Annotated in this window: 99 protein-coding genes, 1 tRNA gene and 7 pseudogenes (2 of these 107 cut by a window edge); 64 read left to right on the top strand and 43 right to left on the bottom strand. The window is 72.3% G+C overall.

Features of this window, described 5'->3' with window-relative positions; translation table 11 throughout:
- From argH to ACFQRF_RS15165, 3 genes are all read left to right on the top strand, one after another.
- Window positions 1-1234 carry the 3' portion of an argininosuccinate lyase gene (gene argH, locus ACFQRF_RS15175; RefSeq protein ID WP_379871724.1) on the top strand. The gene continues 284 nt to the left of window position 1, outside the view, so only the last 1234 of its 1518 coding nucleotides appear in the window; its start codon lies off the left edge, out of view; it ends in the stop codon at window positions 1232-1234.
- Between the two features lie 364 nt (window positions 1235-1598).
- Window positions 1599-3026 (top strand): sodium:solute symporter family protein, encoded by a 1428-nt coding sequence (locus ACFQRF_RS15170; RefSeq protein WP_379871723.1) that lies wholly within the window; start codon window positions 1599-1601, stop codon window positions 3024-3026.
- Window positions 3027-3255: 229 nt separating this feature from the next.
- Window positions 3256-4305: an LLM class flavin-dependent oxidoreductase gene (locus tag ACFQRF_RS15165; RefSeq protein WP_379871722.1), complete on the top strand. Its 1050-nt coding sequence runs from the start codon at window positions 3256-3258 to the stop codon at window positions 4303-4305.
- 193 nt (window positions 4306-4498) lie between these two features.
- Here ACFQRF_RS15165 and ACFQRF_RS15160 read toward each other — a convergent pair whose 3' ends face one another.
- Genes ACFQRF_RS15160 through ACFQRF_RS15150 form a run of 3 tightly spaced genes read right to left on the bottom strand, consistent with a single transcriptional unit; the run spans window position 4499 to window position 7182 of the window.
- Complete coding sequence (locus ACFQRF_RS15160; RefSeq protein ID WP_379871721.1) at window positions 4499-5338, bottom strand: ABC transporter permease; 840 nt, start codon at window positions 5336-5338, stop codon at window positions 4499-4501.
- Window positions 5335-6306 carry an ATP-binding cassette domain-containing protein gene (locus ACFQRF_RS15155; RefSeq protein ID WP_379871720.1) on the bottom strand — a complete coding sequence of 324 codons (972 nt, stop codon included), beginning with the start codon at window positions 6304-6306 and terminating at the stop codon, window positions 5335-5337. The genes ACFQRF_RS15160 and ACFQRF_RS15155 overlap by 4 nt, the downstream gene beginning before the upstream one ends.
- A 30-nt stretch (window positions 6307-6336) precedes the next feature.
- Window positions 6337-7182, bottom strand: coding sequence for a DUF4097 family beta strand repeat-containing protein (locus ACFQRF_RS15150; RefSeq protein WP_379871719.1), 846 nt, complete (start codon window positions 7180-7182; stop codon window positions 6337-6339).
- A 359-nt stretch (window positions 7183-7541) separates the two neighbouring features.
- Between ACFQRF_RS15150 and ACFQRF_RS15145 the strand changes: the two genes are divergently transcribed.
- From ACFQRF_RS15145 to ACFQRF_RS15135, 3 genes are all read left to right on the top strand, one after another.
- Complete coding sequence (locus tag ACFQRF_RS15145) at window positions 7542-9215, top strand: ABC-F family ATP-binding cassette domain-containing protein (RefSeq protein ID WP_379871718.1); 1674 nt, start codon at window positions 7542-7544, stop codon at window positions 9213-9215.
- A 2-nt stretch (window positions 9216-9217) separates the two neighbouring features.
- Entirely contained in the window at window positions 9218-9823 is a 606-nt protein-coding gene (locus ACFQRF_RS15140; RefSeq protein ID WP_379871717.1) for a TetR/AcrR family transcriptional regulator, read from the top strand.
- A 250-nt stretch (window positions 9824-10073) separates the two neighbouring features.
- The gene (locus tag ACFQRF_RS15135) at window positions 10074-10457 is read left to right on the top strand and encodes a VOC family protein (RefSeq protein ID WP_379871716.1); all 384 of its coding nucleotides are present in this window, start codon (window positions 10074-10076) and stop codon (window positions 10455-10457) included.
- A gap of 193 nt (window positions 10458-10650) precedes the next feature.
- Here ACFQRF_RS15135 and ACFQRF_RS15130 read toward each other — a convergent pair whose 3' ends face one another.
- Complete coding sequence (locus tag ACFQRF_RS15130) at window positions 10651-11277, bottom strand: TetR/AcrR family transcriptional regulator (RefSeq protein ID WP_379871715.1); 627 nt, start codon at window positions 11275-11277, stop codon at window positions 10651-10653.
- Window positions 11278-11441: 164 nt separating this feature from the next.
- On the opposite strand from ACFQRF_RS15130, the gene ACFQRF_RS15125 reads away from it, so the two are divergent.
- From ACFQRF_RS15125 to ACFQRF_RS15095, 7 genes are all read left to right on the top strand, one after another.
- On the top strand, window positions 11442-12626 hold the full coding sequence (locus tag ACFQRF_RS15125) for an FAD-dependent oxidoreductase (protein ID WP_379871714.1): 1185 nt from the start codon (window positions 11442-11444) through the stop codon (window positions 12624-12626).
- A 266-nt stretch (window positions 12627-12892) separates the two neighbouring features.
- Complete coding sequence (locus ACFQRF_RS15120) at window positions 12893-13975, top strand: LacI family DNA-binding transcriptional regulator (RefSeq protein ID WP_379871713.1); 1083 nt, start codon at window positions 12893-12895, stop codon at window positions 13973-13975.
- Between the two features lie 313 nt (window positions 13976-14288).
- Window positions 14289-15536 carry a sugar ABC transporter substrate-binding protein gene (locus ACFQRF_RS15115; protein ID WP_379871712.1) on the top strand — a complete coding sequence of 416 codons (1248 nt, stop codon included), beginning with the start codon at window positions 14289-14291 and terminating at the stop codon, window positions 15534-15536.
- On the top strand, window positions 15533-16507 hold the full coding sequence (locus tag ACFQRF_RS15110; RefSeq protein ID WP_379871711.1) for a carbohydrate ABC transporter permease: 975 nt from the start codon (window positions 15533-15535) through the stop codon (window positions 16505-16507). Before ACFQRF_RS15115 ends, ACFQRF_RS15110 begins: the two co-directional genes overlap by 4 nt.
- Window positions 16504-17343, top strand: a complete 840-nt coding sequence (locus ACFQRF_RS15105; protein WP_379871710.1) for a carbohydrate ABC transporter permease — start codon at window positions 16504-16506, stop codon at window positions 17341-17343. The genes ACFQRF_RS15110 and ACFQRF_RS15105 overlap by 4 nt, the downstream gene beginning before the upstream one ends.
- 80 nt (window positions 17344-17423) lie before the next feature.
- Complete coding sequence (locus ACFQRF_RS15100) at window positions 17424-18623, top strand: glycoside hydrolase family 1 protein (RefSeq protein WP_379871709.1); 1200 nt, start codon at window positions 17424-17426, stop codon at window positions 18621-18623.
- 122 nt (window positions 18624-18745) lie between these two features.
- Window positions 18746-20149 (top strand): glucoamylase family protein, encoded by a 1404-nt coding sequence (locus tag ACFQRF_RS15095; RefSeq protein ID WP_379871708.1) that lies wholly within the window; start codon window positions 18746-18748, stop codon window positions 20147-20149.
- A gap of 127 nt (window positions 20150-20276) precedes the next feature.
- On the opposite strand, the gene ACFQRF_RS15090 is transcribed toward ACFQRF_RS15095, so the two are convergent.
- Entirely contained in the window at window positions 20277-20957 is a 681-nt protein-coding gene (locus tag ACFQRF_RS15090; RefSeq protein ID WP_379871707.1) for a hypothetical protein, read from the bottom strand.
- Window positions 20958-21186: 229 nt separating this feature from the next.
- Between ACFQRF_RS15090 and ACFQRF_RS15085 the strand changes: the two genes are divergently transcribed.
- The 8 genes from ACFQRF_RS15085 (at window position 21187) to ACFQRF_RS15050 (ending at window position 27085) form a co-directional block, all read left to right on the top strand.
- The gene (locus ACFQRF_RS15085) at window positions 21187-21606 is read left to right on the top strand and encodes a hypothetical protein (RefSeq protein ID WP_379871706.1); all 420 of its coding nucleotides are present in this window, start codon (window positions 21187-21189) and stop codon (window positions 21604-21606) included.
- A 144-nt stretch (window positions 21607-21750) separates the two neighbouring features.
- Window positions 21751-22656: a F510_1955 family glycosylhydrolase gene (locus ACFQRF_RS15080; RefSeq protein ID WP_379871705.1), complete on the top strand. Its 906-nt coding sequence runs from the start codon at window positions 21751-21753 to the stop codon at window positions 22654-22656.
- Between the two features lie 104 nt (window positions 22657-22760).
- Window positions 22761-23183: a hypothetical protein gene (locus ACFQRF_RS15075; protein ID WP_379871704.1), complete on the top strand. Its 423-nt coding sequence runs from the start codon at window positions 22761-22763 to the stop codon at window positions 23181-23183.
- A gap of 280 nt (window positions 23184-23463) precedes the next feature.
- Window positions 23464-24462, top strand: a complete 999-nt coding sequence (locus ACFQRF_RS15070) for a C40 family peptidase (RefSeq protein ID WP_379871703.1) — start codon at window positions 23464-23466, stop codon at window positions 24460-24462.
- Window positions 24463-24657: 195 nt separating this feature from the next.
- On the top strand, window positions 24658-25761 hold the full coding sequence (locus ACFQRF_RS15065; protein WP_379871702.1) for a serine hydrolase domain-containing protein: 1104 nt from the start codon (window positions 24658-24660) through the stop codon (window positions 25759-25761).
- 101 nt (window positions 25762-25862) lie between these two features.
- Window positions 25863-26048, top strand: a complete 186-nt coding sequence (locus tag ACFQRF_RS15060; RefSeq protein ID WP_379871701.1) for a hypothetical protein — start codon at window positions 25863-25865, stop codon at window positions 26046-26048.
- Window positions 26049-26097: 49 nt separating this feature from the next.
- A complete protein-coding gene (locus ACFQRF_RS15055; protein WP_379871700.1) occupies window positions 26098-26538 on the top strand; it encodes a hypothetical protein in 441 nt (146 codons plus the stop codon).
- A 79-nt stretch (window positions 26539-26617) separates the two neighbouring features.
- Window positions 26618-27085, top strand: coding sequence for a hypothetical protein (locus ACFQRF_RS15050; RefSeq protein ID WP_379871699.1), 468 nt, complete (start codon window positions 26618-26620; stop codon window positions 27083-27085).
- Between the two features lie 55 nt (window positions 27086-27140).
- On the opposite strand, the gene ACFQRF_RS15045 is transcribed toward ACFQRF_RS15050, so the two are convergent.
- Genes ACFQRF_RS15045 through ACFQRF_RS15030 form a run of 4 tightly spaced genes read right to left on the bottom strand, consistent with a single transcriptional unit; the run spans window position 27141 to window position 30760 of the window.
- Window positions 27141-28340, bottom strand: coding sequence for a macrolide family glycosyltransferase (locus ACFQRF_RS15045; protein ID WP_379871698.1), 1200 nt, complete (start codon window positions 28338-28340; stop codon window positions 27141-27143).
- Between the two features lie 31 nt (window positions 28341-28371).
- Complete coding sequence (locus ACFQRF_RS15040; RefSeq protein ID WP_379871697.1) at window positions 28372-29211, bottom strand: ABC transporter permease; 840 nt, start codon at window positions 29209-29211, stop codon at window positions 28372-28374.
- Window positions 29212-29228: 17 nt separating this feature from the next.
- A complete protein-coding gene (locus tag ACFQRF_RS15035; protein ID WP_379871696.1) occupies window positions 29229-30176 on the bottom strand; it encodes an ATP-binding cassette domain-containing protein in 948 nt (315 codons plus the stop codon).
- Window positions 30173-30760: a TetR/AcrR family transcriptional regulator gene (locus tag ACFQRF_RS15030; protein WP_379871695.1), complete on the bottom strand. Its 588-nt coding sequence runs from the start codon at window positions 30758-30760 to the stop codon at window positions 30173-30175. The genes ACFQRF_RS15035 and ACFQRF_RS15030 overlap by 4 nt, the downstream gene beginning before the upstream one ends.
- Before the next feature lie 371 nt (window positions 30761-31131).
- Between ACFQRF_RS15030 and ACFQRF_RS15025 the strand changes: the two genes are divergently transcribed.
- Window positions 31132-32244 carry an endonuclease/exonuclease/phosphatase family protein gene (locus ACFQRF_RS15025; RefSeq protein WP_379871694.1) on the top strand — a complete coding sequence of 371 codons (1113 nt, stop codon included), beginning with the start codon at window positions 31132-31134 and terminating at the stop codon, window positions 32242-32244.
- A 395-nt stretch (window positions 32245-32639) separates the two neighbouring features.
- Here ACFQRF_RS15025 and ACFQRF_RS15020 read toward each other — a convergent pair whose 3' ends face one another.
- Window positions 32640-33668 (bottom strand): helix-turn-helix domain-containing protein, encoded by a 1029-nt coding sequence (locus ACFQRF_RS15020; protein ID WP_379871693.1) that lies wholly within the window; start codon window positions 33666-33668, stop codon window positions 32640-32642.
- A gap of 140 nt (window positions 33669-33808) precedes the next feature.
- Between ACFQRF_RS15020 and ACFQRF_RS15015 the strand changes: the two genes are divergently transcribed.
- The 5 genes and pseudogenes from ACFQRF_RS15015 (at window position 33809) to ACFQRF_RS14995 (ending at window position 36962) form a co-directional block, all read left to right on the top strand.
- Window positions 33809-34858 (top strand): methyltransferase, encoded by a 1050-nt coding sequence (locus ACFQRF_RS15015; protein ID WP_379871692.1) that lies wholly within the window; start codon window positions 33809-33811, stop codon window positions 34856-34858.
- 116 nt (window positions 34859-34974) lie between these two features.
- Window positions 34975-35304, top strand: coding sequence for a GNAT family N-acetyltransferase (locus ACFQRF_RS15010; protein ID WP_379871691.1), 330 nt, complete (start codon window positions 34975-34977; stop codon window positions 35302-35304).
- Between the two features lie 308 nt (window positions 35305-35612).
- Window positions 35613-36134: pseudogene (locus ACFQRF_RS15005) on the top strand (Scr1 family TA system antitoxin-like transcriptional regulator); the annotation flags it as partial.
- 80 nt (window positions 36135-36214) lie between these two features.
- A pseudogene (locus tag ACFQRF_RS15000) lies at window positions 36215-36298 on the top strand (DUF397 domain-containing protein); the annotation flags it as partial.
- Between the two features lie 96 nt (window positions 36299-36394).
- Window positions 36395-36962 (top strand): annotated as a pseudogene (locus ACFQRF_RS14995) (transposase).
- Here the strand turns inward: ACFQRF_RS14995 and ACFQRF_RS14990 are convergent.
- Window positions 36959-37726, bottom strand: a complete 768-nt coding sequence (locus ACFQRF_RS14990; protein ID WP_379871690.1) for an SDR family NAD(P)-dependent oxidoreductase — start codon at window positions 37724-37726, stop codon at window positions 36959-36961. The pseudogene ACFQRF_RS14995 and the gene ACFQRF_RS14990 overlap by 4 nt on opposite strands.
- A gap of 139 nt (window positions 37727-37865) precedes the next feature.
- Between ACFQRF_RS14990 and ACFQRF_RS14985 the strand changes: the two genes are divergently transcribed.
- From ACFQRF_RS14985 to ACFQRF_RS14975, 3 genes and pseudogenes are all read left to right on the top strand, one after another.
- On the top strand, window positions 37866-38462 hold the full coding sequence (locus ACFQRF_RS14985) for a TetR/AcrR family transcriptional regulator (protein WP_379871689.1): 597 nt from the start codon (window positions 37866-37868) through the stop codon (window positions 38460-38462).
- Window positions 38381-39233, top strand: a pseudogene (locus ACFQRF_RS14980) (Mur ligase family protein); the annotation flags it as partial. The gene ACFQRF_RS14985 and the pseudogene ACFQRF_RS14980, both read left to right, overlap by 82 nt.
- A 132-nt stretch (window positions 39234-39365) precedes the next feature.
- Complete coding sequence (locus ACFQRF_RS14975) at window positions 39366-39575, top strand: glutamate ligase domain-containing protein (RefSeq protein WP_379871764.1); 210 nt, start codon at window positions 39366-39368, stop codon at window positions 39573-39575.
- Window positions 39576-39868: 293 nt separating this feature from the next.
- On the opposite strand, the gene ACFQRF_RS14970 is transcribed toward ACFQRF_RS14975, so the two are convergent.
- The 6 genes from ACFQRF_RS14970 to ACFQRF_RS14945 all read right to left on the bottom strand — a co-directional run bounded on the left by ACFQRF_RS14970 (window position 39869) and on the right by ACFQRF_RS14945 (window position 46269).
- On the bottom strand, window positions 39869-40594 hold the full coding sequence (locus ACFQRF_RS14970) for a hypothetical protein (RefSeq protein ID WP_379871688.1): 726 nt from the start codon (window positions 40592-40594) through the stop codon (window positions 39869-39871).
- Between the two features lie 397 nt (window positions 40595-40991).
- Window positions 40992-41064, bottom strand: a tRNA-His gene (locus tag ACFQRF_RS14965).
- Between the two features lie 72 nt (window positions 41065-41136).
- Entirely contained in the window at window positions 41137-41778 is a 642-nt protein-coding gene (orn, locus tag ACFQRF_RS14960; RefSeq protein WP_379871687.1) for an oligoribonuclease, read from the bottom strand.
- Window positions 41779-41890: 112 nt separating this feature from the next.
- Window positions 41891-43549, bottom strand: a complete 1659-nt coding sequence (locus ACFQRF_RS14955; protein ID WP_379871686.1) for a DUF2510 domain-containing protein — start codon at window positions 43547-43549, stop codon at window positions 41891-41893.
- 96 nt (window positions 43550-43645) lie between these two features.
- Window positions 43646-44233 carry a hypothetical protein gene (locus ACFQRF_RS14950; RefSeq protein ID WP_379871685.1) on the bottom strand — a complete coding sequence of 196 codons (588 nt, stop codon included), beginning with the start codon at window positions 44231-44233 and terminating at the stop codon, window positions 43646-43648.
- A 281-nt stretch (window positions 44234-44514) separates the two neighbouring features.
- Entirely contained in the window at window positions 44515-46269 is a 1755-nt protein-coding gene (locus ACFQRF_RS14945) for a substrate-binding and VWA domain-containing protein (RefSeq protein ID WP_379871684.1), read from the bottom strand.
- Window positions 46270-46692: 423 nt separating this feature from the next.
- On the opposite strand from ACFQRF_RS14945, the gene ACFQRF_RS14940 reads away from it, so the two are divergent.
- Both ACFQRF_RS14940 and ACFQRF_RS14935 read left to right on the top strand, forming a co-directional pair.
- Window positions 46693-47199 (top strand): hypothetical protein, encoded by a 507-nt coding sequence (locus tag ACFQRF_RS14940; RefSeq protein WP_379871683.1) that lies wholly within the window; start codon window positions 46693-46695, stop codon window positions 47197-47199.
- A 33-nt stretch (window positions 47200-47232) separates the two neighbouring features.
- Window positions 47233-48075, top strand: a complete 843-nt coding sequence (locus tag ACFQRF_RS14935) for a TrmH family RNA methyltransferase (RefSeq protein ID WP_379871682.1) — start codon at window positions 47233-47235, stop codon at window positions 48073-48075.
- On the opposite strand, the gene ACFQRF_RS14930 is transcribed toward ACFQRF_RS14935, so the two are convergent.
- Window positions 48051-48932, bottom strand: coding sequence for a diacylglycerol/lipid kinase family protein (locus tag ACFQRF_RS14930; RefSeq protein WP_379871763.1), 882 nt, complete (start codon window positions 48930-48932; stop codon window positions 48051-48053). The genes ACFQRF_RS14935 and ACFQRF_RS14930 overlap by 25 nt on opposite strands.
- A 168-nt stretch (window positions 48933-49100) precedes the next feature.
- Here ACFQRF_RS14930 and ACFQRF_RS14925 point away from each other — a divergent pair, with 168 nt between their 5' ends.
- The 3 genes from ACFQRF_RS14925 (at window position 49101) to ACFQRF_RS14915 (ending at window position 53116) form a co-directional block, all read left to right on the top strand.
- On the top strand, window positions 49101-50015 hold the full coding sequence (locus tag ACFQRF_RS14925) for a 2-hydroxyacid dehydrogenase (protein WP_379871681.1): 915 nt from the start codon (window positions 49101-49103) through the stop codon (window positions 50013-50015).
- A gap of 77 nt (window positions 50016-50092) precedes the next feature.
- Complete coding sequence (locus ACFQRF_RS14920) at window positions 50093-51799, top strand: bifunctional 3'-5' exonuclease/DNA polymerase (protein WP_379871680.1); 1707 nt, start codon at window positions 50093-50095, stop codon at window positions 51797-51799.
- 141 nt (window positions 51800-51940) lie between these two features.
- Window positions 51941-53116 (top strand): C40 family peptidase, encoded by a 1176-nt coding sequence (locus tag ACFQRF_RS14915; RefSeq protein ID WP_379871679.1) that lies wholly within the window; start codon window positions 51941-51943, stop codon window positions 53114-53116.
- A gap of 447 nt (window positions 53117-53563) precedes the next feature.
- Here the strand turns inward: ACFQRF_RS14915 and ACFQRF_RS14910 are convergent, their stop codons facing one another.
- On the bottom strand, window positions 53564-55342 hold the full coding sequence (locus ACFQRF_RS14910; protein WP_379871678.1) for a gamma-glutamyltransferase family protein: 1779 nt from the start codon (window positions 55340-55342) through the stop codon (window positions 53564-53566).
- 195 nt (window positions 55343-55537) lie between these two features.
- Between ACFQRF_RS14910 and ACFQRF_RS14905 the strand changes: the two genes are divergently transcribed.
- The 5 genes from ACFQRF_RS14905 to ACFQRF_RS14885 all read left to right on the top strand — a co-directional run bounded on the left by ACFQRF_RS14905 (window position 55538) and on the right by ACFQRF_RS14885 (window position 61560).
- A complete protein-coding gene (locus tag ACFQRF_RS14905) occupies window positions 55538-57220 on the top strand; it encodes an ABC transporter substrate-binding protein (protein WP_379871677.1) in 1683 nt (560 codons plus the stop codon).
- Between the two features lie 4 nt (window positions 57221-57224).
- Window positions 57225-58208: an ABC transporter permease gene (locus tag ACFQRF_RS14900; RefSeq protein ID WP_379871676.1), complete on the top strand. Its 984-nt coding sequence runs from the start codon at window positions 57225-57227 to the stop codon at window positions 58206-58208.
- Complete coding sequence (locus tag ACFQRF_RS14895) at window positions 58205-59092, top strand: ABC transporter permease (protein WP_379871675.1); 888 nt, start codon at window positions 58205-58207, stop codon at window positions 59090-59092. The genes ACFQRF_RS14900 and ACFQRF_RS14895 overlap by 4 nt, the downstream gene beginning before the upstream one ends.
- A complete protein-coding gene (locus ACFQRF_RS14890; RefSeq protein WP_379871674.1) occupies window positions 59089-60795 on the top strand; it encodes an ABC transporter ATP-binding protein in 1707 nt (568 codons plus the stop codon). Before ACFQRF_RS14895 ends, ACFQRF_RS14890 begins: the two co-directional genes overlap by 4 nt.
- Window positions 60796-60867: 72 nt before the next feature.
- The gene (locus tag ACFQRF_RS14885) at window positions 60868-61560 is read left to right on the top strand and encodes a TrmO family methyltransferase domain-containing protein (RefSeq protein WP_379871673.1); all 693 of its coding nucleotides are present in this window, start codon (window positions 60868-60870) and stop codon (window positions 61558-61560) included.
- A 71-nt stretch (window positions 61561-61631) separates the two neighbouring features.
- Here the strand turns inward: ACFQRF_RS14885 and ACFQRF_RS14880 are convergent, their stop codons facing one another.
- Window positions 61632-62993, bottom strand: coding sequence for a hypothetical protein (locus ACFQRF_RS14880; protein ID WP_379871672.1), 1362 nt, complete (start codon window positions 62991-62993; stop codon window positions 61632-61634).
- 267 nt (window positions 62994-63260) lie between these two features.
- On the opposite strand from ACFQRF_RS14880, the gene ACFQRF_RS14875 reads away from it, so the two are divergent.
- Entirely contained in the window at window positions 63261-64175 is a 915-nt protein-coding gene (locus tag ACFQRF_RS14875) for a glycerophosphodiester phosphodiesterase (protein ID WP_379871671.1), read from the top strand.
- Window positions 64176-64261: 86 nt separating this feature from the next.
- Here the strand turns inward: ACFQRF_RS14875 and ACFQRF_RS14870 are convergent, their stop codons facing one another.
- Together ACFQRF_RS14870 and ACFQRF_RS14865 are read right to left on the bottom strand one after the other, a co-directional pair.
- Window positions 64262-65872, bottom strand: a complete 1611-nt coding sequence (locus ACFQRF_RS14870) for a beta-N-acetylhexosaminidase (protein WP_379871670.1) — start codon at window positions 65870-65872, stop codon at window positions 64262-64264.
- A complete protein-coding gene (locus ACFQRF_RS14865; protein ID WP_379871669.1) occupies window positions 65869-66777 on the bottom strand; it encodes an Lrp/AsnC family transcriptional regulator in 909 nt (302 codons plus the stop codon). The genes ACFQRF_RS14870 and ACFQRF_RS14865 overlap by 4 nt, the downstream gene beginning before the upstream one ends.
- A 271-nt stretch (window positions 66778-67048) precedes the next feature.
- Here ACFQRF_RS14865 and ACFQRF_RS14860 point away from each other — a divergent pair, with 271 nt between their 5' ends.
- The 5 genes from ACFQRF_RS14860 to ACFQRF_RS14840 all read left to right on the top strand — a co-directional run bounded on the left by ACFQRF_RS14860 (window position 67049) and on the right by ACFQRF_RS14840 (window position 72883).
- On the top strand, window positions 67049-68017 hold the full coding sequence (locus tag ACFQRF_RS14860; protein WP_379871668.1) for an NAD(P)-dependent oxidoreductase: 969 nt from the start codon (window positions 67049-67051) through the stop codon (window positions 68015-68017).
- A gap of 46 nt (window positions 68018-68063) precedes the next feature.
- Entirely contained in the window at window positions 68064-69545 is a 1482-nt protein-coding gene (locus ACFQRF_RS14855) for a fused MFS/spermidine synthase (RefSeq protein WP_379871667.1), read from the top strand.
- Window positions 69546-70108: 563 nt separating this feature from the next.
- Window positions 70109-71032, top strand: coding sequence for a DMT family transporter (locus ACFQRF_RS14850; protein ID WP_379871666.1), 924 nt, complete (start codon window positions 70109-70111; stop codon window positions 71030-71032).
- Window positions 71029-72336 (top strand): glycosyltransferase, encoded by a 1308-nt coding sequence (locus ACFQRF_RS14845; protein WP_379871665.1) that lies wholly within the window; start codon window positions 71029-71031, stop codon window positions 72334-72336. Before ACFQRF_RS14850 ends, ACFQRF_RS14845 begins: the two co-directional genes overlap by 4 nt.
- A gap of 208 nt (window positions 72337-72544) precedes the next feature.
- Window positions 72545-72883, top strand: a complete 339-nt coding sequence (locus tag ACFQRF_RS14840; protein WP_379871664.1) for a hypothetical protein — start codon at window positions 72545-72547, stop codon at window positions 72881-72883.
- A 125-nt stretch (window positions 72884-73008) separates the two neighbouring features.
- Here the strand turns inward: ACFQRF_RS14840 and ACFQRF_RS14835 are convergent, their stop codons facing one another.
- A complete protein-coding gene (locus tag ACFQRF_RS14835) occupies window positions 73009-73977 on the bottom strand; it encodes a LysR family transcriptional regulator (RefSeq protein ID WP_379871663.1) in 969 nt (322 codons plus the stop codon).
- Between the two features lie 138 nt (window positions 73978-74115).
- On the opposite strand from ACFQRF_RS14835, the gene ACFQRF_RS14830 reads away from it, so the two are divergent.
- Window positions 74116-75402, top strand: a complete 1287-nt coding sequence (locus ACFQRF_RS14830; protein WP_379871662.1) for a pyridoxal phosphate-dependent aminotransferase — start codon at window positions 74116-74118, stop codon at window positions 75400-75402.
- Here ACFQRF_RS14830 and ACFQRF_RS14825 read toward each other — a convergent pair.
- Window positions 75362-76567: a glycosyltransferase family 4 protein gene (locus ACFQRF_RS14825; protein WP_379871661.1), complete on the bottom strand. Its 1206-nt coding sequence runs from the start codon at window positions 76565-76567 to the stop codon at window positions 75362-75364. The genes ACFQRF_RS14830 and ACFQRF_RS14825 overlap by 41 nt on opposite strands.
- 234 nt (window positions 76568-76801) lie before the next feature.
- Window positions 76802-76914: pseudogene (locus tag ACFQRF_RS14820) on the bottom strand (IS481 family transposase); the annotation flags it as partial.
- Between the two features lie 1028 nt (window positions 76915-77942).
- Here ACFQRF_RS14820 and ACFQRF_RS14815 point away from each other — a divergent pair.
- The 3 genes from ACFQRF_RS14815 (at window position 77943) to ACFQRF_RS14805 (ending at window position 81431) form a co-directional block, all read left to right on the top strand.
- Window positions 77943-79502 (top strand): OFA family MFS transporter, encoded by a 1560-nt coding sequence (locus tag ACFQRF_RS14815; RefSeq protein WP_379871660.1) that lies wholly within the window; start codon window positions 77943-77945, stop codon window positions 79500-79502.
- Window positions 79503-79541: 39 nt separating this feature from the next.
- On the top strand, window positions 79542-79793 hold the full coding sequence (locus ACFQRF_RS14810; RefSeq protein WP_379871659.1) for a DUF6457 domain-containing protein: 252 nt from the start codon (window positions 79542-79544) through the stop codon (window positions 79791-79793).
- A 207-nt stretch (window positions 79794-80000) separates the two neighbouring features.
- A complete protein-coding gene (locus ACFQRF_RS14805) occupies window positions 80001-81431 on the top strand; it encodes an alanine/glycine:cation symporter family protein (RefSeq protein ID WP_379871658.1) in 1431 nt (476 codons plus the stop codon).
- Between the two features lie 136 nt (window positions 81432-81567).
- Here ACFQRF_RS14805 and ACFQRF_RS14800 read toward each other — a convergent pair whose 3' ends face one another.
- From ACFQRF_RS14800 to ACFQRF_RS14780, 5 genes are all read right to left on the bottom strand, one after another.
- Window positions 81568-82002 carry a hypothetical protein gene (locus ACFQRF_RS14800; RefSeq protein ID WP_379871657.1) on the bottom strand — a complete coding sequence of 145 codons (435 nt, stop codon included), beginning with the start codon at window positions 82000-82002 and terminating at the stop codon, window positions 81568-81570.
- 122 nt (window positions 82003-82124) lie between these two features.
- Window positions 82125-82925 carry a bifunctional hydroxymethylpyrimidine kinase/phosphomethylpyrimidine kinase gene (gene thiD / locus ACFQRF_RS14795; protein WP_379871656.1) on the bottom strand — a complete coding sequence of 267 codons (801 nt, stop codon included), beginning with the start codon at window positions 82923-82925 and terminating at the stop codon, window positions 82125-82127.
- A 289-nt stretch (window positions 82926-83214) separates the two neighbouring features.
- The gene (locus tag ACFQRF_RS14790; RefSeq protein ID WP_379871655.1) at window positions 83215-83589 is read right to left on the bottom strand and encodes a hypothetical protein; all 375 of its coding nucleotides are present in this window, start codon (window positions 83587-83589) and stop codon (window positions 83215-83217) included.
- A 259-nt stretch (window positions 83590-83848) separates the two neighbouring features.
- The gene (locus ACFQRF_RS14785) at window positions 83849-85339 is read right to left on the bottom strand and encodes a serine/threonine-protein kinase (protein ID WP_379871654.1); all 1491 of its coding nucleotides are present in this window, start codon (window positions 85337-85339) and stop codon (window positions 83849-83851) included.
- A 77-nt stretch (window positions 85340-85416) separates the two neighbouring features.
- Entirely contained in the window at window positions 85417-87132 is a 1716-nt protein-coding gene (locus tag ACFQRF_RS14780; RefSeq protein WP_379871653.1) for an acyl-CoA synthetase, read from the bottom strand.
- A gap of 420 nt (window positions 87133-87552) precedes the next feature.
- Between ACFQRF_RS14780 and rocD the strand changes: the two genes are divergently transcribed.
- Window positions 87553-88830: an ornithine--oxo-acid transaminase gene (rocD, locus tag ACFQRF_RS14775; protein ID WP_379871652.1), complete on the top strand. Its 1278-nt coding sequence runs from the start codon at window positions 87553-87555 to the stop codon at window positions 88828-88830.
- A gap of 42 nt (window positions 88831-88872) precedes the next feature.
- On the opposite strand, the gene ACFQRF_RS14770 is transcribed toward rocD, so the two are convergent.
- Window positions 88873-89691 carry an IclR family transcriptional regulator gene (locus tag ACFQRF_RS14770; protein WP_379871651.1) on the bottom strand — a complete coding sequence of 273 codons (819 nt, stop codon included), beginning with the start codon at window positions 89689-89691 and terminating at the stop codon, window positions 88873-88875.
- A gap of 490 nt (window positions 89692-90181) precedes the next feature.
- Here ACFQRF_RS14770 and ACFQRF_RS14765 point away from each other — a divergent pair, with 490 nt between their 5' ends.
- A complete protein-coding gene (locus tag ACFQRF_RS14765) occupies window positions 90182-91429 on the top strand; it encodes a DUF6986 family protein (RefSeq protein ID WP_379871762.1) in 1248 nt (415 codons plus the stop codon).
- Window positions 91430-91486: 57 nt separating this feature from the next.
- Here the strand turns inward: ACFQRF_RS14765 and ACFQRF_RS14760 are convergent, their stop codons facing one another.
- The 4 genes and pseudogenes from ACFQRF_RS14760 to ACFQRF_RS14745 all read right to left on the bottom strand — a co-directional run bounded on the left by ACFQRF_RS14760 (window position 91487) and on the right by ACFQRF_RS14745 (window position 92565).
- Window positions 91487-92104 carry a DUF5919 domain-containing protein gene (locus ACFQRF_RS14760; protein ID WP_379871650.1) on the bottom strand — a complete coding sequence of 206 codons (618 nt, stop codon included), beginning with the start codon at window positions 92102-92104 and terminating at the stop codon, window positions 91487-91489.
- 87 nt (window positions 92105-92191) lie between these two features.
- Window positions 92192-92257: pseudogene (locus ACFQRF_RS14755) on the bottom strand (DUF397 domain-containing protein); the annotation flags it as partial.
- A 41-nt stretch (window positions 92258-92298) separates the two neighbouring features.
- Window positions 92299-92373 (bottom strand): DUF397 domain-containing protein, encoded by a 75-nt coding sequence (locus ACFQRF_RS14750; RefSeq protein WP_379871761.1) that lies wholly within the window; start codon window positions 92371-92373, stop codon window positions 92299-92301.
- Window positions 92374-92388: 15 nt separating this feature from the next.
- Window positions 92389-92565: a DUF397 domain-containing protein gene (locus ACFQRF_RS14745; RefSeq protein ID WP_379871649.1), complete on the bottom strand. Its 177-nt coding sequence runs from the start codon at window positions 92563-92565 to the stop codon at window positions 92389-92391.
- 243 nt (window positions 92566-92808) lie between these two features.
- Between ACFQRF_RS14745 and allB the strand changes: the two genes are divergently transcribed.
- Both allB and ACFQRF_RS14735 read left to right on the top strand, forming a co-directional pair.
- The gene (gene allB / locus ACFQRF_RS14740; RefSeq protein WP_379871648.1) at window positions 92809-94170 is read left to right on the top strand and encodes an allantoinase AllB; all 1362 of its coding nucleotides are present in this window, start codon (window positions 92809-92811) and stop codon (window positions 94168-94170) included.
- A gap of 692 nt (window positions 94171-94862) precedes the next feature.
- The gene (locus ACFQRF_RS14735; RefSeq protein WP_379871647.1) at window positions 94863-95432 is read left to right on the top strand and encodes a hypothetical protein; all 570 of its coding nucleotides are present in this window, start codon (window positions 94863-94865) and stop codon (window positions 95430-95432) included.
- Window positions 95433-95587: 155 nt separating this feature from the next.
- On the opposite strand, the gene pucL is transcribed toward ACFQRF_RS14735, so the two are convergent.
- The 3 genes and pseudogenes from pucL to uraD all read right to left on the bottom strand — a co-directional run.
- Window positions 95588-96481: a factor-independent urate hydroxylase gene (gene pucL / locus ACFQRF_RS14730; RefSeq protein WP_379871646.1), complete on the bottom strand. Its 894-nt coding sequence runs from the start codon at window positions 96479-96481 to the stop codon at window positions 95588-95590.
- Window positions 96482-96517: 36 nt separating this feature from the next.
- Window positions 96518-96868 (bottom strand): hydroxyisourate hydrolase, encoded by a 351-nt coding sequence (uraH, locus tag ACFQRF_RS14725; protein ID WP_379871760.1) that lies wholly within the window; start codon window positions 96866-96868, stop codon window positions 96518-96520.
- Between the two features lie 42 nt (window positions 96869-96910).
- A pseudogene (gene uraD / locus ACFQRF_RS14720) lies at window positions 96911-97426 on the bottom strand (2-oxo-4-hydroxy-4-carboxy-5-ureidoimidazoline decarboxylase); the annotation flags it as partial.
- A gap of 725 nt (window positions 97427-98151) precedes the next feature.
- Between uraD and ACFQRF_RS14715 the strand changes: the two are divergent.
- The 5 genes from ACFQRF_RS14715 to leuA all read left to right on the top strand — a co-directional run bounded on the left by ACFQRF_RS14715 (window position 98152) and on the right by leuA (window position 104952).
- Window positions 98152-98952 (top strand): hydroxypyruvate isomerase family protein, encoded by an 801-nt coding sequence (locus ACFQRF_RS14715; protein WP_379871645.1) that lies wholly within the window; start codon window positions 98152-98154, stop codon window positions 98950-98952.
- A gap of 42 nt (window positions 98953-98994) precedes the next feature.
- A complete protein-coding gene (locus ACFQRF_RS14710; protein WP_379871644.1) occupies window positions 98995-99921 on the top strand; it encodes a 2-hydroxy-3-oxopropionate reductase in 927 nt (308 codons plus the stop codon).
- Between the two features lie 127 nt (window positions 99922-100048).
- The gene (gene gcl / locus ACFQRF_RS14705) at window positions 100049-101779 is read left to right on the top strand and encodes a glyoxylate carboligase (RefSeq protein WP_379871643.1); all 1731 of its coding nucleotides are present in this window, start codon (window positions 100049-100051) and stop codon (window positions 101777-101779) included.
- A 6-nt stretch (window positions 101780-101785) separates the two neighbouring features.
- A complete protein-coding gene (gene alc / locus ACFQRF_RS14700) occupies window positions 101786-102985 on the top strand; it encodes an allantoicase (RefSeq protein ID WP_379871642.1) in 1200 nt (399 codons plus the stop codon).
- A 257-nt stretch (window positions 102986-103242) separates the two neighbouring features.
- Window positions 103243-104952 carry a 2-isopropylmalate synthase gene (gene leuA, locus ACFQRF_RS14695; RefSeq protein WP_379871641.1) on the top strand — a complete coding sequence of 570 codons (1710 nt, stop codon included), beginning with the start codon at window positions 103243-103245 and terminating at the stop codon, window positions 104950-104952.
- An 88-nt stretch (window positions 104953-105040) separates the two neighbouring features.
- On the opposite strand, the gene ACFQRF_RS14690 is transcribed toward leuA, so the two are convergent.
- Window positions 105041-105889: a CAP domain-containing protein gene (locus tag ACFQRF_RS14690; protein WP_379871640.1), complete on the bottom strand. Its 849-nt coding sequence runs from the start codon at window positions 105887-105889 to the stop codon at window positions 105041-105043.
- A gap of 228 nt (window positions 105890-106117) precedes the next feature.
- Between ACFQRF_RS14690 and recO the strand changes: the two genes are divergently transcribed.
- The 4 genes from recO to ACFQRF_RS14670 all read left to right on the top strand — a co-directional run bounded on the left by recO (window position 106118) and on the right by ACFQRF_RS14670 (window position 109407).
- On the top strand, window positions 106118-106849 hold the full coding sequence (recO, locus tag ACFQRF_RS14685; protein WP_379871639.1) for a DNA repair protein RecO: 732 nt from the start codon (window positions 106118-106120) through the stop codon (window positions 106847-106849).
- Window positions 106846-107670, top strand: coding sequence for an isoprenyl transferase (locus ACFQRF_RS14680; RefSeq protein ID WP_379871638.1), 825 nt, complete (start codon window positions 106846-106848; stop codon window positions 107668-107670). The genes recO and ACFQRF_RS14680 overlap by 4 nt, the downstream gene beginning before the upstream one ends.
- Window positions 107667-108479: an SGNH/GDSL hydrolase family protein gene (locus ACFQRF_RS14675; RefSeq protein WP_379871637.1), complete on the top strand. Its 813-nt coding sequence runs from the start codon at window positions 107667-107669 to the stop codon at window positions 108477-108479. Before ACFQRF_RS14680 ends, ACFQRF_RS14675 begins: the two co-directional genes overlap by 4 nt.
- A gap of 118 nt (window positions 108480-108597) precedes the next feature.
- The gene (locus ACFQRF_RS14670; protein WP_379871636.1) at window positions 108598-109407 is read left to right on the top strand and encodes an SGNH/GDSL hydrolase family protein; all 810 of its coding nucleotides are present in this window, start codon (window positions 108598-108600) and stop codon (window positions 109405-109407) included.
- A gap of 22 nt (window positions 109408-109429) precedes the next feature.
- On the opposite strand, the gene ACFQRF_RS14665 is transcribed toward ACFQRF_RS14670, so the two are convergent.
- The 4 genes from ACFQRF_RS14665 to ACFQRF_RS14650 are packed head-to-tail and all read right to left on the bottom strand — an operon-like array spanning window position 109430 to window position 111961.
- The gene (locus ACFQRF_RS14665) at window positions 109430-109822 is read right to left on the bottom strand and encodes a Fur family transcriptional regulator (RefSeq protein WP_379871635.1); all 393 of its coding nucleotides are present in this window, start codon (window positions 109820-109822) and stop codon (window positions 109430-109432) included.
- On the bottom strand, window positions 109819-110718 hold the full coding sequence (locus tag ACFQRF_RS14660) for a metal ABC transporter permease (protein WP_379871634.1): 900 nt from the start codon (window positions 110716-110718) through the stop codon (window positions 109819-109821). Before ACFQRF_RS14660 ends, ACFQRF_RS14665 begins: the two co-directional genes overlap by 4 nt.
- On the bottom strand, window positions 110711-111541 hold the full coding sequence (locus ACFQRF_RS14655) for a metal ABC transporter ATP-binding protein (RefSeq protein ID WP_379871633.1): 831 nt from the start codon (window positions 111539-111541) through the stop codon (window positions 110711-110713). The genes ACFQRF_RS14660 and ACFQRF_RS14655 overlap by 8 nt, the downstream gene beginning before the upstream one ends.
- Window positions 111542-111586: 45 nt before the next feature.
- On the bottom strand, window positions 111587-111961 hold the full coding sequence (locus ACFQRF_RS14650; protein ID WP_379871632.1) for a DUF6703 family protein: 375 nt from the start codon (window positions 111959-111961) through the stop codon (window positions 111587-111589).
- Between the two features lie 476 nt (window positions 111962-112437).
- Between ACFQRF_RS14650 and ACFQRF_RS14645 the strand changes: the two genes are divergently transcribed.
- Window positions 112438-112811, top strand: partial view of a bifunctional glycosyltransferase/CDP-glycerol:glycerophosphate glycerophosphotransferase gene (locus ACFQRF_RS14645; RefSeq protein WP_379871631.1) — the 5' end (the start) only. The gene runs 3313 nt beyond the window's last position; 374 of the gene's 3687 nt are visible here — the first part of the coding sequence; it begins with the start codon at window positions 112438-112440; the stop codon falls past the right edge of the window.

Genomic DNA, 112811 nt, shown 5'->3' with positions numbered 1-112811 from the left:
CGCCGACGCCGGCGGGAAACTGCACACGGCCCGGAGCCGCAACGACATGCTGGCCACCGTCGCCCGGCTCCGCCTGCGGAGCGAACTCACCGACGTCTGCTCCCGGCTGCTGTCCCTGCGCCGGCGGCTGCTGGAACTCGCGGCGGAGCACACCGAGTCGGTCATCACCGGCTACACCCACCTGCAGGCCGCCGAGCCGATCACCGTCGGCCACTACCTGTCGGCGGTGGCGCACACCCTGCAGCGCGACCACGCCCGGCTCAGGGCGTGCCTGGCCGACGTCAACTCCAGTCCACTCGGCTCCGGTGCGCTGGCCTCGACCACGTTCGGCATCGACCGTTCGGTCACCGCCGAACTGCTCGGCTTCGAGACGGTCATGGGCAACTCACTGGACGGCGTCGCCGCCCGCGACTACCTGGCCGACGTGCTCGGCGCGCTGGCGATCCTCACCAACAACCTCGGCCGGTTCGCCCAGGACCTCTACGTGTGGGCCAGCGGCGAGTTCCGCCTCGTGGAGGTCGACTCCGCCATCGCGGTCACCAGCAGCATCATGCCGCAGAAGAAGAACCCGGTGACCCTCGAACACATCAAGGCGAAGGCGGCCCACCTGCAGGCGTGCTGGATCTCCTGCCTCGGCGCCCTCAAGAGCTCCGGGTACTCCCACTCCCGCGAGTCCAGCGTCGAATCGCTCCGGTTCGTCTGGGACGGGGTGGCCGAGGCCAGGATCGCCGTGGAACTGTTCGAGCACACCATCACGAGCCTGACCTTCGACACCCGGCTCGCGGGCGAGCGCGCGTCCGCCGACTTCAGCTGCGTCACCGAACTCGCCAACGAACTCGTCCGCCACCATGGGCTGCCCTTCCGGACCGCGCACCACATCGTCGGCGCCGTGGTCGCCGACCGCCTGGCCGCTGGGGGAACGGCACGCGACATCGACCCGGACGCCCTCGCCGCCGCCTCCCTGCGGGTGCTCGGGCGCCGCCTCGACGTCTCACCCGAGCTGATCGCCCGCAGCCTCGCCCCGCACGCCAACGTCGCGGCCCGGACCACCGAGGGCGGCCCCGCCCCGCGTGAGGTGCGCCGTCAGCTCAGCAGGCTCGGCCACGTGCTCGACGAGGACGAGGCGCACCTGAACGGCGTCGTCGCGGCGCAGCGGCGGGCCGCCGAATCGCTGCGCGCCCGGGCGAGGGAGCTGGCGGCGGGGCGGGCCCGCGACGACCGGACCAGGGCGTGACCGGCCCGCCGTAGCGCCGCACCTCAGGCTTCAGCACCGCTTCGTCCACAAGATGAAGAGCGGACGGCGACCTCCCGGGTGACAACGGGCGGGGACACGTCCGGCAACGGGCGCGCGGCCCGGCGATCCGCGCTCCGGCGAGCGATCCTCGCCGGAACAGCGGTTCCCGCGGCGCGACGGCAGGCCGGTGACGGACCTGCCGAGCGGGAACCCGATTCTCCGGCAGGCGGCGACCGGTCGCCCCGCAGCAGCGCGTTGCGCGGTCGCCGCGCAGTCGCCGGCCTCCAACGGCCCGCGCGATCCCTACCACTCACCCCACCGGCCTGCTCGTCGGCCGGCAGCTCGCCGTACCCGGGAGACCGTCATGAACGAGCCCGTCCTCATCATCCTCGTCAACTCGCTGGCCCTCGTGCTGACCGTGTGCTTCTCGCTGTGGATCAGCCGGCGAACGCGCACCGCGGAAGGCTGGTCGGTCGGCGGCCGTTCCCTTCCGCTGGCCGTCGTCGTCCTCACCCAGTTCGCCACCGCATCCGGCGGCGGCATGCTGGTGGCCCAGGTCGGTCTCGGGTACCAGTTCGGCTGGGGGGCCGTCACTTACGGCGTCTTCACCGCCGGAGGCGTCCTCGCCCTGCTGTTCCTGGCGAGATGGCTCCGCCGGCACGACTTCGTGAGCCTGCCCGACATCATCAAGAAGATCTACGGCGGCCACCGTGTCCTCATGACGGTGGTCACCCTCATGACCATGGTCGTCCCGTTCGGCTGGCTGTGCACGCAGCTCGTCGCGTTCGCCAACCTGTTCCACCAGCTGACCGGCGTCAACTCCACCGCGCTCACGGTCGCGTTCGCCATCGTCGGCCTGCTCTTCGTCCTGCCCGGCGGCATGACCTCGGTCGCCTGGAGCGACGCCGTCTTCGGCGCGTTCATGCTGATCATGGCCTTCGTGGTCGGTTTCTACGCGCTGCACGCGGCGGGCGGCTGGCCGGAGGTCGCCGCCGCGGCCACCCCCGCCCGCGCCGGATGGGAAGGGTTCGTCGCTCCGGGCCTGCTGACCATCGGCCTCTGGGCCATGTCGCTGACGCCCGGGACCATGACCAACCAGATGTACTTCCAGCGGATCTACGCCGCCAACACCCTGCGCACGGTGGTGGTGTCGCTGATCGGCACCGCGGCCCTGCTGCTGGGGACCAAGGTCTACGCGTCCGTCCTGGGCATGTCGGCGTTCGCGCTGAACCCGCGGCTCGGCAACCCCGAAGACGCCGCGGGGACCATCATCGCCGGGATGCCGCTGATCCTCAGCGTCGCCTACTCGGCCTTCATCTGCCAGACCCTGCTGTCCACGGTCACCAGCGCCGTGCAGTCCGTGGTCGTCAACATCACGCAGGACATCTACAAGAACTACACCGCCCGCGACGTCACCTCGCGGGAGATCCTCCGGCTGTCCCGGATCCTCTCCGCCGTCGTCTTGGCGGCCGCACTCGTCCTGTCGCTCGCGTTCCCCTCCGCCCTGGACTGGATCGTGTCCTCCTACGCCTACTCCGCCGTCGGGCTGTTCTTCCCTGTGTTCCTCGGCTTCGCTCTCCGCCGGACCGACCTCGTCGGGCCCTACACCGGGATCGCCGGAGTCGTGGCGGGCGTCCTCGCCGCTGGGATCGCGCACGCCCTCGACACCGGCGTCCCCTACGTCGCCTACGGACTCGCCGCGTCCGCGGCGGCCATGCTCATCACCGGCCGGCTGACACGCTCCCGGCCGCGCCCCGGCGAGCACGCTCCGCAGGCCGAGACGGCCGGGTGAACCGACCGCGGCATCGCCCCGCGGACGCGCCCACCCGCGCGTCCGCGGGGTGCGGCCCGCGCCCTGGCCGCCGGCCACGTCACCCGGCCCGGCGGCCGCCGCCCGCCGTCGCGGCGCGACGCCGACGGACCCGCGGCACTGGACAGCCGGGGGCGCCGTCCCCATCATCGGGGAAGGCGCGAGCACGACACATCCAGTACCGCTGTTCCAGCCCCGGAAGGTGGCACCTGTGAAGTTCAGCTATGCCATGCTCCCCGACCACCCCCTGGCCGAGTCACTGGACTCGATCCGGCTCGCCGACGAACTGGGCTTCCACGCCTGTTACGCCGCCGACGAAACCTGGCACAAGGACCTGTGGCTCCTCTTCGCCGTGGCCGCCGGGCGGACCCACCGGATCCGCTTGGGCCCGAGCGTCTCCCCGGTGACGCTGCGCGAACCGACCCTGATCGCCCAGGCGCTCGCCACGCTGGACGAACTGTCCGGCGGGCGCGCCGAAGGGGTGCTGTCCAGCGGCAACTTCGGGCTGCTGGCCCAGTACGGCATCGACTGGGCCCGTACCCGGCCGCTCTCCCGGGTCAAGGAGGCCCTGCACGTCGTCCGCACCCTCCTGGACGAGGGAAGCATCTCCCACGACGGCGAGTTCTTCTCCTACAACGGGCTGTTCACCTTCGCCCGCCCCGTCCAGAGCCGGGTACCGCTCAAGCTGGGGGCCATGCGCGGGCCGAAGTCCTTCGAGGCGGCGGGCGAGCTGTCCGACGGATGCCACCACGCGCTGAGCTACACCCGCGAGGCCTACGACTACGCGGTCCGGCACATCCGCGCCGGGGCGGAGCGTGCCGGCAGGGACTGGCGGACGCTCGACATCGGGGCGTGGGTGGTCGTCGCGACCGGACCCGACTCCGCGACCGCCAAGGAAGCCGCGCGCAGCATGGTCGGCATCTACGCTTCCTCGATGCCCGCGGAGCAGCTGCGCCGCAACGGGGTCGACCCGGGCGAGCTCGCTCCGATCATCGAGGCCATCGCCGCCGGTGACCTCGCCCGCGGCGTCGAGCTGACCACACCGGAGCTCGCCGACCGCCTCTCCATCGCCGGCACACCCGACGAGTGCCGGGAGAAGATCCAGCGGGAGATCGCACCCAGCGGGGTGAACCACGTGATCTGCGCCATCACCGACCGCACGCTCGTTCGCGCGTTCACCGGCCGCGATCTGCCCGAGGTGGCCGGCGTGAACACCCAGCTCCGTCTCATCCACGACCGGATCATGCCCGCGTTCACCTGAGGGCCGGCACAGCGCACGGCGCCGCCCCGCGGCGTTCTCTCCGGGCACGTCCGAGCCCTCCGAAACCGGTCCCGGACCGGCGCCCGCACGCGCGGACAGACCCTGACCCGCGGAACGTCGCCGCGGGTCAGGGTCTGTCCTTGGACCGGAGAAGTGGCAGAGGCGGCGAATCGTGCGACGTCGCCGGCGTCTTTCAGCGGGACGCCTCCCGGTTGAACAGCCATTTCGACCAGAGGTAGCCGCCCAGTCCGATGACGGCGCACCACACAAGCGCGATCCACCCGTTGTTCCCGACCGGCTGGTCCATCAGCAGGCCGCGCAGGGTCTCGATGATCGGGGTGAACGGCTGGTGCTCGGCGAACCAGCGCAGCCCGGCCGGCATGGAATCGGTGGGCACGAACCCGCTGCCGAGGAAGGGCAGCAGCATCAGTGGCATGGGGAGGTTGCTGGCGGTCTCGACGCTCGTGCTCACCTGGCCGAGCGCGACCGACAGCCAGACGAGCGCGAAGGTCACCGCCACCAGGAAACCGGCCGTGGCCAGCCACCCCGCCGGCCCGGCGGCGGGCCGGAAGCCGACCAGTAACGCCACGCCGATCACGATCACCAGGCTGATGGCCGCCTGGATCACACTGCCCAGGACGTGTCCGGTCAGCACCGAGACGCGGGCGATGTGCATGGTGCGGAACCGGGCGATGACGCCTTCGGTCATGTCCATGGCGATCGAGATCGCGGTCCCCTGGACCGTGGCCGTCACCGTCATCAGGATGATCGCGGGCGCCACGTAGTCGACGTATCCGGCACGGGCGTCCGCCGCGCCGTCGTGCACCGGCCCGCCGAGCCCCGCGCCCAACGCGCCGCCGAACACGTACACGAACAGCAACAGGAAGACGACCGGCATCCCGACGAGCAGCACGGTCATCGACGGATACCGCACCATGCGCCTGAGGTTGCGCCGCAGCATCGTCACCGAATCGCGCAGCGGATGGAAACGGAGGGCCGCCGGAGCCGGGCCGGCGAGGGGACGGGTGCTCATCGGGTGGTCGCCTTCTCGTTGGTGGAGTCGTCGGTGGGGCCGCCGGTGAGGGCGAGGAAGACGTCGTCGAGATCGGGGGTGTGCACGGACAGTTCGGCCACCTCGATGGAGTGGTCGTCCAGCCGCCCGATCAGGGTCTTCAGCGAACGCAGGCCGCCGTCGCCGGGCACCCGCAGGGCGAGCGCGTCGCTGTCGCGCGAGGTCCGGCCGAGGACGCTCATGGCCGCGTCGAGGCTCTGCGGGTCGGTGAACCGCAGGCGGACGTGTCCGCCGGGGATGCGGCGCTTCAGTTCCGCCGGGGTTCCCTCGGCGACCACCCGGCCGTGGTGGAGGACCGCGATCCGGTCGGCCAGCTGGTCGGCTTCCTCCAGGTACTGCGTGGTCAGGAAGATGGTGACGCCACCGGCCACCAGCTCCCGGATGATCTGCCACATGTTCCGGCGGCTGCGCGGGTCGAGGCCGGTGGTCGGCTCGTCGAGGAAGATCACGCGCGGGTCGCCGACCAGGGTCATCGCCAGGTCGAGCCGCCGCCGCATGCCCCCGGAATAGACCGAGGCCGGTTTCCGGCCCGCCTCGGTCAGGCCGAACCGTTCGAGCAGCCGGGCGGCGCGCCGCCGGCCCTCGGCCCGGGCGAGGTGGTGCAGATCCGCCATCAGCAGCAGGTTCTCCTCGCCGGTGAGCAGGTTGTCCACCGCGGAGAACTGGCCGGTGACTCCGATCGCGGCGCGCACCGCGTCCGGTTCGCGGGCGAGGTCGTGCCCGGCGATCTGGACGTCACCGGAGTCGGCGCGGATCAGGGTGGACAGGATCCTTACCGTGGTGGTCTTCCCGGCGCCGTTCGCGCCGAGGAGGGAGAACACCGTTCCGGGTCGCACGTTCAGGTCGAGGCCGTCGAGCACGATCTGGTCGCCGAACGATTTCCGTAGCCCGGTCGCGGCGATCGCCGGCCGGGACAGCTCGGTGGTCATGGTTTCCCTTTCTCCAGGGCCGGACGCGGGTCAGGAACGGTGGATCGTGATGTCGCCGTAGGAGGTGCGTCCGCGCACCTCGACGGTCTCGTCGGACGCCCCGGGCGCGGCCGCGTTCTCCAGCCGGTTGCGCACCTTCCCGAATCCGGTGTGCACCGCCAGCCAGGCGGCGGTGCCTTCGGCGACGCCGATCTCCAGGTCGCCCATCGCGGATTCGAGCACGACCGAGCCGCGGGCCACCTCGCCGAGGCGGATGCCGCCTCCGGACGTCTTGGCATCGACACCTGCTTGGGCCCGCCCGACGTGGATGTCGCCGTTGGCCGCGCGCACCCGCAGGTCGCCGGTGACCGTGTCGATCGTGGTGGCGCCGTTGGAGTTCTTGACCACCGCGGAGCCCTCGATCTCGCCGATCTGGACCTTGCCGGAGCCGGTGGAGATGTCGGCGTCGCCCGCGACGCCGCCGACGGTGACGTGGCCGGCGGACGTGTCCAGGCGCAGCGGGCCGGTCCGGTCCAGCTGGACATTGCCGGCGGAGGTCGTGAACACGCACGCCCCGAGCCGGCCGCCACAGTGGAAGTCGCCGGCCTGCGTCTCGGCCGACACCTGGGAGCCGCTGGGGAGTTCGATGGTCACCTCGACGGACCTGGTCTTTCGGGAGAAGTCGAGCGCCCGCGACTTCGGGCCGATGATCCGGAGGACGCCGCCGGTGTGGTCGACACGGACCTGCCGGGCGGCCTGCACGTCGGACTCGTCGGCGGCGTCGCTCGGGCGGACGTCGACGACGGTGTCGGTCCGGTCACCGGCGGTGATCCGCACGTCGCCGACGCTGAGTTCGAGGGTGACGGAAATCGGTTCGGGCGTTTCGAAGGTCGGCATGGTCGTCTCCGCATCTCGGGTGGGTGAGCCGTCCCCGCGGTCCGGGGAGGTGGCGTGGGGCAGTGGCGCGCTGCGGTGCGGTGATCGGCCCCGGGTTCCAGTGCGCCCTGCGGTGTGGCATCACTTTGGCACATTGATGGCGCAAAGACAAGCCAGCGTGGCTCAAATCGTGTGCCATGTGTGGCGCCACATGGTGCGGCCGGGCGGTCATCGCAGGTCAGGTATGGTGTCGGCCGTTTCTGGGGCGGGGCGCGATCCGGTGCAGCCCGGCATCGCGGCGCTGCCGGCGCGGAGGGCCGGGGTGGGTCGGGTGCCATGGATGGCGCCGTTATTTATCACGGCTGTGATAAATTGCGGGCATGGCACATCTCGACGTCGCTTCCGTGAGCTATTCGCTCCCTGACGGCAGCCCACTGCTGGACGAGGTGTCGTTCCGCGTCGGAGAGCGGGACCGCGTCGCGCTGATCGGGGCGAACGGCGCGGGCAAGAGCACGCTGCTCCGGATCATCACCGGCGAGCTGGCGCCGGACTCGGGCGGGGTCACACGCGGCGGGAGCCTCGGAATCATGCGCCAGTTCATCGCCGGTGGTACGGTCCGCGATCTGCTGCTGTCGGTCGCGCCGCCCGCGATCCGGGAGACCTCGGCCGCGCTCGACCGGGCCGATTCGGCGATGCGGGCGAACGGTACGACCGAGTCACAACTGGCCTTCGCGTCCGCGCTCGCCGCGTGGGGCGACGCCGGCGGCTACGACGCGGAGGTGCTGTGGGACGTGTGCACCACCGCCGCGCTCGGCGTGCCGTTCGAGCAGTGCCGGGACCGCCCGGTGGCCACGCTGTCCGGCGGTGAGCGGAAGCGGCTGGCACTGGAGGCGCTACTGCGCGGGCCGGACGACATGCTGCTGCTCGACGAGCCCGACAACTACCTGGACGTGGCGGGCAAGCGCTGGCTCGAAGACCGGCTGCTCGACACCGGCAAGAGCGTGCTCTACGTCAGCCATGACCGCGAACTGCTGGCCCGTACCGCCGGGTGCATCGTCACCCTCGAACTGGGAGCGGCGGGCAGCACCGCCTGGGTGCATCCGGGCGGATTCGCCACCTACCACCGCGCACGCGCGCAGCGGTTCGAACGGCTCGACGAACTACGCCGCCGCTGGGACGAGCAACGCGCCAAACTGCGCGCCCTCGTGCAGATGTACAAGCGGAAGGCCGCCTACAACTCCGACATGACCTCGCGGTACCGGGCCGCGCAGACCCGGCTCGCCCGGTTCGAGGAGGCCGGGCCGCCGGAGGAGCAGCCACGCGAGCAGAATCTGGCGATGCGGCTGCGCGGCGGCCGCACCGGGAAGCGGGTGCTCGTCTGTGAGGAACTGGAACTGTCCGGGCTCATGCGGCCGTTCGGCTTCGCGGCCTGGTACGGCGACCGGGTCGCGGTGCTCGGGGCGAACGGCTCGGGCAAGTCCCACTTCCTCCGCCTCCTCGCCGCGGGAGGCTCGGACCCCTCCCCGGAGCACCGGCCCGTCACCGACCTGACGATCGAACCGGTCGCGCACAGCGGGACGGCCCGGCTGGGCGCGCGGGTGCGGCCGGGCTGGTTCGCCCAGACCCACGGCCGCCCCGACCTGGCCGGACGTACCCTGCTGTCGATCCTGCACCACGGCGACGAGCACCGCTCCGGGATGCCCCGCGAGGAGGCGTCACGCGCGCTCGCCAGATACGAGCTGGCCCGCGCCGCCGAGCAGACCTTCGACTCGCTCTCCGGCGGCCAGCAGGCACGTTTTCAGATCCTGCTGCTCGAACTGGGCGGCGCGACCCTGCTGCTGCTCGACGAACCCACGGACAACCTCGACCTCGCGTCCGCGGAGGCGCTGCAACAGGCGCTGCGCGCGTTCGAGGGGACGGTCATCGCCGTGACGCACGACAGGTGGTTCGCCCGCGACTTCGGCCGGTACCTCGTCTTCGGCGCCGACGGCGACGTCCACGAATCCGGCCTGCCGGTGTGGGAGACGTCCCCCGCGGTACCGGAGAGGAGCTGACGATGCCCGCACGCATCGACCCGCGGCAGCGGCGCGGGCACGTGGTCGAGGCCGCGTTCCGGCTCGTCGTGGCCGAGGGGATCGACGGCCTGTCGCTGCGCAAGGTCGCCGCCGAGTCCGGACTGAACATCGGCTCGGTCCGGCACTACTTCAACGGACACGAGGACCTGCTCGCCGCCGCGGCGGAGGAGGCCGGCGACCGCATGGGCCGGCGGCTCGCCCACCACCCGGTGGACGGCCTGCGCGGCCTGACCGGCGCGGCCGCCCTGGACGCGCTCCAGGCGCTCGTGGAGGAGGTGCTGCCGGTCGATGACGAGCGACGCGACGAGTCGATCGTCGTCCTGGAACTCATCCTCGCCGCCCGCACCCGGCCGGTGTTCCGGCCGATCTCCGAGCGGATGGCCGCGGACCTCGGCCGGGTCGTCCTCGACGCTCTGACGGCGCTCGGCGTCCGTGACCCCGAAACCGGTGCCGCCCAGATCACCGCGCTCATCGGCGGCCTGACGATCGACACCGTCACCCCGCACGGCTCCCTCAGCGTCGAACGCCTCCGTGCCACCCTGCGCGCGCAGCTGCGAACGCTGCTGAACCACCATGAGGAGACATGAGGGGAAGTGAGGGGACGTGACGGCGCGCGGGCCGGATCTCCATGGCGGAAGTGATCCGTTCCGGAACGGCGGTCGTACAGTGGTGTCCCGCGAGCGCGCGCTCAAGCGGGACGGGAGCGGCGGCAGCGCGTCGATGGCGGCCCCACCGGCCTTCGGCGCACGCACGCCGCGCGTGGCCCACCTCGCCGTCGAACACGGCGGCCGGCGTGCGGCCCTTGGCTGACCCGCTACGTGACCGGGAGGTCCTGACATGGCCGGCAAGTTCACCGAGCTCGCGATCGACTGTGCCGATCCCACCGCTCTCGCCCGTTTCTGGTGCTCGGTCCTCGGCTACGAGGTGCACGGCGAAGAGGACGGGGTCGTCACGATCGGCCCTCCCGGGGCGGCCACGGACCGCCCCGGCCCGGTGCCGCCGGCACTGACGTTCGCGCGCGTGCCCGAGGGCAAGTCGGTCAAGAACCGGCTGCACATCGACATCAACCCGACCGACCGGGAGCGGGACGACGAGGTCCGCCGCCTGCTCGACCTGGGCGCCCGGTACGCCGACGTCGGCGGAACCGGGGAGGAGAGCTGGGTCACGCTCGCCGACCCTGAGGGGAACGAGTTCTGCGTCCTCGCGAGCCGTCTGGCCTGATCGGGGCGCGCACCGCGCCCGGCCCGCGTCCGGCCGCCCGCGAGCGCGGCCCCCGTCATGGCGATGACGCCGCGCGCGGGGACGGCCGCCGTCATCTCCCAGCGGCACTCCGTGCCGCACCGAACGGCGCATCGGCCACTCCGGACGGCGTTCGGCGCGTGAAACCGTGCTGACGCGCATCTCCGCGCGCCGGCTAGCCGCCGACCTGGACCGCTCCGCGGACCATGGCGGTCGCGAGATCGCGGACCGCCGCGCGGTCGAGTTGGCCGACGGGGCGCGCCACCAGAGTGAACAGCGCGCCACTGTAGAGGTCGACCAGTGTGCGGACACCGGCCGGTGAGACCGGCGTTGCCATCCTGACGTGCAGTTCGCGGGTGACGGCGAGCGCGTTGTCCAGCAGCGAGGCGAGGACGGCGGCGAGCGCGGGATGGCTCCGTGCCGCGAGCTGGAGTTCGACGACCGCCAGGTAGCGCTCGCGCAGTGTCGTCGCCGCCGTCCAGAGCGAGTCCGCGAGCAGGCCGGCCAGTTCGTCGGCGGTCCACCGCTCCGTGTGCTCCCGCGACGGCCCGGCCGCGCCCGTGCCGTCATCGCCGCCCGTGGTGGCCGCCGCCATGTCCGCCATGTGCAGCTCAAGAATCCGCTCGGCGGCCGCCACCAGGAGCGCTTCCCGGTTCCGGAAGTAGTTCGAGGCGGTCCCCGCGGGAAGACCGGCGAGCCGTTCCACGGACCGGTGGGTCAGGCCGTGCGCGCCCTGGTCGGCGAGAAGGGCGACGGCGGCGTCCGCGAGGGCGCGCCGGCGACGCGGGTTGGCGGCGGGCATGGGTCGAGTCTAGGTCGCGCGTCCGGGATGACGGCCCGCCTGGTGCCGCGCACTACCGGCCCCTCGGACCGGCGGGGCCGCCGTGCCGGATAGCATTCACTACGATGGTAGTGAATAGCGGCCGGTCGTGCACCGATCGCGACGTGAGAGATGACGGAGCAGCCATGCGGGAGTTCACGGCCACGGTGGCCGGTGGAGGGATAGCGGGACTCGCTTCGGCGACGGCGCTCGCACGGGCGGGGTGGCGGACCACGCTGCTGGAGAGCCGGCCGGAGCCCGGCGAGGAGGGCGCCGGAGTCGCCCTGCCCCGCAACGGGGTCACCGCCCTGCGCGCCCTCGGATTCGATGACCGGCTCATCGGAGAGGTCGGCCATGCGACCGTTCACGCGGGTTTCCGGGACCGGCTCGGCCGCCCGCTCCTTCGCGTCCCGGACCGCACGGACACCCGCCCGGCGATCACGATCCTGGGGGTGCACCGGCGGCGGCTGCACTCCGCGCTGCTCCGCAGGGCCCAGGAGGCCGGAGTCGAGCTGGTGCCGGGCGCCCGCGTCACCGGTGTGCGGCCCGGGGAGCCCGGCGGGCCCCCGGCGGCCGTGACGTGGCAGCACGACGGCACCGCACGGCAGGTGGAGTCCGACCTGGTGGTCGGGGCGGACGGAATGTGGAGCGCCGTCCGCCGCGAGCTCTTCCCAGCGGCGCGGCCCCGGTACAGCGGCAGCACCAGCTGGCGCGCGATCATCCCGAAGAACGGGTTCGAGGACGCTCTCGTGGAGTACCTGGGCCCGGGCGCGGAGTTCGGGGCGATGCCGGTCAGCGAGTCCGAACTCTACTGGTACGGCTACTTCCGCCACGCGGAGAGAACGGCCTTCAGCGACGAACTCGCCGCGGCACGTGCCCGGTTCTCCGGATGGGCGCCAGAGGTCGCCGGGCAACTCGCGGCCACCGATCCCGACCGGCTGATGCGCCATGACGTCTACCATCTGCCGGGCGGCCTGCCCACCTACATCCGGGGCCGGGTCGTGATGGTCGGCGACGCCGCCCACGCGGCACTGCCCACCATGGGCGCGGGCGCGGCGACCGCCCTTGAGGACGCGGCCTGTGTGGGCGCGCTCGTCGGGGCGCCGGTCGCGCGGGGCGGCGACCTGCGGCACGCGCTCGCGAAGTTCGACGCGATCCGGCGCCCCCGGTGCCGGGCCATCGCCCGGCTGGCGGTCGTCAACGCGCGGTTCGGGGCCGACCTCGGTGGCGGCCTGCGCCAGACGCTGCGCAACACCGTCCTGCGCCTTCTCCCCGGCGGCACCCTGGCCCGGGCGGCCGCCCCGCTCGTGTGGTGGGCGCCTCCGGCCTGAGCCGGAGCCGCCCGGGCGCTCCGCCGGCCCGGCCGCGCTCAGACCAGCCGGGCGAGGAGGGGGATCTGGCCGGGGTCCGCAAAGGCCGAGCCGAAGCCCGGCGCCACGGTGAAGGCGGCATCGGCCTCGGCGGCCGCGGCTCGGCGCGAACATGTCTGGCGGCCTGCCGCCCGCCGGGTCACCGGCGCCGGGATCGAGTCGACACGGGTGCGGCGCCCTCATAGGATGAATGCGCTTTCACTGAGATTCGGTCAGGGGGTCCGCAGGTGGGGACGGCTGCCACCGTGTACGACGTCGCCGAGCGGTCCGGAGTCTCCATCGCGACCGTCTCGCGTGTCTACCGCCAACCCGAGTCCGTGCGGAAGCAGACCCGTGAGCGCGTCCTGGGGGTCGCGCGCGAACTCGGGTACGTGCCCAGCGGGAACGCCCGGGGCCTGGCCAGCCGCTCCACCGGGGTGCTCGGACTCTGCTTCCCGGACTACGCCGATCCCGGCGCCGAGGCCGAGGCCAGTGAGGCGGGCGAGTCCGACGACGACGCCATGCTCTACTCCGACCAGATCATCCGCGGCATGGAGCGCGCCGCGCGGCGCAACGGCTACGCGCTGCTCATCGCCGCGTCCCTGGAAGAGGGGCCGGAGGGACTGGTGCACAAGGTCGCCGGGCGCGTCGACGGGTTCGCCGTGCTGGCCGGCACCGTCCCCGCCGGGGAGCTGGCGGCCATCGCCCGGCGCATGCCGATCGTCGTACTGGCCGGACCCGGCGGGGAGCGGCGGACCGACCTGCTGGACCACGTCGAGGTCGCCAACGAGGACGGCCAGGAGGAGATCACCCGCCACCTGATCGAGGAGCACGGAGTGCGCCGGCCGGCCTTCGTCGGCGCGGGCGCGGAATCTCCGGACGGAGAGGCCCGCTTCCGCGGGTACCGCAGGGCTCTCCTCGCGGCGGACCTTCCCGCGCCGTCCGAACCTGATCTGCGGGTGGGCATGATGACCCGCGCCGAAGGCGCCCGGGCCGCCGAAATCCTGCTGGACCGCGCCGGAGGAGCGCCGGAGGCCATCGTGTTCGCCAACGACCAGATGGCGGTGGGCGCCCTGCACGCTCTGGAGGGGCGCGGCGTGCGCGTCCCCGAGGACGTCGCGGTCACCGGCTTCGACGGAATACCGCTCGGCCGCCTGGTGCGCCCGGGCCTGACCACGGTGCGCCAGCCCATGCGGCAGCTGGGGGAGGAGGCCGTGAACCTGCTGGTCGGGCGGCTCAACGGCGGCCTGGCGGGAGAGCGCGTGTCGAAGGTGCTCCCGGTGTCCCTGGTGCGCCGGCAGAGCTGCGGATGCGGGACCGCGCCCCGGTGAGCGGTTCGCCCGAGCGGTAGCGCGCGAGCCCGGCGCGGCGGGCTCGCGCCCCCGCTCCCCGGAGGCGCGGCGGGCGCCTCGGGCGAGGGCGCGTCCGGCCGCGCGATCGCGACCGTGCCGGACGGCGGAACGCGGCAGGTCACCGGCGTTACGGGGTCGTGCCCCGGGTGGCACGCCGGCCGGCCGGTGCCGGGCCGTGGTGTTACGGGAGTGTGACCTGCCTCTCTCTTGACGATCTCGGACCGGTTGCCGGAGGGTGATGTATGCGCTTACAGGAAGCGCATACATTTTCAGCACCCGAGGAGGAGCGGTCATGCACCGTGCCGCCAGAACCGCGCCGGCGGCCATCGCGCTGGCGCTCGCCGCATCCGCGTGCGCGGGCTCCGGAGGCGGCCAGGTCGCCGCCGACGAGGAGCAGACCATCACCGTCTGGGCCATGGGCGCCGAGGGCGAGCGGCTGGCCGAGGTCGCTCAGGCGTACGAGGCCGACCACCCCGGCATCACCGTCGAGGTCACCCCCATCGGCTGGGACATCGCGCACCAGAAGCTCGTCTCGGCCGCCGCCGCGGGCGAACTGCCCGACATCGCGCAGATGGGCAGCACGTATCTGGGGGAGTTCGCCGCGCTCGGCGTCCTGGAGCCGGTCGGCAGCGGAACGGCCGACCCGGACTCGTTCTTCCCCGCCGCCTGGGAGCAGGTGGAGGTCGACGGGACCGCCTACGGCGTGCCCTGGTACGTCGACACGCGCGTCCTGTACTACCGCACCGATCTCGCCGAGGAGGCGGGCATCGACGAAGCCCCGGCCACGTGGCAGGAACTCGGGGACGCCGCCCGGGCATACCAGGACGAGGCGGGGACGCGGTGGGGGATCTCCCTGCAACCCGGCGGCCTGGACGCGGTGCAGTCGTTCTTCCCGTTCCTCTACTCGGCCGGTGGGGCGATCGTCGACGACGACGGGCGTTCCGCCATCGCCGACGACGCTTCGGTTCGCGCGCTCGCCGAATACGGCTCCTACTTCGAGGACGGACTGGCGAACCGGAGCGTCCAGCCCGGCTACGACGTCCTCAAGGACTTCGGCACCGGCGACGTGCCGATGTTCCTGTCCGGCCCATGGATGGTGACCTCCCTCAACGAGCAGTACCCCGACCTGGACGGCAGATGGGACGTGGCCCCCGTGCCCGCGGACGAGACGTCCACGTCCATGGCCGGCGGCTCCAGCCTCGTGGTCTTCCAGAGCAGCCGGCACAAGGCCGCCGCCCAAGAGTTCGTCGCCGCGCTCACCGATGCCGAGGCGCAGGCCGACTGGTACCACCGCACCAGCAACCTGCCCGCCAGCACCGAGGCATGGCAGGACGAGGAGCTGGCCGGCAACGCGGTGCTGCAGGTCTTCCGGGAGCAGATGGAGTCCGCCATCGCCACCCCGACCCTGGCCAACTGGACCGAGATCAGCGCCCAGGCCGACACCGCCATCGAAGCGGTGGCGCGCGGCACCAAGAGCGCGCGGGACGCCGCGGCCGAGGCCGACCAGGAGATCGAAACGCTGCTGGAGCAGGTGTCGTGAGCAGCGTGACGGCGGCGGCCCCGCGCGCCGCCGCGCCCAGCCGTGGTCCCGCGGGCCGCGCAGGACGCGGCGGTGGGGCACGGCGCCGGCCGTCCGGCAGGAGGAACGCCGCCGGGTGGCTCTTCGCCACCCCGTTCCTGGCGATCTTCACCACGTTCATGGCGTTCCCGATCGCCGCCACGCTCCTGATGAGCTTCACCGACTTCGGGCTGACGCAGGTCACCAACCCGCTGAGCGCACGCTTCGTCGGCTTCGACAACTATCTCCGGCTCTTCGAGGACCAGAAGTTCCGCAAGGCGCTGTTCAACACCGGCTACTTCGTCGTGCTCGGTGTGCCGCTGACCGTGTTCTGCGGCCTCGTGATCGCGGTGCTGCTCAACAACGGCATCGGCCGCGCGCGCACCTTCTTCCGGGCGGGCTTCTACACCCCCGTGGTGACCAGCATCGTCGCGGTCGCCATCGTCTGGCGCTTCGTGCTGGATCCGGCCGACGGCCTCATCGCGGGCCTGGCGGCCGAGCTCGGCCGCACCGCCCCGGACTTCCTCGGCTCGGAGACGCTGGCGATGCCGTCGCTCATCGCGATGGCGGTCTGGCGCAACCTCGGCACGGCCATGGTGCTCTTCCTCGCCGGCCTGCAGGCGATCCCGGCCGACGTGCGGGAGGCCGCGCGGCTCGACGGCGCGGGTATCTGGCACGAGTTCCGGTCCATCACCGTGCCCCTCCTGCGCCCCACGATGCTCTACGCGCTCGTGATCACGACCATCGGCTACCTCAACGTCTTCGAAGAGCCGTTCGTCATGACCCAGGGCGGCCCCTCCGACAGCACCCTCACCGTGTCCCTGCACATGTACCGCGAAGGCTTCGGCTTCTTCCACATGGGCTACGCGAGCGCGATGGCCTACGTCCTCTTCCTGGTGATCGCGGCCATCACGGTGCTCCAGCTGCGGCTACTGAAGGACAACACCAAATGAGCCCCGCACTCGCCGCGCGTGCGCGCAGAGCGCTGACCTACCTGCTGCTGTCCGCCGGACTCCTGGTCATGTCCGCGCCGTTCCTGTGGATGGCGCTGTCCTCCTTCAAGACCGGACCGGAACTGACGGCCGCGCCACCCGTCTGGATCCCCACCGAGTGGACGCTGGAGAACTTCGCCCGCCTGCTGGAGCGCCTGGACATGGTGCGCTCCACGCTGAACTCGGCGCTGGTGGCCGCGCTCGTCACGGCCGGCAACCTCGTGTTCTGCTCGATGCTCGGCTACGCGCTGGCCAAGCTCGACTTCGCCGGGCGCGGCAAGATCTTCGCCCTCGTCCTCGGGGCGCTGATGGTGCCCGGCAACCTCATGCTGCTGCCCCTGTTCGTGCTGATGAGCCGGCTCGGGCTGCTCGACTCCTACGCGGCGCTGGTGCTGCCGTTCGCCGCTGGAGCCATCGGGGTCTTCCTCATGCGCCAGTTCATGCTGTCACTGCCCGACGAGCTCATCGAGGCGGCCCGGATGGACGGCGCCTCGGAGTGGTACATCTTCTGGCGCGTCGTGATCCCGCTGGTCAAACCGGCGCTGGCGACACTGGCGGTCCTCACCTTCCTGAGCTCCTGGAACAACTTCGTCTGGCCGCTGATCGCCACCAACGACCCCGACAAGTACACCCTGCCGGTGGCCCTGGCCACCTTCGCCACCGACCCCAACCAGTCGGCAGGCTCCAACGGCATGCTCATGGCCGGCTCGCTGCTGGTCGTGCTCCCGGTGCTGCTCGTCTTCATCCTGCTGCAGCGCCACTTCACCCAGGGCATCGCGACCACCGGCCTGAAGTGACGCCGCGGCGCACCGCACGCGGCGGGCCGCCCAGACCGACGCGGCCCCGCCCCACCACCATGGGAGAGACGGAACCGACGATGACTCACACCGCGACGCGGATCCCCGACGGCTTCCTCTGGGGCGCCTCCACCGCCGCGCACCAGATCGAGGGCAACAACACCAACAGCGACTGGTGGCGCAAGGAGCACACCCCGGGCACCCGCATCGCCGAGCCCAGCCTGGACGCCTGCGACAGCTACCACCGCTGGCGCGAGGACATGGACCTGCTGGCGGATCTGGGGTTCACCGACTACCGGTTCAGTATCGAGTGGGCCCGCATCGAACCCGCGCCCGGGCACTTCTCCCGCGCCGAACTCGACCACTACCGGCGCATGGTCGAGGGCGCGCTCGAGCGGGGGCTGCGTCCGATGGTGACGCTGCACCACTTCACCGTTCCCCAGTGGTTCGAGGAGCGCGGGGGATGGACCGCCGACGGTTCGGCCGAGCTGTTCGCCCGCTTCGCCGAACGGTCCGGCGCCGTGGTCTCCGAAGGAGTGCGCCACGTGTGCACCATCAACGAGCCCAACATGATCGCCGTCATGGCGGGCGCCGCCAAGGCCGGCGACGTGGGCTTTCCGCCCGCCGGGCTGCCCACGCCCGACGAGGAGACCACCGAGGCGGTCATCGCCGCCCATCTCGCGGCGAAGGCGGCCCTGCGGGTGGCCGCCCCCGGCGCGCTGATCGGATGGACCATCGCCAACCAGGTGTACCAGCCACTGCCCGGCGCCGAGGAGGTGACCGCCGCCTACCGCTACCCGAGGGAGGACGTGTTCATCGAGGCGGCGCGCGAGGACGACTGGATCGGCGTGCAGTCCTACACCCGCACCAGGATCGGCCCTGACGGTCCGATCCCCGCGCCCGGCGACGCCGAGCGCACGCTGACGCAGTGGGAGTACTACCCGCCCGCGGTCGGGCACGCGCTCCGCCACACCGCCGCGGTCGCCGGGGACGTCCCGCTCATCGTCACCGAGAACGGCATCGCCACCGACGACGACGCGCGCCGCATCGACTACTACACCGGAGCCCTGAGCGAGGTCGCCTCGGCACTGGACGACGGCCTCGACGTCCGGGGCTACCTGGCCTGGAGCGCGCTCGACAACTACGAGTGGGGTTCCTACCGGCCCACGTTCGGGCTCATCGCGGTCGACGCGCGGTCCTTCGAGCGCACGCCCAAGCCGTCCGGGCGGTGGCTCGGGGCGATCGGCCGCACCCGCGAACTCCCCCGCGCCGCTTCCTGAGACCGCGCTCCCCGGCGCCGGGGAGCGCGTGCCCGGTGCGCTCCGGTGTGCGGCCCGGCCGCACGGCCGGGCGCCGGCCCCATCGGCCGATCCTCGTTCCCACCTCGAAAGGTACTGCCCGCATGGACCGTCGCGCCTTCCTCTCCGCCGGGGCCACCACGGCCCTCGCCCTCGGCCTGCCCGCGACCGCGCACGCCTCGTCCCGGCCGCGGCCCGCTCCCGGCGACACCGCGCTCCTGCGCCGCTGGTTCGCCGCCACCTACCGGTCCATCGAGGCGATGACCACCGAGTTCGGCCTGGCCGCCGACAAGCTCGACGTCGTCACGGCCGGCGCCACCCCCTCGCGCCAGACCTCCCCGACGAACATCGGCTGCGGCCTGTGGTCGACGGTCGCCGCGCGCGGGCTCGGCGTCATCAGCGCGAAGCGGGCGGCCCGGCGGCTGGCCGCGGCCGTCGAGGCCGTGGAGCGCCTGGAGCGCTTCGCCGGGTTCTGGGCCAACTGGTACGACGCCTACGACGGCTCCCTGCTCACCACGTGGCCGGAGAGCGGCGACCCGGTGCGGCCCTTCCTGTCCACGGTGGACAATGCCTGGCTGGTCACCGGGCTGATGATCGCCGCCGACGCCGAGGAGTCGCTGCGCCCGCGGATCGCGCGGCTCCTCGCGGACGCGGACTGGTCGTTCTTCTACACGCCCTACGACGAGGAGAATCCCGACGCCGAACCCGGCCAGCTGCGCGGAGGCGTGTGGACGGACACCGGTGAGCCGACCGCCCACCACTACGGCGCGCTCAACACCGAGCCCCGCATGGCGAGCTACCTCGGCATCGGCGACGGCACGCTGCCGCCCGAGCACTACTGGCACCTGCTGCGCACCATGCGCCCCGAGCACGAGCAGCAGCAGAAGCCCGGGGGAGAGTACACCGAGGTGGACGGGGTCCGGGTGTGGAACGGGCACTACACCTACCGCGGCCGCAGGGTGCTTCCCAGCTGGGGCGGTTCGATGTTCGAAGCGCTGATGGTGCCCTTGTTCGTCCCCGAGGCGGAATGGTCCCCGCGGGCGTGGGGAGTGGCGCACGAGCGGTACGTCCGCAGCCACATCGAGCACGGCCTGGCGGCGGAGAACTACGGCTACTGGGGCTTCTCGCCCGCGAGCGTTCCCGAGGGCGGGTACTCCGAGTACGGGGTCGACGAGATCGGGATGCTGGTCGGCGGATACCGATCCCACGGGGTCGTCACACCGCACGCCTCCTTCCTGGCCCTGCAGCAGGCACCGGGCGAGGCGGTCGCCAACCTCGCGGCGATGGCGCGCGACTTCGACGTGTACGACGAGGCGTACGGTTTCCGGGACTCCATCGACGTGCGCAGCGGCGTGGTCAGCGATGTCATCCTCGTCCTGGACCAGGGGATGATCGCCGCGGCCATCGCCCAACACCTGCGTCCAGGGCTGCTGCAGCGCCCGTTCCGAACCGGCGGCTTCACCGACCGCGTGCGCCCCCTGCTGGAACGGGAGAGGTTCACGCTGTAGCGCCGCTCCGGGACCGCCGGACCGCCAGGCGCCGGGCGTGGCGGCCCGCCGAACGAGCCCGCCCGCCGACCACCGGGCCGGCGAGCCGGGCGCGGCCGTTCCGGCGTCGGGCGATCGGCCTGACGGGTCAGGTGAGACGTGCTGGCCGATGGTGGCGGTGTGGAGCGTCCCAGCGGTCTTGAACTGCAGGAACAGCCGCTGGTTTCCTGCTTTTGGGGAATTCGGCCATGAAGCGCAGGACGGGGCCGCCACGCCCGCCGGCCACCTCGGTCAGCGGGTGCAGGTGCGCGAAGGCCGGGTCGCCCTCATGAAAGGCGGTCAGATGGGCGTAGGCGTCCAGGTACGGCTGCAGGTCGGTGACGGGTTCCCCGTTGCGGCCCACCGTTACGGTGAGCGGGCTTTCCAACCCGTGTTCAAGGTCGCCCTCGAAGAGGAGCGTGTAACCGTCCACCGTGACCGAGGAAGAGGGAGCCGGCAGGGGAGAGGTTGTGGCCGTCCCGGGCACGGTCAAAGGCCGGCTGAGGACGAAGTCCTGCCCCTTGCCGAGGCCATTGCCGGGGGTGAACTGCGCGAACACCCGCCATGATTCGGGGGTGAGGGCCGCCAAGGGCACGGTCCAGGTGCCGTCGGGCGTCATGTGGCCGTGGACGTGCTGGAATCCGGTGAGGTCGGAGCGGATGGCGTAGAAGTGCAGCCGTTTCGTCATGCTCACGGCGAAGTCGGTGACGGGCCGTCCATCGGGGCCGGTGATGGTGAACGTGTAGGAGGCCGCTCGGCCGGGTGGGAGCGTCCGGGTGTCGCTGGCCAAGGTGTAGCCGTCCTCGTGGGAGGCCGGTCCGGCGCCGGTGGCGCCGCCGGCCGCACCGGGCTCGGGCGGTGCGCGGTGATGGGACGACGCGACCGCGCGACGACTTCCCGGTGGGGGAGCCCTCAGGGCCGGACCGCGCGACCTGCGGGGGGCGGCGGAGCGCCGCCTTGATCCACCCCTAAGATGACGGGCGAACGGCCGAAGTGGCGGAGGTGGCGAGGTGCGGCACATGGGTCATCGCCTCGGCCGCCGTTCGGATGAGCGGCGTCCCCCGGCCCTGGTGGGGCGCATCGCCCTCATGGCGGCCATGCTCCTGGTCATCCTGGCGTTCCTCGGCCACCACGGGGTGGTCCGGCCGGACGTGTTCGCGCCGCACGCGGCCGGGCTCGGGCGTCTCTCCACGGCGATGGGGACGGACGGAGAGCCGACGCGGACCACACCGCACCATGCCGCCGACGTAGCGGTCTGCGGTACCGAAACGGCGATGTGCCTGAGCGCGAAATCCGACATCGCCTTCCCACCGCCGGGCCGTCTCACCTTCGCGGAGCTTCTCACCCCGCCGGGCCGGGAGAGGCCCCTCGTGCCACCGCCGATGTGCGCCCCTCCTCCCACACCCGATCTGGCCGAACTGTCGGTGCTGCGGATCTAGCAGCGGCCGGCCGGTCCTGGTCGCGGGCGCTGTGCGGCGCCCCGGGGCCGGCCGCGTCCCGAACCGGAACCAGAACCAGAGGTGTGGACCCGGGCACCGCCGTGCCCGGGTGCTCAAGCGAGCGAGAAGGCACGGACGATGACGATGACGAGAATTCTCCTGACCGCGGAAGAGCCGAAGATCCGGCGTGCCCGGCCAGGCGTTCGGGGCAGGGTGGTGCGGTTCGGAGCGATGGCGGTGCTGGCCGCCGTCGTCTCCGCGTGCGGCGGGACCTCCGGCGGCGACGTGGGGGTCTCCCTGCCCGGCGAGGCCGCACACGTGCACGGGGTCGGCGCGGATCCCGACACGGGCGAGGTGTTCGTCGCCACGCACAACGGCCTGTACCGCATCCCCGCTCCCGGCGCCGCCGACGGCGCGGAGCCGGCGAGTCCGGAGAAGATCGGTCCGACGATCGACCTGATGGGGTTCTCGATCGCGGGTCCCGGCCGATTCATCGCGAGCGGGCATCCCGGCCCGGGCACGGACATGCCCGACCCCGTTGGACTGATCGAGTCACTGGACGGTGGGCGGAGCTGGCGGTCGCTGTCCCTGGAGGGAGAGTCCGACTTCCACGCTCTGGCCTCGGGGGCGGAACGGACGGTCGGCTTCGACGGGCGGTTGCGCGCCACCGAGGACGGCCGGACCTGGGAGGACCTCGCCGGAGGCGTCGAGCCGTTCGCGCTGGCGGTCTCCGACGATGGCGCCACGCTGCTCGCCACGACCGCCCAGGGGCTGCGCCGGTCGAGCGACGGCGGCACCGCCTTCACGCCGGTCCCGGACGCTCCGGCCCTGGCTCTGGTCGCCTGGGTCGCGGGCACCGGCACCGTGTACGGAGTGGCGGTCGATGGTGGGGTGCACCGCAGCACGGACGCCGGCGCGGACTGGACGCGCACGGGAGCGGTCGAAGGCGAACCGCAGGCGCTGTACGCCGACGGCGGCCAGATCCTGGTGGTCGCCGACCACCGGGTGACCCGCTCCACCGATGCAGGCGCGACCTTCCGGGGCTGGTGATGAGCGGACCCGCCCTCGACCAGGCTCGGGCGGTGCCGCCCTCCTCGGCGCCGGTGTTCGCGGAGCGGCGCATCCGGCTTCTGGCGATTGTGTAGGCTTCCTCCGTGTTCGACCCGACTTCCAGCGTGCCGCGGCAGCCCCTGGTCAGGGGCCTGCTGTCGGCACTGCTGGTCGGCGTCGTCCTCCTCTGCTCGATCTGCCACGTCGAAAGCGCGTCCGCGGCCACCGCCTCCGATCCCGGCTCGCACACCGCAGGCCCGCTCGTGGAGACGGCGGGGCCGCAGAATGACGCGGCACACGAGCACGCCGAGAGCCGGCACTGCGACGACGGCGGAGCCGTGGGCGCCGACCTGCGCTCGGGTGGTGCCGCGAAGCTGCTGGCTCTGCTCGCTCTCGGCCTGGCGCTGGTGGCGGCGGTCTGGCTCGCCCCGCCGAAGGCCGACGTGCCGCGCCGGCTTCTCACACGCGTCGCGTTGCCGCGTCCGGGAACGCGGCTGTTGCTCACCCTCTGCGTGATCCGGGTCTAGGCCGACTCCGCCGGGACGGCGCACCCGGCCCGCGCCCGCGGTGTCGCCCCGGGCTCCCGGGGCGGAGCCGCGCCCGGGAACCGCCGCGTCTTCCGGACGGGCCCCTAGGCCCGCCCGCGGGGCGCCCATGGCTCCCGGCCGAGCGCGCCGTCTCACTCCCGTATCGCCCCCGCCCCGCCGCGTGCCCGCGCCCGCCCTCCGACCAGGGACGGGATCGCGGACGCGGCCCGGCGCTGTGGCGTCCTGCCCGGAATTTCCAGCATCGAGGAGTGAACCACCCGTGACCGACAACGGGAGCGTCAAGAACCGAGTCCTCACCGGGGTCAGCGTCCTGGCGGCGAGCAGCCTGATCCTGCCCGCCGGCGTCGCCCACGCCGAACCCGAACCCACCCAGGAGGAGGTGGAGCAGCGGATCGAGGAGCTCACCGAGGAGTCGAGCTCCCTGGTCCAGGAGTACAACCAGGCCAAGGAGGACCTCGACGCCGCCGAGAAGCGGCTGGAGGCGCTCGACGAGCAGGTCGGCGACGAGGAGGACCGCTACACCGAACTCCGTGACGAGATCGCGGAGCTCGCCGCAGCCGCCTACAAGTCGGGGGACCTCGACTCCACGACCACGATCCTGAGCGTGGAGAACCCCGAGGACGTCGTCGACCAGTCGGCGGACCTGTCCTACCTCTCCGAGAGCCAGCAGGCCCGGCTCGACGAGTTCGCCGGGTCTTCCGAACGCCTCCTCACCCTCAGACAGGAGGCCGAGGACGCCCGCGACGCGGCCAAGGAGCAGACCGAGGAACTCGCGGACCAGCAGGAGAAGATCGAGGAGAAGCTGGCCGAGCAGGAGGAACTGCTCGCCGGCTTCGCGGGCGAGAATCCCATCGCGGGCACGAGCGACAACGCCGGCGGAGCCTCCTACTCCGGATCCGCGACCGGGAACGCCCGCGCCGCCGTCGACTTCGCCTTCAGCAAGATCGGCACGCCGTACCTGTGGGGCGGGACCGGCCCGAACGGATATGACTGCTCGGGCCTGATGCAGGCATCCTGGGGTGCCGCAGGGGTCAGCATCCCCCGCACCACCTACACCCAGTTCGAGCTGCCCAACAAGGTGTCCTACGAGGATCTGCAGCCCGGGGACATCATGTTCTTCTTCGACGACCTGGGCCACAACGGCATGTACGTGGGCAACGGCCAGATGGTGCACGCGCCGAGCAGCGGCAAGACGGTCTCCGTGGTGAACCTCGCCGACTACTGGGCTCAGCACTTCGTCGGAGCCGTCCGGCCCTGACCGCTCACCTGCCGCCGGGGGAGTGTTCTCCGGCGGCAGGTGCCCTCGGGGCGACGAGGCCGCCGCCCGCCGCCCCGAGGCGCGCCCCTGTCACCCCTCGCCCGCCGGGCCGTCACCCGTTGCGTCATATACCCCCCGGGGGTACATTTCATGCGAGTGTCCGGGCGATCCGGACCGGGCGAGGAGGCAGGGGCAATGGACGTCACGGGGTTCGCCGCGGATGGGTACCAGGCCGTGCGCGAGGTCTTCCAGCGGTTGGCCGGCGACGGACGGGAGACCGGGGCCGGCCTCTCGGTCTGGCGGGACGGGCACGAGGTGGTCCGGCTGGAGGCCGGGTGGGCCGACGCCGGGCGCAGCCGCCCGTGGCGCGCGGACACGCTGGTGCAGCCGTACTCGCTGTCGAAGACGTTCGTCGCGCTCGCCGCGCTCGTGGCGGTGCGCGACGGAGCCCTAGGGCTGGACGAGCCGATCGCCGGGCACTGGCGCGAGTACGGTGTCCGGGGCAAAGAGGAGACCACGCTCCGCCACGTGCTCACCCATCGGGCCGGGCAGCCGCGGTTCCCGGCCGGGGCCGCTGACGTCGACCTGCTGGACGACGCGCGGCTGCGGAAGAGCCTGGCCCAGGCGGCTCCGGAGTACGTCCCGGGCACGTCGCTGGGGGAGCACGCGCTCACCTACGGGCATCTGGTCGACGGCATCCTGCGCGCGGCCGCCGGAACCACCCTGGGCGAGATGTTCAACGACGTGGTGCGCCCCGCGCTGGACCTGGACGCCTGGTTCGGGGTGCCGGACGCCGAACTGGACCGTGTCGCCGACCTCGAATACGCCGACCCCGACTGGCCACGACAGTTGCACGCGGCGCCCTGGCTGACGATTCCGGCCGGCGCCCTCGATGTCGAGCGGACCAACTCCCGGGCGTGGCGGCAGTCGGTCTTCGGGGCGGTCAACCTGCACACGACCGCGACCGCGATGGCGGGCTTCTTCGCCCGCCTCACCAGCGAGGACGGCCCGGTACACGCCCTCCTCGGCCCGCGGCTGCACACCGAGCTGCTCGCTCCCCAGGTCACCGGCTTCGATGAGGTCTTCGGTACCGAGGTGACCTGGACACTGGGCTTCGTGCGCGACCGAGGCAAGATCGCCAAGGGCGGGATCGGTGGTTCCGCCGCCTGGTGGTCGCGGCGGCACCACCACTCCGCCGCGTACCTCACGCGCCGATTGGCCGACCATTCCCGGGCTGCTGAGATCGCCGCGGCCCTGGGGGATGATCTGGCCGTGGTGGGCGAGGACTCCGCGCGGTGAGGGTTCGCGGAAACGGCAGGACGCCGTGGGCGGCGATGGCAGGCGGCCCCCGGATCGCGCGCGGGGGTCGACGAGGGCGCTCACACCCCATGAAGATCCGCATGAACCCGTTGCGTCACCTCCAACTGGACGGCCTGTTGCTTCGAGCCGGCCTGCCGTTCCTGCCAGCGGAGATCGCGATCCCCGCCTACCGCGCTCACCAGAACCGATGGGATCGTGCCCTCCAGGCGCTCGTGGACGACGGCGCCCCCGGCCCCCACCGTCCGGAGGAGCCCCGGGAGCCGTGACCGCGGAGTCCGATTAGGCTCTATCCGGAATTCTTGTAAGGGCTGTGGCGTGGTTGAAATTGAGTCTTTCCTGAAAGGTGTAGACGGCAGGTTCATTAGAGTGGAGGCTTGCCGAGCTAGCCCGCCGGACATCGACTATATCGAGGGTGCCATCCGGCTTTCCGTCGATGGAGTGGAAATGATCGGCACCACGGAGTGGGACTACGTTGATCAACTCTGGTGCTATATCGCTGAAATGGTGGAAAAATTGAAACGCTCCGGGTATGCGGAGACGTATTTTCCGGATCAGCCGATCATGCTCTCTTTTCGATCTGTGGGTCATCGTGTCCTGCTGGTCGCCAAAATTGGTGAGGAAGTCAGGGCGGCATATGCTACGTATACTGATCTAGTCGATGTCGTTAACTCTGCTGGAGTGGCCTTCTTTGACCGAATGTCTGAGCTGGCCCCGGGTAATTCGTATACCGAAGCGCGGAAACAGTTGTCGGCTTGACGGGGGTGGGGGTCGGAGCGGGGGCGCTGACACAAGAGTTGGGCTGCACCCCTTTCTTGGGCGGTTGGGGGTCAATGTGGTGAAATGCTCGATCGAGCAGGCTGGACAGATCGCACATTCAGTTGTTCAGGAGCTCCATGTGGGCGAGGGTGGAAAGCCGGCTGGTAAGGAGGAGCTGATCGCGGTCGTCCGGAGGTTTGCTCGAATAGAATTCGATGTTCCTGATGAATGTGAGGCGGACGGGTTTCTGTTTGAGTATACGGAGGCCGGTTGGTTGGCGTATCCGGCTTTCATTGTGGGGTTCACTCGACAACTCGAAAAGGTCGATATTGAAGGTGAACATGAAAGTTATCTTCAGGTCCAAATGGAGCTGTGCTTCCATATGGACCCGGACTTTCGGGAACTCGGCAGTGGCACGTCCTGGTGGTTCGCTGATGAAGGGCGGGCGTTCGATGAGTGGATTGCGGATGTAGAAGATGAGCCAGTTTGGGATGTGGTTCGCAATAAACGGATTCTGGAATTTTCCTTATCTCAAGAAATGGCTTGATGTAATTTGAATTTATGTTCCTCTAGTGTTGATAGGGCAGTCGACATGGACCGCCTCAGTCCGCCAGGTGGGCTTCGAGCGCGTCGGCCGCCGCAGCGGCACCGTCGGTGGCGCGGAGCTTCCTACCCATTTCCGTGACACTGCCGCGGACCTGCTGGTCGGCGTGGATCTGGTCGACGCTGCGGCGCAGCAGGTCGGCGGTGATGTCGGCCTTGCCGAGCCGGAGCGCGAACCCGAGACGTTCGGCCTGGCGCGCGTTCGCGTCCTGCTCGGCCATCTGCGGCACTGCGACCATCGGGACGCCGAAGTACAGGGATTCCATTGTGGAGTTCATTCCGGCGTGCGTGAGGAACACGTCGGCGTGGCTGAGCACCGCAAGCTGCGGAAAGCGGGGGCGGATGTCGAAGTTCTCCGGCACCCGGCCGAGTTCGGAAGCGTCGAGATGGCCGCCGACCGCCATCGCCACCCGCCACTGGCCGTCGCCGAACGCCTTGAGGCACTCCCGGAAGAAGTCCGGTTGGTTGTTGAAGGCGGTGCCGAGTGAGATGAACAGCAGCGGTCGGCCCGGTTGCGGTGCCTGCCAGTTTTCGTCGGTGGCCCGGGCGCCGATGGAGGGGCCGACGAAGTGGAAGCGCTCGTCGAAGGTGTCCCCGGCGATCTGGAACTCGCGTGGGATGAAGACGATGTTGAGCGGTGCCGGTGTGCCGTTCAACGGGGCCGTCGGCTTGATGCCGAGATCGGCGGCGAGTTGCTCGCTCACCTGCCGCATCATCGAGAAGATCGGCAAGACGCCGGACGTCTCGCCTGATTCGCTGCGCAGGAGTTCGAGGAGTGACAGGTCCTCATGGCTGGCGTGGGTGGAGTGCAGTGCGACGTCGGGAAGGCCGAGCCGTTCGGCGGTGGCCCGGCCGACCGTGTCCATCGCGTCGTAGCACACCGCGTCGGGCCGGTCGGCCGCGAAGTGTTCCTCCAGGGCGGCCACGCCATCGCGGGTGGCGGTCAGGAAGTAGTCCAGCATCCGGCTCATGCCGGCGAGGTTGAAATCGGACGGGCGACTGGGCATTCCGCCGGGCGGAGGGACCGGCATCTCGCCCGGGAGGGCGATCGGTGCCGCCCCGGCGGATTCGATGGTGCGGTGGAAAGGCTCATGCACGGCATAGCTGACGCGGTGGCCGCGGCGTACGAGCTCCCGCACCAGCGGCAGCGTCGGGTTGACGTGCCCGTGGGCGGGCAGCGTGACGAAGGCGAAATGCATGGGTGTCTCTTTCCGGCTCGGGCGGGACTGATCAGAGCGGTCGGCGAAAACCCCGGACGGCGAAGGCCATTCCGGTCACGCACAGCAAGGCGCTGGTGGCCACGGCGGAGATGACGCCGCTGCCGGCGGGCAGGCTCAGCGAGAGGTCGCGGGAGGCGTCCACGGCGTAGGTGAGCGGGTTGATCTGCGCGATCACCTGTAGCCAGGTCGGCAGCGTGTCCAGCGGGACGAAGGCACTGGAGGCGAACATCAGCGGGAACATGGCCAGGAAGCCGATACTCTGCATCACCTCCTCCTTGCGCACCCAGGTGGCGATCGCCAGGAAGACCCAGGTCAGCGACCAGGCGACGAGCAGTGCCAGGAGCAGGGCCGCGAGTACGCCGGGCAGGCCGCCGGCGGGGTCGAACCCGAACAGCGCGGTCGCCACGAGCAGCAGGATGACGAGCTGTGCCGCGGTCCGGGCCAGATCGGACAGACTGCGAGCGATCAGCACCGAGCTCAGGCGGATGGGCAATGACCGGAAGCGGGCGATCACACCGTTCTTCACGTCGCTGATCAGCCCGACACCAGACTGCATCGCGGCACCGATGCCCGTGGTCACCAGGATCGCGGGCATCAGGTAGTTGATGTAACTGCCGCCCTGCTCGGCGACGCTGCCGAGCATTGCCGTGCCGAAGACCTGACTGAACAGCACCAGCATGATCAGCGGCTGCAACAGGCTGAAGACGACAACTTGCGGGTCCTTGATCATGGCGCGCAGGGACCGGCCGGTGAGCACGCTGATCTGGGTGGTGAAACCGGCGCCGTGCCAGTTGCGGTGCGCCGACGCCGGTCGTTCGTTCGTTGCGGGGGCGGTGCTCGTGGTGATCATCGGGTTTCCCATCGGGTTCAGGCCGCGGCTCGGTTGGCCTGGTGGGCGAGCGCGAGGTAGACGTCGTCCAGGGTCGGTTCACCGAGAGAGAGGTCGCCGACCTCGATTCCGGACTCGTCCAGGGCACGGACGACGTCGGCCAGTTCCCGGGATGCGGATACCGGCACGGTGAGCGCGTTGCGCTGCTCGTCAGGGGTGGGGGTGAAGCCGGCGGCGGTGAGCGCTCGCAGCGCGTCGGCCACGTCGCGCGGCCCGGCGAGGGTGGCCGTCACCGTGCGCTGCCCGACCTGCGCCTTCAGCTCCGCGGCGGTTCCCGCGGCGACAACCTTGCCCGCGGAGAGTACGGTGATCGAGTCCGCCAGCCGGTCGGCTTCGTCCAGGTACTGGGTGGTCAGCAGCACGGTCGTGCCGTCGGCGACCAGCGATTCCACGATCTGCCACAGGTTCAGCCGGCTCACCGGGTCGAGCCCGGTGGTCGGCTCGTCCAGGAAGATCACGTCCGGACGCCCGACCAGGCTTGCGGACAGGTCGAGACGCCGCCGCATGCCGCCGGAATAGCCGCCCACCGGCCGCTTCGCCGCCTCGGTCAGGTCGAACATCGTCAGCAGTTCGTCGGCGCGCTGCCTCGCCTCCCGCCGGCTTGCGCCGAGCAGCCGCGCGATCAGTACCAGGTTTTCCCGTGCGGACAGTTGTTCGTCCACCGAGGCGAACTGGCCGGTCAGGCCGATCCGTGCGCAGACCTCGTGGCGTTGCCGGACCACATCGAAACCGGCGATCCGCGCGGTGCCGCTGCTCGGCGGCAGGAGCGTGCTGAGGATGTTGATCAGTGTGGTCTTGCCCGCGCCGTTGTGGCCGAGCAGGCCGAGCACACTGCCCTGCGGCAGCTGCAGGCTGACGTCGTCGAGCGCGGTGACGGTGCCGAACCGCTTGCTGACGTGACTGACTTCGATGATGGGGGTGGTCAACGGGACGCTCCTGGGATGTCGTCGTTCTCGGTGCCTGCCAGAGCTCCGTGCAGCAGCAGGTCGACGCGGGTGCGGACCGAGGCCCGGGGATCCTCACGCTTCGAATCGAACTTCGTCCCCGCCACGAGGGAGATCGTCATCCGGGCAAGGTCGTCGACCGGAACGCGGAACCGCTCGCCGCTCTGCGCCAGCACGGACGCGATCGCGGCGGAAAGGTTGTCGATGAACTCCACGGGAGGCTCGGGACCGGGCCCATCGCCGTGGTGGGGCGGTCCGTGCTTGCGTATGTCGTGGCCGCTGGTAACCAGGATCTGGATCAGGTCGCCGAGGCGCATGAAGTGGTCGAGGAAGAGCAATGCGGCCTCAGAGAGCCGCGTGGCGACATCCCCTTCGCGGGGGAGCTGCCGGATCGCCGCGCACACCCGGTCGCTGCGGAAGGCCGCCGTCACGCAGGCGTGCAGCAGTTCGTCCTTGTCCTTGAACGCGCGGAAGACGGTTCCTTCCGCGATCCCGGCGGCCTGGGCGATCTGCCGGGTGGTGATGTTGGCGCCGTGCTCGGCCAGCAATGGGAGAGTCGCCTGCACGATCGCTTCGCGTCGCTCGTTCGGGGCCATAGCGGACGCCCGGCGCCGGGATTGTTGGTGATTCACATCGTGGAGGCTATGAGTGAATGCTCACTCATGCAACGTGCAAAGGGTCACTCAACGCACCGGAGGGCACTGGGACCGAGTGTCCGCTTGCTCAGCGCGAGACAACGCTGCCCGAGCAAAACGTCACGGCCAGCTCCGTGTGGTCCGCGGCGGCGTCACTGCGCCATCGCTGCGCTGCACAACGCAGCGAACCCGCAAAGTTCCGGCGGGGTTCACGAGTCGTACGCGAGGCGCCTTGATGCTTTGTTTCGGCCAGTGGCCAGTTCCTTCCGGGCACTGGCATTCAGCGATCGCGGAGGTCAAGCATGGTCAATCGTCGTGAGCTGCTCGGGATTGTGGGTGTGACCCTCGGAGCGGGAGTGCTGGGGACGGGCACGGCCGAGGCCGAGTCCCAGAGCACAGCGGGGCGGCACGGTCCCACGCACCGAACGCTCAAGGTCCTTCAGTTCAACATCTGGATGGGGGGCAGCCAGGTTCCGGGCGGCCGGGCCGGTATCGCCGACACCATCGCCGCGGTCAAGCCGGACGTGGTCATGCTCAGCGAGTCGACGCCGGAACGGGTCGCCGACCTGCTGTCCGACCTCGCCGACCGCGGCCTGACCTTCTACGACAACCAGAACCCGACCGATCCGGCGGTGATTTCGCGCTACCCGATCATCGGGCACCGGTCCTTCTCGTACTGGTCGAAGGCGGTCATCTCGGTCGACGGCACCGAGCTCGCGGTCTACTCCGGGCACCTTGAGTACCGCTACTACGCCAACTACCTCCCGCGCGGGTACGGCGGCGGTACTCCGAAGCCCCTGGAGACGTCCGAGTACGGCTGGGGCGAGATCCCGACCGGTCCGATCACCGACGTCGGTCTGATCAACCGGATCAACGAGGCGTCCGGGCGTACCGAGGTGACGAAGACGGTGCTGGCGGACGCCGCGGAGGAGCGCCGCCGGGGACGTCTCACCATGCTGGCCGGCGACTTGAACGAGCCGTCGCACCGGGACTGGACCCACCGGACCCGGAACCTGTTCGACCACAACGGCACCGTCGTCGAGTGGTCGACGACCAAGGCGATCGAGGAAGCCGGTTTCCGCGACAGCTTCCGCGACATCTACCCCGACCCGGTTCGCTCGCCCGGCTTCACCTGGCCCAGCGACAACCCGGATGCCGAGCCGGGGCAGCTCACTTGGGCTCCGAAAGCGGACGAGCGGGACCGGATCGACTTCATCTTCTACCACCCCGACCGGCGGATCCGCCTTCTCGACAGCGTGATAGTCGGCCCGTCCACCACGATCGTGCGCAACGAGCGGGTGGAGGAGTCCGGACGGGAGGAGTTCTGGAAGCCGAGCTGGACTTGGCCGACCGATCACAAGGCCGTGCTCAGCACCTTCCGCGTGGACACCCGCCACGACGGTCACCTCCGCTGACCGGCTTGTCCGACTGCCGGCCAGAACGTCCGCGTTCTGGCCGGCAGCATTCACCGGTCCTCCGGGTTGGCCAGCGCAGCCCGAGCACCACGAGGAACGGCGGCATCAGGAATCCGGCTCCCCCGGGAGTGGCCCTTGTGTCCTCGCGTTCCCGTCGGCGATGACGGAAAGACCCCTGGTGGAGCACGTGAGGCGCCTGCATTCTCCTGGTCGGCAGTTCTCAGGAGACGGGCGGACTAGCCGCCGGTCTCCTGCGGTGACGGGGCGAAGGTGACCTGCACCGGCCCGCCGCTGCATCGGTCGAAACCGGGACCGATTGCGGCATCCATCCCGGGCTCCGCCTGGGTGCCGCCTGAAGGCCCGTCGGAGCGTCCATCCGGGTAGCCACGAGCCGGCTACATCGGTTTTCGACGTGTCGGCGGCGACTCTGGTGTGTGGCTGCTCGACCGGGCGAACCGGGCGGGGGTCTGGCCGTATTGCCGCTTGAAGGCCCGGATGAAATGACTGCTGTCCGCGAACTGCCAGCGCGCTGCGAGTTCGGAGACGCTCGGTCGGTCCAACGGTGCGGCCAACTGGAGCCGGGCCTGTTCCAGTCGGCGGCGGCGGATGTAGGTCGCCACCGACTCCTCGGCCGCAGCGAACGCCCGGTGCAGTGTCCGGACCGAGATGTTGAGTTCGCGGGCCAGTGACGAGGGCGAGAGATGCGGGTCGTCCAAGCGGGCGTCGATGACGTCTTTCGCCGCTTGGGCCAGTGCGGTGGCAAACCGCGGCTCCTTATCGTCGAGTTCCTGTCTCAGCACCCCCTTGACCAGCTCGATCAGGGCATCGCGCGCGGCTCGCGCACCGGCGGGGGTGAAGTCGTTCACGGACTCGGCGACCATTCCGGCGTGCGCCATGAGCACGCGCACCTCGGTCGAGACGACAGCCCCGACGGTCGGCCGGTCACCGACCAACGGTCTGACCGCCGAGGCGGGCAAGATCAGCACGGTCGCCTTCGTGTGCGGCTCCACCGCGAACTGCGCGGGTAGGCCGTTCTTCCGGACGATGAATCGCCCGGCCGGCACGGTGATCTCGCTGCTGAGGTGCGGTCCCGCGAAGCGCCAGGCTCCGCGCCGCAGTGCATGTATCAGCACCCGGTCGTCAACGCGGTCACGGACCCCCTGAGTGCGGCCGACGATCGACGCGCCGTGGAGGTCCGCGATCACCGTGTCGTGCACCTTGGCGGCGTGAACGCCGACCCGGAATTCACCGGTCGCGCCCGTGTCGAAGGGCGGCAGTGGGAACGCCCCGCCGACCTGTGCGTCCCACCCGCGCCGAAAGGCGTCGAAGCCGTCCCGGCCCGTGCTCGGATCCGTGACGTCCACGGCGAAGGTCCTGCGCGGTCCGCCGATCGCCGGTCCGTTGTTCGTTGTGCTGCTGCCCACCGCTCGTCGATCCCACTTGCTACCTGTCGGCCGGTCCGGCGCTGATGTTCCATCAGGACGGCGCTGCGGGACAAGCGTACGCCGCACAGATCTTCCTAGGGTGAGATTCCGCCAAGCGGGACGGAAGGAGTCCGACCATCATGACCGATGAGACGCCCGGCGCCGATAGCGCGCGGAGCGATCCAGCGGCGGATGCCACCGCCGTTATGGACCTGCTCGCCGGCGGCGGCATTGCCCAGATCCTGCACGCGGTGACCGCGCTGCACATCGCCGATCACCTCGCCGACGGCGCGCTGACGGCGGAAGAGGTGGCCGAGCGTGCGGGCAGCCACGCACAGGCCACCTATCGCCTGATGCGCGCGGCGGCCTCGCTCGGAGTGCTGAGCTATGAGGGTGATCGCCGCTTCGGCCTCACCGGTCGCGGCCGGCTGCTGCGTGACGGCGTTCCGGGTTCCTTGCGTTCTCAGATTCTGGTCCAGACCGGACCCGCGCACTGGCGGTTGTGGGGCCTCTTCCCCGAAGCGGTGCGTCATGGCACCAGCCAGGCCAGGAAAGCGCTGGGCGCGGACGTCTTCGAGTATTTCGCGCGGCCGGAGAACGCCGAAGAGGCGGCACTCTTCTCCAGTGCGATGGGCGAGATGTCCACTCTGGTCACGCAGGGCGTGGTGGCCGCGGTCGATGCCACCGATGTCGCCACCGTGGTGGACGTCGGCGGCGCGGAAGGACAGTTCGTCCTGGCACTCATGGCCGCCGAACCCCGACTGCGCGGGCAGGTCGTGGATCTCCCGCACGTCGTGGAGGGAGCTCGCCGGGAGGCCGAGAACCGCGGCCTGTCCGACCGCTTCTCCGCCGTTGCCGGCGATTTCTTCATCGAGGTGCCCGCTGCGGACCTCTACCTGCTGAAGACGGTCCTGCACGATTGGAACGATGAGCAGTGCACGGCCATCCTGCGCAACTGCCGATCGGCCGTGCACGACGGCGGGCGCGCGCTGGTCGTGGAGATGGTCATCGGTGACATCGGCAAGCCCGACTTCGCGACCCTGTCGGACATGGCCATGCTGGCGATGACGAACGGCATGGAACGCGACCTGGACGAATTCGACGCGATTTTCGCGTCCGCGAGATGGCGCCGCGAAAAGACCTACCCCGTGGGAGGCGGCTACTACGGCATGGAACTCGTCGCCATCTGACGGCGCCGCGGTGAACCGGCGGTATCACGGGAGTCGTCAGGCGACACGCGTGCAGCAGGAGATCGAGGCGTACGGTCGCCCCGCCGCCGTGACCGCCGGGCAGTAGCCGGCTGCGCATGACCCCCGTCGATGTGCCCGGTGACAGGCTCCGCGTCCGCGAACTCCGGAAGACCGATCTCGACGATCTCGTCAAGGTCTACGGCGACGACACCGCGGTCCGCCATCTGTCCTTCACACCGCGTACGCCCGAGCAGTGCGCTGCCACCATCGAGTCGGCCATTGACGATGCGCAGGCGGAGAACCGGCGGGTGTACATGCTCGCCGTCGTCACAGGCGATGACCACCTGGTGGGAACGGCTCGGCTGGGCATCGACGAGCGGCCCCACAGCGGGCAGATTGGGTTCGCGCTTCGGCCTGACCTGTGGGGCCGGGGTATGGGGGAGTGAACTGGTGCAGTTACTTCTGGGATTCGGCTTCGATGTCCTTGCCCTGAAGCGACTGTGGGGAGCACGGTCACCCGACGACGCCTCCCGTCGCGTCACGGAGGCCGAGGTGGTGCACCCGCTGGTGCACCCCCGAACAGGGACAGGCCCTGACCACGCGGAGCGTTTCCGCAGGCCAGGGCCTGTCCTTCTACCAGGGTGAGTGACGGGGCTCGAACCACCCACCGTGCACCCATTCTGACCTGCGGATTTGCGAGAATTGCCGACGCTGTCGGCGGATTCGTTTCCAGGGTGCACCGGGTTCGGCCGGGGTGTATTGGGGGTCGTGCACCCGGCGGGTGCACCATTTCGAGGTGTGGCCCCGCTCGATTTGCGCGGGAAATCCGCTATTGAGTAGTTGGCCGACCGTTTTCGGGAGCTGGTTCGAAGCTAAGATCACACGCATCGAGACACGGAAGATCCTGCGCATCCGTGACGCTGACGTCCAGACCCTTCTCGACGTGTACGAGGTCACCGATCCACAGGCGCGGGAGGCTTACCGCAAGCTGGCCCGAGACGCGGCGCAAAGCGGCTGGTGGGTTGGCTACCGCGACATCCTGGGCGCCGGAACCTACGTCGATCTGGAGACCGAAGCCTCACGCGTGTGCACCTACCAGGTGCTGTATATTCCTGGCTTGCTCCAGACCGAGGACTACGCCCGCGCCTCCACCCGGGCCGGTGGCGTCACCAACGATGACGAGCTCGCCCGCCGTGTCGGGGTACGGATGATGCGTCAGCACATCCTGAACCGGGCCGACGCGCCGCGCCTGTGGGCGATCATCGACGAGTCCGCCTTCCGTAAGCTGCCGCCCGAGGTGGGCAGGAGTGCGTCGAGGTCGCCGACCTTCCGCGCGGCGCGGCCGTCCGGGACTCCCAGCACCCTGAGGCCGGCCACCTTGCCTTCCCCGCTCATGAGTGGGACGCCTTCCTCGCCGAAGTGAAGACGCGCAACCTGTAGCCGCGAAACGCAGAAGACCCTTCTCAGCAGGCTGGAAGGGGCTTCTGCGTGCTCCAAAAAGAGTGGGGTAAGACCTGTCTGATAATTGATCTTGTGGTGGGTTGTAGTGAGCTGACGGATGTGGCATGGGATTGGACAGCGCCTTTACTGCCCGGCGATGATGGTCGTGGGCGGCCGCGGCGGGATCACCGGCAGGTGATCAATGGGGTGCTGTGGCGGCTGCGGACCGGTGCTCCGTGGCGTGACCTGCCGGAACGCTATGGGTCGTGGCAGACGGCCTAGCGAGTTGCGGGTGCCCCGCCCAGGAGCCGGGCGTCCCCGTCGCAGACCTGATGCGGTCCTCGCGGACAAGGCGTATTCATCACGGGCGATCCGCCGCAGCCTGCGCAGGCGGGGCATTCGGGCCGTGATACCCGAGCGGGTCGACCAGAAGGCCAACCGTCGGCGACGCGGCCGGGCTGGCGGCAGACCGCCGGTCTTCGACGGTGAGCTCTACAAGGCCCGCTACGTGGTCGAACGCTGCTTTAACCGCATTGAACAGTTCCGTGAGATCGCGACCCGCTTCGACAAACTGGCCGCCCGCTACAAGGCCGGAGTCCAGCTCGCCTCACTCATCCTCTGGCTCCGCGAACCCACCAAAGAGCAGTTGCCAGACAGTACTTAGCGCACGGTGAGCCCCCCGTCGACGGTGAGTACGGTGCCGGTAGTCCAGCGTGCGGCTGCCAGGTAGGCGGCTGCCTCGGCGACGTCCCGTGGGGTGCCGATACGGCCCAACGGATAGGCGGCCTGGATGCCGGAGTCGTGCGCCGCGCGCTGTTGCGGCGTCATCGGGTCGAGGTAGGAGTGCTGGTAGGTGGTGGTGTGGACGGCGCCCGGTGCGAGAGCGTTGACCCGCACGCCGTCGGGGCCGAGTTCGTTGGCCAGGGCCATGGTCATGGAGTCGATGGCTCCGCGGGTCGCGGAGTAGGCGGACGAGGCGCGGCCGGCCGTCATCCTGCGTGCCCAGTAGCTGCTGATGTTGATGATGCTGCCCTGGGCCCTTGTAAGTTCAGCGAGGAGCGCCCGGCTGAGCAGCAGCGGCACCTTGACGTTGAGGTGCAGCATGGCATCGATCATGTCCGGTGTGGTGTCCGCGAGGGGGGCGAAGTGCGCGGCACCCACGTTGTTGACGAGCGTGTCAACGCGATCAGTCAGTGCACGGACGGCCTCGCCGACTGCTTCTGCGGCGCCGGGCCTGGCGAGGTCGGTGGGCACCGTGTGGACGGCGGTGCCGTGCCCGAGGAGGGTTTCGCGGGCGCGGCCGAGTCTGCGGGGATCGCGTCCTACGAGGATCAGGTCGGCGCCCTGGGCGGCCAACGCTCCGGCGATGGCGTAGCCCAGGCCGTCACTTCCGCCGGTGACGACCGCGGTGTTCCCACGAGACGGCATGTCGGTTTCCTCCCGGGGAGCCGGTGAGGGCGAGGTCATGGCACGCCTGCTTTCTTCCAGCTAAACGGACGGAACGTGTCCGTTTCGCCAGGCTAACGGAAGCGGACAATGTCTGTCCATTTTGGTCTACGGTGACATCATGAACGCACGACGACAGCCAGCGACGAGCGACGCGGTAGACCGGAAGGCGCCCCGCGCGGACGCGCAGCGCAACGCCGCGCTCGTCCTGGCCGGTGCACGGCGCGCTGTCGCCTCCAAGGGCCTGGACGTCAGCTACCACGAGATCGCCCGCGAAGCGGGGGTGGGCGTCGGCACGGTCTACCGCCGCTTCCCGGAACGCGACCAACTCATGGCAGCCGTGCTGCGCGACATTCTGAACGAACTGATCCGGACTGCCGAAGCCTCTGTGGAATGCACGGACCCGTGGGAGGGCTTCACCCGGCTGCTCAGCGGCCTGGCCATCCGCACAGCGGAGAACGCGGGCCTGTCCGGAACACTCGACGCATACGGTGGCCCCGACATCGCCGCGCTGCGCCATCGCCTCCTGGAGCTCATCCAGCAGGCCACCGAGCGCGCCCAGCAGGCCGGCGCGCTCCGGGACGACGTGGACTGGCAGGACATGCCGTTCCTGGCGCAGGCCGCGGTCACGCCCGGATGCTTCCTGGGCCTGCCTGCAGACCCCGCCCGGGGACTGCGCACGCTCCGCGTCATCCTCGACGGGTTGCACTGCTCCTGAGACAGTCCCGGCTCTCCGCCAGTCGGTCTGCGATCTGTGGACTCTTTGGAGGGCATGACGTGAGACGGCGGCCGGGGAGGCGAAGAGAAAGAGGGAACGGCCGTATGCCGATCGCCGACAGCCCTACCAGATCCGCCGTGCTCGCCCAACGCCAGGTGGCCGCCCCGGCCGTCATGGTTGACGACGTTCAGGATGCGCTCGGCCGACTTACCCGACACCTGATCACCACCCGCGCTCCGCGGGCGACCATCATCGGGATCACGGGAAGCGCTGGCAAGACCACCACGAAGGACCTGACGGGGCACATGCTGTCGTCGGCCGGCGCCACCGTCTTCACGCCCGGCTCCCGCAACTCCGAGATCGGCCTGCCCACCACGGTCGCCAACGCCCAACTCGACGGGATCGAGCACCTCGTGCTGGAGATGGGCGCGCGGCATCGGCCACATCCGGTACCTCACCACGATCGCCCCACCGCGCATCGGCGTCGTCGTCAACGTCGGATCGGCGCACACCGGCGAGTTCGGCGGCGTTGAGGCGATCGCCCAAGCGAAGGGGGAGCTGGTCGAGGCGCTCCCGTCGGCCGAGGAGGGCGGCACTGCGGTCCTCAACGCCGACAACGGACACGTGCTGGCCATGGCCAGGCGTACGCGGGCGCGCGTTCTCACCTTCGGGGAGTCGGCCGAGGCGGCGGTGCGAGCGTCGGCGGTGACGATGGACGATGCCGGCCGTGCGCGGTTCCTGCTGACGACTCCTGAGGGGGAGGCGGAGGTGCGGCTGCGGTTGTACGGGCGTCACCAGGTGTCCAACGCGCTCGCCGCCGCAGCGGTTGCCCATGCGGTCGGGGTGCCGACGAGGAACATCGCGGCGGAGTTGTGCTCGGCGGTGCCGCTGTCGCCGGGGCGCATGCAGGTGACGCACCGTGCGGACGGCGCCGTGATCATGAACGACGCCTTCAACGCCAATCCGCACAGCATGCGGGCGGCTCTCGACTCGCTTCGACTGCTGCGAGCCGAACGCCGGGTGGCCGTTCTCGGGGCGATGTTGGATCGGCCCGGCCTCCGGGGAGGAGCACGCGGCGGTCGGCCGTTACGCCGTCGACCGCGGCCGTGCTGATGTCGTGGTGGCGGTCGGGGAGGGCGCGGACATGGACCGTCTCGCGGAAGCCGCGGGTGAGGCCGGCGCCCGTGTCGAGCGCGTCAAAAGCTCGGAGGAGGCGGCGGACGCCGCTCGCGGCCTCTTGCCCGGACCGAACGGTGTGCCGAGCGGGCAGGCGAGGGCTGATCAGCTGCGCGGTCTGGTCGAGGCGGATCTGCGCTGTCTGGGTGTCAACCGGCTCGACCTGGTCTATCTGCGGGTCGGCGGGATGACCGGGCCGGGCGGCTGGAGGAGCGCCATGGTTCGGGGCGTCAAAGCGATGCGGCGCCGTGACTGGACGGTCTTGGGTGGGCCGAGTTTGAAGGTGTTGTCGGGGTGGCGTTTCCATGCCCGCCGTACCTCCAGGAACCCGGTGTCGTCTCGGATGGTGATGTCGCGGGCCTGCAGCGCGGTGAGTTCGCTGTAGCGCAAGCCGGTGAGGACGAGACCTCCAGCATGTCGCGGACGTCTTCGTGCGCGCTGTCGCGCAGGAGGTTGAACTCCTCGCGGGTGAGGAAGCACATGTCGTCGCCTCCTTCGCCGTCGTCGAGGCGCGGAAGTTTCGTCCTCGCCGCCGGGTTGGTCGGGCGGAGTTCTTCCTCGACGGCCGCCTGGAAGATGAGGTAGAGCAGGCCGTGCAGGTTGTGGATGCTCTTCGGGCGTAGCGGCGGGCGCAGCCAGGTGGTTTGGCGCTTGCCTCGACCCTTCTTGGCCTTCGAGGTGTCCTTGCCGGTGTGCGGGTGCGTCAGCACGCGTGGGTCAGGGATGCCGTCTTGGAGCTGGCCGACCCAGGCGCGGCCGGTCTTGTGGGTGAAGGTTTCGGTGTCGCGGATGTCGAGGTGCCCGAAGGTCGGGAGCATGTGGCGGCGCACGTCGCGTTCGTAGTCGGCCTTGGTGCGTGCCTCGATCCCGGTCATCGAGGCGATGAGTTCGAGGGCGTACTCGCGGAAGTAGACCGGTTCGGGGCCGTCTCCGGTGTCGACCTTGATCCAGCCCACGCCCGGCACCCAGCCGGGTGCCCCATCCTTGGCGTGGGATCCAGTTCTCTGGCCACTGATGGTCCGCTTCTTCTACGTGCAGGCGGAAGGTGTGGGCGCCGACACGGGAGTCGAAGGGTTCGGACTGCGGCGCGCCGCCGCGATGCCCGCCAAGCCGCCATTTCTCCCAATACCGGATGGACCCGTCCTGCAGTGGCCGCTTGTTGATGGTCGCCATACTCAGCACCATCGCTCGGTTTCGGGTGGCCACCGAAGGAATCCGGCGGAGAACCTCGGCGTTCTTTCCGCCCCCGCCAGGGTGAGTGACGGGATCAGATCGAGGCGGTGCACCCGCGAACAGAGACAGGCCCTGACCGCGCGGAGTGTTTCCGCAGGTCAGGGCCTGTCCTTCTACCAGGGTGAGTGACGGGACTCGAACCCGCGACATCTTGGACCACAACCAAGTGCTCTACCAGCTGAGCTACACCCACCACGTCGCAGTGCGGTCAGGTACCCCGCGTCTGCGTCCGAGATGATTCTAGCGGGTTTGCGGAACGGATCGTTCACCCTTTTTCGGTGGGGCTCTCCGGGGAGGTGAGGATGCCGGTGCCGCCGTTGACGATGTCGGCGGCGATCGCGCGGGCCGTGGCCGTGTCGGGGCCCGGGGTGGGGACGAAGGCGGCGGCGCGGTAGTAGCGGAGTTCGCGGATGCTCTCGGTGATGTCGGCCAGGGCGCGGTGGCCGCCGTGTTTGTCGGGGCTGGCGAAGTAGACGCGCGGGTACCAGCGGCGCAGGAGTTCCTTGATGCTGGACACGTCGACCATCCGATAGTGCAGGTGCTGGTCGATCGCGGGCAGGTCGCGGGCGATGAAGGTGCGGTCGGTGGCGATGGAGTTGCCGCACAGCGGGGCCTTGTTGGGCTCCGGGACGTAGCGCTTGATGTGGTTGAGGATCAGGTCCTCCGCCTCCTCCAGGGAGACGCCCTTGTCCAGTTCCTCCAGGAGGCCGGACGTGGTGTGCATCTGCCGGACGAAGTCCCCCATCTGGTCCAGGGCCGCCTGTGGCGGCCGGACGACCACGTCGATCCCCTCGTCGAGCTGGTTGAGATCGCCGTCCGTGATCAGACAGGCGACCTCGATCAGCGCGTCTCGTTCGAGGTCGAGCCCCGTCATCTCGCAGTCGATCCACACCAAGCTGTCATTCATACCGGACAGCTTAGGACTTTCCAGCAATGAAGCCGGTGGTGGGCGTGCCGCGCCCCCGGACGCGCCCCCGGATCTGCGGGGCGGGCCGGGGGCGTTCGGAGGCCGGGGGTGGCTAGAGGCCGCCGAGGTCGATGACGCCGGTGAAGTACAGCGCGACGACCACGATCAGCAGGAACGCGATGAGGAGGACGAAGATCAGGCAGCCCATGCAGCCGCCGCAGCCGCGCTTCTTTTTCTTCTCCGGTGGCGGGACGGGGTACGGGGTCGGGGCTCCGGGGCGGCCCCACTGGCCCTGGCCGCCGGGGCCGGGGCGGCCGGGGTAGGGGCCGGCCGCGGGCGGGCCCGCGTGTGGGGGGCGGGCGGCGGGCGGGTAACCGCTCGGTCCGCCCTGCGGGTAGCCCTGGGGGACCGGTGGCTGGGCGGCGCGGCCGCGGTGTGCGGGAGGCTGCTGCGGCTGCTGCTGCGGGGCGGGCGGAGGCGGCGGGAAGCCCGGTCCGCTGGGTGCGCCCTGGGGGCGGTAGCCGGGGTACGGGCCGGAGGGGGGTGCGGCCGGGGGCTGCTGCGCGCCGGACGACGGGGCCGAGTACGGCGGCTGCGGGAGGGCGGGCGGGAAGGCGGATGGCTGGCCCGGCTGCTGGCCGCCCGACTGCTGCTGCGGCCAGGCCGGCTGGCCGCCGGTGTCCGGGGGGGCCGGGGGCGTGGCGCCGGGGGTGCCCGACTCGGCCGCGGCCGACGGGGTTCCCGCAGCTCCCTGGGCGCCGGGCGTTCCGGAGGCGCCGGGCGTTCCGGACGGCCCCGGTGTGCCCGCCGCACCCGCGGCCTGCTGCGCCTGCGCCGCCTGCTCCCGGCGCTGCTCCTCTTCCTTGGCCTGCTGCTCGGCCCGGCGCTTGGCCTCCTCCTCGGCCTTCTTGCGCTGCTCCTCCTGGCGCTTCTCCCGCTCGGCGGCGAGGTCGGACCGGTAGTCCTGCAGACCTTCCTTCAGGTCGCCGAGGAACTTGTTGAGCTTGAAGCCGCTCTTCTTGGGCTGCTCGGCCGGGGCGTCCTGGGCCGCCTCGGCGGCCGCCGCGGCGGTGAAGAGCGGGTCGTCGGGGTTGAAGACGGCCGTCTTGGGCGCGGGGGCCCCGGACGCCTCACCGGTGAGGTCGCGCGTCGGGTCGGCCTCGTCGTCCTCGTCGATGGACGGTCCGCGCATATCGCTGAGGTCGGCGGTCGGGTCGTCCTCGTCCTCGCCCTCCGCGGCCGGGGTGCGCGGCCGGTCCTGGGGCTCGATGCGCATGGTGGCCGGTTCCGGCTCCGGGCCGGGCGAGGACGCGCGCGGCCGGCTGGGCGGGTCGACGCGCATGGTCGCCGGTGCGTCGTCGACCGGGTCGACGGGGCGGCGTGGCCGGTCGCCGGGGTCGATGCGCATGGTGGCGGGGGCGTCGTCCACGGGCTCGACCGGCTGCGGGGCCTGGGCGGGCGGGTCGAAACGCATGGTGGCGGGCTCGGCTTCCGGGCCGGAGGCCGGGGCGGCGCCGCTCAGGTCCATGGTGGCCTCGTCCGGCGCTTCGGCCGGGCGGCCGGTCTGCTGCCGTGCCGCGCCGGTCAGGTCGCCGGTGGCCTCGGCATCGGCCGACTCGGCCGGGCGTCCGCCCGTCCCCTCGGCGGCGGCCTCCCGGAGCTCGGTGAGCGAACGGACGTGCGTCGTCCACGCGCTGCCGTCCCACCAGCGCAGCCGTCCTTCCTCGCCGTGTGGGTCCGCGTACCAGCCAGGCTCGATCGATCCACCCATGGCGGACAGACTAAGGGGTTTTCGGACTGTGGATAACCACGGGTCCGGTTCCGGTGGCCGTCCGCAGCCGGTCGGGGGACGGGGTTCACCAGCGGTTCACGAAGCCGTGGCGGCGTGCGGCCGGATGGCGCCGTTGCCGGTCTCGGCCGGACGCGCCGGTTCGGGTGCCGGGGGCGGCGCCACCGGGTCCGGCCGCTGGGCCGGGACGTCCAGGCCGAGCATCCGGCGGACGTCCAACGCGCCCGGCCCCGCCGCCTGGCTGGCCGGCACCTGGGAGTGGCCGAAGTGCCCGCCCTGGGCCCAGTCACGGACGCCGGCGGCGGAGGAGCCGCGGACCGCGGCCGCGTCGGGGGGCGGTCCGGCCGGCCAGCTACGGGCGACGCCCCAGGAGTCGAGCCATTCCAGGATGCCGGCGAGCCCGGCCAGCCGGCCGTCGGTGATCGGCCGTGACGCCCGGCCGACCACGCGGATCAGGATGCAGACCCGGCCTTCCAGAGCGCGGTCGACCGAGTCGGAACAGACGAGCTGACCGGCGGCGGCCAGCGTCGCGGGCAGCAGCTGCACGACCTGGCCGCTCAACGGGTTCCACACCAGATGGGCGCTGTGCCCGTCGCCGGCCAGACGCTGGGCGACGGATCGGGCCGACAGCGTGCCGGGGTCGGATTCGGTCGTCTGCCAGACCACCCGGGGCGCCCCTCCGCGGGGGGCGGATCCCGGAGCGGCGCCGCGGACTCGTCCGGCGCCGGGCATCCACGCGTTCGCCACGACAGCCACCTCTCAGCGTTCGCAGGTGAAGGTGCTCTGACCACCTTGAGTACGCGATGACGCCCGGTAAGTCCATAGGTGTCCCCGGCTGTCATCTTGTGGGAGGGGGAAGGGCGCTCTGCCCGATCTCCGTGGCCACCGCGAATGGCGCAACACGGCGCGCGGCCAGGTGTGGCCACCCGCCGTGCCGTTTACTCGCCTTACTCGTCCTCGGCGACCCGCAGCGCGAACCCCTCCAGGAAGATGTCACCGATCTCGGTCGGGTCGTCGGTGGTGTAGGCGGCGCCGTGCGTGGCCTCGGCCACCTGCCGCAGCGGCTCCGGATCGACGCCGGGGCCGAAGGAGATCGAGATGACGCTGACCGGCCGGTCCGGATCGAACTCCTCCCGCAGGGTGTCCAGCAGCCCCTCCAGCGAGACGCTCTGGTCGTCGTCGTTGTTGCCATCGGTCAGCACCAGGATGGTGTTCACCCGGTCGGCCCGGTAGCTGTCGGTCATCTCGCGGTAGGCGGCCAGGATCGTGTCGTACAGGCCGGTGTCCCCGTCGGGCTCGGGCTCGATCTCCGCCAGCGCCGAGCCGAGCTCCTCCTGCTGGGTCGTGCCGTCGACCTCCTGGCCGAGGGGACGGATCGGCACCAGCTCGCGGTGGTCACGGTCGCCGTCGATCCGCACGGAGAACTCCCACAGGCCGATCTCGGCGTCGGAGGGGAACATCTCCAGGCCCTGCGTGGCGGCCTGGGTGGTCACCTGCATTCGGGTCAGCCCGGCGCCGGGGACCACCTCGGCCATCGACCCCGAGATGTCCAGCACCGTGAGCATCCGGCTGTTGAGCTGGAGCCGGTTCCAGGCGCGCAGCAGCGAGGTCACCGCGCCGTTGCTCGGTGTGGGCAGGTCGTCCGGCGGGGTCAGCCGGAACCCGTACTGGCCGTCGAGCTGGGAGGCGTTCGCGCTGCCGTCGGCGGAGCGGAAGCCGGCCGCCCGGACCGCGCTCTGGGCCTCCTGGCGGATCAGCCGGGTGCGGAAGATCTCCGCCCCGCGCGCGACGAGCGCGTCGTCGGTGCGCAGGAGATAGGGGTAGTCGAGGGTATAGGTGCCGTCCTGCGGGTACCCGACCCGGGCGGGGGAGTCGGGGTGCTCGGCGTTGTACCGCAGGGCGGCCTGCTCGGAGAGCACCATGAGCGGCGCGCTGCCGTCCTGGAGCGCCTCGAACGCCGACGTCTCGTCCGCCGCGACCTCCCGCTGGAGGTTCTGCAGCGCGGCGATGAGCTGCGGGCTGGAGGTGTCGCCGCCGCCGATGGCGCCGTGGACGAGGGCGAGGGTGGCCAGGCCGGAGGAACTGCGCAGCGGGTCGACCACCTGCACGCCCAGGTCCTCGCCGCTGGGCGCGGCGGTCGGCAGCAGGGTCTCCCATGACACCGCCCGGTCGGCGTCCTCCGCCGGGGTGGCGAGGGCGCCGGGCCCCTGGGCGAGCAGCAGTGGCGACCGCGCCAGCGAGGTGCCGGTTCCGGTGACCTCGGAGTCGGCCGAGTCGCGCTGGACGATCCGCTGCCAGAGCGTGGAGTCGGGGACCCAGACGTCGGAGTCGGTCCGGCCGCTGGTCGCCCCCGCTCCGGTGATGGCGTAGGCGACGTCGGCCGGGTCGGCCGCGTGCACCTCGACCCGGACGCACCGGCCCTCGATCGCGCGCCGCTCATCGTTGAAGGCGGTCGCCAGGTCCGAGAGCACGGGGGCGATCTCGGGGGCCGCCGCGACCGTGACCGGGATGTCCTCTCCGCCGCAGCCGCCCTGGCGTTCGAACAGCAGCCAGCCGCACAGCCCGAGCGCGAGGAGGATCGCGCAGGCGGCGGCCAGCGCGGCGAACGCGCCGCCGCGGCCGCGGCGGCGCCGGTCCGGCCCGGACCGGCGCGGCGTGTCAGAAGCGTCGTCGGGAAGGGGGGTTCCGCGGTGGCGTCCCAAGGCTTCCTCACGGGGTCGGTGCCGTCGGTGTGGGACGGAACGCTACTCAACGTGGCATCCGGATAAAAGGGGCGAGTCGCGGTACGGGAGGTATTCCGGTTGGTTCCGGTTGGGATTTCGGCCGGGCCACCGCGGGCGGAATCCGACGCCCGATCGTGATCACCGCGCCCAGCGGCGCGGAGTCCAGGGCCGTGTCCCGTAATAACGGCTGTCGGCCGCGCCGGAGCACACGCGTCCGGTAACGGTTGGACGAACGCCCGGATACGAACCGTGATCGAACATTTTCGGAAAGATGATCCCTTCGCCGGATCGGGGCTAGGATGCAAACCGGCTCGCGCGCACGGGGGGGACCGCGCGAGGTCCGCACCGTGATCACCGTCCGGTGCGGCGCCGTGTCAAGGTCAACTTCTTAGAGTGGCGGCCATGCTCAAGCTGAACCCCCGTCGTCAATCCCCCGGCACGATCGGCACCGTGGTGCTCGGGACGCTCTGCTGCGGTGGAGCGGTGGGCTACCTCCTGGTGGTGGGCACCTCCCTGGTGTCGATGTCGGTGGCCTCCGCCGGTGTGCACGACGTGCGGAGCATGAGCGCGATGAGCGGGCTTCCGTCGGGCCCCATCGGGTCGCTGCGCGTCGTCGTGGACGACGGCGACCAGGTGTACGAGCAGAGCCTCACCTGCACCGGCGACGCCGAGGCCGACCCCATGGCGTGCGCCGACCTCGCCCGGCACGCGGAGCGGGACGACGCCGCGAACCCCTTCGAAGAGGTCGCGCCCGGAGCCATCTGCACCGAGATGACGTACGGGGTGCAGCGCGCCACCGTCACCGGGACCTGGAACGGCGCGCCGGTCGACACCGAGCTCAACCGGCAGGGCTCCTGCCAAGAGGCCCGCTGGCAGCGGCTCAAGTCCCTCACCGACCCGCTGGAGTAACCCGCGACGGCCACGGCGCCATACTGGACCTCCGTGAACGTCATCGAGATCGCCGACGCCGCCGACGGCCGGCTCGCCGACTACCTCCGGCTGCGCGACGTCAACCTGCGCCGGAGCCTGGAGGCCGAGCACGGCCTCTTCCTCGCCGAGGGGGAGAAGGTCGTCCGCCGCGCCCTGCACGCGGGCTACCGGCCGCGCTCCCTGCTGCTCACCGAGCGGCGGCGCGGCGTGCTGCCCGGCATCGCCGCCGACCTCCCGGCGGACCTCGCCGCCGGCCCCGAGGCCGTTCCGGTCTATGTGGTGCCCGAGTCCGTGGCCGAAGGCGTGGTCGGCTTCCACCTGCACCGAGGGGTGCTGGGCTCCTTCCACCGGATGCCGCTGCCCGGCCTCGGCACCGTCCTGGCCGGCGCGCGCACGGCCGTGGTGCTGGAGGACATCGTCGACCACACCAACGTCGGCGCGATCTTCCGCAGCGCCGCGGGTCTGGGCGTCGACGCCGTCGTCCTCGCTCCCCGCTGCGCCGACCCGCTGTACCGCCGCGCGGTCCGGGTGTCGATGGGCGCGGTGTTCACCCTGCCCTACACCCGGCTGACCGACTGGTACGGCGGCCTGTCCGAGCTGCGCGAGCGCGGGTTCCGGCTGCTCGCGCTCACCCCGGCGCCGGGCTCGGTCCTGCTGCCCGACGCGCTGGCCGGCGCCGCTCCGGACGACCGCCACGCGCTGCTGCTGGGCACCGAGGGCGAGGGACTGTCCTCCCGGTGGCTGGATCAGGCCGACGTGCGGGTCCGCATCCCCATGGCCGAGCGCGACGTGGACTCGCTCAACGTCACCGCGGCCGCCGCCGTGGCCTGCTACGAACTCGTCCGGTCACACTGAGCCGGCAGCACGAAGTTCCACGCCCCGGGCAGCACCCGCCAGGTGCGGGCGGCGACGCCCTCCTCGATCTCCCCGTCGGAGGTCGCCGCGCACGGTTCGCCGCTCACCCGCACCACGGACGCGGCGCGGCGGTGCACGTCCAGTTCCATCGGGTGCGTCCCGCGGTGCAACCGGACCGCGTGCACCAGGCGCGCGGCCGGGCCCCGGGAGCGCGACACGACCAGGCGGATGCGGCCGTCGTCCGGGCGGGCGTCGGGGTCCAGGATCGCGTTGCCGCCGCCGATCCGCGGCCCGTTCGCCAGGCCGACCATCAGCACCCGGTGGTCCGTCCCGATGACGACCTCGCCGTCGGCCTCGACCCGCAGCCGGTACCCGCGCGCGGCCCAGCCGGCGATGAGGCCGCCCACCGGGAAGCTCGCCGGGCCGAGCCAGCGCTTCAGCCACGACGCCGCCCTCGTGGAGTCGGCCCCGGTGCCCAGGTGCACCGCGTTCACGGTGACCACGCCGGTGTCGTCGACGATGAGATCGAGGGCGCGCGTGGTACCGGCGCGCAGTGCGCGGGCGGCCTGCACCGGCCGCAGCGGGATGCCGACGCCGCGCGCGAAGTCGTTGCCGGTGCCCATCGGGATCAGGCCCACGGTGCGGCTCGCCAGCTCGCCACGCCGGTACAGGGCGCCGGCGAGCGTGTGCAGCGTGCCGTCTCCGCCGGCGGCCACGAGCGTGTCGTGGCCGCGGTCCAGCGCGGCGTCGAGATCGGCGGGGCCGGCGCACTCCGCCACCTCGGCGTCCGGCCCCAGCTCGGCCACGACCTCCGCCAGCCGGTCGCCGGCCACGCCCCCGGCCCGAGAAGTGGCGATGACGAGGATGGCGCACCTCCGTGAGCGAGTCCGGCCGGACGGTCCGGCCCGACGGTTCCTGCCCCGAAACGCCCGGTTCTCACCCGCTCGGGCCGCGGGCGGAGCGCCCGCGACCGCGGCTGGTAGTTTCGTGCCGGCAGACCGGCGGCGACGTGAACGGGGGACGCTGTGGACGGACGGGTGCTCGTGCCCTGGCAGGAGAACCGGGCGAACGCCCCGGCCGCTCTCCGGGTGGACGTCTACGACGGTGACTCGCCGCCGCCCGCCGACCTGTCCGACGTCGGCTTCTACGTCCTTCCCTACGGGCGCCGGCAGGCCACCGACCTGCTGTCCCGGATGCCGCGGCTGCGCGCCGTCCAGCTGCTCACCGCCGGATACGAGCACGTCCTGGACGTCCTCCCACCGGGGGTCGCGCTGTACAACGGGCGTGGACTGCACGATGCCAGCACCGCCGAGCACGCGGTCGCGCTCATCCTGGCCGCCCAGCGCGACCTGCCCCGGTGGGCCGACGACCAGCGCCGCGGGTTGTGGCGCCCGCACTACACCCGTTCCCTGGCCGACTGCCGGGTGCTCATCGTCGGCTACGGCAGCATCGGCGCGGCCATCGAGGACCGGCTGCTTCCCTTCGAGACCGAGGTCGTCCGGGTGGCCCGCCGGCCGCGCCCCGATGAGGGCGTGCACGGCATCGCCGACCTGCACGCCCTGCTGCCGGAGGCCGACATCGTGGTCGTCGTCGCGCCGCACACGCCCGAGACCACCGGCCTGATCGGCACCACCGAGCTCGCCTTGCTCCGCGACGACGCCCTCGTGGTGAACGTGGGCCGCGGCCCCGTGCTGGACACCGGCGCGCTGCTCGCCGAGAAGGGGCGGGTCCGCGCGGCGCTGGACGTCACCGACCCCGAGCCGCTGCCGGCCGACCACCCGCTGTGGACGGCCCCCGGGGTCTTCGTCACCCCGCACGTGGCCGGCGGATCGGCCACGTTCTACCCGCGCGCGCGGCGGTTCGTCGACGAGCAACTGCGGCGCTGGGCGGCCGGTGAGGCGCTCGCCAACCCGGTGCCGCTGGAGCCGGCCGGCGGCTGACGCGGCGCCGCCGGGCCCCCAGGAGAGCTTCCGCGCTGATCAGGCGTTTTGTCACCCCGCGGGGGCACACTGGTGATATGCGCATCGCTGTGGTCTCCGACGGAGAGGGCGGGGGGCGGCTTCGTGAACTGGGGGCCGACGGGGTGTCCCAGGGCAGCCTCTGGCGGGTCAGCGACCTCGCGGGTGCTGTGGCCGACTACGAGAAGCACACCTCCGAGCCGCCCAGGTGGATCTGGGCCGCCACCGACGAGGTGTACCCGCCGCTGATCGAGCACGCCCTGCGCATCAGCCGCTGCCACGACGTCACCCTGGTCGAGGCGCTGCTGCTCGGCTACCACGGCCGGTTCGGCGAGGCACGGTCGCTCGGCGCGGCCTGGGCGCGGCTGCACGGCCGTGAGGTCCCGGCCGACCTGGCGCCCCGCCAGGGCTCGACCGGGATCGACGTCCAGGAGGCGCTGTTCGAGCCCGACCGCAGCTCGCTGCCCCCCGGCGTCGACCGGCTCACCGCGCTCGTCGAGGTGCACGCCGACCAGCAGCGCCGCATCGCCGAACTCCCGCACCCCGACCGGTTCGCGCTGCTCGCCGCGGTGGAGTCGGCCGGCGCGCTCGCCGCCGTGGAGATGGCCCACGACGGAATCCCGTGGCGGATCGACGTGCACGACCGGCTGCTCAGCGAGCAGCTGGGCCCCCGGCCGCCCACCGGGATGCGGCCGCCCGTGCTCGCCGACCTCGCCGAGCGGATCTCCGCGGAGTTCGGCCGCCCGGTCAACCCCGACTCCCCGCCGCAGCTGATGAAGGCGTTCGCGGCCATCGGGCACCCCGTGCCGTCGACCCGCTCGCACGACCTGCGCCGGGTCGACCACCCGGTCGTGCCGCTGCTGCTCCGCTACAAGGAACTCGCCCGCCTGCACTCGGCGCACGGCTGGGCGTGGCTGGACACCTGGGTCCGGCACGGCCGGTTCCGGCCCGACTACGTCGTGGGCGGGGTCGTCTCGGGCCGGTGGGCGACGCGCGGCGGTGGGGCGCTGCAGATCCCCAAGGTGGTGCGGCGCGCCGTCCGCGCCGACCCCGACTGGACGCTGATCACCGCCGACGCCGGACAGCTGGAGCCGCGCATCCTCGCCGCGGTCTCGGGCGACGGAGCGCTCGCCGCGGCGGCCGGCAGCGAGGACCTGTACGAACGGCTGGCCCCGCTCTTCGACGGCGACCGCCAGCGCGCCAAGATCGGCCTCCTCGCCGCCATGTACGGCCAGACGTCGGGAGACGCCGCCCCGCTGCTGCGCACCATGCACCGCAACTTCCCGGCCGCGCTGGCGTACGTGGACGCCGCCGCCCGCGCCGGTGAGGAGGGCGAGCTGGTGCGTTCCTGGCTGGGACGCACCTGTCCGCCGCCCTCGCCGATGTGGCGGCGCATCGTCTACGGCGGCCCGGAGGGCGGCCTTGGCGCGGCGTCCGGCGGCACCGCGGACGGCGCACGGCTGGCGCGCGAGCGAGGCCGCTTCACCCGCAACTTCGTGATCCAGGCGACGGCCGCCGAATGGGCGCTGGTGTTCATGGCGGCGGTACGGCGCCGGATCCGGGAGCTCGACACCACCCACGGCGCGCCGCAGCTGGTGTTCTTCCAGCACGACGAACTGGTGCTGCACGTGCCCCGCCCGCTCGCCGACGCCTGCGTCGAGGTGCTCCGGGCCGCCGTGGAGGAGACCCGCCACCTGCTGTTCACCGGCACCGAGGTGCGTTTCCCGCTGGACATCGCGGTGGTGGACTGCTACGCCGACGCCTGAGGCCCGCCGGTGGCCCTCCTCCGGCTCCGCCCACGATGCCGGTCAAAAGCCCGCTGTTAACGTCGGGTTCGCTTGAAAGACGGAGGTTTTGCCCCGATGCTGGTACCCATTGACCCGGGCCGGTGAAGGTGAGGTACGGCGGTGCGGCAACGTCTGGCGGCGTGCGGTACGTCGATGGTCGTCGCGGTGGCGTTCGGAGCGCTGGGCGCCGGCCCGGCGTGGGCGGACCCCACTCCGCGGGTGCAGGACCGGCCGCCGCTCGCCGAGCAGCGTCCCTCCGACCGCCCGTCCGGCGAGTCGCCCCGGGACGCCCCCGCTCCCGAGGTCGCCGACCCCGGTGAGCTGTCCGGCGACGTGGACGTCGCCCCGTTCGGCCGGGCGCGGTCGCGCGAGTACTTCGCGGTGGCGCCGGGCACGCTCTCGCGGGACACGCTGCGCCGCGTCGCCGAGCTCGACGGCGTGGCGGCCGTGGAGGTGGTCGACGCGGCCCGCGTCACCATCGACGGCGAGCCCACCTCGGTGCTCGGCGTGAACCCCTCGACGTTCCGTAACTACGCCCCCACGCCGTCCGCGCGCTCCGACGAGATCTGGCAGGGCGTCGCCGAGGGGCGCATCGCGCTGTCCAACGACGTCGGCACGCAGCGCGGTCTCGACGTGGGCGGCACGGTCACCGTGGCCGGTGGCCGCGGCGAGGTGCGGAAGGAGGTGTGGACGCACGCCACCTCCGGCGTGGCCGGCATCGACGGCGTCATCTCGCGATCGGCCGCCCGGGAGCTCGGCTTCCCGCGCGGCAACGGCGTGATCGTCTCCGCCCCGGACGCCGACCTGTGGGAGCTGCGCGACCGGCTGGAGGAGGTCCTGGGCGAGGACACGAGCCTCCAGCTGCTCGCCGATGAGCCGGCGCCGCGCCCGTCCGGTGCCGAGGGCGCCGCGGTCCCCGAGACCGTGGTCGAGGAGATGATCGCCGCCGCCGAGTCCAGGCTCGGCCTGCCGTACGTGTGGGGAGCGGAGGGCCCCGACTCCTTCGACTGCTCGGGCCTCGTCCAGTGGGCGTTCGCCCAGGCCGGGGTCGCGGTGCCCCGCGTGACGCACGACCAGTGGTGGGCGGGTGAGCACGTGGAGCTGGCCGACGCCCGGCGCGGCGACCTGGTCTTCTGGCGGTCCGACCCCACCGCCCCCGAGTACATCTCGCACGTGGCGATCTACCTCGGCGACGGCATGATGCTGGAGGCGCCGCGCTCCGGCGACGTCGTGAAGGTGACCGAGGTCCGCACGGACCGGCTGGCCGGGGTCGTGCGGGTCAGCGTGGCCGACTGAGAACGGCCGCGCCCGCCGTCCGGCCGGTGCCACGACAGCAGGCGAGGGGGCCACGCCGCGCCGGCGTGGCCCCCTCGGTGTCTCCTGGCACGGGTCGGCCGGGAGGGGATGGCCGGCTCGGCAGGAGGGGGAGCGGGGCGCCTCACTGAGGGAGGGGGTGCCAGTGAAAACCGCCCCGCGTGGAGCTATTCGGTCATCGCGCGGCATCCTGACGAACGGAGCGGCGATTTCTTTCGCGCCAAGATAAGCAGCGCACGGTTCTTTTGGCAAGAGGAGTGTCGAGAACCCGCTACAACGGCGTATCTGGTGCGATACAGGACGAAACAGCGGTGAATTGCCGCATATCAACCGTGTTTCGCCCCGCGCCGCCGTTCTGGATTTTCAGCGTTCCGCGCGTTTCCCGCCCTTCCGCCGTCCCTCCGCGGTGCCCTCACCGTCCGGGGCGGCTCACCGCCCGACCGCGTACCCCTGCATCCCGCGCGGGTTCGCGGCGGCGCGCAGCACACCCGACTCCGGGTCGCGCGCGACCGCGGCGAGCCGGCCGAGCGACCACGCGTCCGAGACCACGACCCGGTGGCCGCGACGGCGCAGCTCCGCGACGACGTCCGCGCCGATCCGGTCCTCGATCACGACCTCGCCGGGGGCCGTCTCGCGGGGGTGGAAGGAACTGGGGAAGGCGTTGGTGTGGAACATCGGCGCGTCGATCGCCTCCTGCAGGTTCATCCCGCCGTGCATGAGCCGCAGGAAGTAGGTGAGCGACCACTGATCCTGCTGGTCGCCGCCCGGCGTCCCCAGGGCGATGACCGCCTCGCCGCCGCGCGTCACCAGCGTCGGGGTCAGGGTCGTGCGCGGCCGCTTGCCCGGCGCCACCACGCTCGGGCTCGCGGGGTCCAGCCAGAACATCTGTCCCCGCGTGCCCAGCGGGAAGCCCAGCGAGGGGATGACCGGGGAGCTCGCCAGCCAGCCGCCGCTCGGGGTGGCCGAGACGATGTTGCCCTGGGCGTCCACGATGTCGAGGTGACAGGTGTCGCCGCGCTGCTCGCCCGCGCGGTCCACCGTGGGCTCGCCGCTGGTCCCCGCGGACGGCCCGGTGCTGCCGGCCGTCCGCAGCTCGGGCAGGTGCGGCGTCCGGCCGTCCGGCGAACCGGGACGCAGTTCCAGGCTGGCCCGCTCTGCCACGAGGGCGGCGCGCTCCGCCGCGTAGCCGGCCGACAGCAGTGTGGCCAGCGGGACGTCGGCGAAGCGGGGGTCGCCGTACCACGCCTCGCGGTCGGCGAACGCGAGCTTGGCGGCCTCGGTGACGCGGTGCACGAACTCCGCGGACAGCACGTCGGTCTCCCCGGTGCCCAGCGCCTCGGCCAGCCGTAGCTGCTGGAGGAAGACCGGGCCCTGGCCCCACGGGCCGGTCTTGTGCACGGTGTGGCCGTTGTAGTCGACGCTCACCGGGTCCTCATAACCCGCGCGCCAGGAGGCGAGGTCGTCACCGGAGAGCAGGGCCCGGTGCGCCGCTCCGGTGCCGTCGGGGATCTCGGCGGCGAGGAAGTCGACGATGGCCTCGGCGACGAAGCCCTCCCGCCAGAGGCGGCGGGCGGCGTCGATCCGGCCCTCGCGGGTGCGCGCGGCGCGTTCCGACTCCTCCACGATGCGCTGGTAGGTGTCGGCCAGCGCGGGGTTGGCCTGCATGGAGCCGGCCGCCGGGACGGCGCCGTCGCGCAGGTAGAGGGCGGCCGAGGACGGCCACCAGCTCTGGAACACCTCGCGTACCGAGTCGATCTTCGCGGTGATCTGCGGGACGAGGGGGTAACCGCGCCGTGCGTAGTGGATGGCGAACGCCAGCACCTCGCGCAGCGGCAGCGTGCCGTGGTCGCGCAACAGCAGCAGCCAGGCGTCGAACGCGCCGGGGACGCAGGCCGGGAGCACCCCGCTGCCGGGGATGCGGTCCAGTCCGGCGAACGCTTCGGGCGTGGCGGCGGCCGGTGCCGGGCCCTGGCCGCACAGTACGGTCGGCGTGCCCCCGGCGGGCTGGAAGATGATCGGCACCTCACCGGCCGGGCCGTTCAGGTGCGGCTCGACCACCTGAAGCGTGAATCCGGTGGCGACGGCGGCGTCGAACGCGTTGCCGCCCCGCTCCAGGACGGCCATGCCGGCGGCGCTGGCCAGCCAGTGCGTGGACGCCACCATGCCGACATTGCCGCGCAGCTCCGGCCGGGTGGTGAAGTTGGGCATGGGGGGACAGCCTCCAGGTCTGCGGTACCAGAGTGACGGATGGGGTCTTTGTCGCCACGTTACCTTTTTATGACTTTTGTGAACACTGTATGCCATAGCCCAAATGCGCGGTAGCGTGCCGGAAGTCGTAACTGGTGAGCTCGGCCACCGGACCGGCGGTACGCCGGCCGGGCGGCCGTAGGGGGTGATACCGGCGTGAGGTCCGTGCCGCTGCCGTCGCGCAGGATACGAGGACGGCGACCGCAATCGAACCGGGGACGCCCCCGCCACGCGGCCCTGGCGCTCGCGCTGGCGGCCGCCGCCGCGAGCGGCTGCGCACCGCTCGTCGACCCGCAGCAGGCCGCCGACGAGGAGCGCAGCGTCGTGCCGGCGCCCGTCGAGGCGGGCGGGGAGCTCGTGATCGGCCTGGAGAGCGAACCCGACATGCTCGACCCAACGCTGGCCAGCACCCTGGTCGGCCGTCAGGTGTTCGCGAGCATGTGCGAGAAGCTGTACGACACCGACGCCGACCTCGACATCGTCCCGCAGCTCGCCGCCGGCCCGCCCGAGATCTCGGCCGACGGGCGCAGCGTCACCATCCCGCTGCGCGAGGGGGTGCGCTTCAACGACGGCACCGCCTTCGACGCCGCCGCCGTCAAGACCAGCCTGGACCGGCACCGCGAACTCCCGGGATCGGTGCGCTCCACCGAACTCGACGCGGTCGAGAGCGTGGCGGTGGTCGACGACCACACCGTGCGGCTGGAACTGTCCCGCCCCTACGCGCCGCTGGCCGCGGTGCTCGCCGACCGCGCCGGCATGATCATGTCACCGGCCCAGCTCGACGAGCTCGGCGAGGACTTCGGCCGGCACCCGGTGTGCGTCGGCCCGTTCCGGTTCGCCGAGCGGGTCGCCCAGGACCGCATCGTCCTGGAGAAGAGCGACGACTACTACGCCGCCGACGAGGTCATGCCGGACCGCCTCGTCTACCGGGCGATCCCCGACGACACCATCCGGCTCGCCAACCTGCGGTCCGGCCAGCTCGACGTCATGACCGAGGTCGGCCCGGACGACGTGGCCACCGTGTCCAACGAGAGCGGCCTGGAACTTCTCAACCAGCCCTCCGTGCAGTACATGGGCATCTCCGTCAACATCGGCAACGCCGACGGCGTCGGCGAGCCGGCGGGCCCGGTCGAGGGCGCCCTCGCCGAGGACGACCGGCTCCGCGAGGCGTTCGCCCTCTCCCTGGACCGGGAGACCATCAACGAGGTGGTCTTCAGCGGCCTCTACCAGCCCGCCTGCGGCCCGATCCCGCCCAGCAGCGCCTACGCGACCGAGCGCACCCAGGAGTGCCCGCCGTTCGACCCCGACCGGGCACGGGAGCTCGTCGAGCGGTCCGGCGCCGAAACCCCGGTGCCGGTGGAGCTGATGATCCCCAACGACCCCATCAACCTGCGGCTCGGCCAGGTGGTGCAGGCGATGGCGGGAGAGGCCGGTTTCGCCGTCCGGCTGCGGCCCACCGAGTTCGCCACCTCGATCGACGCCGCCCGGGCCGGTGACTTCGAGACCTACGTGTCCGGATGGTCCGGGCGCCCCGACCCCGATGGCAACATCGCGCAGTTCTACCTCACCGGCGGCGCGCAGAACTACAGCGGGTTCTCCACGGAGGAGACCGACGACCTCATCCGCGCCGCGGCAGCCGAGACCGACCCGGAGCGCCGCACCGAGCGCTACGCCGACCTCGTGCCACGGCTGCGCGACTTCAACAGCGTCATCTACCTGTACCGCAACCGCGTCTACGTCGCGCACGGCGCCGGAGTCGCCGGCGTGACCGTGTACCCCGACGGCATCGTCCGCGTCCGCTCCGCCGGCCACGTGGCGAGCGAACAGGGAGGCGAGTGACCCGATGGGACGCTACCTGCTCGGCCGGCTCGCGCAGTCGGCGCTCACCCTGCTCCTGGTCTCCGCGGTCATCTTCGCCGGGGTGCGCGCCATCCCCGGCGACCCCGCGCTGCTGCTCGCCGGTGACGACCCCGATCCGCAGACCGTGGCCGCGATCCGCGAACGGCTCGGCCTCGACCGGCCGCTCGTGGTGCAGTACCTGCTGTGGCTGGGCCAGATGGCGCGGCTGGACTTCGGCGAGTCGATCCGTACCGGCCTGCCGGTCGCCGAGACGATCTGGACCCGCATCCCGGTCACCCTGGAACTGGCCGCGCTCAGCCTGCTCGTCGCCGCGCTGATCGGCATCGCCACTGGCGTGGTCGCGGCCGTGCGGCAGGGCCGGCCCGCCGACTGGCTGGCCAACGCCGCCGCCCTGCTCGGCATGTCGGTCCCCAACTTCTGGATGGGGCTGATGGGGGTGCTGCTGTTCGCCGTCGCGCTCGGGTGGCTGCCGGCGTCGGGGTTCGTGCCGTTCTCCGAGTCGCCGGCCGCCAACCTCGCCGGCATGGTGATGCCGGCGATCGTGCTCGGCACCGGGCTGGCCGCGGTCATCATGCGCCAGACCCGCTCATCGATGATCGAGGTGCTCGGCGCCGACTACATCCGCACCGCCCGGGCCAAAGGAATGCCGCCGCACCGCGTGGTTCTGGTGCACGCGCTGCGCAACAGTCTCATCACCGTGCTCACCATCCTCGGCCTGCAGCTCGGCGGGCTCATCTCCGGGGCGGTGGTCACCGAGCAGATCTTCGTGCTCCCGGGCTTCGGGCGGCTCATGGTGGAGGCGGTCTTCACCCGGGACTTCCCGGTCATCCAGGCCGCGGTCATGGTGGCCGCCGCCGGATACATCCTGGTCAATCTCGCGGTGGACCTCCTGTACTCGGTGGTCGATCCGCGCATCCGCGTGCGTGCCGTCCCGAGCGGCCGCGGGGTGAAGAGAGGTGTCCGATGAGCGTCGACGCCACGGGAGCGCCGGCCGTCACCGGCCCGGCGCCGGCCGCGCGGGGCCGCGCGATGCGCCGGCTGCTGCGCGACCCGGCCGGTGTCACCGGTCTGGTCCTGGTGGCGGGATTCACGGCCGCCGCGCTGCTGGCACCGCTGCTCGCGCCGCACGATCCGGCCGCGGTGGACTTCGACCGCGTCCTGGGCCGGCCGGCGCCGACGGCGCCGCTGGGCACCGACGAGCTCGGGCGCGACCAGCTCTCCCGCGTGCTGTACGGCCTGCGCTCCTCGCTGACGGTGGCGGCGCTGGCGGTGCTGCTCGCGGTCGTCGTCGCCGTCCCGCTGGGGCTGCTGGCCGGCTACTACCGGCGGTGGGTCGACCCCGTCGTCTCCCGGCTCACCGACGTGCTGCTGGCGTTCCCCTTCCTGGTGCTCGCGGTCGGGCTGGCGGCCATTCTCGGTCCCTCCCTCCTCAACGCGGCCATCGCGGTCGGGGTCGCGCAGATCCCCAACGTGATCCGGGTCATGCGCGCCGAGACGCTGCGGCTGTCCGCCGAGAACTTCGTGGAGGGCGCGATCGCCAGCGGCGCCGGTGACACTGCGGTGCTCGCCCGGCACGTGCTGCCCAACGCGGTCAACGCGCTGCTGATCCAGGTCACCGTGGGAATCCCGGCGGCCGTCATCGGCGAGGCCATGCTCTCCTTCCTCGGGCTAGGCGTGCAGCCGCCCACCCCGTCGCTGGGCGTCATGCTGTCCAGCGCGCAGCCGTTCTTCGCCCAGGCGCCGTGGCTCGTGGTGTTCCCGGGCCTGGTGATCGTGGCGGTGACGCTCGCGTTCAACCTGCTCGGCGACGCCCTGCGCGACGCCCTCGACCCGAAGGGAGTCCGGCGATGACCACCCGCGCGCACGAGGAGGCCGGCGGTCCCGCGTCGGCGGCCGGCGATCCGGTGCTGCGGTTCACCGACGTGTCGGTCCGCTTCGCCACCGGCGACGGTGAGGTGCGCGCCACCTCCGGTGTCACCTTCGACGTCCGGCCGGCCGAGGTGGTCGCCGTCGTGGGGGAGTCGGGGTCGGGCAAGAGCGTCAGCGCGCTCTCCTCGATCGGCCTGCTGCCGAGCAGCGGGCGGGTCGACGGCTCGGTCACCCTGGACGGCCGCGAACTGCTCGGCCTGGACGAGCGGCGAATGCGCTCGGTGCGCGGCAACGACGTCGCCGTCGTCTTCCAGGAGCCGATGACCGCGCTCAACCCGGTCTTCACCATCGGCTGGCAACTGATCGAGGTGCTGCGCCGGCACATGGGCCTGTCCCGGCCGGCCGCGCGCGAGCGCGCGCGGGAACTGCTGGAGCTCGTGGGCCTCCCCGACCCCGGCCGCGCGCTGCGCGCCTACCCGCACCAGCTCTCGGGCGGGCAGCGGCAGCGCGTCGTGATCGCCATGGCGGTGGCGTGCGACCCCAAGGTGCTCATCGCCGACGAGCCGACCACGGCGCTCGACGTCACCGTCCAGGCCGAGATCCTCGATCTGCTCCGCGACCTGCGGGACCGGCTGCGCACCGCCATCGTGCTCATCACGCACGACATGGGCGTGGTGGCCGACCTCGCCGACCGCGTCGTGGTGATGTACCAGGGCGAGATCGTGGAACAGGGCGACGTCCGGCAGGTCCTCACCGCGCCGCGGCACCCCTACACCGCCCGGCTGCTCGCCGCCGTCCCGCATCTCGGCCGCGCCGCCGCACGCGACCGTGCCCGCCCGGAGCCGGGCGCCGCCCCCGCGCGCGGCCGGGACGGCACCGGCGCCGCCCCGGCGCCCGCCCTGGAGGTGCGCGACCTGGTCGTCGAGTACGGGCCGGTCCGCGCGGTCCGTGGGGTGTCGCTGCGGATCGACCCCGGCGAGGTGCTCGGCCTGGTGGGGGAGTCCGGCTCCGGCAAGACCACGGTGGGCCGGTGCGCCGCCGCGTTGCAGCGGCCGACGTCGGGCAGCGTGCACATCGCCGGCCGGGACGTCACCGGCCTGCCGGCCCGCAGGTTGCGCCCGCTGCGGCGCGACTTCAGCATCGTCTTTCAGGACCCGGCGTCCTCTCTGGACCCGCGCATGACCATCGGCGATTCCGTGGCCGAGCCGCTGCGCGTGCACCGCGTCCACCGCGGTGCCGCGCTGGCGGACCGAGTCGCCGAGCTGCTGGACGGCGTGGCGCTGGGGGCGGCGATGCGCGACCGCTACCCGCACGAGCTGTCCGGTGGCCAGCGCCAGCGGGTGAGCATCGCCCGCGCCCTCGCGCTGGAGCCCCGGCTCCTCATCGCCGACGAGCCCACGAGCGCGCTGGACGTCTCCGTGCAGGCCGAGATCCTGGATCTCTTCCTCGATCTGCAGCGGCGGCTGGGGTTCGGCTGTCTGTTCATCAGCCACGACCTGGCGGTGGTGGAGCTGCTGGCCGACCGGGTGGCGGTGATGCGCGACGGCGAGATCGTGGAGTCGGGGCCGACGGCGCAGGTGCTGGGCGAGCCGCGGCACGCCTACACGAAGGCGCTGCTGGCCGCGGCGCCGGTGCCCGACCCGGACCGTCAGCGGGAGCGGCGGACGGCACGGGCGGGCGGATAGCCGGGCCACCCCGCGGCGCCGGTTCCCCGGCCTTCGGGGCTCGGGGCTCGGAGCTCCGGCGCCGCGACCGCCGTGGTGCACAACACGGCGCACGGTCGTGTTGCTGACGCCGTACGTGCGGCACATCTGCGCTTCGCTGGGAAGCGCGCCTCGGCCGCAAGTTCCCCGCTCGTGATCTTTTCGCGCAGGTCGGCGACGATTCGCGCGTACTGGGGCGGAACGCGCTGCATCATCCGCCTCCACCCGGAGTGCCCAGTCGAGACACTGCAGGGGCTGGCAGAGTTCTCCTACCTCCAAATCGTCTGCCACTTTCGTGCCGCCACCAGCGAGGGCGTGCACCTGGGGGCTCGCCATCCACGTAACAACCCCGTCCGGCCCTCCACCGGAACATTCGTCCACCGCGACCACCGCCGCCGACCCGCCCAGCTCGCCGTGTCCCACCCGCGGCTTCTCCGCGTCGATGGACACGACCTGCACGTCGAAGACCTCGACGCCATCGACGGAACCCCTGTCATCGACATCGCACCGTGGTCCTCCGAATTCGGCCCTCGGGGCGAGATCCGGGAACCGGCCTGGCCGGGCCAGATGCTCACGGACTATTGGGCACAAGCTCCCGAACCCGAATGGTCGGGACGGACATCGACGGGGTCAACGGCGGGAGCGAGCGGCGCCTGCTCCCCTCGCGCGGATAACGGCGGGCCTCGCGCGGCTGAGCGACGTGCGTGTCAGCACGCCGCCGCGGCACCCCGTCCGCCGGGGATGTGAGCACCATCCCCGGGCGGTGCGGCGTGGACGGGGCTCCGCCGTCCCCTGCGCGGAGCCCCGTGGTCGGCCGGTCAGCCCCAGGGGAGCAGCCCCGGGAGGCGCCGCTGTCCGCCGTTCGGCGTCGCGGCGGGGTCCGCCGTCGCGCCGGAGGTCGTCTCCCGGCCGACTCGTACCATGCCGAGCACCTGCTCCACCACCGGCGCGGGCGTCAGCGTGACGACCAGGTCCTCGACCTGCTCGGCCGGAACGCCCAGCTGACCGGCGCACAGCGCGACCGCGTCCGTGCGGGATGCCGTGGCCGGATGCCGCGCGGGCTCGGCGGCCGGGGCGGGTCCGGCGGGGGCGGCCGCGGCCGCGGGCGCCGGTTCGCCGGCGACGTCGACCGCCCCGGTGCCGCCGGGCGCGGTGATGTGCGCGACCAGGCAGCGCCGCACCGCGTCGCGGTCGTCGGCCGTCGCGGTGCCGGCGGGTGCGCTCGGCGTCCGCGCCGCCGCGCTTCGTGCGGCGGCGGGCTGCTCTGCGGTCGCCGGGGCGTCCGGGTCGGGTCGCGGCGTCGCCAGCGGGTCCGGTGGCGTCTGCGCCGGCTGCTCGGCGGGCGCCTGGCCGTCCTGCCCGCTCTGAGTCGCGGCGGGCTCGGAGGCGGCCGGCGTCGGCCGCACCGGCTCCGCCGGTGCCGGTTCGGCGCCGTCGGCGGGCGCCACCGATTCCGCCGCCGATTCCGGCGCGGCTTCCGGTTCTGCCGTGGGAGCGGCCGGAGCCGGGTCCGCGCCGTCCTGCGGCGCGGTGGTGACGGGTGCCGGGCTCGGTGCGGCGGGTGCCGGGGTGGACGGTTTCGGTGGCGTGGCCGGCCTGGGGAGCAGGGTCAACGGCCAGATGGCCGGCAGTTCGGCTTCGCCCTGCCGTGGGCGGATCCCGGCGGCCATCGCGGTGAGCTGGTCCTGCGTCCCGTTCTCGGGACGCAGGTGCACCCCGATCGCGACGCCCGGCTCCTCGACCCAGAACAGTTCGCCGGTTGCCCGGGAAAGGTAAGCGGTGCGTCCATTGTTCTTTACCGTCTCCAGTGTCGCGGTGTCCAGATGCGGGAACTCGGCGGTGCGCAGGTCGTCCAGGTCGGCCAGCCGGGCATGCCGGAGCACCGCGACCTTGCCGGCGACCTCCCCGGCGCCCGCCACCCACGAGACCTGCGAGACACGGTTGCCGCCGAGGTCGGTGCTGGACCGCGCGGAGATCCCGAGTCCGTCCAGGCCCGGCGGCAGGTAGCCGACCTCGAAACCGTCCAGCATGTAGGACGCGAACAACCGGGTCGGCTGCCCGATCTCCGGGCGCCCGGACCGGTCCTCCGCGGCCAGTGCGGCCGGTGCGCCGAACGCCGCCGCCCCGGCCACCGACGCCGCCCCGGCCAGCGCGATCCACCCTGTGTACCGCTTGCGCATGTGAGACCTCTCGTGCGACGAATGACTACATAGAGTGTTCTTAGCCGGACGGAGGGCGACGATACATGCCATCGCAGCCAAGAAACACACAGTAAGTCACCAAAAGCGCACAATGTGTGGCTCGTCGTGCCGGTGCGCGCGCCGTCCTCCCCTTCGCGGGCGGAGTTCGCCGCGGCGGCAGCGACGCATCGCCCGCTCGACACCTCGCGGTAACCGAGCGAGCAGAACCTGGGACGGTCAGTGAGGCTGACCTTTGATGGGAGTGCCATGTTGAAACGGCTGGGGTTCGTCGTGGCGACGCTCGCCTTCACCCTCGTGGCGGGCGGTGGGCCGGTCACGGCCGCACCCGCCTCCGCCACTGACCGGGACGCCGTGCGATCCGCCGGTGCCCACTCCGCTGTCACCGCGGTCGCCCACCGCGGGGCCTCCGCCTACGCCCCCGAGAACACGCTCGCCGCCATCGAGGAGGCGGCCGACCGCGGCGCCCGGACCGTCGAGGTCGACGTGCAGCGCACCAAGGACGGGCATCTGGTGCTGATGCACGACACCACACTGACCCGCACCACCAACGTCGCGTCCGTCTACCCCGGCCGCGCGTCCTACCGGGTCGACGACTTCACGCTGGCGGAGATCCGCCGGCTGGACGCCGGCTCCTGGTTCGACCCGGAGTTCCGGGGCGAGCGCGTGCCCACCCTCCAGGAGGGACTCGACACCCTGCGGGCGAACCGGCTCAACCTGATGCTGGAGCTGAAGTCCCCCGAGCTCTACCCCGGCATCGAGCAGCAGGTCGCCGACACCTTCAAGCGCAACCCGCGCTGGCTGGTCCCGGCCGCGCCCGGCCGTGACCCCCGGCTCATCATCCAGAGCTTCAACTGGGAGTCGGCCCGCACCTCACACGACCTCCTCCCGGACGTCCCGCACGGGCTGCTCGGCGTGGTGCCCCGCGACGAGATCGCCGGGTACGCCGAGTGGGCCGACCAGATCAATCCGAGCCACACCCGGATCGACGCGAGCTACGTCGAGGCGGTGCACGACGCGGGCATGGAGACCTTCGTCTACACCGTGAACGAGCAGGCCGCCATGCGCGCGGCCCTCGACAAGGGGGTCGACGGCATCATCTCCGACTACCCCGACGTCCTGCTCAAGGTCATCGCCGAGCACACCGCGCGCAGCGCCGCGTGACCTCTGCGCCGGACGCGGCGCCCCGGCGTGATCGCCGGGGCGCCGCGGCGTTTCCCGGTCCGTGCCGTACCGCGCCCGCGCGGGTGTCAGGACCGGGGTCGCCCGGGAACGCCCGGGCGGCGCTGCCAGGGCCGCGGCCCGTCCATGGGCCGGTACTCCACCCCGAGCGCGTCCAGCCGCGTCAGATGGGCGTCCAGCCGCGGCCGGAACCGGGCGTAGTCGCGTTCCCCGTGCGACCACGCCACCTCGGCGAACGCCGACAGCCGGGGGAAGACCATGTAGTCGACCGTGCGCGGCGAGTCCATGTGCTCGGTCCACACGTTCACCTGGGCGCCGAGCACGTGCGCGGCCTCGTGGGCGGCCAGCTCGGCCGGGACGGGTTCGGCGGCGTAGACGTCGGCCACGGTCAGCAGGGTGCCGACCGGGATCGGCTCCTCGTCCGACTCCGACTGCCGGTAGTCGAGGTAGGAGGTGGCGGTCGGGCACATGACGACGTCGTGCCCGGCGCGGGCCGCGGCCACGCCGCCGCTGGTGTCCTGCCAGGAGAGCACGGTCGCGCCCGGAGCCAGCCCGCCCTGCAGGATCTCGTCCCAGCCGAGCAGCCGACGGCCGCGCGCGGTGAGGTGCGCGTCGAGCTGCCGGACGAACCAGCTCTGCAGCTCCTCCTCGTCGGCCAGCCCCTCCTCGCGCATCCGGCGCCGCGCGGCCGGGCTGGCGCGCCACTGGGTCTTGGGGCACTCGTCGCCGCCCACGCAGACGTACTCACCGGGGAACAGCTCGATGACCTCGTCGAAGACGTCGCGGTAGAAGTCCAGCGTGGCGTCGTCGACGTTCAGGACGTGCTCGATGATGCCCCACTCGCGGCCGACCTCCAGCTCGCCGCTCTCGCCGAGCCAGGGGTAGGCGGCGATGGCCGCCTGGGAGTGGCCGGGCACGTCGATCTCGGGGACGACGGTGATGTGCCGGGCCGCCGCGTAGGCCACGATCTCCCGGATGTCGTCCTGGGTGTAGTACCCGCCGTGCGGGCGGCCGTCGAAGGTCGCCGCCGCTCCCGCGCCGACCTGGCTCTCCCGCCGCCACGCGCCCACCTCGGTGAGCCGGGGGTAACGCCTGATCTCCAGGCGCCACCCCTGGTCGTCGCTCAGGTGCAGGTGCAGCACGTTCAGCTTGTGCAGGGCGAGCAGGTCGATGAACCGGAGCACCTCCCGCTTGGGCAGGAAGTGCCGGGCGACGTCGAGCATGCAGCCGCGCCAGCCGAACCGCGGCCGGTCGCGGACCTCCACGCGTGGCAGCCGCCAGGCGGGCCCGGCCGACGGCGCCCGCCGGTACGCCGACGCGGGCAGCAGCTGGCGCAGGGTCTGCGCGCCGTAGAACACGCCGGCCGGGTCGTGCCCGGTGATGTGGGCGTCCCGGCCGTCCACCCGCAGCAGGTAGCCTTCGGGGCCCAGCCCGGCGGTGCCGTCGACGGCGAGGCGGATCACGGGCGGCGCGTCGCCGGGAACGGCCGCCGCGGTGTGCGGCGGCAGCGGCCAGCCGGTCGCGGCGCCGAGTTCGGCGCGCAGCCATGCGGCGGTACCGGCGGACGCCGCGTCGGCCGCGATCTCGGTCGCGGGGGTGAGCTCCGGCTCCGCACCGTCGTGGTGGGCGAGCTCCGCTGGACGGGGCAGCAGCGCGGGAGGATCCGCGGGAGCGCTCATCGTGCCACCACCGGTATCTCGTACCGCTCCTTGACCAGGTCGGTGTGCACCCACGTCTCGGTGACCCGCACCCCCGAGACCGCGCGCAGCCGTTCGAAGGTGCTGTGCAGGTCCGGCAGTGACTCGGCGGTGACGGTGCCGATCCCGTCGGCGCGGCCGAGCCCGCGGGTCAGGTGGCTGATCCGCCGCCAGGACGCGATCTCGGCGAGCGCGTCGCCGCCGCCGCGTTCCAGCCGCAGCGCGAAACCGCCGAGCCGCCCCAGGCCCAGGGCCAGCGGGTGCACCAGGGCGGTGACCCGCACGACGGCGGCCTCCATCAGCCGCAGCACGCGCCCGCGCACCGCGCCGGGGGACAGCCCGACCGCGGCCGCCATGTCGGCGAACGACGTCCGCCCGTCGTGTTCCAGCAGTTCCAGCAGCCGCGCGTCGATCCCGTCGAGTTCGATCCGCGGCGGATGCGGCGGGCCGGCGTAGGGGTCCTTGACGACGTCGGTGTAGAAGACCGCGCTCACGTCGCGGACGCCCGGCACCGTGCGGACCTCGGCGATGCTCTGGGCGAGCGTCGACGGGTCGGCGGCGCACACCTCGGCGACCAGCGGGAACCGGCCCGCCACGAGGCTGACGGTCGTCACACGGGGCAGCGCGGCGATGGCGGCCGCCACGGGGGTGGAGCGTCCGGTCACGTCGATCGCGAGGTGCGCCAGCGCGCCGATGTCGCGCGCGGCGGGGTGTGCCACCCCGACCACCCGGATGGCGTCGGTCTCCAGGAGCCGGCGCACCCGCAGCCGGGTCGCGGCCCGGGAGAGGCCGACCCGCCCGGCGAGGGTCTCGAAGGCCAGCCGGCCGTCTTTCTGCAGTTCACGAACGATCGCCGCGTCTGTGGCGTCGAGATCAAGCCCGCGCACTCATTCACCTGTTCTGGTTGGGGGATGTCGCCCAATTGTGCCCGTGGGGCGCGATCCTCCGGAAGGAGGCATTCGCGGTACGGACCCGCAATGTCACCTCTGGTGATGTGACGGAGGTCGCAATGGACCGCTCTTTACCATTGAATGCCCTGGTCGTGGCGATCCTGTGCGGCGTGTCCAAGATGGCCGGTTTCGGCCCTCTGTTGCGACGGACTACCAAAGGGTAGTTTTCAGGATTACCGACGCATCGTTGACCTTCGGGAGGTGGCTCGTGGCTGCTCCGTACGTGGTCATCACGGACACCGGGCGGCTCGACCCGGCGCCCGCCGTGGAGCTGCTGACCAGTGAGGGCTGCGCGGTGCGGGTGCTGGGCACGACGGACGCCGGGCGCATCGCCGCCGAGGCGGCCGAGGCCACCGCGCTCGTCGTCCACGACGCCGAGATCGACGCCGCGCTGCTGGACCGCCTCCCGCGCCTCCGGCTCGTCGTCACCATGGCCGCCGGCACCGGCAACATCGACCTGCCGGCCGCCGAGCGGCGCGGGCTGTGGATCGCCCGCGTTCCCCAGCAGGTGGCGGTCGACCAGGTCGCCCACCACGCGCTGGCGCTCGCGCTCGCCCAGCTGCGCCGCGCCGCGACGGCCCGGCCCGGCCTGCTGCCCGGCGGCCGCCGCCCCTGCGACCTCACCCTCGGCCTGTTCGGCTTCGACCCCGTGGCCCGGCGGCTGGCGCACCTCGCCGCCCCGCTGTTCGCCCGGGTCGTCGGAGTACCGGCCGCGGGAGCCTGGCCGGCCGGAGTCGACGTCCGCACCCCCGGCGAGGTGCTGGCGGCCGGTGACGTCGTCTCCCTGCACCTCCCCCTCACCGCCGAGACCACCGGGGTGATCGACGCCGCCGCCATCGCCGGTATGCGCGACGGCGCCGTGCTGGTGAACACCGGTAGCCACCTGCTCGCCGACCGCGCCGCGCTGCTCACGGCGCTGCACACCGGCAAGCTCGCCGGGGTCGCCACCGGCCCCATCCCGGCGATGGAACCGCACGCGCGCGAGAACTGCCCGCTGCGCAGCCACCCGGCCGTGCTCATCTCCCCGCACCGCCCGGCGCGGCCGGGCCCGCACACCGCCGACCTCCTCGTCCGCCTGGCCCGCAACATCACCAGCTGGCGGGACCGCGGCATCCCCCTCGACCCGGTGGCCCGCCCCGCCGAGGAGCCGCCGCGCGAGCTCGCGCTCAGCGGCTGAGCGGCCGGACACCGCCTCCCACGGCGCCCCGCTACGCTCGGGAACCGTGAACCGGATCCTCGCGACGGTCCTCGTCGTCCTCTCCTCCGCCGTCGTCCTCGTCCTGGAGGTCACGGTCACCCGGCTGGCCGCCCCCTACGCCGGTGACACCCTGGAGACCTACACCGCGGCCATCGGGGTCGCCCTCGCGGCGATCGCCCTCGGCAGCAAGCTCGGCGGCGACGCGGCGGACCGCCGCCCGCCCGCCCGGCTGCTGGGGCCGCTCCTGATCTTCGGGGGCGGGCTCACCATGCTCGCCCGGCCGATCGTGCTCGCCATCGGCCCGCCCCTCACCGGAGCGGGCCCGATCACCGCGCTGCTGCTCGTCACCTCCAGCATCGCCGCGCCGGCGGCCCTGCTCTCGGCGGTCACCCCGGTGGTCGTCAAGACCCAGCTGGCCGACCTGGAGCGGACCGGCAGCACGGTGGGGCGGATCAGCGCCTGGGGCACGGTGGGCGCGCTCGCCGGGACGTTCCTGACCGGCTACGTCCTCATCGCCGCGCTGCCGGTGTCGGCGGTGCTCCTGGCCACCGGCGGCGCGCTCGTCCTGGTGGGGGCCGTCCTGCTGCTCCGCGACGGCCTGCCGCGCGGCCTGCGCGCCGGGTCCGCCATGGCGGCGGTGCCCGTACTCGGCGCTGGGCTGCTGGTCGCCACCCCGTCGCCGTGCGACGCCGAGACCGCCTACTACTGCGCCCGTGTCACGGCCGACCCCGAACGCCCCACCGGGCGGGTGCTGTACCTGGACGACCTGCGCCACGGCTACGTCGACACGGCGGACCCCGCCCACCTGGAGTTCGCCTACACCCAGTGGTTCGCCGCCGCCGTCGACAGCTACCCCCACACCGCCGGGGACCGCCCGCTGACCGCCCTGCACGTCGGAGGAGGGGCGTTCACCATGCCCCGCTGGCTGGCCGCGACCCGTCCCGGATCCACCAGCGAGGTGCTGGAGGTCGACCCGGCCGTCACCGAGCTGGCCCGCGAGGAGCTGGGGCTGCGCACCGGTCCCGAGCTCGTGGTGCGCGAGGGCGACGCCCGCATCGGCATCACCGAGGCGGCCACCGACGGCTTCGACGTCATCGTCGGCGACGCGTTCGGTGGTCTCAGCGTCCCCTGGCACCTGGCCACCGCGGAGTTCACCGCCGAGGTCGACCGCGCGCTGCGGGCGGACGGCCTCTACGTCGTCAACGTCATCGACCGCGGCCCCCGTGACTTCCTCGCCGCGGAGGTGGCCACCATCGCCACCGTGTTCGAGCACGTGGCGCTGGTCGCCGACCGGGGCGGGCTCGACGGCGAGACGGGCGGCAACCACGTGATCGCCGCCGCGCACCGCCCCATCGACCCGGCCGCGCTGGACGCCGCGGTCGCCGGTCTCGGCCACCCCGGCGAGGTCGCCGGCCCCGATCGCCTCACGGCCTGGGCCGAGCGCGGTCAGGTCCTCACCGACGACCACGCGCCGGTCGACCAGCTGCTCACCCCCTACCTTTCCTGACCCGGCCCCCGGCCGCCCTGCCCGCCGCGCCCCGGACCGCCCCCGGACGCGTCCCCGAGACGCCGCCCGGGGGTTTCCCGGATCGGTCCCGGGCTTCTCCCGCCTGGCCGTTGACCTCGGCCGACCCCCGGCGGTTCAGTGGCGGTGGACGCCCACCCGCGGCCGCCGCGACCCGGAGCCGGTGTGCGGAGGACCACCTCCGACGTCACCAATTTTTGCCGAAACCTTTCCCTGCAGGCTCCATCCCGTGGCCCGCGCGACAGGCGGCCGGGCTATCTACGGTGAAGAGCCATGGCGATCGCCGGCGGAGGGGGAGAACGGGTGCGGTCAGGCGTACGGGCACGGGCGGCGGACCGGCCGGCCGGGGCGCCGGCACCAGGACCCGATGGTGGGGCCGGCACTACCCGAGTTCGGGTACTGCCTGTATCCCCCGTTTACCCCCTCACTCCGTACGGTGCTGAGAGTGGCGGCGCCCGATCCGGTGCCGCACCGACCGGAAGGAGGATCGCCGTGCGCGACGACGGGCACCGGAAGCCGCCCCGACCCGCCGGAACGGGGTCGCCATGCTGATCTGGTCGGTACTGCTGGCGGTCACCGGCGCCTTCTGCCTGGCCCTCGGTTCGGCGCTGCAGGAGCGCGACGCGGTCCGTGCCCCCGGGCACCGCATCGCGCGGGCCGGGTTCCTGCTGCACCTGCTGCGGCGGCCGCGCTGGCTCCTCGGCACGCTCGCCGCGGCCACCGGTGTCGCGCTGCACCTCGTGGCGCTCAGCGGCGCGCCGCTCACCATCATCCAGCCGATCGGCGTCACCGGTCTGCTGTTCGCCATCGTGCTGTCGGCGGTGTTCAACCGGCGCCGCGTCCGGGCCGGGGAAGTGGCCGCCGGTGCGGCGGTCATGGCCGGGCTCACCGGGGTGCTGCTGCTGTTCCCGCACTCCTCCGCGGCGCCGGTCATGCCGACGGGCACCGCGGTGCTGCTGGTCGCCGCCGTCGTGGTGCTCGGCGCGGCAGGGTACGCGGCGGCGCACTGGATCCCGGCCGGCACCCGCGCCGTGCTGCTCGCGGCCCTCGGGGGCGTCGCGCTCGGCACGACGTCGGCGTTGGCCCGGGTCGTCGCCGCGGCCACGGCGAGCGACGTCACCGCGGTGTTCAGCTGGCTGACGGTCCTGGCCGTCGCGGTGGCGGTGTTCGGCGGCCTGCTCCAGCAGAACGCCTACCGGACGGGGCACTTCGCCGCGGCCTACGCGACGCTGCTGGTGGTCGACCCCGTCACCGGGGCCGCCATCGGCACGCTGCTGCTCGGAGAGGGCGTCCCGGCCACACCGGCGGACCGGTTGCTGGCCGCCGGCTCGGCCGTCCTGGCCATCGCCGGCACCGCCGTGCTGGCCCGGGCGAAGAACCGCAACCCCGAGGCGATCCGGCGGCCGCCGGAAAACCCTACTAGGCCCGGATCCGATCTGGTCCACACGAATTCAGGAGAAGTCTCATGACGGCCACCCAGCGTTCCCGCAGCCCTCTCGGCCAGGCGAGTCGCGCGGACGACTCGCCGCGCCGGATCCTGATCGGGACGGACACCTACCCGCCGGACGTCAACGGGTGCGGCTACTTCACCCACCGGCTGGCCACGGGCCTGGCGGCCCGCGGCAACGACGTGCACGTGGTGTGCGTCTCGGCCGACGGGCCACCGCGCATCGAGTACCGCGACGGTGTCACCCTGCACCGGCTGCGCTCGGCATCGGTCCTGGTCCATCCGTCGATGCGCGTCGCGGTCCCCCTGGGCGTCACCGGGCACGTCGCCCGGCTGATCGACCGGCTCGCCCCGCACGTCGTGCACGCGCAGAGCCACTTCACCATCAGCCGCGCGGCCATCCGGTGCGCGAAGCGCTCGGGGACCCCCGTGGTGCTGACCAACCACTTCATGCCCGACAACCTCTTCGCGCACGCCTACGTCCCCGAGCGGCTGCACCGCGTGGTCGGCTCGGCCGCCTGGCGTGACATGGTCGCGGTGGCCCACGAGGCCGACTACGTCACCACCCCCACCGCGCGGGCCGCCGAACTGCTCGCGGGCAAGGGCTACACCCGGCCGATCGAGGCGGTCTCCTGCGGTATCGACCTGCAGCGTTTCCACCCGCGGCCCGCCGAGCGCCGCACGGCGCGGGCCCACTTCGGGCTGCCGGACCGGCCGACCATGCTGTTCGTCGGCCGGCTGGACGTGGAGAAGCGCATCGACGAGCTGATCCGTGCGCTGCCGCGGGTGCTCAACCGGCAGGACGTCCAGCTCGCGCTGGCCGGCACGGGACAGCGTGAGGGCGAGCTGCGTCGGCTCGCCGACGACCTCGGCGTGGCCGACCGCGTGCACTTCCTGGGGTTCGTCCCGGATTCCGACCTGCCGCTGACGTACGTGGCGGCCGACCTTTTCGCCATCGGCAGCGTCGCCGAGCTGCAGAGCATCGCGACCCTGGAGGCGATGTCCACCGGGCTGCCGGTGGTGGCCGCCGACGCGCTCGCGCTCCCGCACCTGGTGCGCCCGGAGCGCAACGGCTACCTGTACCCGCCCGGCGACATCTCCGTGCTGACCGAGCGGATCGTCGCGGTGCTGGAGTCGGCGGAGCGCCGCGCGGCGATGGGGACGGCCAGCCGGGAGATCGCGGCGCAGCACGACCACGAGCGCTCGCTGGACCGGTTCGAGGAGATCTACGCCGAGGTGCGGCCGGGCCGCTCGGGTTCGCCGGCCCGGCGCCGGACGGTCGTCGGCCTGCCGCAGGCGCGCGTGCGCACCGTGAAGGCTGCGTAGCCGGCGGCCGGGGCCCGGCACGAGGGCGCGCATGGCCGCGCGGTGCCGTGCCGTTCGCGAGGGGGCCGGGAGCCGTTCGGTGTGTCCGTCCGAACGGTGCCCGCGACATGCCGTTCTCGTCCGGCCTCACAATTCGGTCATCTGGCACTTTCCGCACTTTTTGCGCCGACCTTCGGTGGGGCGGCGGGGCCTGGGATAAACACACGGTGTGTGGTTCGTAGCGGGAATCCGGCTGGGCGCGGGGACTGTCGTGGACGTCCTGGCCGCGCGGATCCGGCACGCCGAGCACGCGGCGCGGACCTCCGAGGACGCCATGCTGGAGTTCGAACGCGACCACACCCGTCTCCAGGACGAGGTGCACCGGCTGGAGGCCGAGCTCGCCGAGTTGCGGGTCCGCCGAATCGAGGCGTACACCCGCTGGTGGAACGCGCGTGACGACCGCGACCGGCAGCGGCACGTCGCCCGCCGGCTGCGGCGCCGGCTCGAACGCGTCCAGCGGCGCGGCCGGGTGTTCGACGGCCGCGCCGAGGGATGCGAGGGGTGTTAGGGCCGTCAGGGTGGGCGGTGCCGGATGCCCGGCCCCGCGGCCTCAGGGGGACGCCCGGCGCGGCACGCGGCTCCGGGCCCCCGTCCGCCGGGCGGCTCCGCCGTGGCGGCCACGGACCGCGCCGGTCACGCCGCCCCGCGCGGCTCGGGCGGCAAGGGCCGCTCACCGAGCACCGAGTCCAGCGTCCGCTGCACGTCGCGGGCGGCCGCGTAGCACGCCTCCAGCGTGACCCGGATCGCCGGCCGCTGCACGCTGGTGGCCCGCACCACCGCGTAGACGTCGCGGATCGGCGCGTCATGCGGCAGCCGGCGGTAGGCCAGGCCCCCCGGACCCGACAGCACCGCGAGCGAGGGCACCACGGCGATGCCCACGCCCCGGGCCACCAGGTTGAGGATCGTGCCCGGCCCCTCGAACTCCCAGGCGGCGGCCGGCGCGCCTCCGACATCGGCCAGCAGCCGGTCCGTGGCGGTCCGCGACGGTTCACCGTGCGGGGCCGCCAGCCATGACTCGTCCCGCAGCCGGCGCAGCTCCACCGGCCGCTCCGGATCGGCCAGCGGATGCTCGGCCGGGACCGCCAGCACCATCGGTTCGTGCAGCAGGGGATAGAACCGCAGCTTGCCGGTGGTGGTCGCCGGTCGGTGGCCGGACCAGTCGTCCACCAGCGCCATGTCCACCTCGCCCGCGGCGACCTGCCGGCGGCCGCCGTGCGCCGCGCTCTGCCGGAGCACCAGCTGCATGCCCGCGTGCTCACGCAGGCTCTGGGCCAGCGCGGGCGCGAACGCGACCGCGGCCGTGGGAAAGGCGGTGACCGTGACCCGGCCCATGGCGACCCCGGTCTGCGCCGCCATCACCGACTCGGCGGCCTCCACCATGGCCAGGATCTGCTCGGCGTGGGCGGCGAGGAGCCGTCCGGCGTCGGTCAGCTCGGCGCTGCGCGCGGTGCGGTCCAGCAGCTGGGTGCCGACCTCCCGCTCCAGTGTCGCCAGCTGCTGGGAGACGGCGGAGGGCGTGTACCCCAAGGCGGCGGCGGTCGCCGCGATCGTGCCGCGGTGGGCGAACTCACTCAGCAGTTGCAGGCGGCGGATGTCGAGCATAAGAAAAGTTTAAGCTGGCCATCGAAAAGGGCCGCTTGTGCTGATGGCCGCAAATGGGCAGGGTTGATGACGGGCCGGTCGTGCGCAGCGCGCTGACCGGCCGGAACGTCCACCGGAGCATGCGGAGCTGATCTCTCCATGTCTGTCACCGTGTCCGCCACACTCGCCGTCAACGAGGCCCTGAGCGAGCGGCGGCGTCAGGGGCTGCCGGTCCTGCCGATGGGATTCGGCGAGGCCGGGCTGCCCGTCCACCCCGCCCTGCGGGCCGCTCTCGCGGCGGGAGGTGACAGGAACGCCTACGGGCCGGTCGCCGGTTCCCCGGACCTGCGCGCGGCGGCGGCCGGGTACTGGGACCGCCGGGGCCTGCCCACGGACCCCGAACTCGTGGTCGCCGGCCCGGGCAGCAAGCCGCTGCTGTACGGCCTGCTGCTGAGCATCGGCGGCGACGTCGCGGTCCCGGCGCCGAGCTGGGTGAGCTACGCGGCGCAGGCGCAGCTCGCCGGGCACCGCCCGCTGCCGGTGCCCACCCTGCCCGGCCAGGGTGGCGTCCCCGACCCCGACCTGCTGCGTATCGCCGTGACCGAGGCCCGTGCCGCCGGCCGCGACGTGCGCGCGGTGATCGTCACCACGCCCGACAACCCCACCGGGACCGTCGCGGCGCGCGGCACGACGGAGCGCCTGGCGCGGACCGCCCGCGAACTCGACCTGGTGGTGATCTCCGACGAGATCTACCGCGACCTCGTCCACGACCCCGCCACGACCGTGCCCAGCGTGGCCGAGGCCGCGCCCGAGCGGACCGTGATCACCAGTGGCCTGAGCAAGAGCCTGGCGCTGGGCGGCTGGCGGATCGGCGTCGCCCGGCTGCCGGACAGCGCGCCCGGCCACCGGCTGCGCGCCGACCTGCTCGGGGTGGCCAGCGAGATCTGGTCCAGCCCGGCGGCGCCCGTCCAGCAGGCCGCCGCCTACGCCTTCACCGAACCGGCCGAGATCACCGACCATGTCCGCCGCAGCGCCCGTCTGCACGGCATCGTGGTCCGCGAGGTCGCCCGGCGGTTCACCGATGCCGGCGCCCTGGTGGCGGCCCCGAGCGCGGCGTTCTACCTCTACCCCGACCTGGAGGGCGCGCGGGCGCGGCTGGCCGCCGACCACGGGGTGACCACCGGCCCAGGACTGGCCCGGCTGCTGCTCGACCGGTACGGGGTCGGCACGCTGGCCGCCGCGGAGTTCGGCGAGAGCCCGCACGCGCTGCGGCTGCGGGTGGCCACCAGCCTGCTCTACGGCGACACCGAGGCGGAGCGCTTCGAGGCGCTCGCCGCCGGTGACCCGGTCGCGCTGCCGTGGATCCGGGCGCACCTGGACCGGCTGGACGAGGTCCTCGCCGAGGTCACGCGGCCGGCGGCGGCACCGGTCGCCGCTCCGCACTGACCGGCACCCCGGCCGGTGCCGTCGGCCCGGCCGCGATCACCGCCCGGTAGTGGCCGAGCAGCAGGTCGTTGACCGACTCCCACGTCCGGGCCCGCACGCTGGGGCGCGCGGCGTCGGCGAGGCGGCGGCGCAGCTCGGGGGCGGCGGCCAGTCGCTCCACGGCCGCGCGGGGGCCGTCCGGCTCCTCGGCCGGGAACAGCAGGCCGTTGCGTCCGGGTTCGACCAGGTCGAGCGGCCCGCCTGCGGCCGGCGCCACCACCGGGACCCCGGAGGCCAGGGCTTCCTGGATCGCCTGGCAGAACGTCTCGTCGGCGCCGGTGTGCACGAAGAGGTCCAGGCAGGCGTAGGCGCGGGAGAGCTCCGCGCCGGAGAGCAGGCCGAGGAACTCCGCCCCGGGCAGCGCCCGCTCCAGCCGGGCGCGCTCGGGGCCGTCGCCGACGACCACCAGCCGCACGCCGGGCAGGTCGGCGACCCGGGTGAGCAGATCTACCCGCTTCTCCTTGGACAGCCGGCCGACGTAGCCGACGATGAGTTCCCCGTTCGGGGCCAGCCGCCGGCGCAGCGCGTCGTCGCGGTGCCGGGGATGGAAGCGCTCGGTGTCCACGCCGCGCGGCCACAGGCCGAGCCGGGGGAAGCCGCGCTCGGCCAGGTCCCGCAGCGTGGCGGAGGAGGGGGCGAGCGTCCGGTCCACCGCGGCGTGCAGCCGGTGCAGGTAGGACCAGATGAGGTCCGTGCGCGGGATGCCGTGCCGCCGGGCGAACCCGGCCAGGTCGGTCTGGAAGGCCGCGACGGTCGGCCACGCCCACCGTTGGGCGGCGACCAGTGCCGCATGCCCGAGCAGCGCGGGTGACGCCAGGTGCACGACGTCGGGGGCGAACCCGCGCAGCAGGATCGAGACCAGCCGGGGCGACGGGATGGCGAGCGGAAAGGTGCGGTAGCCGGGCAGCGGGACGCTCGGCAGCCGCAGCACCGGGAAGCCGGCGTAGCCGGTGGGGCCGGCACCCGGCGCGATGATCACGGCACGGTGGCCGCGCTCGGCCAGGTGCTCGGCTACACGGCAGACCGAGTTGCTGACACCGTTGAGCTGGGGAAGGAACGACTCCGCCACCAGGGCGACACGCAGCGGCGGCGTGGAAGGGGGAAGGGGGGCGGGGGCGGCTGGCATGGGACTCCTCCGGCAGCCGGGGTACGACCGGGCGGGCCACCCGGTCCGACGAACGCGCCGCCACCGACGCTAAGCGGGGGACGTTAATGCGGCCGGGGGGCACGGTGAACGACGGGCACCGAGCACTCGATCGGGCGGCGACGGCGACACGCGGCGTTCGCTCCGGCCATCCTCCGATGTCTCCTCCGGGACCGTCAGGACGGCGATCCTGCTCGGGAACGCGCTCGCCGGTGGCGCTCCGCCAAGCGTCTTGTGGCCGCCGCCGTGGGGATGTCGCCGAGTTTCTTGACGTCGACGTGCACGAAGTCGTCCGGCGCGGCGCGTTCGTAGCGGCGGATCACCCGGCCCGGAACCGCTCAGCGGCGCGTGCCGGTGTCCAGCCGTCCTCGACCGCGCAGCGGGCGAGGGCGAGGCTGCCGGTGCGGGTGAGGCGGGCGTTGGGGTGGGCACGGAGGACCTTCGGGGTTCGGGGGGACGTCAGAGATCCACACGGGTACCGGAGGCCCTCTTGTGTTGTTCAGCCGGGGGCGGCGTTACCGACCTCAGTGGTCAGTACATGTGGTCCCGGCGTTCGTGCGGTTCGGCGTGGAACGGGGCGGGCGGGGGCCCGGCCGTCCGCGCGGACGCGGTCGGCGAGCCGGTCGGCAGGCGTGGCGATGAGCGCGGTGCCGCGGCGTTGCTGAAGGTGGAGGCGATCCGCCGGTCCGCCGAGCCGGACACTCTTGCCGCCCAGTGACCCCCTCCGGCCTGATGCGCCGTGCCCGCCGCCGTGGCGCGGCAGGCGCATCTGGCCTGCTCGAACGAAACCGGATCGTTGACGTTGCCCGCCGTGACCGGCACCGCCATCGGCGGCCCACGCCCCGCCACCCCCGGCGGCGCCTTGGCGGTCGGCCCGCCCTGTGACGGCCCGTCCCTTCCTGTCCTGCTCGCCGGGTCCGTTGATCGATCCGGCCGATCACCCCGCCGTGGGGATCGTCGAGACGCCGGTCTGTGCCGAACCGTACGCGTTCACGGAGGTCACGGCTCCGCCCAACGGAGCCGAAGAGGGGCGTGATCGTACGTGGTGCTCTTCCGGCCGGGGACACCGAGCGCGCGCCGCACGCCCCGACGGCTGCCGTGCGGGGCCGCGTCCGCCCGGGGCGACGGTGGCGAACGTACCGGGCGGAAGCCGGGATCGCGGTGCCGTGCCTGGCCGGGCGCCCAGAACGCGCCACCGCCCCCGGGCCCCGTCGGCGCAGGCCGTGGATCGCCGGCGGAGTGATCGCCGCGGACCCGGGAAGCGGGGAACCCGTCGAACCGGGCGAACCGTGATTATCCGAATAACGTCTTGAAAACGGACATTGACCGGGTGGGATCGTGTGACGAGGGTGGCTCTGTGTCCCTCTTCACAGCACTGGATCGGCAACGCACGGTCGCCCCCGCGGGGTACAGCCGGTGGCTCATCCCACCGGCCGCCCTCGCGGTGCACCTGTCCATCGGGCAGGTGTACGCGACCAGCGTGTACAAGAACTCCCTGGTGGCCCACTTCGGCACCGGCCAGACCGCGATCGGCGTGATCTTCAGCATCGCCATCGTCATGCTCGGGCTCTCCGCCGCGGTCGGCGGTACCTGGGTCGAGCGGAACGGCCCCCGCAAGGCGATGTTCGTCTCGGCGGTCTGCTGGTGCACCGGCTTCCTCGTCGCCGCGCTCGGCATCGCCGCCGGGCAGCTGTGGCTGGTGTACCTCGGCTACGGCGTCATCGGCGGCATCGGGCTGGGGATCGGCTACATCTCACCGGTCTCCACGCTGATCAAGTGGTTCCCGGACCGTCCCGGGCTGGCCACCGGGCTGGCGATCATGGGCTTCGGCGGCGGCGCGCTCGTCGCCTCGCCGGTGTCGAACCAGCTCATGGCCTTCTACGACCCGGGCTACGACCCCGGGACGGCCGGTTCGGTCGCCTCCGGCGGCGCGCTGGTCGGGCTGTTCGTCACCCTCGCGCTCGGCTACGGGCTGCTCATGTCCATCGGGGTGCTGCTGATCCGGGTCCCGCCACCGGGCTGGCGGCCGGCCGGGTTCGACCCGGCGCGGCAGCGCTCGGCGCCGATGATCACCACCGCGAGCGTGTCGGCGCGCAACGCCGTGCGGACCCCGCAGTTCTGGCTGCTGTGGCTCGTGCTGTTCTGCAACGTGACGGCCGGCATCGGCATCCTGGAGCAGGCCAGCCCCATGATCCAGGACTTCTTCCGGGGCAACGGCGCGGCCGCGGTCACGGCGGTGGCCGCCGGAGGGTTCGTCGGCCTGCTGTCGCTGTTCAACATGGCCGGCAGGTTCGTGTGGTCCAGCACCTCCGACCTCATCGGGCGCAAGCCGATCTACCTGATCTACCTGGGCGTCGGGGCGATCCTCTACGCCGTGCTGGCCACGGCGGGCGGGCTGTCGCCCTGGCTGTTCGTGCCGCTGGCCTGCGTGATCCTGTCGTTCTACGGCGGTGGGTTCGCCACCATTCCGGCCTACCTGCGCGACCTGTTCGGCACCTTCCAGGTGGGCGCGATCCACGGCCGGCTGCTCACGGCGTGGTCGGCGGCCGGGATCGCCGGTCCGCTCATCGTCAACGCCTTCCTCGACGCCCGGGGCGAGCCCGGCACGCTCACCCAGTCGGCCTACCAGGCGCCGCTGTTCACCATGGTCGGCCTGCTGGTGGTCGGGTTCCTGGCGAACCTGGCCGTGCGCCCGGTGGCTGAGCGGTACCACGAACCGGTCGCCGGGGCGGCCGTGCCCACGGCCGCCGGTGACGCGGCGCCCGAGCCCGTAGCCGCGGACGCTCCGGGCGCGGCGCCCGTGGCACCGGCACGCGGCCGTGTCTGGCTGGTGGTCTCCTGGGCGGTGGTGGGAGTCCTGCTGTGTTATGCGGTGTTCCGTGTGGTGCTCACGGCAACACAGTTGTTCGCGGGTTAAAGTCCTGCTGGGTGGTATAGACCCGAGAGGAGCTTTTCGGTGACTTTGACGGAATGGGCGCGCCGGGTTTGCGCCGAACTCGAATTGTCCGACCAGATCGACAAGGCGGACGTCGATCGCATCCTGGATCTCGCCAAGGACGCCGCCCACTCGGTCGCCCGGCCCGCGGCCCCCCTCACCACCTACCTGCTGGGAATCGCGGTGGGCCGCGGCGCCGACCCCGACGAGGCGGCGGCCCTGGTCAGCCGCCTGGCGCTCGCCCAGGCGGACCCCGAGCAGAGCGGCGGCTGACGCGTCCGGGCGGGTGTCTCCCGAAACAGGGGCGTACGTGGCTTGTGACACGCATGTGACGATTTCATGGCACCCTGTTCGGCGCGCCGCATAATTCCCCATGATTTCCAATTGCGGCGTTGCTTGTCGCGCTCGCTCCGCACCCACCGCACCGAGGACGGGTGCCGGCGAGGCGCCCGCCTCATCTCCTGACAAGGACTTTCCTTCGTGGCACAACTCCAATCCATCCTCGACGCGACGTCGTCGTTCGTCTGGGGCCCCTGGCTACTGATCCCACTGTTGCTGGCCACCGGCATCTTCATGACCGTCCGGCTGGGCGGCATCCAGTTCCGCACCCTCTTCCACGCCCTGTGGCTGGGGCTCTTCCGCCGCACCGAGAAGGGCGCGTCGGGCGGCGACGTCTCGCACTACCAGGCGCTGTCCACCGCCCTGGCGGCCACGGTCGGTGTCGGCAACATCGCCGGTGTGGCCACCGCCATCGGCATCGGCGGCCCGGGCGCGCTGTTCTGGATGTGGGTGACCGGCCTGCTCGGCATGGCCACCAAGTACAGCGAGGCGCTGCTCGGCGTCATGTACCGCCGCCCGGACTCCAAGGGCGAGATGAGCGGCGGACCGATGTTCTACCTCCGGCACGGGCTCGCCGAGAGCAGCGTCTTCGGCGGCCGGCTTCGCGGGCTGGGCACCGTCCTCGGCTTCGCGTTCGCCATCTTCGGGGCGATCGCGGCGTTCGGCATCGGCAACCTCGTCCAGGCCAACTCCGTCGCCGACCAGCTCAACAGCACCTGGAACGTTCCCACCTGGGCCACCGGTGTCGCGCTGGTCCTGGCGACCGCGGCCGTCGGACTCGGCGGGATCAAGTCGATCGGCCGGTTCGCCGGCGCGTTCGTCCCGGTCATGATCATCTTCTACATCATCAGCACCGTCACCGTGCTGCTGATCTTCCTGCCCGAGCTGCCCGGCGCGATCGCCCTGGTGTTCACCGACGCCTTCACCGGGACGGCGGCCACGGGCGGCTTCGTCGGCTCCGGCATCCTGATCGCGATGCAGTACGGCCTGGCCCGCGGCATCTTCTCCAACGAGTCGGGCCTGGGCACCGGCGGCATCGCGGCCTCCGCCGCCAAGACCGAGCAGCCCGTCCGGCAGGCCATGGTCTCGATGACCCAGACGTTCATCGACACGATGATCATCGTCACCCTGACCGCGCTGTGCATCATCGTGACCGGCGCCTGGTCCGAGTCCGGCGAGGAGGGCGCCCCGATGACCGCCTGGGCCCTCGACCAGGCGCTGCCCGGCGGCCTGGGCAGCTACGTCATCGCCATCGGCATCACGGTGTTCGCCTTCACCACCCTCGTCGGCTGGTGCTACTACGGCGAGCGGTGCATGGACTTCCTGTTCGGCCGCAAGGCCGTGCTGCCCTACCGCATCGTCTTCATCGTGGTCTCCTTCTTCGGTGCCACCACGACGCTGGAGCTGGTCTGGGCGTTCTCCGACATCGCCAACGGCCTGATGGCGCTGCCCAACCTGGTCGGGCTGCTGCTCCTGTCGCCCATCGTCGCGGCCGCGACCAAGAAGTACTTCGCGAACCCGAACTGGCGCGACCCGGACGCCTCGCCGCCGCCGCTGGTGGACGTGCGTTAGCAGCGAAAGCGAACAACGGACAGCGAACAACGCACACCGTCCGACGCCGCGGACCCGCCGGCCTCCCGCCGGCGGGTCCGCGCGTTTCCGGGCGGAATCCGGGCCCGGACGTGGCGGGCGACCGCCGGGGCGGCCGTCACCCCGACGCCGGGTCCTTGCGCTCCTTCCGCGCCCGTCCGGTCATGTCCGCGGTCAGACCGAGGGAACCGAAGATGAACAGGCAGACGGCGACCGGCACGCAGATCCACGCCGCCCAGCCGCCGATGTTCACGGCCCAGATGCCCAAGGCGGAGGCGGCAAGGATGATGCAGACCCCGAAGACGATCCCCACGGGATCGGGCCGCCGGTTCCGCTCCTCGGAGAGCTGCCGGACCATCTTCTCGATGTGGTCCAGCATCTCCGTCCGCGCGCTGGACTCCTCCGGCAGGCCCTGCAGGATCTCCAGGTCCGCCTTGATGTCGTCGCGGAGCGTCTTCTTGGGGCTGGGCTTGACCAGGCGCGCGAGCGCCGCGACGAGCCCGATCAGGGCGATGCCGATCGTCTCGACGGATTTGAAGTCGATGGATTCCATGGTGCGCGGCGCCACATTCTGCTGTTGTGGAGGGGACGCGCAATTCTGGACCCGCGCGAGCCGGGGAGACAAGACCGGCCCCTGGCCGGAACCGGCACCGGGCCCTCGTCACCGGGAACCGCTCACCACCACGCGTGAAAGTGGTGCACCGGCCCCTTCCCGTGGCCCACGTCGAGGTCGTCGGCACGGCGCAGCGCCTCGGTGATGTAGGACTTGGCGTCGCGCACGGCCTCCGGCCAGCCGGGGCGCTGGGGGCGCAGCGTCGCGATGGCCGAGGACAGCGTGCAGCCCGTGCCGTGGGTGTTCTCGGTCGGCACGCGTTCGGCCGTGAACGTCGTGGTGCCGCCGTCGTCGGAGACGAGCAGGTCGACGCTGTCCGGGCCGGGCAGGTGGCCGCCCTTGAGCAGTACCCGGCGCGCGCCGAGCTTGCGCAAGCGATCGGCGTGCGCGCGCATCCCGTCGAGGTCGGTGGCGGGCGGTTCGCCGAGCAGTTCGGCGGCCTCGGGAAGGTTCGGGGTGACGAGGTCGGCGCGCGGCAGCAGTTCGGAACGGACCGCCTCGATCGCCTCCGGGGCCAGCAGCCGGTCGCCGCTCTTGGCGACCATCACGGGGTCGACCACCACGTTGGGCAGCCGGTAGCGGTCGATCGCGCGGGCCACGGCCTCGACGACGCCGGTCGACCCGAGCATGCCGATCTTCACGGCGTCCACCCGGACGTCGTCCAGCAGCGTGGTGAGCTGGCCGGTGACGAACTCCGGCGGCACCTCCAGCACCTCGCTGACACCGGTGGTGGTCTGCGCGACCAGGGCGGTGACCACCGTCATGCCGTATCCGCCGAGAGCGGAGAAGGTCTTGAGGTCCGCCTGGATCCCGGCGCCGCCGCTGGGGTCGGTTCCGGCGATGGACAGGATGTTGCGGCTCATGGGCGTCCCTTCGCTAGTTCTAGCTAGAGCAGGTTCCCGGGTGTGATCTCAGCCGGACCCGCGTCCGGCACCCCGCGCCTCTACGCCCCCACGTTAGCGAGACGTCCCCACGGCCGCCCATGCGGCCCTGCACCACCGGGCCGTGGCCGTCGACCGTCGGCCCCCGGAGACGGCGGAGGGCCCTTCCCGCCCGGTGGTCAGGTGAGAGGGGCCCGTCTCCGCGCACGGTGAGCCGTCGGTACCGGTGACCGCGCCGGCCAGGTGATGGAGACCGCCGCGATGACCGGGACTAGCAGTACCGGGTGATCGTCCGGACGCTTTCGAGCAGTGCCTTGGAGAACAGCTTGCTCCCCTTGCCCTGCGGCACGCGCCAGCATTCATTCCGGGTCCCCGCGGGGCCGTCGATGACGACCGTGACGTACCGGACGCCGTTGCAGTGGTTGTTGTAGTAGATGCGGGTGCTGGTGTTGCCGTTGTTCCAGGAGAAGTTGAGCCGGTCCGTGGAGCCCCCACCGCACTCGAAGGACCGCTCCGCCAGGGTTCCCACGGAATCCGGCGGACCCGCCTGGGGCGACACGCTCGCGGCGGCCCCTCCCGTGAAGAGTCCGGACAGCAGGAGGACCCCGGCGGCCGTGGTCACCGACAGGCGTCGGATCATGTTCATGCTTCCTCCATGGAATCGATCAGGCGCGCCACGATGATCCCAAGGTGCGGCGGAGAAGTCCTTGGCATAGCGTGCCCGGACGCTTGACGCTCCGTGCTCGGCTACGGAAGGGTGCCGGCGTCGGCCGGTGCTTCCCGGCCCGTGAGCGGGCCCGTCGAGCCACGGACCACGGCGGCGGCCCGCACCACCGGTGCCGCCCACGCGGCGCGCGTGCGTTCCCCGGCGGCCGTCCCGGCGAGCGGGCGCGCTCTACGGAGACTCAGTCCGCGCTCCGCAGCGAGGCGAGGACGGCATCCCGGGTTCCCTCGCCGCTCTGCCAGTCGCCGGCGGTGTCCCCGTAGGCCACCAGGACCTCCGCGCCGTCGTCGTCGCGGACCAGCAGCCACGTCATCATGAGCGTGACGCCGCCCTCCTCGTTCCGCCAGGTGCGTACCGCCGCCTCACCGGCCGGATGCTCGACCTCCTCCACCCGGACCGGCTCCCCGTCGACCGCGTCGGCGCGCTCGTCAAGGAAGTCGTACGGCGTCATGCCGTCGAGGTCGACCGCCTGCAGCCGTGCCTGCGTGTACCCGTCGTTCGCGCTGAACCACAGCTCGCCGTCGTCCCCCTCCCGCACCGACCACGTCTCCGGCACCGCAAGGCGGAACCCCCCGGTTTCGTGGTAGACGAACCCGTCGGGGACGGCGGTGGTGGCCACGGAAGGCGTGGGGGACGGTGTGGGAACCGGCGGATCGTCCGGGAACAGCCACCTGGTCACGGCCTCGACCAGGAGCGGGGCCAGCAGCAGTGACACCAGGGCACCCGCCAGCGCGCCGGCCGCCTTCCAGAACCGGTGCCGGGAGCCCGGTGCGTCCGCCGAACCGGGCGGGGCGGCCGGGCGCGTGCCGGTCAGCTCCGACACGTCGAGTCCGGTCGGGGTACGGTCCACCACACCGCCGCCCGCGGCGACGGCGGCCAGCGCCGCGTCGAGCTCCGGACCGGACGGGCGCCGCTCCGGATCGCGCAGCAGCATTCGGGCCAGCACCGGTTCGAGCGTTCCCGCGCGCCGCGCCGGATCGGGCGGCTCGTCGATCGCCGCGGCCGCCTGCGCCGCCACCGTCGCGCGCTCGTGGGTCGGCCGCCCCTCCACCGCGAAGTACAGCGTTGCCCCGAGCGACCACAGGTCGGAGGCCGGCGTCATGGTGCCGTCGACCAGGCGTTCGGGCGCGAGGTATCCGGGCGAGCCGGGCAGCCGGCCGGTGAGGGTGAGCCGCTCCTCGGAGTCCGCCACCGCGATGCCGAAGTCGGTGAGCACCGCGCGCCCGTCGGGGAGCAGCAGCACGTTCGACGGCTTCACGTCACGATGGAGCACCCCGGCCGCGTGCGCGGCGCCCAGAGCCGCGAGCAACTGCCGCCCGATCTCTGCGACCCGGTGCGGCGGGAGCGGGCCGTCGTCGTGCACGACCGCATCGAGCCCGCGGCCGGGGAGCAACTCCATCACGATCCAGGGCCGGTCGCCCTCGCGCACCACGTCGTGGACGGTGACGATCGACGGATGGCTCAGCTTCGCGCAGATCCGCGCCTCGCGCATGGTGCGGCGCAGCAGTTCTCCGCGCACGTCCGGCTCCAGATCGGGGGAGATCCGGACCTCCTTGACCGCGACCTGCCGGCCCAGGAGGCCGTCCTCGGCCCGCCAGACGGTGCCCATTCCGCCCTGCCCGATGGGTTCGAGCAACCGGTAACGGCCCGCGAGCGTGTTGTTGGGGGACATGGCCCATGACATTAGCCGTGGTGCCGCTTCCCGCACAGGGGCGCGGCCGCCACCGGGCCGCGGCGCGGCCGGATCGCTCAGTGCTCGGCGCCGGCCGGCCTCTCCCGGATCCGGAGCAGACCCGCTGATCCGCGCACGACGGCGGCCGCCCACCGGTAGTCCTGCTTGCCGACGGCCGTGCGCTTCACCTCCGGCACCACGTGGATGCGCCGCGGCACCTTGAAGCCGGCCAGCCGGTCCCGGCAGAAGTCGCGCAGCTGCTCGCCCGACGGCCGGTGGCCCGTGGCCAGGGACACCACGGCCGTCACCCGCTGGCCGAGGCGCTCGTCCGGCGCGGCCACCACGATCGAGTCGGCGATCGCCGGGTGCGACTTCAGCACCGACTCGACCTCCTCGGGGTACACCTTCTCGCCGCCGGTGTTGATCACCGATGCGCCCCGGCCGAGCAGCACGATCGAGCCGTCCGCGGCGACGGCCCCGAAGTCACCGGACATCACCCACCGCCGGCCGTCGGCGTCGGTCGGGAACGTCCGCGCCGTGGCCGCCGCGTCGTTGTAGTAGCCGAGCGGGATCCGGCCGGTGCGCGCGATGCGGCCGATCCGGTCCGAGGCGGGCGGCAACGGCCGCAGCGCCTCGTCCAGGACGGCCACGCTCGCGCCCATGGTGAACCGCCGAACGCCGCCGGAGCCGGTGGAGGGGTCTCCGTGGTGCGGCACCGGGGGGACCTCCTCCTGTGCCGCTCCGCACACCCCCGTCTCGGAGCCGCCGTAGCTGTCGCGCAGCACGATGCCGGGCCGCCACGACCGCCACAGCCCGCGGACCGCGGGGGTCAGCGGAGTGCCGCCGGAGGCGACCACGGACAGGCGGGGGCAGCGGTGCGGCTCGTCGAGCAGCCGCAGCGCGACGGGCCGCGCCATGGCGTCGCCGACGCACTGGAGGGTCTGCACCTCTTCCCGCTCGGCCAGGTCCAGCACCCGGCCGGGGTCGAAGGTGTGGTCGGTGTTCAGTACGACCGTGTGCCCGCTGAACAGTGCCGCCAGCGCGTTCCACTGTCCGGCGGCGTGCATGAGCGGCCCGAGCACCAGCAGCACGCGCCGCGGCTGACGGCGGGCGCGTTCGCCCTGCTCCGCCACGGACCGGGCACGCGGCATGCCCCGCACCCGCCGCTCCAGCGCCGCCCGGAAGATGTCCTCCTGCCGCCACAGCACGCCCTTCGGGTAGCCGGTGGTGCCACCGGTGTACAGCAGGTAGCGGTCCTCGCCGCCGGTGCGGGGCAGCGCGCCGGCCGGGGCGGTGGCCAGCGCGGTCTCGTAGTCGGTGCCGGGGATCGGGGCCGCGGCGGTTCCGTCGTCCAGCAGCAGCACGTGCCGCAGCCGTGGCAGTGCGGACCGGATCCCCGCGACCCCGCCGGCCAGGGCGCGCTCGGCGATGAGGGCGACCGCGTCGGAGTCGGCGAGGACGTGCCGGAGTTCGCCGGGCACGTACCGGTAGTTGACGTTGACCGGCACGGCTCCCGCCCGGAACGCGCCGAACGCCGACTCCAGCCACTCGGCGCGGTTGAAGGAGAGGATGGCGACGTGCTCGCCGGGCCGGATTCCCGCGGCGCGCAGGTGGTGGGCGACCCGGGTGGCGCGCGCGTCCAGGGCGGCGAAGGTGAGCCGGCTCGGCCCCGCCACGACGGCGAGCCGGTCCGGCACCGCGGCGGCGACAGCGGCCAGCAGCGCGGACAGCGAGAACGCGTCCGCCCCCCGCTCGGGCCCCGGCACCGCCGGTGAACATCGAGTTTCGGTCATCCTCGCCCCTTGACCGCAGTCTTACCCCTGGACCGCTATAGGGACCGATCCTCCAGGTATGGGGCAGGTCACGTGCGGCCGGGGTCGGGTCGGGCGGGTGCGCACGCGGTGGCCGGATCCGCTGGTGGGCGGCGGAAGCGGAGCGGGTGGCCGCGCGGACGGCCGCTCCGGCGCACGCGCACGGCGGGTGCAATGTGAGGCACGTCACGGCGAATCCGGACGGCTCTCCGCACGGCCGGCCGCTGTCCGGCAAGAGCGCGATGTGCCAGCGCCCACGGCGGCGCTCTGGCGGCGGCGCGCCCTTGTGCCCGTCACCGGCTCTCTGTTCCACTGCTGTGGCCCGCCCGCGCCGGCTTCGGGCCGATCGGCCGCGGGTATCCAATGATCGGACGACGATCAACGGTGATCGGAGGCAACTGGATGAGCGACACCCGCAGTCTGGGCCACGACACGGTCAGCGGCGGCGATCCCGCCGGACCATTCACCACGACCACGCAGCACATCGGACTCGCCGAGCAGCACTCGGCGCACAACTACGCCCCTCTCCCCGTAGTCATCGCCGAAGGCGACGGCGCCTGGGTCACCGACGTCGAGGGCCGCCGGTACCTGGACTGCCTGGCCGGGTACTCGGCCATGAACTTCGGCCACCGCAACCCGGACCTGCTGGCGGCGGCGCACCACCAGCTCGACCGCGTCACCCTGACCAGCCGCGCCTTCTACAACGACCAGTTCGCCCCCTTCGTCAGCGCGCTGGCCGAGCTCGTCGGCAAGGACCAGGTGCTGCCGATGAACACCGGGGCCGAGGCCGTCGAAACCGGCATCAAGCTCGCGCGCAAGTGGGGCTACGAGGTCAAGGGCATCCCGCGCGACGAGGCCACGATCGTGGTCGCGGGCGGCAACTTCCACGGCCGCACCACCACCGTCATCTCCTTCTCCGAGGACCCGGAGGCCTACGGCGGCTTCGGTCCGTACACCCCCGGCTTCCGCATCGTTCCCTACGCCGACGCCGACGCCGTCGCCGCGGCGATCGACGCCACCACCGCAGCCGTCCTGGTGGAACCCGTGCAGGGCGAGGCCGGTGTCATCGTGCCGCCGCCGGACTACCTGCCCCGGCTCCGGGAGATCTGTGACCGCGAGCGGGTGCTGCTCATCGCCGACGAGGTGCAGTCCGGCCTCGGCCGCACCGGCACCGTCCGGGCCTGCGAGCACACCGGCGTGGTGCCGGACGTCTACCTGTTCGGCAAGGCGCTCGGTGGCGGCATCCTGCCGGTGTCGGCGGTCGTGGCCGACGCGGACGTGCTCGGCGTCATCCGGCCCGGCCAGCACGGCAGCACCTTCGGCGGCAACCCGCTGGCCTGCGCCATGGGCCGCACGGTCGTGCGGATGCTGCGCGAGGGGCCGTACCTGGAACAGGCCCGCCGGCTCGGAACCCTGCTGTCGGCGCGGCTTGCCACCCTGGTCGGCGACGGCGTCGTCGCCACGCGCAGCATCGGCCTGTGGGCCGGCATCGACGTGGACGAGTCGCTGGCATCCGGCCGTGAGCTGTGCGAACGCCTCGCCGCCCGCGGTGTCCTGGTCAAGGAGACCCGGCGCTCCACGATCCGGCTCTCCCCGCCGCTGGTGATCGGCGAGGACGACCTGGAGTGGGCGCTGGACCAGATCGCCGCGGTGCTCGCCGACCTGCGAGCGGCGCGGTAACGGAGAACCGCACCGGCCCGGAGCCGCACGGCTCCGGGCCGGTCAGCTCTGATTGTTGAGGTCGCAGGCGAGCGCCATCGCGACCCGCTGCACGATGGGCGCGGCGCGCTCCACGAACGCCCACGTCATGCGGGACTCCGGCCCCGAGATGGAGACCGCCATCATCGCCGGGCCGCCGCGGACCGGAACGGCCAGGCAGCGCACCCCGATCTCCTGCTCGCCGTCGTCGATGGCGTAGCCGCGCTCCCGGATGCGCGCCAGCTCACCCGCGAACTCCTCGGGGGTGGTGATGGTCCGCTCCGTCGCGGCCGGCATCCCGGTCCGCCGCACCATGGCAAGGGCCTCGCGGTCCGGCAGCTGCGCGAGCAGCGCCTTGCCCACCCCGGCCGAGTGCGGCAGCACCCGGCGGCCGACCTCGGTGAACATGCGCATGGCGTGCGCCGAGGGGACCTGCGCGACGTACACGACCTTGTCGCCGTCCAGCATGGCGAGGTTGGCGGTCTCGCCGAGTTCGTCCACGAGCTGGGCCAGGTGCGGCCGGGCCCAGGTGCCGAGCATGCGCGAGGCGCTCTCGCCGAGGCCGATCAGCCGGGGACCGAGCGCGTAGCGGCGGGACGGCAGCTGGCGGACGTACCCGCTGGCCACGAGGGTGCGGATGATGCGGTGGATGGTGGGCAGCGGAAGGCCGGAGGATTCGGCGAGCTGGCTCAGTGAGATCTCTCCGCCCGCCTCGGCCATGATCTCCAGGAGCGCGAACGCCCGGTCCAGCGACTGCACGCCTCCGGACCGGCCGCGGGGCACGCCGTCGGCGGAGAGCAACTCCGCGTCGGCGCCGCCGGCCGCCGTCTGTGAGGTTGCCATGGTCCAGCTCCCATCAGGCGGCCGGTGCCGGGCGGATCGCTCCGGTCGGCCGCTCAGGTCCAGGGTTCTCATTCTGCGATACGCCGAGGCCGGGTAGCCACCACCGTGCCCGGGCGTCCCGGCGGGTCTCCGCCGTTGCCGCGATCCGGAGCGCCGGGCGTGTCGGCTCCGGTGCGCCGCCACGCCGCACGGTTGTTCTTCCGGATTGTAGAAGTTATCGTCCGGTAAGCAAGCTCCGAGGTGAACCGGCCCCAGCGCCGCCGAGCGGGTAGCGGGCCGGATTGACGGCTCCGACGCCACCGGGCGCCGGAACGGCGAGAAAGGGCGTGCGGTGGAGGAACGGGGGGTCCAGCCCGAGCGGCTGCGGAGCGGGGAATCGTCCGAGCGGCTGCGGAGCGGGAAGAGCCCCGAGCGGCTGCGGAGCGGGAAAAGCCCCGAGGGTCTGCCGGGCGGTGGGCGGACGGAGCCGGCCGGGTCGGGGCGCGTCGACCTGGCCGGGATCCACGCCGAACTGGACGTCCGGCTGGCCGACGCCGACGCCCGGCTCCGCCGCGAGTACCCCGGTGACCACGGGCGCCGCCAGCCCGTCCACACCGTCTACGTCCCCGCCGACCAGGTGCGCCCCGGACTGGCCCGCGACTGGGGCGACCGCGCGCTGCGCGTCCTGGACGAGCACGCCCCCGGCCCCGAGGACCTGGCCGCCGCCACCGGGCTGGCCGGGCCGATCGTCGCCGGATGCCTGCCGGCGGTGCGCGCCAAGCTGGACCGCGAGCCGATCGAGGACCTGCGGATCGACCTGGAGGACGGCTACGGCGAGCGCCCGGACGATGTGGAGGACCGGGACGCCCGGGCCGCCGCCGCGGCCCTGTGCGCCGACATCGCCGCCGCCACGGCCCCGCCGGGCACCGGCGTCCGGGCCAAGGGCTTGGCCCCGGCCGGCCGGAGGCGGGGCACCCGCAGCCTCGTGGTGTTCCTCGACGCCCTGCTGGAGGGCGCCGGGCGGCTCCCCGACGGGTTCGTGCTCACCCTGCCCAAGATCACGTCGGTGGACCAGGTGGCGGCCATGGTGTGGGTGACCGAGCGTCTGGAACGCGACCTGGGCCTCGCCGAGGGCGTGCTGCGCTTCGAGCTGCAGATCGAGACCACGCAGTCGATCCTGGCGGCCGACGGCACCGCCGCGGTCGCCCGCATGGTGCACGCCGGTGCCGGGCGCGTCACCGGGCTGCACTACGGCACCTACGACTACAGCGCGGCCTGTGGCGTGACCGCAGCCTTCCAGAGCATGGCCCATCCGGTCGCCGACCACGCCAAGGCCGTCATGCAACTGGCCGCCGCCGGAACGGGGGTCCGGCTGTCGGACGGCTCCACCAACGTGCTGCCCGTCGGCGGCACGGCCGAGATCCACGCCGCGTGGCGGCTGCACGCCACCCTGGTCCGCCGGTCCCTGGAACGCGCCTACTACCAGGGCTGGGACCTGCACCCGCACCAGTTGCCCACCCGCTACCTCGCCACGTACGCGTTCTACCGGGAGGCGTTCGGCCCGGCGGCGGCCCGGCTCCGCGCCTACCTCGGCGAGACGGGCGGCGGAGTGCTCGACGAACCGGCGACCGCGCAGGCGCTCGCCGGTGTCCTGGTGCGGGGCCTGGACTGCGGGGCGCTGACCGACACGGAAGTCACCGAGGCGGCGGGAGTACCCCGCGCGGTGCTGGACGGGTTCGCCCGCCGCAGGGTGGGGTGAGCGGCGGCCGGAGGTCTCAGGGGTCCTGTTGCAGGTGACCGGCCTGCACGTTCTGAGTCAGCCCTGCGGTTCCACCGTGCTTCCCCGTTCCCATAGCTCTTCGGCGTGTTCGGCGAAACGGTCGAACATGCCCTGCTCTTGGCCGCGGCGAAGGTGCATCATCGGCGAATCGTGCCCGGCTGAGCGGGCCAGGTGGGGCGTGACCAACGCGTCGTGGTCGAAGCGGAACACCGAGAGCGACACGTGGTTGACCGCATCCGCCGGGTGGGTGAAGCGCGTTTCGATACCGGACGTATCAGTGAGTTTGGCCAGTTCCTCAAGGGTGATGCGGATGCGCGTGGAAACTGTGAGCGCGACGTCTTCCACCTGCTCACGCTGCCGGGTGATCCCAGAATCGGGATTACCGACCAGGAATCGCACTCGGCATCCGCCGGCTGCCTTCTCACGCAACGTCGCATGAAAAGCGGATTGTTGCAGCCAAAGGAAATAGTTGGTGAAGCCTCCGAAGAACAGCTCCTGCTGAGCCCCGCTGATCAGCTGCGCCCACGTTGAGGTGGGGCAGGCTGAACGGTAGGGATAGACTGCGACGACTTCGCGGTCGGGACCGGTCTTGACCACCGACCGTATGGTTTCCGGCCAGAGCATGGCCTCGCTCACCCCCAGCGGTTGACGCACGGACAGATTCGCATGTCGAGTGGGGCCGGAGGAAGACTCGGAAGACCTCTGCTCTTCCGAGCAGAGGTCTCCGAGGAGGGCACGCTATTACAGGTGATCAGCCTTCACAGCCGGGAGGAAGGCCGCCCACTCCACGGCGGAGAACGTGAGGTGCCCGAGACTCGTGTGCTGGCAGTCCCGGAGGTCCGCGCCGTCTACTGCCGCGCGGCTTCAACACAGTTGTTGCCGCCGTTGCTGTAGGTCGACTTCCGCCAGTCATTAGTGATCACGATCTAGCTTTCGCGTCAGTGCTTCAGTTCGTACAGGAAAGCGACCCACTCCGCACGTGAAAAATGTAGGTATCCGAGGTGTCGATGCTGAGTGTCGCGCACGTCCGCGCCACTGGAGTTTTCGCGTACCTCTACACAGGCATTGGTGCCGCCGCTGTAGGTGGCCTTGTGCCAGTGGGATTCATTTCTCATTCTGCAACTTTCCAAGTTCGTGTTTCGATATTTTGAGACTAGCATCCGGCTCCAACGCTGCTGCCTGGAGGCTACCCAGCAACAGGGGGTAATTGGCGATGTCGGCGGCTGCGGTGATCGTCTGTCCCTCGTGCAGCGCCGGACCCACATCACTGGGGCCGGCCCTTCCGGCCCGACGGCCCGAACGGCATACTCGCGGGAGCCAGGCGCATCCGGCGGGAAACAGCGGTGGAGGTCGTGGACATGACGACGGCGGACCCGATCCGGCACGACCTCGTGATCCGCGCCCGCCGGGCCGTCGCCCCCGACGGGGAGCGCGCGGTCGCGGTCGGGGTGCGCGACGGCGTCATCACGACGGTCGCCGACGTCGCCGCCGCTCTCCACGCCGCCCGTGAGGTGCGGATCGGCGACGACGAGGTGCTGCTGCCCGGCCTGGTGGACACCCACGTGCACGTCAACGAGCCCGGCCGCACCGAATGGGAAGGGTTCGGCACCGCGACCGCCGCCGCGGCGGCCGGTGGGGTCACCACCATCGTCGACATGCCGCTGAACAGCGTGCCGCCCACCACCACGGTGGCCGGGCTGGCCGCCAAGCGGGACGCGGCGCGCGGGCGGGTGGCCGTGGACGTCGGCTTCTGGGGCGGCGCGGTGCCGGAGAACAGCGTCGACGGCACGACCGGGGAGCTGGCGGCGCTGCACGAGGCGGGCGTGTTCGGCTTCAAGGCGTTCCTGTCGCCGTCCGGAGTGCCGGAGTTCGGCCACCTAGGCCCCGCGGAGTTCGACTCCGCCGCCGCTGCCATCGGTGCGTTCGGCGGCCTGCTCATCGTGCACGCCGAGGACCCGGACGTGCTGGCCGCCGCGCCGCAGGCGAGCGGGCGCGACTACGCCGATTTCCTCGCCTCGCGCCCGGACGCCGCCGAACACGCGGCGATCGCCCGTGCCATCGCCACCGCGCGGCGCACCGGAACCCGCGTGCACCTCCTGCACCTGTCCAGCGCCACGGCCCTCCCGCTCATCGCCGAGGCGCGGGCCGACGGTGTGCCGCTGACCGTCGAGACCTGCCCGCACTACCTCACCATCACCGCCGAACAGGTGCCCAGCGGCGGCACCCAGTTCAAGTGCTGCCCGCCGATCCGGTCGGCCGCCAACCGCGACGCGCTGTGGCGGGCGCTGCGCGAGGGGACCATCGACTGCGTGGTCAGTGACCACTCGCCGAGCACCGCGGATCTGAAGCGCTTCGACACCGGCGACTTCGCCGCGGCATGGGGCGGGGTGTCCTCACTCCAGCTCGGGTTCGCGGCGATTTGGACGGAGGCGTCCGAGCGCGGCTTCGGCCTCGCCGACGTCGTGCGCTGGATGGCGCAGCGCCCGGCCGGGATCGCGGGCGTCCCGGGCAAGGGGCGCCTGGCCGTCGGGTACGACGCCGACTTCGCCGTGGTCGCGCCCGAGGAGACGTTCCGGGTGGACGTCCGGCGGCTGCGGCACCGCAACCCGGTCAGCCCGTACGACGGCCGCGAGCTGCGCGGCGTGGTGCGAGAGACCTGGCTGCGCGGGGAGCGGGTGGACCCGGCCGAGCCGCAGGGACGGCTGCTGTCCCGGCGCTAGAACGCTGGGTCGGGCCTCCGGACATACGAACTCCACGCACTTGGACGCGATGCGCTCCGTTTCGGTAAATCCGAATGCCGATCTGAAAACGTGGCGCCTTTAGACGCGATCGATGCGCTCCTGGTTCCCCCAGAATGCTGTGATTTTGGGCCGAAAAATCTGGGATCGGAGATGAAACCGGGAGAAGCCGAGTGCCGTCTGTCCCTGTAACCCCTGAGGCCCTTCGCCGTCTGGGCGGCGAAGGGCAACGGTTTTGACGAGGACATGTCCGGTCCGCTGGGACCACGAGAGGAGACCTTGGATACGATCGTCCGACAATCCGCTGCCCCTCGAACAAGCGCTGAAGAATACACGGAAGGAACTCACTGACGCCATCGCCAACGCCACCAGGAACCGCAGTGAGGGGGCATGGAAGGCGCTTGAGAAGGCGGTCAAGGAGCATAACAAGGCGATTACCCGGGCGCAGACCTTCAACGCGGATGATGAGCGGACCACGCAGGTGCGGGACGTTCCCACGCGTCATGTGGACATCAACACCTTCAACTCTGTGCGTCCGCGCGGGCGCTGACGCCCACGCCGGCCGGGTCCGAATGGCGATATGCCACGGAAGCCGGAGCGAAGAGAGCGGCTCCGGGGAACACAAACCGTTCCTTGCCGAGCGCGTCCACTAACCCATCGAGGAGACAGGGCTCATGAGCGATATCCATCTCCCCAAGCCGATCATGAACGTGGTCGATAAGGCCAAGGCCGAGGTCGAGAAGAAGGCCGCTTCCATTGGTAAGAAGGTCAAGGCCAAGGCGGTGAGCGGGAACAAGGTCAAGGGGAAGTACAAGAGCGTCGACGACGTTTTCAAAGAGTTCCGCGACGAGATGGAGAAGGAGTTCATCAAGTCGTTCAAGAACCAGTGGAAGCGGTTTCATCCGCTCGGGGAGGATCCCAACAAGCCGCCGCTGAGGATGGTCGTCGGAGAGAAGGTGCGGTTCTCCGCCGAACAGCTCGACGAGTTCAAGAAGCGAGAGGGCCTTGGGCAGGGCCGGCAAAAGCGCGGCGTAATCGGGGCGCTCGGGAAGAAGCGCAGGGAACAGATGGAAGCGCAGAAAGCCGAGGTGGCGGCCTGGCTGACTCCCCAGCAGTACCAGCGCGCCGAACGCGAACGCCAGTTGCGTGAGGGCCCCTCGGGCAACCTGAGTTCCGGCACCTACCGCGGCCGTAGGGGAATGGAACAGGCGAAGCGGCAGGCCAGACACTACCGGGGCATCTGACCCGGCTGAGGTCGGCTGCCGAAGGGGACGAGCATCGCAGCCCGAGGCCGATCCGCTATCGCCGGTGATCCGCTTCCCGTGCAGCACACAGATGAGGGGTGCTGCACGGGAGCGGGCACCGGGTTCGGCTCGCTGGACGGTCGTGCGGGTCCCTGTTACACGAACCCCGGCACCGACTCCCACGCCCGTCCCGCGTCCGGGGCGTCGTCCCGGTACACCGTGGCCTCGATGAGCCCGTACGGCCGGTCGGCCGCGTAGAACACCTCGTTGGGGTTGTCCTCCCCGAACGGGGTCAGGTCCACCGCGAAGTGGTGCTTGTTGGGCGCCGACAGCCGGATCTCGGCGACCTCCGGGCGGGTCTCCAGCACGGTGCGGCCGATGGTGTACAGCGTCTGCTGCAGCGCCAGACTGTAGGTGGTGGCGAAGGTCTCCAGGATGGTCGCGCGGATCGCCGTGTAGCCGGCGTTCCAGTCGACGTCGGTGCCCGTGTACCGCCAGCGGGCCGTGAGGGACGTGGCGAGGACGCGGTCGTCGGCGTCGGGCAGCGTGGTGTGCGGGGTCTTGGGGAAGCCGCGGAACTCCGATCCGGTCGACTTCAGCACCACCAGGTCGCGCAGGCCGGACACCACCCACTCGTGGTCGCCTTCCCTGGTGACGACGGTGGTCCGCACCTCGGCGCCGTCGCGCACGAAGGAGTGGTCGTGCGGGCCGTCGGCGGTGCGGATCCGGCTCCAGCCGTACTCCTCGATCTCCTGACGGCTGCCGCGCACGTAGTCGAACCCGGTGACGAAGTGCCGGGCGAGCAGCAGCGCGAAGTCCTCGATCGAGGTGATCCGGTGCGTGCGGGCCAGCAGGTAAACGGTGTTCTTCTGGGTGTCGGTGGCCAGGCAGTTGGTGTTGTCGCCCGCGACGTGCACCGCGTCGAAGTCGCCGCGTAACTGCGAGGTGACGTTCAGGTCCTTGATGGTGTGCCGGTCGCCGTCACGAGTGACGCGCATGAGCCGGACCTCCGCCTTGCCGTACTGGTTGTCGCCGAGCCGGATGGCCATGTCGCATCAGCTCCTTCGCGGGGGTGGGGGTGCCGGCTAGCTCCCCCGGTAGGTGGAGTAGCCGAACGGACTGAGCAGCAGCGGGACGTGGTGGTGGGCGTCCTCGTCGGCGATCTCGAACACGACACCGACCTCGGGGTAGAAGGTCCGCCGCCCGCCCCGGCGGAAGTAGCTCTCGGTGTCGAAGACGAGCCGGTACACGCCGGCGGCCAGGCGCCGGGGGCCGAGGTCGGAGACGCGGCCGTCGTCGTCGGTGCGGCCGACGGCCAGCGGCGTCCAGGAGGTGCGCCCGGTGTCGGCGGCGGTCTCCAGCGTCACGGCGATTCCCGCCGCCGGCCGGCCGAGGGCGGTGTCGAGGACGTGCGTGGTCACGTGGCTGACGGTCATGGGCCGTCTCCCTCCTCCGCCGGTACATCCCGCGTCCAGCAGTTTGGCCAGCCGCACCAGTGCGATGCCGCGCAGTTCGCGGGCGACCACCCGCAGCTCGGTCTCGGGGTCGTTGTCCAGCCGGGTGTGCAGGTCGGCCAGCAGTTCCCCAGCGGACCGGCCGCTCGCGCAGACCAGGTAGATGTGCCCGAAACGCCGCTCGTACTCGGCGTTGCCGGCGCGCATGGCGGCGCGAATCTGGGCGGTGGCGGACGCCATCCCGGACTGCTCGCCACGGGACCAGCGCGCCTCGGTGTGCCCGCCCTCGGCGCGTTCCCCGATGCGCGGGTGGCGGGCGAGCGCGGCCCTGACGTCGGCCGGCCCGAGGGCGGCGGCGTGCGTGCCGGCGGCCGCCAGAAGCTCGTCGCGGGTGGCGTACGGGCGGCCCCGGAGCAGCGCATCGCCCCAGGAGCCGACGTCCAGGCACCGCGCGCACTCGGCGCGGCAGCGTTCGATCGGTAAGCCGTTGAACCACGCGAGTCCGGGGTCCGCGACCGCCGCGGCGCTGCTCTCGGGCATGGGCTCTCCTGCGGTGAGTGGCGTCCGGCCGGGAGGTCGGTCCCGTCGGGCGGCCGGGCGGCACGCCGGGCCGCCGACACGAGTAGGCGACCACTAGAACCGTGGGCGGCACGACATGTCAACCGTGTCGGACGTCATGGTGCCGCTCCGCCGAGGATTTCGTGCGGCTCACCGAACGCACCACGTCGCCCGGCCGGAGGTTCGTACGTTCCTCCGCTTCCCGGCCGTCTCGCGGCTCCGGCGCGGCGGGGGAGGGCGGTCGTACGCTCCGCGCCGGACTTGCGTAGGTTGAAGCCGCCCGCAAAGTGCGCAACGGACGCCCGGAGCCGCCATGTTCGCCGCCGCCCCTCCTGGCCTGCCACCGGCCGCGCACCGGAAGGCGGACCTGACACCGGCAACGCCGCCACCGGCCACCCACGGAGTATCGCGAGCCCGGCAACGAGACGCTCGCCAAGAAGACGGGCGCCTCGCCGGCCGAAGTCGGGCCATGGCCCGGCGCGTCAGCGACCTCGCCGCACAGGCGGGCCCGCGGCACGACCTGGACCGGGCCGTGCCGGGCAACACGCTCGACGCGCACCGGCCGAACCGCCCGGCGTTGACCGGGGCGATGCCCTCGCCGCACCGCGGGAAGGTGGTTGACAAGGGCGCCACGGCGCCCCAGACTCAGGGCTATTCCCCAAAGTGAAAAGTAGATTCCAGAATACGGAAGATATGGGAGGTGGGGTGTGGGCCACACGCTGCGCTACACGGTGAACTGCTCACTGCTCTTCACCGAACTGCCCCTCTTGCGGCGTCCCGCCGCGGCGCGCGCCGCCGGGTTCGACGCCGTCGAGTTCTGGTGGCCGTTCGACCGGCCGGTGCCCGACGACGCCGAGGTGGCGGAGTTCACGGCGGCCATCGAGGACGCCGGCGTCCGGCTCACCGGCCTCAACTTCTTCGCCGGGGACATGCCGGCCGGGGATCGCGGCGTGCTCTCCTCCCCGGTCCGCGCCGCCGAGTTCCGTGCCAACATCGACGTCGTCGTGGAGATCGGCCGCCGGCTCGGCACCACCGGCTTCAACGCCCTCTACGGCCTGCGCGAGGCGGGCGTGCCCGCCGCCGACTCCGACGCGGTGGCCCTGGAGAGCATCACCGCCGCCGCCAAGGCGGTCGCCGCCATCGGCGGCACCGTGCTCGTCGAGCCGGTCAGCGGAGCCCCCGGCTACCCGTTGCGGACCGCCGCCGACGCGCTGCGCGTCGTGCACGCCGCGCACGCCGCCGGCGCGGACAACGTCGCGGTGCTCGCCGACTTCTACCACCTGGCCGTCAACGGCGACGATGTCGCCGCCGTGGTCGAGGAGCACGCCGCCGAGTTCGGCCACATCCAGATCGCCGACCACCCCGGCCGCGGCGAGCCCGGCACCGGCACCCTGCCGCTGCCCGAACTGCTCGCCGCCGCACAGCGGCGCGGCTACACCGGCCGCGTGGGCCTGGAGTACCGGCCCACCGTGCCCACCACCGAAAGCCTCGCCTGGCTGGAGCGCTGAGCGCGCCGCCGAGAGACCGCAGCAGGAAGGACACCCAGCCACATGACCGCAGCCACCCCGACGCCGCCCGCCGAGGAGCCCCGGCCGAGCCGCGTCGCCTTCATCGGCCTGGGCACCATGGGAATGCCGATGGCCGTCAACCTCGTGAAGGCGGGCTTCCAGGTCACCGGGTACAACCGCTCGCCGCAGAAGACCGAGCGGTTCGCCGCCCAGGGCGGCGCCGCCGCCGACTCCGTCGCCGCGGCGGTGCGCGGCGCCGATGCCGTCATCACGATCGTCCCGGACTCGCCGGACGTCGAGGCGGTGCTGCTGGGCGCCGACGGCGTGTTCGCGCACGCGGCCCCCGGCACGCTCGTCATCGACATGAGCACGATCCGCCCCGACACCGCACGCGCCGTCGCCGACGAGGGTGCGGCGCGCGGTCTGCGGGTGCTGGACGCTCCGGTCAGCGGCGGCGAGCCCGGCGCGATCGAGGGCACCCTCTCGATCATGGTCGGCGGGGCCGAGGCCGACGTCCAGGCGGCCCGCCCCGTGCTGGAGGCCATGGGCAGCACCGTCGTGCGGGTCGGCCCCTCCGGTGCCGGGCAGACCGTCAAGGCCGCCAACCAGCTGATCGTGGCCGGCAACATCCAGCTCGTCGCCGAGGCCCTGGTCTTCCTGGAGGCGCACGGCGTCGACACCGAGCGCGCCTGCACGGTGCTCGGCGGCGGCCTGGCGGGCAGCACCGTGCTGAACCGCAAGGGCCCGGCCATGCGGGAGCGCAGCTTCCAGCCCAGCTTCCGCGCCGAGCTCCACCACAAGGACCTCGGCATCGTCACCGCCGCGGCCCGCGAGGCCGGCGTCGCGCTGCCGGTGGCCACCCTCGTGGCCCAGTTCATGGGGGCGCTCAAGGCGCAGGGCCACGGCGACCTGGACCATTCCGCGCTGCTGCTGCTCGTCGAGCGGCTCTCGGGGCGGGCACCGCGGTAGCGGACCCGTCCCCACCAGAAACGAAGGCCGCCGGTGGGACCGGTCGACCGGGACACCGGGTGTTGGCGCACCCGGCTCCCACCGGCGGATCACCCTTTCCCCGTGGAGAAGTGAAGGGCGAGTTGACATGTTATCCATCCCCGTCATGTCCGCCGTGGTCGACGTCCTGCGCTCCGAGGGCGTCGACACCGTCTTCGGCTGCCCCGGCGCCGCGATCCTGCCGTTCTACGCCGCCCTGCGCGGCAGCGGCGTCGACCACCTGATCGTCCGGCATGAGGAGGGCGCCACCCATATGGCCGACGCCTGGGCCCGCACCACCGGCAACGTCGGCGTCGCGGTGGGCACCTCCGGGCCGGCCGGAACCAACATGATCACCGGCCTGTACACGGCGCACGCCGACTCGGTTCCGATGGTGTGCGTCACCGGGCAGGCGGTCAGCGCCAAGCTGCACCAGGAGGCGTTCCAGGCGGTCGACATCGTGCGGATCGCCGAGCCCGTCACCAAGTGGGCGGTGCAGGTCAAGGAGGCCGCGCAGGCGCCGTGGATCTTCCGGGAGGCGTTCCGCACCGCGCGATCCGGCCGGCCCGGCCCGGTGCTCATCGACCTCCCGCTGGACGTGCAGCGCCAGGACATCGTGTGGGACCCCGCGCTCGACGCACCGCTGCCGGTGCCGGTGGTCGAGCCGCACCGCCCCCGGGTGCGCCGCGCCCTGGACATGCTGCTGGCGGCCGAACGTCCGCTGCTGCTGGCCGGCGGCGGGGTGATCGGCGGCGACGCGCACGCCGAGCTGGCCGAGCTGGCCGAGTACCTGCAGATCCCGGTGCAGGTCACCCTTATGGGCAAGGGGGCGATCGACGAGCGGCATCCGCTCTTCGCCGGCATGACCGGCATCCAGACCTCGCAGCGGTACGGCAACGCCTCCTTCCTGGAATCCGACCTCGTCCTCGCGCTGGGGGCGCGCTTCGGCGACCGGCACACCGGCGCGCTCGACGTCTACCGCGGCGAGCGCGCGTTCATCCACGTCGACATCGAGCCCACCCAGATCGGCCGGGTCTTTCCGCCCGAGCTCGGCATCGTCTCCGACACCCGGCTGTTCCTGCGCGCCCTCCTGGAGGAGGCGCGCTCGCGCGGCGCCGGCCGGCCACCCGGCTCCTGGGTGCGGCGGGTCCAGGAGCTGCGCGCCACCCTGACCCGGCGGGACGACTTCGGCACCGTGCCCATCAAGGCGCCGCGGGTGTACCGCGAGATCAACGAGGTCTTCGACGACGACACCTACTTCGTGACCGCCATCGGCCTCTACCAGATCTGGGGCGGCCAGCACCAGCGGACCGCCCGGCCCCGGCGCTACCAGGTGTGCGGCCAGGCCGGCCCGCTCGGATGGGAGATCCCGGCGGCGATCGGCGTCCGGCGCGCGCTGCGCGGCCGTGAGCCCGACGCCGAGGTCGTCGCCGTCGTCGGCGACTACGGATTCCACTTCATGGTGGAGGAGCTGGCCGTCGCGGCCCAGTACGACATCCCGTTCGTCATCGTCATGCTGAACAACGAGTACCTCGGCCTGATCCGCCAGGCGGAGATCCCGTACGGCATGAACTACGAGGTCGACATCCACTACGACGAGTACGGCACCGACAACGTCCGCGTCATGGAGGGCTACGGCTGCTCCGGCCGGCGGATCACCGAACCGGCGGACATCCGCGCGGCCCTGGAGTGGGCGCGCAAGGAGGCGCGGGCGACGTCGCGGCCGGTCCTGGTGGAGATCATGATCGAGCGCGAGGCCAACACTCCGCACGGCGCGTCCATCGACGCGGTCGCGGAGTTCGAACCCCTACCCCCGCCCGAGAGCACAGGAGTGAGGTAACCCAAGGTGCCCGACGTCGAGACTCCCGCATTCCTCCGTCTCCCCGACCTCGCCCGGCGGACGCTCGGCGGCGCCGTCGTCCACGCCAGCGACGAGTCCTTCGCCGAACGCGAGAACCTCATCCGGCCGGGCGCCCCCGCGTTCGACCCGGGCGCCTTCGGCCACAAGGGCAAGGTCTACGACGGCTGGGAGACCCGGCGCCGGCGCACCCCCGGCCACGACCACGCCATCGTCCGGCTCGGCACCCCGGGAGTCGTGCACGGCGTGGTCGTGGACACCGCGTGGTTCACGGGCAACTACCCGCCGGAGATCTCCGTCGAGGCCGCCGGCGTGGAGGGGCACCCGGCACCGGACGACCTCGCCGCCGCGCAGTGGACCACGCTGGTGCCGCGCAGCGCGGTCCGCGGCGACGCCGCCAACCCGTTCCCGGTGGCCGACCCGCACCGCTACACCCACGTGCGGCTGTCGATCTACCCCGACGGCGGCGTCGCCCGTTTCCGGGTGCACGGCGAGCCCGTGGCCGACCCGCGGCTCATGGTCACCGGCGGACTCGACCTGGCCGCGCTGGAGAACGGCGGCGGGATCATCGGATGCAGCGACGAGTTCTACTCCGCGCCCGTGAACCTGATCGCACCGGGCCTGACCCGCGACATGGGCGAGGGCTGGGAGAACGCGCGCCGCCGCGGCCCCGGCAACGACTGGGTGGAGTTCCGCCTCGCCGCCCACGGCGAGGTGCGGCTGCTGGAGCTGGACACCGGCTACTTCCTCTTCAACGCCCCCGGCGCCGCCCGGGTGAGCGGCTGCGACGAGAGCACCGCCGACCCGGCGGACCCCCGAGCGTGGTTCCCGCTGCTGGAGCGGACCGATCTGCGGCCGGACACCCGGCACCGGTTCGTGGTCGCCGGCCCGCGCCCGGCCACCCGGCTGCGGCTGGACGTGTACCCGGACGGCGGGATGGCCCGGTTCCGGGCGTACGGCCGGCCGTCACCGCAGGGGTGGGAGGGGCTGTGGCTGCGCTGGCTGAACACCCTGCCGGAGCCGCAGTTGCGCGCGGCGCTCACGGCGTCCGGGGCGGGCGAGGCCGACCTCGCCGCGGTGCTCGCCGCCCGGCCGATGGCCGGATGGGACGCGCTGCCGCGCGGCGTCGCCGAGCGGCTGGGGGACACCGGAGACGGCGGCCGGCGCCCTCCGGCCGGCAGCGCGTAAGGCGAGGCCGGGCGGCGGCGGGGCGCACGGCATGGTGGCGCGTCGCTCCTGCCGGGGTGCGGCACCGTGACACCCCTCACGCCCGGCCCCTTCGCGTGTCTGCTAACGTGATCACCGTTATGCCGTGCGCGCTGCTCCTCCTTAGCGGCCGCGGCGGGGGCCGTTGAGTTAGGCCGGCTCCCTCGCCGCGGGTCCTTGGCGTGTTCTTGTCGGCCGGACACCACCGCGAGCGAAACCCTTTCCGAGGAGCCTCTTTCATGGTGCCGCAGCAGCAGCCCAGTGGTATGCCCGTTCATCGCTACCAGCCCTTCCCGCCGGTCGATCTGCCCGACCGCACCTGGCCGTCCAAGACCATCACCGCCGCTCCGCGCTGGCTCTCCACCGACCTGCGGGACGGCAACCAGGCGCTGATCGAGCCCATGGACCCCGAGCGCAAGCGGGAGATGTTCGACCTGCTGGTGCGCATGGGCTACAAGGAGATCGAGGTCGGCTTCCCGGCCGCCAGCCAGACCGACTTCGACTTCGTCCGGTCGCTGATCGAGGAGGACCGGGTACCCGACGACGTGGTCATCTCCGTCCTCACCCAGGCGCGCGAGGACCTGATCGAGCGCACGGTGCAGAGCCTGGCCGGCGCCAAGCGGGCGACCGTGCACCTGTACAACGCCACCGCGCCGGAGTTCCGCCGCGTGGTGTTCCGGGTGGACCGGGACGCCTGCAAGGCCATCGCGGTCGAGGGCACCCGGCACGTCATGACGTACATGGCGCAGTACCTGGGCGACGCCGAGTACGTCGGCTACGAGTACTCTCCGGAGATCTTCATCGACACCGAACCGGACTTCGCGCTGGAGGTCTGCGAGGCGGTCATGGACGTCTGGGAGCCGGGCCCCGGGCGCGAGATCATCCTCAACCTGCCGGCCACCGTGGAGCGCGCCACGCCCAACGTCTACGCCGACCAGATCGAGTGGATGAGCCGGCGGCTGTCCCGGCGCGAGCACGTCTGCCTGTCGGTGCACCCGCACAACGACCGCGGCACCGGCGTCGCCTCCGCCGAACTCGCGGTGATGGCGGGCGCGGACCGGGTCGAGGGCTGCCTGTTCGGGCACGGCGAACGCACCGGCAACGTCGATCTGATCACCCTCGGCCTGAACCTGTTCAGCCAGGGGGTCGACCCGCAGATCGACTTCTCCGACATCGACGAGATCCGCCGGATCGTCGAGCACTGCACCCAGCTCCCGGTCGCCCCCCGGCACCCCTACGGCGGCGACCTGGTGTACACCGCGTTCTCCGGCTCGCACCAGGACGCCATCAAGAAGGGGCTGGCCGCGCTGGAGGACGACGCCGGGCGCGCGGGCGTGCCCGTGGCCGAGCACCCGTGGCGGGTGCCCTACCTGCCGATCGATCCCAAGGACGTCGGCCGGACCTACGAGGCCGTCATCCGGGTCAACAGCCAGTCCGGCAAGGGCGGGGTCGCCTACATCCTGCAGCGGGACCACGCGCTGGACCTGCCGCGCCGGCTGCAGATCGAGTTCTCCCGGGTGGTGCAGGAGTTCACCGACACCGAGGGCGGCGAGTTCTCCGGCGAGCGCCTGTGGGACATCTTCACCGAGACCTACCTGTCCGAGCGCGGGCCGGTCGCGGTGGTCGCGCACCGGTCCGGGACCACGGAGGACGGCGGCTACCGGATCTCCGCCGACGTCTCGGTCAACGGGGAGATCCGCGAGATCGGCGGCTCCGGCAACGGCCCCATCTCGGCGTTCGTGGACGCGCTGGCCGGCATCGGCGTCAAGGTCCGGGTCGTCGACTACATCGAGCACGCCATGAGCGAGGGCGGCGACGCCCGCGCCGCGGCCTACGTCGAGGCCGAGGTGGACGGCCGCACCGTCTGGGGGGTCGGGGTGAACGACAACATCACCACGGCATCGCTGAAGGCGGTGTGCAGCGCGGTCAGCCGCGCCGGGGCCGTCTGACGGCCGCGGGCGTGACCGTCCGTCCGGCACCCGGGTCCCCGGGTGCCGGACGCGTTCGTTCGGCGGCGACGCCCGCGCCGCCGCCGGGCTACTCCCGGCCGAACATCTGAGTCCAGTAGCGCTCGGCCTCGCCGACCCCGATGGCCCGGTTGTCGCAGTTCAGGATGTTGGCGCGGTGCCCGTCGCTGTTCATCCAGCCGTTCATGACGTCCTCGGCCGTGCGGTACCCGGCGGCCACGTTCTCGCCGGACCAGGCCGGATAGCCGACCTCGGCCGCGCGGTCGGCGGGCCCCTCCCCGTCGGGGCTGACGTGGTCCATGTAGTCGCGCGCGGCCATGTCCTCGCTGTGCCCCTGCGCGGCGGCGGTCAGCCGTCCGTCCACCCGGACGTCGGGGCAGCCGGCCCGGGAGCGCTCGTCGTTCACCAGCTCGACCACGGCCGAGGCGAGCGAGGAGCCGCCGGACGGCCGGTCGGGGGGCGACCAGTCGCCCCGGTCGGGGCGCCCGCCGGGGCCGGAGTCGTCCGAGCCGCCGTCGGAGGGCTCCGTGGCGTCGGAGCCGGAGGACCCGGAGTCCGACGGTGACGGCTCCACGGTGATCTCGGCGCTGGTCTGCGCGCTCTCGTCGGCCTGATCCGAGGGGCGGGGGGAGGGGGGAACGGAGGGGCTGGTGCTGGGGAAGAAGTCGTCCTCGGGCGTGAGGGCGTCGTCGGGGACCGCCGCCTGCTGGCCGCCGGAGTCCCGTCCGGCGTCCTGCGGCAGTCCGGCGAGGGTGAGCGCGGCCGCCAGGCCGAGCCCGACCGGGATCGCGGCGGCCGCGCCGATGAGCGGACGCCGCCAGGCTGACGGCCGCTTCGGGGCGCGCCGGGAGACCCGCCGGCGCCGGGCGCCGCTCTCCCGGCCGCGGGATCTTCGATGGCTTCCGTTACCGCGTGGCATCGTGCTGCCCCCGTTCTGTTCTGGGGAGAGTGGGGTTGGGACTGCGGAAAACCGTGCAATGGGGGATAGTCGCCATTTGTCACTCCGGGCGCGATCGTAGACCACTTCGCGGCAAAAGGCGTTACCAATCGGTGATATCGCTGGTGGGGGCGGGACGGACGCCCGCCGCACCCCGCACGGCGGACCGCCCGGTTCGCCGCCGGACGGGTGATCGGCGAGAATGGGCACGTGAGCCTCTACCGTGACGAGGGAGTCGTCCTGCGCACCCAGAAGCTGGGGGAGGCCGACCGCATCGTCACCCTGCTGACCCGGCGCACCGGGCTGGTCCGCGCGGTCGGCAAGGGGGTGCGGCGCACCAAGTCCCGGTTCGGCGCCCGCCTGGAACCCTTCACCCACGTCGACCTGCAGCTGCACACCGGCCGCACGCTCGACGTCATCACCCAGGCCGACACCCTGCGGGCCTACGGCGAGACCATCGTCACCGACTATCCGCGCTACACCGCGGGCACCGCCATGCTGGAGACCGCCGAGAAGATCGTCATCGTCGAGAAGGACCCCGCACTGCGGCAGTTCCTGCTCCTCGTGGGCGGCCTGCGCACGCTGGCCGAGGACGTCCACGACCCACGGCTGGTCCTGGACGCCTACCTGCTACGCTCGCTGGCCGTCGCCGGGTACGCCCCCGCGCTGGGGGAGTGCGCGCGCTGCGGCTCGCACGGATCGCACCGTTCCTTCGCGGTGCACGCCGGCGGTACCGTGTGCTCGGTGTGCCGGCCGGCGGGCTCGGCCTCCCCAGCCGCCGCGACGGTCCACCTGATGGCGGCCCTGCTGCGCGGCGACTGGGCCGAGGCCGACGCCAGCGAAGGCCGGCACCGCACCGAGTGCAGCGGGCTGGTCGCCGCCTACCTGCAGTGGCACCTGGAAAACGGAATCCGATCCCTGCGCCTCGTGGAGCGTACGTGAGCCTGTACAACCCCCTCTCGTCCAAGTCGGCCGCTCGCCCGGTCGAGCCGCCGCGGCCGCACCCCAGCGGCGCCCGGCCGCCGGAGCTGCCGCGCGAGCTCGTGCCCCGGCACGTGGCCATCGTCATGGACGGAAACGGGCGCTGGGCCAAGGAACGCGGGCTGCCGCGCACCGAGGGGCACAAGGCCGGCGAGAGTTCGCTGTTCGACGTGATCGAGGGCGCGCTGGAACTCGGCGTCCCCTACCTCTCCGCCTACGCCTTCTCCACCGAGAACTGGAAGCGCTCGCCCGAGGAGGTGCGCTTCCTCATGGGCTTCAACCGCGAGGTCATCCGCCGCCGCCGCGACGAGCTGCACGCGCGCGGCGTGCGGGTGCGCTGGGCCGGGCGCAGCGGCCGGCTGTGGAAGAGCGTCATCTCCGAACTGGAGCAGGCCGAGGAGATGACCAAGGACAACCGCGCCCTCACCCTGCAGTTCTGCGTCAACTACGGTGGCCGCGCCGAGATCGCCGACGCCGCCGCGCGGATCGCCCGCGCCGCCGCCGACGGCAGGATCAACCCCGACCGGGTCACCGAGGCGACGGTCGCCAAGTACCTGGACGAGCCGGAGATCCCCGAGGTCGACCTGTTCGTGCGCTCCTCCGGCGAGCAGCGGCTGTCCAACTTCCTGCTCTGGCAGTCGGCGTACGCCGAGTTCGTCTTCCTGGACACCCTCTGGCCCGACTTCGACCGCCGGCACTTCTGGCACGCCTGCGAGATCTACGCCAGCCGCGACCGGCGCTACGGCGGCGCCGTGCCCAACCCGGTGGAGCCGGCGCCGTGAGCCTGCTCGCCGGGCGCACGGATCTCGCCTACGTCGCCATCGGGGACAGCTTCACCGAGGGGGTCGGCGACCCCTACCCGGACAGCGCCGCCCACCGAAGCGGGCACTTCCGGGGATGGGCCGACCGGTTCGCCGAGCACCTGGCCGAACACGCCGCGCCGACCGCCGAGATCCGGTACGCCAACCTCGCGGTGCGCGGCAAACTGCTCCGCCAGGTGCTGGCCGACCAGCTCCCGCGCGCGCTGGAGTCCGGCCCGGACCTGGTGACGTTCAGCGCCGGCGGCAACGACCTGCTGCGGCCCGGCGGCGACCCCGACCGGCTCGCCGCGGGCGTGGCGCACGCCGTCCAGCGGCTGCGCGCGACCGGCGCGGAGGTGGTGCTGTTCACCGGCGTCAACTTCACCACGGGGTACATGCGCGCCCGCATCGGGAAGTTCGCGCGCTTCTACCTCAACCTCCGGTCGATCGCCGACCGGTACGGCTGCCACGTGGTCGACCAGTGGCGGATGGACGTGCTCACCGACCCGCGCGCCTGGGACGCCGACCGGCTGCACATGTCCCCCGAGGGCCACCGGCGGCTCGCCCTGCGGGTCTGCGAAGTGCTCGGCGTGCCGGCCGAGGGCCGTTCGGACGAACCCTGGCCGCCCGCGGCGGCCGTGGACTGGCGCACGGCTCGCGGCGCCGACCTGCGCTGGGCGCGCGAGTACCTGGTGCCGTGGGTCGGGCGCCGGCTCACCGGGCGTTCCTCCGGTGACGGCCTGGCACCCAAGCGCCCGGAGCTGACGCCGGTGCCCCCGGCCGGGCGCTGACCGCGAGCGGGGCGGCCGGGAACGCCGCCGGTCCGCAGGGTGAGGAGCGCGACAAAAGCCGGGAACCCCGGAACCTACTGTCGCGTAACCAGGGGTCGGCCCGGCATCATCGAATGCCATGAGCGGCTTTCAGGGAGGGTTGGACCTCACCCAGGACGTCATCTCCTACGTGGCACTCGGTGACAGTTTCACCGAGGGACTCAACGACCCGGCCCCGGAGGACAGCGGCGCGTCCCGTGGCCGGTTCCGCGGCTGGGCCGACCGGCTGGCCGAGCACCTGGCCGAGCGGGTGCCCGAGGTCCGGTACGCCAACCTCGCGGTCCGCGGCAAACTGATCCGCCAGATCGTCGGCGACCAGCTGCCGCGGGCAATCGAGCTGCACCCCGACCTCGTCACGATCTGCGCCGGCGGCAACGACATCCTGCGGCCCGGCGGCGACCCCGACCAGGTGGCGGCGATCTTCGAGGCCGCCGTCGCCCGCCTCGCCGCCACCGGCGCCACCGTCGTCGTCTTCACCGGGTTCGACACCGGCTTCCAGCCCGTCATGCGGCACCTGCGCGGCAAGATCGCCACCTACAACATGCACCTGCGCGCCATCGCCGACCAGTACGGCTGCCCGGTCGTGGACCTGTGGAGCATGCGGGTCCTCCAGGACCGCCGCGCGTGGAGCGCCGACCGGCTGCACCTGTCCTCCGAAGGGCACCGGCGGCTCACGCTGCGGGTCTGTGAGGTCCTCGGCGTGCCGGCCGAAGGCGACTGGCGGCAGCCCTGGCCCGACGAGCAGCCGCTGCACTGGCGGGCGGCGCGCCAAGAGGACCTGCACTGGGCGCGCGAATACCTGGTGCCGTGGATCGGGCGCCGGCTCACCGGGCGTTCCTCCGGCGACGGACTGGCCCCCAAGCGGCCGAACCTGGAGCGGCTGCGCTGACCGCCCGCGGCGCCGGGGCGGCTCAGGTGGCCCCGGCCGCCGCGCGGGAACAGTCGGCGCAGGTGCCGAAGATCTCAACGGTGTGCGTGAGGTTCACGAACCCGTGCTGCACCGCGATGCTCTCGGCCCACTTCTCCACCGCGGGCCCCTCGATCTCCACCGCCTTGCCGCAGGAGCGGCAGACCAGGTGGTGGTGGTGCCGCCCGGAGGCGCAGGCGCGGTAGACCGCCTCGCCCTCGGCGTTGCGCAGGACGTCGATCTCCCCGGCGTCGCTGAGCGCCTGCAGCGCGCGGTACACCGTCGTGAGGCCGATCTTGGAGCCCTCGGCGCGCAGGTCGGCATACAGGTCCTGGGCACTGCGGAAGCCCGTGCTCTCGTTCAGCGCCTGTCGTACGGTCTCGCGTCGTGTGCTCATGTCTTCATGCTCCCCGGCTCTGTCTCGGGAATGCTACCGAGCGCACCCGCCCCGCGCGTCCGGCGGGCGGAGTCGGCGCGTCCCCGCCGGAGACGGAGCATTCGCCCGGCCACGACGGCCACCGCGAACACCCCGAGAGCGATCAGCACGATGGTCGAGCCCGGCGCCACGTCGACGTAGAACGCCGTGCTGAGCCCGCCGATCGCGGCGGCCACCCCCACCACCATGGCCAGCCCCACCGTGGCGCGGAACCCGCGGGTCACCTGCTGGGCGGCGGCCACCGGGACCACCATCAGCGCGCTCACGAGCAGCACCCCCACCACCCGCATCGCGACGACGACCGTGAGCGCCGCCGTCACCGCGATCACCAGGCTGAGCAGCCGGACCGGCAGCCCTTGCGTCCGCGCGACCTCCTCGTCCTGGCAGAGCACGAACAGCTCCCGGCCGAAGTACGCCATGACGCCCAGCACCAGCACCGCCAGCGCCGCCATGACGGTGACGTCCTCCCGGCTGACGCTCGTCACCGAGCCGAACAGGAAAGAGGTCAGGGTGCCGGTGCTCTGCCCCGGCGCCAGGCCGATGAGCAGCACCCCGCCGGCGATGCCGCCGTAGAAGAGCAGCGCCAGCGCGACGTCGCCGCTGGTGCGGGTGCGCGCCCGGACCACCTCGATGAGCACGGCGCCCAGCGCCGAGACGATCAGCGCGGTGACGATCGGCGACGTGCTGGTCAGGTAGCCCAGCGCCACCCCGGTCAGCGCGACGTGCCCGATGCCGTCGCCGAGCAGCGCGAGCCGGCGCTGCACCAGGAACGTGCCGATCGCCGGAGCGGTGAGCCCCACCAGCACCGCCGCGAGCAGCGCGCGGCGCATGAAGTCCAGCTCCAGCAGCTCAGTCACGGCGGGGGACCTCCAGGCTCGGCACGGCCGGGGCGAGCGGCGGCTCGTCCGCGTGCGGGTGCACGTGTTCCCGGTCCGGGCCGTCCTCCGGCACGGGAGCGCCCGAAAGGCGGGGCGGGACGCCGTCGCGGACGATACGGCCGTGGCCGAGCACGATGGCGCGCCCGATGAGCGGACGCAGCGGGCCGAGTTCGTGCAGCACCATGACCACCGTGTGGCCGCGGCGGCGCAGTTCGCCGACGGCATCGGCCAGCGCCCGCTGGCTGGCGGCGTCCACACCCGCCATGGGCTCGTCCATGACGAAGGTGTCCGGCCGGCCGGCCAGCGCGCGGGCGATCAGCACCCGCTGCTGCTGCCCGCCGGAGAGCTCGTGAACGGAGTCGCGTGCGCGGTCGGTCAGCCCGACGGTGGCCAGCGCCTCGTCCACCGCCGCGCGGTCGGCGGCCCCGGGCAGCCGGAGGCGGCGCAGCCGCGCCACCTGCCCGGAGGCCACCACCTCGCGTACCGTGGCCGGCACGCCGCCGCCGACGGTGAGCCGCTGCGGAACGTAGCCGATGCGGTTCCACTGCCGGAACCGCCGGACCGGGACACCGTGCACCTCGACCCCGCCGCGCAGCAGCGGCACGACGCCCAGCATGGCGCGCGCCAGGGTCGACTTGCCGGAACCGTTGGGGCCGAGGATCGCCAGCACCTCGCCGCGCGGAACCTCGAAGGACACACCGTCCAGCACCGGCCGGCCGTCGTAGGCCACGACGGCGCCGGTCACGCGGAACGCCGGCGGGCCGGACTCGGGGCGCCGGCCCGCGACAGCTACCTCAGACACCTCTCAAGTGTGCCGATAACGAAAACGGTTGTCAAAATGTCCGGTTCAGGAGCCGACCTGGAGTACGGCGAGCCCGAGCAGCGTCACCACCACCACGACGCGCATGGCCCGCTCGCCGCCGCGCAGCCGCGGCCACGCCAGGAACGCCAGCCAGCCGAAGAACACCGCCAGCACGCCGAGGAGCACCGCGCCGACGACGCCCGCCGCCAGCAGGCCGGCCGTGAACACCACCGCCATCCCCACCGGAAGCACCCACCGGGGCGCGTTGTGCAGCCACACCAGGGGCACCGCGCTGCGCCGTTCGACCGTGCGGCGCAACGCGCCGGCCTCCGGCGTGAAGAAGGTGTCCCCCTCCGGGAGCGGGCGTCCCGGCGCGGGGGAGGGGCGGCGGGACTGCGGCTTGTTGCGCTTACGGGACACGCGGCTCCTTCGGGCGGGTACGGCTGGGAACGGGCGGGCGGCCTGTGGGCCCCGGACGGCGTGCGGACGTCGCAGGTGAAGCCCGCATCTCCGCACCCCCTTCCGGCTCCGGCGTCCGGCGTCCGCGGCGGCGGGAACGGTGCCGTCCGATCGCCGGCGCCGCCAGGCTCAATTCTCGCCGACGCCGCCCGGCCACGGACAGGACCATCCGGCCGCCCGGGCCGTGACGGCCCGCGCCGTGACGGCCCGGGCCGCTCCACGCGTCCGGTGCCACCCCGGCGGCCGATCAGCCCGGCCACGCATAACGGTATTTTTGTCCGAGAGCGGCGGCTCGTCTCCGTCCGGCGGTCCGACACGGAAACTTACGAGCCGTTTACGCAACGTGGTTTACGTTGGCCCCTCCACAACTCCGCCGGGCCCCTCGGCCCGGTCTCTGTGACCCGCTCCAGCAGAGAAGACCGGGAGACTGTTTTTCCGTGCCCAAGCTCAGCCTCATCGTTCCCTTCGACGTCACCGACTCCCGCCTGCGGGAGTGCCTGGACTCACTCGGCGGCCAGAGCGCCGATCTGGCCGACGCCGAGATCGTCCTGGTGCCCATCGAAGCCCGCACCGGTTCATCCGGCACCCCCGAACCGGCCGGCGGCGCCGCGGGTGACGTCACCGAGGAGACCGACGAGGACGGCGACACCGACACCGACCCCGCCGCCTCCGACGCCGACGCCGACGCCGACACAGTCAAGGACGACACCGAGGACGAGGACGGCGAGTCCGTCGGCTCCACCGGCGCGGAGGGGCTCGCCGTCGCCCAGCACGCCCACGGCACCCGGATCGGCGGCGCCCCGGTGCGCTT

It is taken from the genome of Marinactinospora rubrisoli (genome assembly GCF_042664915.1).
Taxonomy (GTDB): Bacteria; Actinomycetota; Actinomycetes; order Streptosporangiales; family Streptosporangiaceae; genus Marinitenerispora; species Marinitenerispora rubrisoli.
This window is presented reverse-complemented; position numbering and strand designations above follow the sequence as displayed.

Excerpts from the sequence above, each read along its gene's own strand:
- ACFQRF_RS15170 (WP_379871723.1), top strand. The coding sequence starts at position 1,599 with ATGAACGAGCCCGTCCTCATCATCCTCGTCAACTCGCTGGCCCTCGTG.
- ACFQRF_RS15160 (WP_379871721.1), bottom strand. The coding sequence starts at position 5,338 with ATGAGCACCCGTCCCCTCGCCGGCCCGGCTCCGGCGGCCCTCCGTTTC.
- ACFQRF_RS15155 (WP_379871720.1), bottom strand. The coding sequence starts at position 6,306 with ATGACCACCGAGCTGTCCCGGCCGGCGATCGCCGCGACCGGGCTACGG.
- ACFQRF_RS15150 (WP_379871719.1), bottom strand. The coding sequence starts at position 7,182 with ATGCCGACCTTCGAAACGCCCGAACCGATTTCCGTCACCCTCGAACTC.
- ACFQRF_RS15145 (WP_379871718.1), top strand. The coding sequence starts at position 7,542 with ATGGCACATCTCGACGTCGCTTCCGTGAGCTATTCGCTCCCTGACGGC.
- ACFQRF_RS15140 (WP_379871717.1), top strand. The coding sequence starts at position 9,218 with ATGCCCGCACGCATCGACCCGCGGCAGCGGCGCGGGCACGTGGTCGAG.
- ACFQRF_RS15135 (WP_379871716.1), top strand. The coding sequence starts at position 10,074 with ATGGCCGGCAAGTTCACCGAGCTCGCGATCGACTGTGCCGATCCCACC.
- ACFQRF_RS15130 (WP_379871715.1), bottom strand. The coding sequence starts at position 11,277 with ATGCCCGCCGCCAACCCGCGTCGCCGGCGCGCCCTCGCGGACGCCGCC.
- ACFQRF_RS15125 (WP_379871714.1), top strand. The coding sequence starts at position 11,442 with ATGCGGGAGTTCACGGCCACGGTGGCCGGTGGAGGGATAGCGGGACTC.
- ACFQRF_RS15115 (WP_379871712.1), top strand. The coding sequence starts at position 14,289 with ATGCACCGTGCCGCCAGAACCGCGCCGGCGGCCATCGCGCTGGCGCTC.
- ACFQRF_RS15105 (WP_379871710.1), top strand. The coding sequence starts at position 16,504 with ATGAGCCCCGCACTCGCCGCGCGTGCGCGCAGAGCGCTGACCTACCTG.
- ACFQRF_RS15100 (WP_379871709.1), top strand. The coding sequence starts at position 17,424 with ATGACTCACACCGCGACGCGGATCCCCGACGGCTTCCTCTGGGGCGCC.
- ACFQRF_RS15095 (WP_379871708.1), top strand. The coding sequence starts at position 18,746 with ATGGACCGTCGCGCCTTCCTCTCCGCCGGGGCCACCACGGCCCTCGCC.
- ACFQRF_RS15085 (WP_379871706.1), top strand. The coding sequence starts at position 21,187 with ATGGGTCATCGCCTCGGCCGCCGTTCGGATGAGCGGCGTCCCCCGGCC.
- ACFQRF_RS15080 (WP_379871705.1), top strand. The coding sequence starts at position 21,751 with ATGACGAGAATTCTCCTGACCGCGGAAGAGCCGAAGATCCGGCGTGCC.
- ACFQRF_RS15065 (WP_379871702.1), top strand. The coding sequence starts at position 24,658 with ATGGACGTCACGGGGTTCGCCGCGGATGGGTACCAGGCCGTGCGCGAG.
- ACFQRF_RS15060 (WP_379871701.1), top strand. The coding sequence starts at position 25,863 with ATGAACCCGTTGCGTCACCTCCAACTGGACGGCCTGTTGCTTCGAGCC.
- ACFQRF_RS15045 (WP_379871698.1), bottom strand. The coding sequence starts at position 28,340 with ATGCATTTCGCCTTCGTCACGCTGCCCGCCCACGGGCACGTCAACCCG.
- ACFQRF_RS15040 (WP_379871697.1), bottom strand. The coding sequence starts at position 29,211 with ATGATCACCACGAGCACCGCCCCCGCAACGAACGAACGACCGGCGTCG.
- ACFQRF_RS15025 (WP_379871694.1), top strand. The coding sequence starts at position 31,132 with ATGGTCAATCGTCGTGAGCTGCTCGGGATTGTGGGTGTGACCCTCGGA.
- ACFQRF_RS15015 (WP_379871692.1), top strand. The coding sequence starts at position 33,809 with ATGACCGATGAGACGCCCGGCGCCGATAGCGCGCGGAGCGATCCAGCG.
- ACFQRF_RS15010 (WP_379871691.1), top strand. The coding sequence starts at position 34,975 with ATGACCCCCGTCGATGTGCCCGGTGACAGGCTCCGCGTCCGCGAACTC.
- ACFQRF_RS14990 (WP_379871690.1), bottom strand. The coding sequence starts at position 37,726 with ATGCCGTCTCGTGGGAACACCGCGGTCGTCACCGGCGGAAGTGACGGC.
- ACFQRF_RS14985 (WP_379871689.1), top strand. The coding sequence starts at position 37,866 with ATGAACGCACGACGACAGCCAGCGACGAGCGACGCGGTAGACCGGAAG.
- ACFQRF_RS14975 (WP_379871764.1), top strand. The coding sequence starts at position 39,366 with ATGCAGGTGACGCACCGTGCGGACGGCGCCGTGATCATGAACGACGCC.
- orn (WP_379871687.1), bottom strand. The coding sequence starts at position 41,778 with ATGAATGACAGCTTGGTGTGGATCGACTGCGAGATGACGGGGCTCGAC.
- ACFQRF_RS14955 (WP_379871686.1), bottom strand. The coding sequence starts at position 43,549 with ATGGGTGGATCGATCGAGCCTGGCTGGTACGCGGACCCACACGGCGAG.
- ACFQRF_RS14940 (WP_379871683.1), top strand. The coding sequence starts at position 46,693 with ATGCTCAAGCTGAACCCCCGTCGTCAATCCCCCGGCACGATCGGCACC.
- ACFQRF_RS14920 (WP_379871680.1), top strand. The coding sequence starts at position 50,093 with ATGCGCATCGCTGTGGTCTCCGACGGAGAGGGCGGGGGGCGGCTTCGT.
- ACFQRF_RS14910 (WP_379871678.1), bottom strand. The coding sequence starts at position 55,342 with ATGCCCAACTTCACCACCCGGCCGGAGCTGCGCGGCAATGTCGGCATG.
- ACFQRF_RS14900 (WP_379871676.1), top strand. The coding sequence starts at position 57,225 with ATGGGACGCTACCTGCTCGGCCGGCTCGCGCAGTCGGCGCTCACCCTG.
- ACFQRF_RS14895 (WP_379871675.1), top strand. The coding sequence starts at position 58,205 with ATGAGCGTCGACGCCACGGGAGCGCCGGCCGTCACCGGCCCGGCGCCG.
- ACFQRF_RS14890 (WP_379871674.1), top strand. The coding sequence starts at position 59,089 with ATGACCACCCGCGCGCACGAGGAGGCCGGCGGTCCCGCGTCGGCGGCC.
- ACFQRF_RS14880 (WP_379871672.1), bottom strand. The coding sequence starts at position 62,993 with ATGCGCAAGCGGTACACAGGGTGGATCGCGCTGGCCGGGGCGGCGTCG.
- ACFQRF_RS14875 (WP_379871671.1), top strand. The coding sequence starts at position 63,261 with ATGTTGAAACGGCTGGGGTTCGTCGTGGCGACGCTCGCCTTCACCCTC.
- ACFQRF_RS14870 (WP_379871670.1), bottom strand. The coding sequence starts at position 65,872 with ATGAGCGCTCCCGCGGATCCTCCCGCGCTGCTGCCCCGTCCAGCGGAG.
- ACFQRF_RS14850 (WP_379871666.1), top strand. The coding sequence starts at position 70,109 with ATGCTGATCTGGTCGGTACTGCTGGCGGTCACCGGCGCCTTCTGCCTG.
- ACFQRF_RS14845 (WP_379871665.1), top strand. The coding sequence starts at position 71,029 with ATGACGGCCACCCAGCGTTCCCGCAGCCCTCTCGGCCAGGCGAGTCGC.
- ACFQRF_RS14835 (WP_379871663.1), bottom strand. The coding sequence starts at position 73,977 with ATGCTCGACATCCGCCGCCTGCAACTGCTGAGTGAGTTCGCCCACCGC.
- ACFQRF_RS14830 (WP_379871662.1), top strand. The coding sequence starts at position 74,116 with ATGTCTGTCACCGTGTCCGCCACACTCGCCGTCAACGAGGCCCTGAGC.
- ACFQRF_RS14825 (WP_379871661.1), bottom strand. The coding sequence starts at position 76,567 with ATGCCAGCCGCCCCCGCCCCCCTTCCCCCTTCCACGCCGCCGCTGCGT.
- ACFQRF_RS14800 (WP_379871657.1), bottom strand. The coding sequence starts at position 82,002 with ATGGAATCCATCGACTTCAAATCCGTCGAGACGATCGGCATCGCCCTG.
- thiD (WP_379871656.1), bottom strand. The coding sequence starts at position 82,925 with ATGAGCCGCAACATCCTGTCCATCGCCGGAACCGACCCCAGCGGCGGC.
- ACFQRF_RS14790 (WP_379871655.1), bottom strand. The coding sequence starts at position 83,589 with ATGAACATGATCCGACGCCTGTCGGTGACCACGGCCGCCGGGGTCCTC.
- ACFQRF_RS14785 (WP_379871654.1), bottom strand. The coding sequence starts at position 85,339 with ATGTCCCCCAACAACACGCTCGCGGGCCGTTACCGGTTGCTCGAACCC.
- ACFQRF_RS14780 (WP_379871653.1), bottom strand. The coding sequence starts at position 87,132 with ATGACCGAAACTCGATGTTCACCGGCGGTGCCGGGGCCCGAGCGGGGG.
- rocD (WP_379871652.1), top strand. The coding sequence starts at position 87,553 with ATGAGCGACACCCGCAGTCTGGGCCACGACACGGTCAGCGGCGGCGAT.
- ACFQRF_RS14770 (WP_379871651.1), bottom strand. The coding sequence starts at position 89,691 with ATGGCAACCTCACAGACGGCGGCCGGCGGCGCCGACGCGGAGTTGCTC.
- ACFQRF_RS14745 (WP_379871649.1), bottom strand. The coding sequence starts at position 92,565 with ATGAGAAATGAATCCCACTGGCACAAGGCCACCTACAGCGGCGGCACC.
- allB (WP_379871648.1), top strand. The coding sequence starts at position 92,809 with ATGACGACGGCGGACCCGATCCGGCACGACCTCGTGATCCGCGCCCGC.
- ACFQRF_RS14735 (WP_379871647.1), top strand. The coding sequence starts at position 94,863 with ATGAGCGATATCCATCTCCCCAAGCCGATCATGAACGTGGTCGATAAG.
- pucL (WP_379871646.1), bottom strand. The coding sequence starts at position 96,481 with ATGGCCATCCGGCTCGGCGACAACCAGTACGGCAAGGCGGAGGTCCGG.
- uraH (WP_379871760.1), bottom strand. The coding sequence starts at position 96,868 with ATGACCGTCAGCCACGTGACCACGCACGTCCTCGACACCGCCCTCGGC.
- ACFQRF_RS14710 (WP_379871644.1), top strand. The coding sequence starts at position 98,995 with ATGACCGCAGCCACCCCGACGCCGCCCGCCGAGGAGCCCCGGCCGAGC.
- gcl (WP_379871643.1), top strand. The coding sequence starts at position 100,049 with ATGTTATCCATCCCCGTCATGTCCGCCGTGGTCGACGTCCTGCGCTCC.
- leuA (WP_379871641.1), top strand. The coding sequence starts at position 103,243 with ATGGTGCCGCAGCAGCAGCCCAGTGGTATGCCCGTTCATCGCTACCAG.
- ACFQRF_RS14690 (WP_379871640.1), bottom strand. The coding sequence starts at position 105,889 with ATGCCACGCGGTAACGGAAGCCATCGAAGATCCCGCGGCCGGGAGAGC.
- ACFQRF_RS14670 (WP_379871636.1), top strand. The coding sequence starts at position 108,598 with ATGAGCGGCTTTCAGGGAGGGTTGGACCTCACCCAGGACGTCATCTCC.
- ACFQRF_RS14665 (WP_379871635.1), bottom strand. The coding sequence starts at position 109,822 with ATGAGCACACGACGCGAGACCGTACGACAGGCGCTGAACGAGAGCACG.